102 protein-coding genes, 1 tRNA gene and 2 pseudogenes (1 of these 105 only partly in view) are annotated in these 115,343 nt (G+C 58.1%); 54 read left to right on the forward strand and 51 right to left on the reverse strand.

Going from position 1 to position 115,343, the window contains the following annotated elements; translation table 11 throughout:
• Nucleotides 1-199: the end of an RtcB family protein gene (locus FNT36_RS00455; RefSeq protein ID WP_144842883.1), read on the forward strand. It extends 1,238 nt beyond the left edge of the window; only the last 199 of its 1,437 coding nucleotides appear in the window; its start codon lies off the left edge, out of view; it ends in the stop codon at nt 197-199.
• A 173-nt stretch (nt 200-372) separates the two neighbouring features.
• On the opposite strand, the gene FNT36_RS00460 is transcribed toward FNT36_RS00455, so the two are convergent.
• A complete protein-coding gene (locus tag FNT36_RS00460) occupies nt 373-1,080 on the reverse strand; it encodes a 16S rRNA (uracil(1498)-N(3))-methyltransferase (protein ID WP_144842885.1) in 708 nt (235 codons plus the stop codon).
• Between the two features lie 184 nt (nt 1,081-1,264).
• On the opposite strand from FNT36_RS00460, the gene FNT36_RS00465 reads away from it, so the two are divergent.
• Complete coding sequence (locus FNT36_RS00465) at nt 1,265-1,639, forward strand: hypothetical protein (protein WP_144842887.1); 375 nt, start codon at nt 1,265-1,267, stop codon at nt 1,637-1,639.
• Between the two features lie 77 nt (nt 1,640-1,716).
• Here the strand turns inward: FNT36_RS00465 and FNT36_RS00470 are convergent, their stop codons facing one another.
• On the reverse strand, nt 1,717-2,130 hold the full coding sequence (locus tag FNT36_RS00470; protein ID WP_144842889.1) for a hypothetical protein: 414 nt from the start codon (nt 2,128-2,130) through the stop codon (nt 1,717-1,719).
• Between the two features lie 250 nt (nt 2,131-2,380).
• Between FNT36_RS00470 and FNT36_RS00475 the strand changes: the two genes are divergently transcribed.
• Nucleotides 2,381-3,196, forward strand: a complete 816-nt coding sequence (locus tag FNT36_RS00475) for a M48 family metalloprotease (RefSeq protein ID WP_144842891.1) — start codon at nt 2,381-2,383, stop codon at nt 3,194-3,196.
• Nucleotides 3,197-3,280: 84 nt separating this feature from the next.
• Here the strand turns inward: FNT36_RS00475 and FNT36_RS00480 are convergent, their stop codons facing one another.
• The gene (locus FNT36_RS00480) at nt 3,281-3,913 is read right to left on the reverse strand and encodes an LON peptidase substrate-binding domain-containing protein (protein ID WP_233635568.1); all 633 of its coding nucleotides are present in this window, start codon (nt 3,911-3,913) and stop codon (nt 3,281-3,283) included.
• A 161-nt stretch (nt 3,914-4,074) separates the two neighbouring features.
• Here FNT36_RS00480 and FNT36_RS00485 point away from each other — a divergent pair, with 161 nt between their 5' ends.
• From FNT36_RS00485 to FNT36_RS00500, 4 genes are all read left to right on the forward strand, one after another.
• Nucleotides 4,075-4,473, forward strand: a complete 399-nt coding sequence (locus tag FNT36_RS00485; RefSeq protein WP_144842895.1) for a hypothetical protein — start codon at nt 4,075-4,077, stop codon at nt 4,471-4,473.
• A 266-nt stretch (nt 4,474-4,739) separates the two neighbouring features.
• A complete protein-coding gene (locus FNT36_RS00490) occupies nt 4,740-9,173 on the forward strand; it encodes a CusA/CzcA family heavy metal efflux RND transporter (RefSeq protein ID WP_144842897.1) in 4,434 nt (1,477 codons plus the stop codon).
• Between the two features lie 48 nt (nt 9,174-9,221).
• Entirely contained in the window at nt 9,222-10,427 is a 1,206-nt protein-coding gene (locus tag FNT36_RS00495; RefSeq protein WP_144842899.1) for an efflux RND transporter periplasmic adaptor subunit, read from the forward strand.
• 92 nt (nt 10,428-10,519) lie between these two features.
• Nucleotides 10,520-11,977 (forward strand): carotenoid oxygenase family protein, encoded by a 1,458-nt coding sequence (locus FNT36_RS00500; RefSeq protein WP_144842901.1) that lies wholly within the window; start codon nt 10,520-10,522, stop codon nt 11,975-11,977.
• Nucleotides 11,978-11,988: 11 nt separating this feature from the next.
• On the opposite strand, the gene FNT36_RS00505 is transcribed toward FNT36_RS00500, so the two are convergent.
• The 4 genes from FNT36_RS00505 to FNT36_RS00520 form a co-directional block, all read right to left on the reverse strand.
• Nucleotides 11,989-12,402, reverse strand: coding sequence for an EamA family transporter (locus FNT36_RS00505; RefSeq protein ID WP_144842903.1), 414 nt, complete (start codon nt 12,400-12,402; stop codon nt 11,989-11,991).
• A gap of 213 nt (nt 12,403-12,615) precedes the next feature.
• Nucleotides 12,616-13,923 (reverse strand): chloride channel protein, encoded by a 1,308-nt coding sequence (locus tag FNT36_RS00510; protein WP_317129585.1) that lies wholly within the window; start codon nt 13,921-13,923, stop codon nt 12,616-12,618.
• A gap of 182 nt (nt 13,924-14,105) precedes the next feature.
• Complete coding sequence (locus FNT36_RS00515; RefSeq protein ID WP_233635569.1) at nt 14,106-15,122, reverse strand: T9SS type A sorting domain-containing protein; 1,017 nt, start codon at nt 15,120-15,122, stop codon at nt 14,106-14,108.
• 290 nt (nt 15,123-15,412) lie between these two features.
• Nucleotides 15,413-17,749, reverse strand: coding sequence for a heavy metal translocating P-type ATPase (locus FNT36_RS00520; RefSeq protein ID WP_144842908.1), 2,337 nt, complete (start codon nt 17,747-17,749; stop codon nt 15,413-15,415).
• A 156-nt stretch (nt 17,750-17,905) separates the two neighbouring features.
• Between FNT36_RS00520 and FNT36_RS00525 the strand changes: the two genes are divergently transcribed.
• Both FNT36_RS00525 and FNT36_RS00530 read left to right on the forward strand, forming a co-directional pair.
• A complete protein-coding gene (locus tag FNT36_RS00525; protein WP_144842910.1) occupies nt 17,906-18,820 on the forward strand; it encodes a LysR substrate-binding domain-containing protein in 915 nt (304 codons plus the stop codon).
• A gap of 84 nt (nt 18,821-18,904) precedes the next feature.
• Entirely contained in the window at nt 18,905-19,942 is a 1,038-nt protein-coding gene (locus tag FNT36_RS00530; protein WP_144842913.1) for a YeiH family protein, read from the forward strand.
• Nucleotides 19,943-19,965: 23 nt separating this feature from the next.
• On the opposite strand, the gene FNT36_RS00535 is transcribed toward FNT36_RS00530, so the two are convergent.
• From FNT36_RS00535 to FNT36_RS00545, 3 genes are all read right to left on the reverse strand, one after another.
• Complete coding sequence (locus FNT36_RS00535) at nt 19,966-21,447, reverse strand: exonuclease domain-containing protein (protein ID WP_144842915.1); 1,482 nt, start codon at nt 21,445-21,447, stop codon at nt 19,966-19,968.
• A gap of 116 nt (nt 21,448-21,563) precedes the next feature.
• Nucleotides 21,564-22,025 carry a ferritin-like domain-containing protein gene (locus tag FNT36_RS00540; protein ID WP_144842917.1) on the reverse strand — a complete coding sequence of 154 codons (462 nt, stop codon included), beginning with the start codon at nt 22,023-22,025 and terminating at the stop codon, nt 21,564-21,566.
• 151 nt (nt 22,026-22,176) lie between these two features.
• A complete protein-coding gene (locus FNT36_RS00545; protein WP_233635570.1) occupies nt 22,177-23,427 on the reverse strand; it encodes an AI-2E family transporter in 1,251 nt (416 codons plus the stop codon).
• A gap of 192 nt (nt 23,428-23,619) precedes the next feature.
• On the opposite strand from FNT36_RS00545, the gene FNT36_RS00550 reads away from it, so the two are divergent.
• From FNT36_RS00550 to rplT, 9 genes and pseudogenes are all read left to right on the forward strand, one after another.
• Nucleotides 23,620-25,548, forward strand: a complete 1,929-nt coding sequence (locus tag FNT36_RS00550; RefSeq protein ID WP_144842919.1) for a DNA topoisomerase IV subunit B — start codon at nt 23,620-23,622, stop codon at nt 25,546-25,548.
• A gap of 50 nt (nt 25,549-25,598) precedes the next feature.
• A complete protein-coding gene (locus FNT36_RS00555) occupies nt 25,599-26,060 on the forward strand; it encodes a BLUF domain-containing protein (protein ID WP_144842921.1) in 462 nt (153 codons plus the stop codon).
• Between the two features lie 412 nt (nt 26,061-26,472).
• On the forward strand, nt 26,473-29,256 hold the full coding sequence (locus FNT36_RS00560; protein ID WP_144845578.1) for a DNA gyrase/topoisomerase IV subunit A: 2,784 nt from the start codon (nt 26,473-26,475) through the stop codon (nt 29,254-29,256).
• A gap of 33 nt (nt 29,257-29,289) precedes the next feature.
• The gene (locus tag FNT36_RS00565; RefSeq protein ID WP_144842924.1) at nt 29,290-30,252 is read left to right on the forward strand and encodes a tetratricopeptide repeat protein; all 963 of its coding nucleotides are present in this window, start codon (nt 29,290-29,292) and stop codon (nt 30,250-30,252) included.
• A 138-nt stretch (nt 30,253-30,390) separates the two neighbouring features.
• Nucleotides 30,391-31,476: a tetratricopeptide repeat protein gene (locus tag FNT36_RS00570; protein ID WP_233635571.1), complete on the forward strand. Its 1,086-nt coding sequence runs from the start codon at nt 30,391-30,393 to the stop codon at nt 31,474-31,476.
• A 102-nt stretch (nt 31,477-31,578) separates the two neighbouring features.
• Nucleotides 31,579-33,516, forward strand: coding sequence for a threonine--tRNA ligase (gene thrS / locus FNT36_RS00575; RefSeq protein WP_144842928.1), 1,938 nt, complete (start codon nt 31,579-31,581; stop codon nt 33,514-33,516).
• Nucleotides 33,517-33,701: 185 nt separating this feature from the next.
• Nucleotides 33,702-34,259: pseudogene (gene infC, locus FNT36_RS00580) on the forward strand (translation initiation factor IF-3); the annotation flags it as partial.
• Between the two features lie 180 nt (nt 34,260-34,439).
• On the forward strand, nt 34,440-34,634 hold the full coding sequence (gene rpmI / locus FNT36_RS00585) for a 50S ribosomal protein L35 (RefSeq protein WP_144842930.1): 195 nt from the start codon (nt 34,440-34,442) through the stop codon (nt 34,632-34,634).
• 75 nt (nt 34,635-34,709) lie between these two features.
• Complete coding sequence (gene rplT, locus FNT36_RS00590) at nt 34,710-35,054, forward strand: 50S ribosomal protein L20 (RefSeq protein WP_144842932.1); 345 nt, start codon at nt 34,710-34,712, stop codon at nt 35,052-35,054.
• Between the two features lie 180 nt (nt 35,055-35,234).
• Here the strand turns inward: rplT and FNT36_RS00595 are convergent.
• Nucleotides 35,235-35,308 (reverse strand) — tRNA-Met (locus FNT36_RS00595).
• 134 nt (nt 35,309-35,442) lie between these two features.
• Between FNT36_RS00595 and FNT36_RS00600 the strand changes: the two genes are divergently transcribed.
• From FNT36_RS00600 to bshB1, 8 genes are all read left to right on the forward strand, one after another.
• Nucleotides 35,443-35,856: an START-like domain-containing protein gene (locus tag FNT36_RS00600; RefSeq protein WP_233635572.1), complete on the forward strand. Its 414-nt coding sequence runs from the start codon at nt 35,443-35,445 to the stop codon at nt 35,854-35,856.
• Between the two features lie 81 nt (nt 35,857-35,937).
• On the forward strand, nt 35,938-37,386 hold the full coding sequence (locus FNT36_RS00605; RefSeq protein WP_144842934.1) for an LptF/LptG family permease: 1,449 nt from the start codon (nt 35,938-35,940) through the stop codon (nt 37,384-37,386).
• 108 nt (nt 37,387-37,494) lie between these two features.
• Nucleotides 37,495-37,770 (forward strand): 30S ribosomal protein S15, encoded by a 276-nt coding sequence (gene rpsO / locus FNT36_RS00610; RefSeq protein WP_144842936.1) that lies wholly within the window; start codon nt 37,495-37,497, stop codon nt 37,768-37,770.
• Between the two features lie 214 nt (nt 37,771-37,984).
• On the forward strand, nt 37,985-40,123 hold the full coding sequence (pnp, locus tag FNT36_RS00615; protein WP_144842938.1) for a polyribonucleotide nucleotidyltransferase: 2,139 nt from the start codon (nt 37,985-37,987) through the stop codon (nt 40,121-40,123).
• 234 nt (nt 40,124-40,357) lie between these two features.
• A complete protein-coding gene (locus FNT36_RS00620) occupies nt 40,358-41,221 on the forward strand; it encodes a sigma-70 family RNA polymerase sigma factor (protein WP_144842942.1) in 864 nt (287 codons plus the stop codon).
• Between the two features lie 150 nt (nt 41,222-41,371).
• Complete coding sequence (gene trxB / locus FNT36_RS00625) at nt 41,372-42,301, forward strand: thioredoxin-disulfide reductase (RefSeq protein ID WP_144842944.1); 930 nt, start codon at nt 41,372-41,374, stop codon at nt 42,299-42,301.
• Nucleotides 42,302-42,406: 105 nt separating this feature from the next.
• Entirely contained in the window at nt 42,407-43,525 is a 1,119-nt protein-coding gene (locus FNT36_RS25885) for a M23 family metallopeptidase (protein ID WP_317129586.1), read from the forward strand.
• A gap of 100 nt (nt 43,526-43,625) precedes the next feature.
• Nucleotides 43,626-44,351: a bacillithiol biosynthesis deacetylase BshB1 gene (gene bshB1 / locus FNT36_RS00635; protein ID WP_144845586.1), complete on the forward strand. Its 726-nt coding sequence runs from the start codon at nt 43,626-43,628 to the stop codon at nt 44,349-44,351.
• A 94-nt stretch (nt 44,352-44,445) separates the two neighbouring features.
• Here bshB1 and FNT36_RS00640 read toward each other — a convergent pair whose 3' ends face one another.
• Nucleotides 44,446-45,459, reverse strand: a complete 1,014-nt coding sequence (locus tag FNT36_RS00640; protein ID WP_144842946.1) for an amidohydrolase family protein — start codon at nt 45,457-45,459, stop codon at nt 44,446-44,448.
• A gap of 361 nt (nt 45,460-45,820) precedes the next feature.
• On the opposite strand from FNT36_RS00640, the gene FNT36_RS00645 reads away from it, so the two are divergent.
• The 8 genes from FNT36_RS00645 to FNT36_RS00680 all read left to right on the forward strand — a co-directional run bounded on the left by FNT36_RS00645 (nt 45,821) and on the right by FNT36_RS00680 (nt 53,929).
• The gene (locus FNT36_RS00645) at nt 45,821-47,566 is read left to right on the forward strand and encodes an OstA-like protein (RefSeq protein WP_144842948.1); all 1,746 of its coding nucleotides are present in this window, start codon (nt 45,821-45,823) and stop codon (nt 47,564-47,566) included.
• 78 nt (nt 47,567-47,644) lie between these two features.
• Nucleotides 47,645-48,478 (forward strand): outer membrane protein assembly factor BamD, encoded by an 834-nt coding sequence (locus tag FNT36_RS00650; RefSeq protein ID WP_144842950.1) that lies wholly within the window; start codon nt 47,645-47,647, stop codon nt 48,476-48,478.
• 81 nt (nt 48,479-48,559) lie between these two features.
• Complete coding sequence (locus FNT36_RS00655) at nt 48,560-48,898, forward strand: DNA-directed RNA polymerase subunit omega (RefSeq protein WP_144842952.1); 339 nt, start codon at nt 48,560-48,562, stop codon at nt 48,896-48,898.
• Between the two features lie 55 nt (nt 48,899-48,953).
• Nucleotides 48,954-49,541: a flavoprotein gene (locus FNT36_RS00660; RefSeq protein WP_144842954.1), complete on the forward strand. Its 588-nt coding sequence runs from the start codon at nt 48,954-48,956 to the stop codon at nt 49,539-49,541.
• Nucleotides 49,542-49,611: 70 nt separating this feature from the next.
• Nucleotides 49,612-50,265 (forward strand): phosphopantothenoylcysteine decarboxylase domain-containing protein, encoded by a 654-nt coding sequence (locus FNT36_RS00665; protein ID WP_144842956.1) that lies wholly within the window; start codon nt 49,612-49,614, stop codon nt 50,263-50,265.
• Nucleotides 50,258-51,184 carry a type IX secretion system protein PorD gene (gene porD / locus FNT36_RS00670; RefSeq protein ID WP_144842959.1) on the forward strand — a complete coding sequence of 309 codons (927 nt, stop codon included), beginning with the start codon at nt 50,258-50,260 and terminating at the stop codon, nt 51,182-51,184. The genes FNT36_RS00665 and porD overlap by 8 nt, the downstream gene beginning before the upstream one ends.
• Before the next feature lie 95 nt (nt 51,185-51,279).
• Nucleotides 51,280-52,953, forward strand: coding sequence for a DNA repair protein RecN (gene recN / locus FNT36_RS00675; RefSeq protein ID WP_144842961.1), 1,674 nt, complete (start codon nt 51,280-51,282; stop codon nt 52,951-52,953).
• Between the two features lie 142 nt (nt 52,954-53,095).
• Nucleotides 53,096-53,929 (forward strand): enoyl-ACP reductase FabI, encoded by an 834-nt coding sequence (locus tag FNT36_RS00680; protein WP_144842963.1) that lies wholly within the window; start codon nt 53,096-53,098, stop codon nt 53,927-53,929.
• 170 nt (nt 53,930-54,099) lie between these two features.
• Here FNT36_RS00680 and FNT36_RS00685 read toward each other — a convergent pair whose 3' ends face one another.
• Entirely contained in the window at nt 54,100-54,909 is an 810-nt protein-coding gene (locus tag FNT36_RS00685; protein ID WP_144842965.1) for an SDR family NAD(P)-dependent oxidoreductase, read from the reverse strand.
• Nucleotides 54,910-55,128: 219 nt separating this feature from the next.
• Between FNT36_RS00685 and FNT36_RS00690 the strand changes: the two genes are divergently transcribed.
• Nucleotides 55,129-56,337 (forward strand): lactonase family protein, encoded by a 1,209-nt coding sequence (locus FNT36_RS00690; protein WP_144842967.1) that lies wholly within the window; start codon nt 55,129-55,131, stop codon nt 56,335-56,337.
• Between the two features lie 120 nt (nt 56,338-56,457).
• Here FNT36_RS00690 and ligA read toward each other — a convergent pair whose 3' ends face one another.
• Together ligA and FNT36_RS00700 are read right to left on the reverse strand one after the other, a co-directional pair.
• A complete protein-coding gene (ligA, locus tag FNT36_RS00695; protein WP_144842969.1) occupies nt 56,458-58,476 on the reverse strand; it encodes an NAD-dependent DNA ligase LigA in 2,019 nt (672 codons plus the stop codon).
• A gap of 181 nt (nt 58,477-58,657) precedes the next feature.
• Complete coding sequence (locus FNT36_RS00700; protein WP_144842971.1) at nt 58,658-58,897, reverse strand: hypothetical protein; 240 nt, start codon at nt 58,895-58,897, stop codon at nt 58,658-58,660.
• A 206-nt stretch (nt 58,898-59,103) separates the two neighbouring features.
• Here FNT36_RS00700 and FNT36_RS00705 point away from each other — a divergent pair, with 206 nt between their 5' ends.
• From FNT36_RS00705 to FNT36_RS00715, 3 genes are all read left to right on the forward strand, one after another.
• Complete coding sequence (locus FNT36_RS00705; protein ID WP_144842973.1) at nt 59,104-59,364, forward strand: hypothetical protein; 261 nt, start codon at nt 59,104-59,106, stop codon at nt 59,362-59,364.
• Entirely contained in the window at nt 59,357-59,701 is a 345-nt protein-coding gene (locus FNT36_RS00710) for a hypothetical protein (RefSeq protein WP_144842975.1), read from the forward strand. Before FNT36_RS00705 ends, FNT36_RS00710 begins: the two co-directional genes overlap by 8 nt.
• Nucleotides 59,702-59,888: 187 nt before the next feature.
• A complete protein-coding gene (locus FNT36_RS00715; RefSeq protein ID WP_233635573.1) occupies nt 59,889-60,545 on the forward strand; it encodes a cytochrome c oxidase subunit 3 in 657 nt (218 codons plus the stop codon).
• Nucleotides 60,546-60,684: 139 nt separating this feature from the next.
• Here FNT36_RS00715 and FNT36_RS00720 read toward each other — a convergent pair whose 3' ends face one another.
• The 4 genes from FNT36_RS00720 to FNT36_RS00735 form a co-directional block, all read right to left on the reverse strand.
• Nucleotides 60,685-62,940 (reverse strand): T9SS type B sorting domain-containing protein, encoded by a 2,256-nt coding sequence (locus FNT36_RS00720; RefSeq protein WP_233635574.1) that lies wholly within the window; start codon nt 62,938-62,940, stop codon nt 60,685-60,687.
• A 350-nt stretch (nt 62,941-63,290) separates the two neighbouring features.
• Complete coding sequence (locus tag FNT36_RS00725) at nt 63,291-63,932, reverse strand: hypothetical protein (RefSeq protein WP_144842979.1); 642 nt, start codon at nt 63,930-63,932, stop codon at nt 63,291-63,293.
• A gap of 148 nt (nt 63,933-64,080) precedes the next feature.
• Entirely contained in the window at nt 64,081-64,524 is a 444-nt protein-coding gene (locus FNT36_RS00730; protein ID WP_144842981.1) for a DUF2147 domain-containing protein, read from the reverse strand.
• A gap of 656 nt (nt 64,525-65,180) precedes the next feature.
• Complete coding sequence (locus tag FNT36_RS00735) at nt 65,181-65,738, reverse strand: C40 family peptidase (RefSeq protein ID WP_144842983.1); 558 nt, start codon at nt 65,736-65,738, stop codon at nt 65,181-65,183.
• Nucleotides 65,739-65,846: 108 nt separating this feature from the next.
• Here FNT36_RS00735 and FNT36_RS00740 point away from each other — a divergent pair, with 108 nt between their 5' ends.
• Nucleotides 65,847-67,718 carry a M61 family metallopeptidase gene (locus FNT36_RS00740; protein WP_144842985.1) on the forward strand — a complete coding sequence of 624 codons (1,872 nt, stop codon included), beginning with the start codon at nt 65,847-65,849 and terminating at the stop codon, nt 67,716-67,718.
• A gap of 93 nt (nt 67,719-67,811) precedes the next feature.
• Here FNT36_RS00740 and FNT36_RS00745 read toward each other — a convergent pair whose 3' ends face one another.
• The 8 genes from FNT36_RS00745 to FNT36_RS00775 all read right to left on the reverse strand — a co-directional run bounded on the left by FNT36_RS00745 (nt 67,812) and on the right by FNT36_RS00775 (nt 74,743).
• Nucleotides 67,812-69,749, reverse strand: a complete 1,938-nt coding sequence (locus FNT36_RS00745) for a KUP/HAK/KT family potassium transporter (RefSeq protein ID WP_144842987.1) — start codon at nt 69,747-69,749, stop codon at nt 67,812-67,814.
• A gap of 115 nt (nt 69,750-69,864) precedes the next feature.
• Nucleotides 69,865-70,551: a hypothetical protein gene (locus tag FNT36_RS00750; RefSeq protein WP_144842989.1), complete on the reverse strand. Its 687-nt coding sequence runs from the start codon at nt 70,549-70,551 to the stop codon at nt 69,865-69,867.
• A 6-nt stretch (nt 70,552-70,557) separates the two neighbouring features.
• Entirely contained in the window at nt 70,558-71,193 is a 636-nt protein-coding gene (locus FNT36_RS00755; RefSeq protein ID WP_233635575.1) for an FKBP-type peptidyl-prolyl cis-trans isomerase, read from the reverse strand.
• Nucleotides 71,194-71,346: 153 nt separating this feature from the next.
• Nucleotides 71,347-71,481, reverse strand: a complete 135-nt coding sequence (locus FNT36_RS25790; protein WP_262712148.1) for a hypothetical protein — start codon at nt 71,479-71,481, stop codon at nt 71,347-71,349.
• A 91-nt stretch (nt 71,482-71,572) separates the two neighbouring features.
• Nucleotides 71,573-72,148, reverse strand: coding sequence for a DinB family protein (locus tag FNT36_RS00760; RefSeq protein WP_144842993.1), 576 nt, complete (start codon nt 72,146-72,148; stop codon nt 71,573-71,575).
• 27 nt (nt 72,149-72,175) lie between these two features.
• Entirely contained in the window at nt 72,176-72,592 is a 417-nt protein-coding gene (locus tag FNT36_RS00765; RefSeq protein WP_233635576.1) for a YybH family protein, read from the reverse strand.
• 165 nt (nt 72,593-72,757) lie between these two features.
• Nucleotides 72,758-73,531, reverse strand: coding sequence for a monofunctional biosynthetic peptidoglycan transglycosylase (gene mtgA / locus FNT36_RS00770; RefSeq protein WP_233635577.1), 774 nt, complete (start codon nt 73,529-73,531; stop codon nt 72,758-72,760).
• A gap of 60 nt (nt 73,532-73,591) precedes the next feature.
• Nucleotides 73,592-74,743 (reverse strand): App1 family protein, encoded by a 1,152-nt coding sequence (locus FNT36_RS00775; protein WP_144842997.1) that lies wholly within the window; start codon nt 74,741-74,743, stop codon nt 73,592-73,594.
• A 124-nt stretch (nt 74,744-74,867) separates the two neighbouring features.
• Here FNT36_RS00775 and FNT36_RS00780 point away from each other — a divergent pair, with 124 nt between their 5' ends.
• Nucleotides 74,868-75,992: a DNA topoisomerase IB gene (locus FNT36_RS00780; protein ID WP_144842999.1), complete on the forward strand. Its 1,125-nt coding sequence runs from the start codon at nt 74,868-74,870 to the stop codon at nt 75,990-75,992.
• Between the two features lie 54 nt (nt 75,993-76,046).
• On the opposite strand, the gene FNT36_RS00785 is transcribed toward FNT36_RS00780, so the two are convergent.
• Nucleotides 76,047-77,594, reverse strand: coding sequence for a hypothetical protein (locus tag FNT36_RS00785; RefSeq protein ID WP_144843001.1), 1,548 nt, complete (start codon nt 77,592-77,594; stop codon nt 76,047-76,049).
• A gap of 276 nt (nt 77,595-77,870) precedes the next feature.
• Here FNT36_RS00785 and FNT36_RS00790 point away from each other — a divergent pair, with 276 nt between their 5' ends.
• Nucleotides 77,871-79,442: a hypothetical protein gene (locus FNT36_RS00790; protein ID WP_144843003.1), complete on the forward strand. Its 1,572-nt coding sequence runs from the start codon at nt 77,871-77,873 to the stop codon at nt 79,440-79,442.
• 122 nt (nt 79,443-79,564) lie between these two features.
• On the opposite strand, the gene FNT36_RS00795 is transcribed toward FNT36_RS00790, so the two are convergent.
• From FNT36_RS00795 to FNT36_RS00830, 8 genes are all read right to left on the reverse strand, one after another.
• Nucleotides 79,565-80,188 carry an ABC transporter ATP-binding protein gene (locus FNT36_RS00795; RefSeq protein WP_144843005.1) on the reverse strand — a complete coding sequence of 208 codons (624 nt, stop codon included), beginning with the start codon at nt 80,186-80,188 and terminating at the stop codon, nt 79,565-79,567.
• A complete protein-coding gene (gene lpxA / locus FNT36_RS00800) occupies nt 80,178-80,981 on the reverse strand; it encodes an acyl-ACP--UDP-N-acetylglucosamine O-acyltransferase (protein ID WP_144843007.1) in 804 nt (267 codons plus the stop codon). The genes FNT36_RS00795 and lpxA overlap by 11 nt, the downstream gene beginning before the upstream one ends.
• Before the next feature lie 97 nt (nt 80,982-81,078).
• The gene (locus tag FNT36_RS00805; RefSeq protein ID WP_144843009.1) at nt 81,079-82,476 is read right to left on the reverse strand and encodes a bifunctional UDP-3-O-[3-hydroxymyristoyl] N-acetylglucosamine deacetylase/3-hydroxyacyl-ACP dehydratase; all 1,398 of its coding nucleotides are present in this window, start codon (nt 82,474-82,476) and stop codon (nt 81,079-81,081) included.
• Nucleotides 82,477-82,605: 129 nt separating this feature from the next.
• Entirely contained in the window at nt 82,606-83,646 is a 1,041-nt protein-coding gene (lpxD, locus tag FNT36_RS00810) for a UDP-3-O-(3-hydroxymyristoyl)glucosamine N-acyltransferase (protein WP_144843011.1), read from the reverse strand.
• A gap of 28 nt (nt 83,647-83,674) precedes the next feature.
• Entirely contained in the window at nt 83,675-84,034 is a 360-nt protein-coding gene (locus tag FNT36_RS00815; protein ID WP_144843013.1) for a low molecular weight protein tyrosine phosphatase family protein, read from the reverse strand.
• Nucleotides 84,035-84,063: 29 nt separating this feature from the next.
• On the reverse strand, nt 84,064-84,267 hold the full coding sequence (locus tag FNT36_RS00820) for a YqaE/Pmp3 family membrane protein (protein ID WP_144843015.1): 204 nt from the start codon (nt 84,265-84,267) through the stop codon (nt 84,064-84,066).
• Nucleotides 84,268-84,349: 82 nt separating this feature from the next.
• Nucleotides 84,350-85,795 (reverse strand): DEAD/DEAH box helicase, encoded by a 1,446-nt coding sequence (locus tag FNT36_RS00825; RefSeq protein WP_233635578.1) that lies wholly within the window; start codon nt 85,793-85,795, stop codon nt 84,350-84,352.
• A 76-nt stretch (nt 85,796-85,871) separates the two neighbouring features.
• Nucleotides 85,872-86,840, reverse strand: coding sequence for a YihY/virulence factor BrkB family protein (locus FNT36_RS00830; RefSeq protein ID WP_144843019.1), 969 nt, complete (start codon nt 86,838-86,840; stop codon nt 85,872-85,874).
• A gap of 134 nt (nt 86,841-86,974) precedes the next feature.
• Between FNT36_RS00830 and FNT36_RS00835 the strand changes: the two genes are divergently transcribed.
• Nucleotides 86,975-87,523 (forward strand): DUF2062 domain-containing protein, encoded by a 549-nt coding sequence (locus FNT36_RS00835; protein WP_144843021.1) that lies wholly within the window; start codon nt 86,975-86,977, stop codon nt 87,521-87,523.
• 135 nt (nt 87,524-87,658) lie between these two features.
• Here FNT36_RS00835 and FNT36_RS00840 read toward each other — a convergent pair whose 3' ends face one another.
• From FNT36_RS00840 to FNT36_RS00855, 4 genes are all read right to left on the reverse strand, one after another.
• Complete coding sequence (locus FNT36_RS00840) at nt 87,659-88,618, reverse strand: enhanced serine sensitivity protein SseB C-terminal domain-containing protein (protein ID WP_144843023.1); 960 nt, start codon at nt 88,616-88,618, stop codon at nt 87,659-87,661.
• Nucleotides 88,619-88,679: 61 nt separating this feature from the next.
• Nucleotides 88,680-89,129 carry a c-type cytochrome gene (locus FNT36_RS00845; RefSeq protein ID WP_144843025.1) on the reverse strand — a complete coding sequence of 150 codons (450 nt, stop codon included), beginning with the start codon at nt 89,127-89,129 and terminating at the stop codon, nt 88,680-88,682.
• Between the two features lie 13 nt (nt 89,130-89,142).
• Nucleotides 89,143-89,811, reverse strand: coding sequence for an SCO family protein (locus tag FNT36_RS00850; RefSeq protein WP_144843027.1), 669 nt, complete (start codon nt 89,809-89,811; stop codon nt 89,143-89,145).
• Nucleotides 89,812-89,843: 32 nt separating this feature from the next.
• Nucleotides 89,844-90,320, reverse strand: a complete 477-nt coding sequence (locus FNT36_RS00855) for a hypothetical protein (protein ID WP_144843028.1) — start codon at nt 90,318-90,320, stop codon at nt 89,844-89,846.
• A gap of 158 nt (nt 90,321-90,478) precedes the next feature.
• On the opposite strand from FNT36_RS00855, the gene FNT36_RS00860 reads away from it, so the two are divergent.
• Nucleotides 90,479-91,477, forward strand: a complete 999-nt coding sequence (locus FNT36_RS00860; RefSeq protein ID WP_144843030.1) for an aldo/keto reductase — start codon at nt 90,479-90,481, stop codon at nt 91,475-91,477.
• Nucleotides 91,478-91,700: 223 nt separating this feature from the next.
• Nucleotides 91,701-93,164 carry a carboxylesterase/lipase family protein gene (locus FNT36_RS00865; RefSeq protein WP_144843032.1) on the forward strand — a complete coding sequence of 488 codons (1,464 nt, stop codon included), beginning with the start codon at nt 91,701-91,703 and terminating at the stop codon, nt 93,162-93,164.
• 199 nt (nt 93,165-93,363) lie between these two features.
• Here the strand turns inward: FNT36_RS00865 and tilS are convergent, their stop codons facing one another.
• Nucleotides 93,364-94,698 (reverse strand): tRNA lysidine(34) synthetase TilS, encoded by a 1,335-nt coding sequence (tilS, locus tag FNT36_RS00870; RefSeq protein ID WP_144843034.1) that lies wholly within the window; start codon nt 94,696-94,698, stop codon nt 93,364-93,366.
• A gap of 349 nt (nt 94,699-95,047) precedes the next feature.
• Here tilS and FNT36_RS00875 point away from each other — a divergent pair, with 349 nt between their 5' ends.
• Nucleotides 95,048-95,488 (forward strand): hypothetical protein, encoded by a 441-nt coding sequence (locus tag FNT36_RS00875; protein WP_144843037.1) that lies wholly within the window; start codon nt 95,048-95,050, stop codon nt 95,486-95,488.
• Nucleotides 95,489-95,546: 58 nt separating this feature from the next.
• Here FNT36_RS00875 and accC read toward each other — a convergent pair whose 3' ends face one another.
• Nucleotides 95,547-97,058, reverse strand: a complete 1,512-nt coding sequence (gene accC / locus FNT36_RS00880; RefSeq protein ID WP_144843039.1) for an acetyl-CoA carboxylase biotin carboxylase subunit — start codon at nt 97,056-97,058, stop codon at nt 95,547-95,549.
• 266 nt (nt 97,059-97,324) lie between these two features.
• On the opposite strand from accC, the gene FNT36_RS00885 reads away from it, so the two are divergent.
• Nucleotides 97,325-98,563, forward strand: coding sequence for an aminotransferase class I/II-fold pyridoxal phosphate-dependent enzyme (locus FNT36_RS00885; protein WP_144843041.1), 1,239 nt, complete (start codon nt 97,325-97,327; stop codon nt 98,561-98,563).
• A gap of 258 nt (nt 98,564-98,821) precedes the next feature.
• Nucleotides 98,822-98,998: pseudogene (locus tag FNT36_RS00890) on the forward strand (histone H1); the annotation flags it as partial.
• 222 nt (nt 98,999-99,220) lie between these two features.
• On the opposite strand, the gene tyrS reads toward FNT36_RS00890, so the two are convergent.
• Nucleotides 99,221-100,519, reverse strand: a complete 1,299-nt coding sequence (tyrS, locus tag FNT36_RS00895) for a tyrosine--tRNA ligase (protein ID WP_144843045.1) — start codon at nt 100,517-100,519, stop codon at nt 99,221-99,223.
• Between the two features lie 148 nt (nt 100,520-100,667).
• Here tyrS and holA point away from each other — a divergent pair, with 148 nt between their 5' ends.
• The 5 genes from holA (at nt 100,668) to FNT36_RS00920 (ending at nt 104,587) form a co-directional block, all read left to right on the forward strand.
• Complete coding sequence (holA, locus tag FNT36_RS00900) at nt 100,668-101,720, forward strand: DNA polymerase III subunit delta (RefSeq protein WP_144843047.1); 1,053 nt, start codon at nt 100,668-100,670, stop codon at nt 101,718-101,720.
• Nucleotides 101,721-101,778: 58 nt separating this feature from the next.
• Nucleotides 101,779-101,970, forward strand: a complete 192-nt coding sequence (locus FNT36_RS00905) for a hypothetical protein (protein ID WP_144843049.1) — start codon at nt 101,779-101,781, stop codon at nt 101,968-101,970.
• A gap of 102 nt (nt 101,971-102,072) precedes the next feature.
• Nucleotides 102,073-102,810, forward strand: coding sequence for an ATP-grasp domain-containing protein (locus tag FNT36_RS00910; protein ID WP_144843051.1), 738 nt, complete (start codon nt 102,073-102,075; stop codon nt 102,808-102,810).
• Between the two features lie 137 nt (nt 102,811-102,947).
• Complete coding sequence (locus FNT36_RS00915) at nt 102,948-103,772, forward strand: PA2169 family four-helix-bundle protein (RefSeq protein ID WP_144843053.1); 825 nt, start codon at nt 102,948-102,950, stop codon at nt 103,770-103,772.
• 161 nt (nt 103,773-103,933) lie between these two features.
• On the forward strand, nt 103,934-104,587 hold the full coding sequence (locus FNT36_RS00920; protein WP_233635579.1) for a ferritin-like domain-containing protein: 654 nt from the start codon (nt 103,934-103,936) through the stop codon (nt 104,585-104,587).
• Here FNT36_RS00920 and FNT36_RS25795 read toward each other — a convergent pair.
• Entirely contained in the window at nt 104,584-104,712 is a 129-nt protein-coding gene (locus FNT36_RS25795) for a hypothetical protein (RefSeq protein ID WP_262712150.1), read from the reverse strand. The two genes, FNT36_RS00920 and FNT36_RS25795, sit on opposite strands and share 4 nt — an antisense overlap.
• On the opposite strand from FNT36_RS25795, the gene FNT36_RS00925 reads away from it, so the two are divergent.
• Nucleotides 104,711-105,727 carry a hypothetical protein gene (locus FNT36_RS00925; RefSeq protein WP_144843057.1) on the forward strand — a complete coding sequence of 339 codons (1,017 nt, stop codon included), beginning with the start codon at nt 104,711-104,713 and terminating at the stop codon, nt 105,725-105,727. The genes FNT36_RS25795 and FNT36_RS00925 overlap by 2 nt on opposite strands.
• A gap of 144 nt (nt 105,728-105,871) precedes the next feature.
• Here the strand turns inward: FNT36_RS00925 and FNT36_RS00930 are convergent, their stop codons facing one another.
• On the reverse strand, nt 105,872-107,587 hold the full coding sequence (locus tag FNT36_RS00930; RefSeq protein WP_144843059.1) for a M28 family metallopeptidase: 1,716 nt from the start codon (nt 107,585-107,587) through the stop codon (nt 105,872-105,874).
• 125 nt (nt 107,588-107,712) lie between these two features.
• Entirely contained in the window at nt 107,713-108,789 is a 1,077-nt protein-coding gene (locus FNT36_RS00935; RefSeq protein WP_144843061.1) for a Gfo/Idh/MocA family protein, read from the reverse strand.
• Between the two features lie 343 nt (nt 108,790-109,132).
• On the opposite strand from FNT36_RS00935, the gene yiaA reads away from it, so the two are divergent.
• A complete protein-coding gene (gene yiaA / locus FNT36_RS00940) occupies nt 109,133-109,564 on the forward strand; it encodes an inner membrane protein YiaA (RefSeq protein ID WP_144843064.1) in 432 nt (143 codons plus the stop codon).
• Nucleotides 109,565-109,640: 76 nt separating this feature from the next.
• Here the strand turns inward: yiaA and FNT36_RS00945 are convergent, their stop codons facing one another.
• The 5 genes from FNT36_RS00945 to FNT36_RS00965 all read right to left on the reverse strand — a co-directional run bounded on the left by FNT36_RS00945 (nt 109,641) and on the right by FNT36_RS00965 (nt 115,226).
• Nucleotides 109,641-110,129, reverse strand: a complete 489-nt coding sequence (locus FNT36_RS00945; RefSeq protein ID WP_144843066.1) for a hypothetical protein — start codon at nt 110,127-110,129, stop codon at nt 109,641-109,643.
• Between the two features lie 22 nt (nt 110,130-110,151).
• Nucleotides 110,152-112,455: a GH92 family glycosyl hydrolase gene (locus FNT36_RS00950; RefSeq protein WP_144843069.1), complete on the reverse strand. Its 2,304-nt coding sequence runs from the start codon at nt 112,453-112,455 to the stop codon at nt 110,152-110,154.
• A gap of 79 nt (nt 112,456-112,534) precedes the next feature.
• Nucleotides 112,535-113,647 (reverse strand): WG repeat-containing protein, encoded by a 1,113-nt coding sequence (locus FNT36_RS00955; protein ID WP_144843071.1) that lies wholly within the window; start codon nt 113,645-113,647, stop codon nt 112,535-112,537.
• Between the two features lie 147 nt (nt 113,648-113,794).
• Nucleotides 113,795-114,349 (reverse strand): HdeD family acid-resistance protein, encoded by a 555-nt coding sequence (locus FNT36_RS00960; protein WP_144843073.1) that lies wholly within the window; start codon nt 114,347-114,349, stop codon nt 113,795-113,797.
• A gap of 139 nt (nt 114,350-114,488) precedes the next feature.
• Nucleotides 114,489-115,226 carry an SDR family NAD(P)-dependent oxidoreductase gene (locus FNT36_RS00965; protein WP_144843075.1) on the reverse strand — a complete coding sequence of 246 codons (738 nt, stop codon included), beginning with the start codon at nt 115,224-115,226 and terminating at the stop codon, nt 114,489-114,491.
• Between the last annotated feature and the right edge of the window lie 117 nt (nt 115,227-115,343).

Here is a 115,343-nt window from a genome sequence, read left to right on the forward strand (position 1 = left end):
TAAAAATGCGGAGGAAGTAAAGCGCCAAATCAGCGAGTTTAAGCTGGCCCGCACCGTGGACGAGGTGCAGCCCTATGGCTGCATTATGGCCGGCGACTGGGAGGTTAATGCGCCCTGGCGCGTGAAAAAGCGGCAGGAGAAAGCCGCAGAGAAACTAGGTAACGATACGCAAGCCGACTTGTCGGCCGTGACAGAATAAGCCTGCTGCTTAAAAGGTGCCGACTATCAGTTGGCTTATTAGAATGAGCCTCACAAACTAGTACTTCCGCACCGCCTAGGGTGCCGTTTGGAAGTGTTAGTTCGCGAGGCTCAGCCGTGTTTCATAAGGAGAAACCTAATAATCTCTAAGCATCTGCCTTTTAGTAAGTTCAACTAAAGCTCTCGCACCACCTGCGCCGTAAATACCGCCGCCAGCGCGGCCGTCTCTGTGCGCAGGCGCGAGGCACCTAGGGTTACGGGCCGCACGCCTCGATCTAGGGCCAGGTCAATTTCGGCCGGCGTGAAATCGCCTTCTGGGCCGATGAGCACGCAGCAGCGCGGCGCCGTGCCGATTACCTGGGCTAAGGCCGTGCGCTCGCCAGCCTCGAGGTGAGCGATGAAGGTGGTAGCTGGGTCGATTTCCGCTATAAAATCTTCGAAATCCGTTAGCTCGTCGAGTTGCGGCAGCCACGCTTGGCCGCTCTGTTTGAGAGCGCTGACGGCGATTTTCTCGAGTCGCTCTAGCTTAAGGTCGCGGCGCTCGGAGCGGGCGCAGCGCAAAAATGTGAGCCGCTCGATGCCAACTTCCACAGCTTTTTCGACCAGCCACTCCATGCGGTCGAGGTTTTTGGTGGGGGCCACGGCCACGTGCGTATAAGTAGGGCGTGGCGCGATAACCTCCTCCTTAAGAATGCGTAAATTACAGCGCTTGGGGTTGGCCTCGGTCACTGTGGCTGCGTAGCAGGTGCCGCGGCCATCCACCAGGGTCACCGCATCGCCGATGGCTAAGCGCAGCACCCGCACGGCGTGCTTGCTTTCGTCTTCGGGTAAGAGGTAGGTGGCATGGCCCGGCGCCGCGTCGGGAGCATAAAAGGTAGGCATATTTTTAAAGCTAGACAGTGTAAAAGTAGTCCGACGCTGGTGATGAGCGATTAGGTTGAAAACAAGAATAAACTGAACAGTAGTAATATTAAAAACAAACTGTTTATTAAAAATTCCAAGTATATTTGGGAGAAAATTTGACAATATTCTGAGACACCCCAAGCCCTTCTTTCCTGCATAAGCTATGGTAACCAAATTACTCTCCATTGTGCCCGCTCTTCTCTTGATGGCTATTGTAAGCCACGGGCAAACCGGTCCTACTCCCATCGACCCCAAGACTAGCCAAGTCGTTACGGCGATGACCCGGGAGATGAGCAACCACTTGCAGCTTAATGAAGGTCAATACATTAAGCTGTTCAGCATCAACCGCACGCGCTTGGCACGGCAGCAAGAGATTGAGCATGCGACTACCGCCGATGCTTCGGCCCGCACAAGCCAGCTTGCCGAGCTACAAGGGCAGTATGAGCAAGAATGCGCCCGCATTTTGTCGCCCTCGCAGCTAAGCCTGCTTCAGCAAGACCAAACCAACCCAGCTACCGTAGGCAACGGCCAGGGCTAGCTGCTTGCGGCGCCTGCCAGCCTCTCTTCGATTTTTTAAGCCAGCCGAATTATCGGCTGGCTTTTTTTGAGTAGCACCTAGGGTACCGGCTGCTCGCTAGCGGGTAAAATAGGGTCAGCTTGCACCTCCGTAACGGTGCCTAATGGCCCAAAATGTAGGCGCAGGCGCGGTGCCGCTGAGCGCGGGTGGCGCGGCCCGCATTGCGCGCCCGCTACCAGGTAGTAATAGTACACCTTTTCGGTTTGGGCCTCTAGTTCTTCTTCGTCGGGGGGGCCAAGTAGGGCGTTTACATCGTCGGCGCGGGCTTCGTAGAGCTGCGCGCGGGCGGCCAGCAAGGGCGGCAGTAGCGCCGCGCGCTGGTTGTGGCAGGCGTAGGGGTCGGCGCGCCAAGCCGCTGCCTCAAAGCCTGGGATGGAAGACAACGCGTGGCCACACCCGCTAAGCATCAGGGCCATGCCGGCCGCTAGGCCAGAAAGCAAAAAACGAAACATAAGCAACTACCTAGGCCGCCAACTGGCCCAGCCCGGCGAAGCTACTGCGCAAAACGCGCCTCTGACGGGCAGTGCCCAGCTTCGCGGTGGGCCAGCGCCCCTTCCATGGGCCAAAAGAGTGTCACCCTGCTAAGCGGGACCGGATATACGGGCCCAGGCCGTAGCCTAATAACCTAGGCGTATTTGGTGCGTTAAGGGAGGCACGCGCAGTAGGAGCGCACCCTTCTTTCACGAAAACACTAGTTCTGAGATGCGACTAAATCTTCGCTTTATCATTGCCCTAGTCATTGCGGCCGTCACGCTGTTTGGCTACTTCTTCAACACCTCAACTAACCCCGTAACTGGCGAAAAGCAGCACGTGAACATGTCGGCTGCCCAAGAAATAGCCTTGGGTGTGCAAGCTGCCCCCCAAATGGCGGCCGAGTATGGCGGCGAGAGCCCCGATGCCCGCGCTTCTGCGGCCGTGCAGCAAGTGGGCCAGCGCCTCGTAGCCGCCAATAACTTGGCCCAAAAAACGGCTTACCGCTACCAGTTTCACCTGCTAGCCGACGACCAGACCATCAATGCTTTCGCCTTACCCGGTGGGCAGGTGTTCATCACGATGGGTATTCTTAAGAACCTGAAAACCGAAGCCCAGTTGGCTGGCGTGCTAGCCCACGAGATAGGCCACGTAGTAGGCAGGCACTCGGCCGAGCAGGTGTCAAAAAGCCAGCTAACCCAGGGCTTGTCCGGGGCCGCGGCCATTGCCTCCTACGACCCTAACAATCCTGGCAGCAGCGTAGCCCGAGCAGCCGCCGCTGCCATGATTGCCAAGCTGGTGTCGCTGCGCTTCGGCCGCGAAGATGAGCTAGAAGCGGATGACTTCGCTGTCAAATTCACCCCAAAGGCCGGCTACGATCCCCGCGCGATGATTAATGTCATGCAAATGCTTGACCAGCAAGGTGGCCGCAGCGGGCAGCCTGAATTCTTGAGCACCCACCCCAACCCCGGCAACCGCATTGAGGAGCTGCAAAAAGACATTCAGCAAGCCTTCCCGCAGGGGGTACCTGCTGGGCTCAAGCCATAGGGCAACCTTAAGCAATTAAAAAGGGCTGGCCGCGCATTACGCGGCCAGCCCTTTTTAATTGCTTAAGACGGAAGTTTAAGCGCCTTAAAACGTTGGTGGCTGGAGGTTTTTGAAGTGTCCATTCAGGCGCACTCGCTCTTTGAGGCGCTCGGCTTCGAGTACGGCGGGTAGCAAGCGGGCTAGGTGCTCGTGCACCATATCCTGGCGCTCTTGCTCGGCGGTGGTGCTCAGCAGCTGGTATTCTTGCTCGGTGCTAAGGCCAATGTGGTGCGCTACGTCAAAAATTTTGAAATCGGGTTCGAGCTGCAAGAGCAGCTTACGCAGACCTAGGGCCTCGTAGAGCTGGCGCACTTGCTCGGCGATGAGCCGGCGCAGGGCCGGGTCAGCTACCTCATCTTGCACAATGGCATCGACTTGCCCCGCCGCGTAGAGCTTGCCGGGCGCCTGCCGGTAGAACTGGCGCACCCGAAACACCCCAATGGCTTCGGTCTTGATGTCCATTTCTCCACCCGTGTGCGTCTTTTCGATGCTGAGCAGGCGCATTTCGGTGCCGAGCTCCTGCACTGCATTGTCGAGGTAGGGCGGGATGCCGAAGGTGAGGCCCTCAGTAAAACAATCGCGCACCAGCTCGCGGTAGCGAGGCTCGAAAATGTGTAGGTTTAGTTTTTCCCCCGGAAAAGCGACGAGGTTGAGTGGGAAGAGCGGAAGTAGACGCATGATGAGCCAAGAATACGACGGACAGGCAAATGTTTTGCGTTAGTGCCCGCTGAGCTTTTGTTTAGAATGACTCTTAATTTTGCTAATTCGAAGAAAGCGGTAAACTTTCGGCTCGTATAGGCGTTTTGGGGCAGCGTATGAAAGTGGTGGTTTCCTTGTTTATGGCCTGTCTCATGCTGGTCGGTAGCTTTATTCCGCAGAATGACCTGTCGGAACTGAGCAAGCTGCCCCAGCTAGTGGAGCATTACCGCTTCCACCATTCGGTGGCGGGCGGCGGGCTGTCGCTGAGCCAGTTTTTGGCCGAACACTACGGCTCGGGCACCAAGGAGCACTTCGGCTGCACCTTCTCGCCCCAGCACCAGCAAGACCACCAGGGCCTGCCGCTGCATGGCCGCCACGCGTGCAGCAGCCATTTGGCCTTCGCTTTCCTGCTGACTGGGCCAGCCCTCGCGTTTGAGGGGCAGCCCGCCTTGGTAGCGGGCCCAGAATATCGGCTGGTTGGCCAAGTGCGCTACCTAGGCGGTGCCACAGCTGCCCTGCTACAGCCACCTCGAGCTTAGCCCCACACCGCCCCTGGGGGTAGTGTGCGCTACCTAATCCTGTATAAGCACAACAGCTTGCGCCTCGAGCGGTTAGGATGCCCTGGGTAGGACCTAGGGCCGGCGTACGGTATGGGCCGTGAGATTGTCGCCTAGCCAGGCTGCACGCTGACGAGCTGAGTTGGTAATTCTGGTTTTTGGTAGGAGAGCTTCTGGTGCTTCGGCACTGCAGAAGCCCGCGCGGCTGTTGCTAGCCCGTCCCCCAAGCGCCGCATCCTTTTGTTTTCATGCTAGAAAAAATTATTGCGGCTAGCGTCCGCAACAAGCTACTGGTAGCCCTGCTGCTGGTCGCACTCATGGCTTGGGGGGGCTATTCGGCAGCCAACCTGCCACTCGACGCCATTCCCGACGTCACCAACAACCAAGTGCAGGTTATCACCCAAAGCCCGGCCTTGGCTGCGCAGGAGGTGGAGCAGCTCATCACGGTGCCGCTCGAATTGCAGCTGCGCACGGTGCCGGGCGTTACGGAAATTCGCTCTATTTCGCGCTTTGGGCTGTCGGTAATTACCGTTGTTTTTCCCGACGAGGTAAGCACCTACCAGACCCGCCAGCTGGTGGCCGAGAAGCTCAAGAGCGCTGAGGCCGACCTAGCAGCTGGGGCGGGCGTGCCCACTATGGCGCCTATCACCACGGGCCTGGGCGAGATATACCAGTACAGCATTCGAGTGCTGCCGGGCTACGAAAAGCAGTTTTCGCTGGCCACGCTGCGCGATGTGCAAGACTGGCTGGTGAAGCGCCAACTGGCCGGCGTGCCGGGGGTGGTAGATGTAAGCAGCTTTGGCGGCTACCTGCGTGAGTACGAGGTGTCGGTAGACCCCAACCGGTTGGCGGCCAATAATGTTACCATGGCTGAGCTCTACCAAGCCTTGCAGGATAATAACGCCAACACCGGAGGCGCTTATCTAGAGCGCGGCCCCAACGCCTACTTTATTCGGGGCGAAGGGCGGGCCACCTCACTGGCCGACCTAGGCGCCACCGTGATAAAGCAAGCCGCGCAAGGTGCGCCGCTGCTGGTGCGCGATGTAGCCACCGTGCGCATGGGCCACGCCGTACGCTACGGCGCCATGACCCGCAACGGCCAGGGCGAAACCGTAGGCGGCATCGTACTAATGCTGAAAGGTGCCAGCTCTGAAAATACCATCAAGAATGTGAAGGCGCGGGTGGCCGAGATTCAGAAAACCCTGCCCAAAGGCCTGGCGGTAACGCCCTTTCTCGACCGCACCAAGCTCATCGACAAAGCCATTGCCACGGTAGAGCACAACCTGATAGAAGGCGGCGTGATTGTACTACTCGTGCTGCTGCTGCTGCTCGGCAACTGGCGGGCGGGCGTAGTGGTGGCCCTCATGATACCGCTGTGCATGCTCTTTGCCCTAGGTATGATGAGCCTCTTTGGCGTGTCGGCCAACCTGATGAGCCTAGGGGCGCTGGACTTCGGCCTTATTGTGGATGGCGCCGTCATTATCGTGGAGGCCGTCATTTTTCACTTGGTTCACCAGCGTCGAGCGGCGGCCCATGAGACGATGGACGACATCACCGAAAAGGCGGCCACGCGGCTTATGTCGTCGGCCCTGTTTGGGCAGCTTATCATCCTTATCGTGTATTTCCCCATCTTGTCGCTCACCGGCATCGAGGGCAAGATGTTCCGGCCCATGGCCCTCACAGTGAGCTTTGCCATCATTGGGGCCATGCTTATGTGCCTCACTTACGTGCCGGCAGCCACGGCCTGGGCACTCAAGAAGGACATTAAGGAGGAAGGCACCCTAGCCGACCGCATCATGAAGTTTTTGCACCGGGGCTACTCGCCACTCATCAAGGCGGCGCTGGGGGCGCGCTGGCTGGTGGCTGGCGCGGCCGTGGCGCTGCTAGTGCTGGCTGGCTTCCTGTTTGCGGGCATGGGCGGCGAGTTTATTCCGCAGCTCGACGAAGGCGACATTGCCCTCAACGTGACACTGGCTCCTGGCTCGTCGCTCACCCAAACCGTAGCCACCAACACCAAGGTGCAGCAAATCTTGCTCAAGCAGTTTCCCGAAATCGAGCAGATTGTAGGGAAGAGCGGAACCTCCGAAATTCCAACCGACCCCATGTCGATGGAGGACAGCGACGAGATGATTATTCTGAAAGACCGCAGCCAGTGGACCTCGGCCAGCAGCCGCGAAGAGCTGGCGGGTAAGATGCAGGCTGCGTTGGCCGACATTCCGGGGGTGAACCTAGAGTTTCAGCAGCCTATCCAGATGCGTTTTAATGAGTTGATTTCGGGAGTGAAGTCGGACGTGAGCATCAAGATTTACGGCGACGACCTAGGGGTGCTCTACGAAAAGGCCAACCAGGCGGCAGACCTCATTCGGCCGCTAGCGGGCGTGGGCGACCTCAAGGTGGAGCAAATAGCGGCTCTGCCGCAGATGCGCGTGAGCTACGACCGTCAGAAGCTAGCCCAGTATGGCTTAAAAGTGAGCGATTTGAATACGTTGCTACGCTCTTCCTTTGCGGGTGATGTGGCGGGGCAGGTATACGAAGGCGAGCGGCGCTACGACCTAGTGGTGCGCCTCGACAGCGTGCACCGCGCGGGCCTCATCAACCTGCAGAACCTATATGTGGACACACCTAGCGGCCAGAAGGTGCCGCTCGATGAGGTGGCCAGCGTGGCCTACCACAACGCGCCCATTCAAATTTCCAGAGACGATGCGCGCCGCCGCATCAACATCGGCATCAACGTGCGGGGGCGCGACGTGCAAAGCCTAGTCGAAGAGATTCAGCAAAAGCTAGGCGCGCGCTTGCAGCTACCCAGCGGCTACACCATGTCGTATGGGGGGCAGTTTGAGAACCTAGTGCAGGCCAAGAAGCGCTTGGCAGTGGCGGTGCCCGTGTCGCTGGCGCTCATTTTTATGCTGCTCTACCTCTCGTTTCGGTCGGTAAAACAGGCGCTGCTCATCTTTACGGGTGTGCCGCTGGCTACCATCGGGGGCATTGTGGCGCTGTGGCTGCGTGGCATGCCGTTTAGCATCTCGGCAGGCGTGGGGTTCATCGCTCTTTTTGGGGTAGCTGTACTCAATGGCATTGTGCTGCTGGCCAGCCTCAATGAGCTGGCGGCCGAGGGCGTGACTTCAGTGCGCGAGCGTGTGCTGCGCGCCACCGAAGAGCGGTTCCGGCCAGTTATCCTCACGGCTAGCGTGGCCTCACTGGGCTTCTTACCCATGGCCCTGAGCACGTCGGCCGGGGCTGAGGTGCAAAAACCCCTCGCAACGGTCGTGATTGGGGGGCTGATTTCAGCTACGCTGCTCACGCTGCTGGTGCTGCCGGTGCTCTATTCTTTCTTTACAAAGGACGGCGAACCCAACCCTAGGCAGGCGGCTGAGGACCAGGAAAAGGTCCGCCACGCGGCCGAAATGGGAGAGGCCCCACCCGCCGCGCCTAGCCCAGTGCTGGCCGTGGTTACGGCTAGCCTACTCTTGCTGCTCCTAGGTGGGGGCGTGCTGCCCGCGCGGGCTCAAAACACCCTGGCCTCTACCGCTGGCCAGCCTCTGAGCCTCGGGCAGGCACTGCAAACGGCCGGTACTCAAAACCTCTCGCTGCAAACCGCTGGCCTGCAAATCGAGCAGCAGCGCGCCCTCAACCGGACTGGCTATGACGTGCCTCGCACAGTGCTCGACTACCAGTATGGCCAAATATCGGGCCCACTTAACGACCAGAGCTTTAACATTATTCAGCAAACGGCCCTGCCTACGCTCTACGCAGCCCAGCGCCGGCTGCTGCAAGCCCAGGCCTTGACGGCTGACCAACGGGCCCGCCAGCAGCGGCGCGACGTGGCGCAGGTTATCCGTTCGTCCTACTACCAGCTGCTTGTAGCGTATCGGCGGGCTGCCCTGCTGCGCCGCCAAGACAGCCTGTACCGGCGAGCTGCCCGCGCGGCGCGCATTCGCTACCAAGTGGGCGAAACCAACCGCCTCGAGCAGGTGTCGGCCGAGGCCCGCAGCCTGGAGCTGCGCAACCGCCTGGCCACCCTGCGTGTGGACATTGCAGTGCTAGAGCGCCAGCTGGGGCAGCTGCTGGGCAGCGCCCAACCCGCCCGCTTCGACACTACTGCAAGCCCCGTAGCCCCGCTAGCTCCTGCCGATACCCTAGGGCTGTCGGCCGACTCGAACCCGCAACTAGGCCTCTTGCGCCAGCAGGCGGCCGTGAGCCAGCAGCAAACCAAGGTGGAGAGCCTGCGCCGCCTGCCCGATGTGCGCCTAGGGTACTTCAACCAGAGCATCAACCGCGAAGGCAGTTTTAGCGTGGTGCAGGCTGGGCTGGCGGTGCCGCTGCTGGGCGGCGTGCAAAAAGCGCGGGTGGCCGCCGCCCGCCTCGGCCAGCAGGTAGCCGACCAGCAGCTCACCTACGCCCAAAGCCAGCTCACGACGCAGCTCGCTACCCTGCGCCAGCAGCTGGCCCGCGCCCGCGCCTCGCTCGACTACTACGAGCGGGCGGCGCTGCCCCAGGCTAAGCTCATTCTTGACACCGCTGAGAAAAGCTTCCGGGCCGGTGATATCGAGTATGTAGAATACGTGGTGAACACCCAGCCCGCTTGGCAAATCCAAGAAAGCTACCTCGACCAAGTACGGCAGTACGACGACCTAGTAGTGGGTTTGCTAGCTCTCACTGGCGTAGACCCGGCTGCTAAGTAAAGCTTTTGGTAAGGCTGCGCATGCGCTTGATTATAAATAGAATATTTGATGAAAAACATGTTGAAGCCGCTGGCCCTAGTCGTAAGTATTAGCGCGCTAGCTGCGTGCGGCTCGAAGCCCGATACTGCGGCTAAGGGCGGCAAGCCAGCTGGCCAAGCGAGCAAGTCTACCGCCCCAGCCGCCCCCGCTAATCCCGACCAAGTTGCCGTCAGTGCCGCCCAGATGCGGGCGGCGGGCATCGAGCTAGGTAGCTTCGAGCGCCAGAATATGACGACTGAGGTGCAGGCCAACGGCTCGGTGGAAGTGCCGCCCCAAAACCGAGTTTCCATCACGGCCATCCAGGGCGGCTACGTGCAAACGGTGGCCGTGCTGCCCGGCGAGCACGTGGCGGCCGGCGCTACGGTAGCTACCTTGCGCTCGCCCGAGTATCTCACCATGCAGCAACAGTACTTGCAGAGCAAGGCCAAGGTGCGCTTCCTGACCGAGGACCTAGAGCGCCAGCGCATCCTTGATGTGGAGGACGTGGGCGCCAAGCGCAAGCTCCAGCAGGCGCGCGCCGACTTCGCTACCGAGCAGGCCACGCTGCGCGCTACAGCCGCCCAGCTGCGACTGCTCGGCATCTCGGTAGCGCGCCTCGATGCCACTGGGCAGCTTCAGAATAGCGTGCCCCTTACCACGCCTATTTCCGGCTACGTGAAGGCGGTGAACATCAACCCCGGTCAGTACGTGAACCCCCAGGATGTACTGGTAGAAGTGCTCAACCGCGACGACCTGCACCTCGAGCTGAAGGTGTTCGAGAAAGACGTAGCCCAAGTGAAACTTGGCCAGAAAATTCTGTTTCGGGTGCAGAATGTAGACCGCGGCGAAGAGCTTACGGCCCGCGTGTTTTTGGTCGGCAAAGCCTTTGACGACAATGCGCGCACTGTGCGCGTGCACGCCCACCTAGAGCCCGAGCGCCGCGACCTGCTGCCCGGCCAGTTTGTGGCGGCCCGCATCCAAACGGCCGGCGCCCGCGTGCGTACCCTGCCCGAAAGCGCCCTCATCCAAGCTGGCGACCTTAGCTATGTTTTCCGGCGTGTAGGGCAGGACTCGGGGCGCACGGCCTTTCGGCGCGTGAGGGTGCGCGCTGGCCAGCCTCAGCACGGCGACGTAGCCGTGACCGTGCTCGACCCGTTGCCCGATACCACCCAACTGGTGCGCCGGGGTGCGTATTTTCTCGACGCCGAGCTGCGCAAGGGGGCTGATGATGAGTAGGTCAGTCGCATGGCCTTTGTAGTCCGAGCTACTGTTCGCCATCAACTATTCTGCGCTCGCCGTAGTTAGCGGCTAAACCCTTGCTGCCTGCCATGCCCATTCGCCATTACCCCACGCTGCACGCCTACGTCGAGGCCAACCGCCGCACCCGCGCCGAATACGACGATGAAGTGCTGCCGCTGCTAGAGGGCGCCCTGCCGCCCGACCTAGTAGGCACGCTGCTGCGTAATGGCAACGGCCACTTCGAGCAGCACGGCGTGCCGTACGAGCACCTATTCGATGGCGACGGCATGGTGGCGCGCTTTCGCTTCGATGGGCGGGGCGTGACGTACCGCAACCGCTATGTGCGCACCCAGGAGTATGTGGCTGAAGAGAAAGCCGGGCGCATGCTCTACCGCAGCTTTGGCACCAACCTACCCGGCGGCCTGCGCGCCAATTTTGGCAAAACGCAGTTTAAGAACACCGCGAATACCAGCCTCGTCGAGCATGGTGGCCACCTGCTGGCGCTGTGGGAAGGCGGCCTGCCGCACCGCCTCGACCCTGACACGCTGGCCACCCATGGGCGCTTTGACTACGACGGAGCGCTGCGCAACCCGTTTTCGTGGCTCGACCGGCGCATCACGCCCGAACTACCTTTTTCGGCTCACCCTAAAGTGCACCCCACCACCGGCGTGCTGCATAATTTTGGCACCGTAGCAGGCTCTCAGCACCGCTTGGCGCTCTACGAGGTGAGCCCCGCAGGCGAGGCCCGGCTGGCTCACGCGTTGCCCATGCCAGCCGCCACCTTTGCCCACGACTTTGTGCTGACCCAGAGCGGGCACCGTATTTTCTTCCTCACACCGGTAGCGTTTGATGTGGTGCGGGCGCTGGCGGGCATTACTTCGCCGGCCGCCTCCATCAAAGTAGACCCTAGGCAGGCCACCCAGATAGTGGTAGTGGGGCCTACCGGCGAGGTGCAGCGCCTCGAAACCGAGTTTGGTTTCCCGTTTCACTTCGTGAATGGCTACCAGGATGCCGATGGCACACTCGTGGCCGACGCCCTGCTGATGAATACCTATCCCGATTCGCTCAGCATCAAGGCCTACTTAGCTGGCAACCTGCCCGACGACGAGCCCTTGGCCAAGTTCGTACGCTTCCGCCTCAACCTAGGGGCCGGCACCGTAACGCGGCAGCAGCTGTCAGACTATGAGGGCGAACTGCCCGAGGTAAACCCCCAGTGCGTAGGGCAGCCTTACCGCTACACCTGGGCTATTGGCCGGCCGCCTAGCCACCCGCTGCCCTTGCTCGACCACCTCATCAAGCTTGATGTGCAAACCGGCGCGGCGTGCCATGCTTATGAACCCGCCACGCTAGTGAGCGAGCCCGTTGTCATTCCGCGCGAAGGAGCTACGGCCGAAGATGACGGCTACTTGATATACCTGCGCTTCGACGCTACCACCACTACCACCGACCTCATAGTGGCCGACGCAACCGACCTGCACCTACTAGCCCGCCTGCGGCTGCCGCACAACATTCCGCTGGGCTTTCATGGCCTGTGGCAGCCAGCCTAGGTAAGCGCAACTCAAAGAATGAGAACCAAGGTGCCTCCAATGATGAGCACCGCACCTAGCGCAGCCTTTAGCGTCAGGGTTTCGCCCAGAAACACCACTGATAGCACAATGGCAATGGCCACGCTGAGCTTATCGACCGGTGCCACCTGCGACACTTTGCCTAGCTGCAAGGCTTTGAAATAGAATATCCACGATAAGCCCGTGGCCATCCCCGATAGTCCTAGAAAGAGCCAAGTGCGCGGGCTCAGTTGAAATATGTCGGCCGGATTGTCTTTGGCTAGCACAATGCCCCAGGCCACCAGCAGAATAACCACCGTGCGAATGGCCGTGGCCAAGTCGGAGTTGACGCCTTTGATGCCGACTTTGGCCAGCACAGCCGTGAGTGCCGCAAACACGGCTGAAAGCAACGCGTACCACCACCACATAAATTGTTAATTATTAGTGGTTAATTGTTTAATGATTCAGGTGTGCAGACATAAGAAGTCGGAAAAAGACTGTTTGGTCATGCAGAGCGTAGCGAAGCATCTCGCGTGGCGCAGTGATTTCTCACGCCAACAACGAAGCGAGCGAGATGCTTCGCTACGCTCTGCATGACAAATGCTGTTTTCAACTTCTTAAAAACCAGTTTCAATACTAACTTACAGCTCGCCGAGCTTGCGGCCGTGCTGCCGACCTAGGAGCGGGTGCTTAACCTGCCCAATTACCTGCGAGCTATAAATGCCCCGGTGCCCCGAGAACAGGTAAGCCACCACGCACGCTAGCCCTAGGTACACGCCCGCGTGGCTACCAAACAGCTCTAGGCCCATGAGCAAGCAAGCTAGGGGTGTGTTGGCCGCGCCCGCAAAAACTCCTACAAAACCCATCCCCGCTAGCAGGGCCACCGGCAGCGGCAGCACTCCCGCCAGCGCCGAGCCGAGCGTAGCTCCAATAAAGAAAAGCGGTGTGACTTCGCCGCCCTTATAGCCCGCACCGAGCGTCAGGGCCGTCAGAAGAAGCTTCCAGGCAAAGTCCTGGCCGCCCAGCTGGTGCTGAAAGGCCTCCACGATAACGGGCACCCCTAGGCCAGCGTATCGCGTGCCCACTGCCCATAGTAGCAGCGCCACTACCACGCCACCCACCACCGGCCGCAGCGGCGCATAGCGCAGCCGCCCAAATAGCCGCGAGAGTGCGTGCGTGAGCGTGGCAAACGCTCGTGCTGCTAGCCCAAATAGTGCCCCTGCCAGCAGCGTGGCGGCCAGTCCAGTCGCCGTCAGCGGCAGCGCTGCCAATTCTGGATACGCGGTGTGGCCCACTCCCCAGGCTCGCGTCACGACATCGGCTACCACAGCAGCCAGGAAGCTCGGCAGGATAGCCTCGTAGCGCACCCCGCCCAGTAAGAATACTTCCAACCCGAATACGGCCCCCGCCAACGGTGTACCAAACACCGAAGCAAAGCCCGCACTCATGCCCGCAATGAGCAGCAGGCGGCGGTCGCGCCGCAAGCGCAGCCCGGCCGGCAGCCAGTGCCCTAGCTGGTCGGCCAGGGCCCCGCCCATCTGCACAGCCGTGCCTTCACGGCCCGCCGACCCACCAAATAAGTGCGTGAGCAGGGTGCCCCCTAGCACCAGTGGCACTAGCCGCAGCGGAATGCGGTCGCTCGGCGCATGTATTTCATCCAGAATTAAGTTGTTACCCTTCACTACGCGGTTGCCGAAGCGCTGGTAGGCTAGGCCCACCGCTAGGCCCCCTAGGGGCAGCAGCGCCAGTGCCCAGGGGTGCGCCTCGCGCCAAGCTGTGACCCACTCCAGCGTCACCAAAAAGCCCGCCGACGCTGTGCCAGCCAGCAAGCCTACTAGCCCGGCCAGCACCAGCCAGCGCCCCACAAACCGCACCGTGGGTGCTATAGTCAAGGCTCGCCCCGCAGCCAGCAGCCGGGGTGCAGATAAAAAGTTAGGAAGAACAGCCACACCGCGAAGTAACAAGCCAAGCGGCGGCCCAACGCCTAGGCAACCGGCCAGCGCCCCCTAGGCACCAAGGCTAGCGCACCCAAAACAAAAAGCCCCCGCTGAAACAGCGGGGGCTTTTCGCTACCCTAGGCTTGGCTGCCAGGGCAGCCAGGTTCTCTCCAGGTCCTAGTGTAAGTCGGCGACTAGCGCCCACTGCTTTTAATAAACCGCGCGCTCTGGCCCGTGGCCGCATCGCGGAGAAAATACATTCCACTGGGCAGGTTGCTTACATCGAGCTGCTGCCGCTGGCTGGCGCTGATATCGGCCACCTGCACCTGCTGGCCTTGCTGGTCGAATACTGACAAATGAGTGCCGGCCCGACCAGTCACATTCACGACGCTAGTGGCCAGGGTGGGGTAAGCCGAGAGGCTAGCAACCAGCCCAGCATCTACCGTAACTACGGGGCTAAAGGTCTCGGCGCCCGTGGCATCTACTTGGCGCAGGCGGTAGTAGTGCAGGCCAGTCGCGTGGGCATCTACAAACTGGTATTTGCGTGCTTGGGTGCTGGTGCCCGCGCTCTTTACTTGGCCCAGTGAGCTGTAATTGCTGCTGGGGCTTTCGGCCCGTTGTACTTCAAAGTAGTCGGTGTTTTGCTCCGAAGCCGTTTCCCATTTCAGAGCTACGCCTGTAGTAGTAGTTTGTCCCTGAAAGGTAGTGAGCTGCACGGGTAGGGGGCTTACCGTACCATACACGGCGTAGACATCCACGTTTGAGCTCACGTTGAGCAAGGCCCCTACGCGCAGCTCCAACTGGTCGAAGGGCTGGGTGGCCGTAAAGCTTATTTTATTGCTTGCGTCATTCCCGGGGAGGAGGTTCACATTAACAGAATTATCGGTCAGCGATACCTCCTGCTGCATTTGCGTAGGAACTTTGCTGGTATAGGTGCGAATAACCATGCGCCCAAGCACCGAGGCATCAAGCACGCCTGAGGCTGGCTTTACATAAAGCATGGCCTGCTGGCCGGGCTGGATAGCAGCTGGGAAGGTTACTCGCAGTGCCGCTCCGCCTATAAGGGTAGGTTTGAGCGTAGCTGCAGTGGCCAGCGACTCATCTACTGCTTGGTCTGGATTAACAGTGTTGAAAGTAGGAGAATCGGAGTAGGAGCGGGCCTGAACCTGGTTTTGCGCTGCACAGGGCAAGGCCGCGAAACCGGCTAGCAAAAGACCAAGAAAAGAAGAACGAAGGCGGAGAGTAAAATTGAACATAAAGAAGGACAAGGATAGAGTACGTGCCCTCCTTTACAAACCCGTTGCCAAACTCGTTTTTATACTTATTGTGCTACTTCGTATCGGCAAGTTTTCATAAACATCAGCTTTATCGCACTAATATGAAAATTGAAATCTCAAAATGGGAAAAATAGTACTCCCAAAATAGTATGGCAGTCACGTCTTTTCGGCTAATGACAGCAAGTACTTGCTTAACGGCTCCTTTTTCTATGCCAATAATAGCCCTAGGTTCGGGCAGTTGGCGTAAAGCGACGCAGCCGCAATGAATTGGTGAGTACCGATACTGAGCTTAGCGCCATGGCCCCAGCTGCTAGCATAGGCGAAAGCAACCAGCCTGTAGCTGGATACAGTAAACCTGCCGCAATAGGTATTCCAATAGTGTTGTATATGAAGGCAAAAAATAGATTTTGCCGGATGGTGCGCATGGTGGCACGCGACAGTTCAATGGCCGTAGCTACCCCCTGCAAGTCGGGGCGCATAAGCGTGATGCCCGCTGCCTCAAGTGCTACATCAGTGCCGGTGCCCATAGCCATACCAACATCGGCCCGGGCTAGCGCGGGAGCATCATTGATGCCATCGCCAACCATTGCTACCGTGCGCCTTTCGGCTTGAATTTCTTGCACTTTTTCGGCTTTATTTTGTGGCAATACTTCCGCGAAATAGCGCGTGATACCGGCTTGTGCGGCGATGGCAGCGGCAGTCTGCGCGTTATCGCCCGTTAGCATTATTACGTCAATGCCTTGTTTCTGTAGCGCACGAACGGCGTTCAGCGAAGTTGGACGTATCTCATCGGCTAGACCCAGTACGCCTGCCACCTGGCCATCAACCGCTGCGTAGAGTACCGTTCTGGCCTGAGCTAGTAAGCCTGCGGCGGCTTGCTGGGCATCGGGCGATAGGGCAATGCCAGCTTCGCGCAGGAGGCGCTCGTTGCCTAGCAGCACCGCGTGGCCAGCTACGGTAGCTGCCGCGCCCTGGCCCGCTATGGCCCGAAAGCCAGTGGCTGCAAGCAGGGGCGCCTGCTGGCTGTCGGCATAGCGCACCACGGCGGCGGCCAATGGGTGCTCGCTTTGGCGCTCTAGGGCCGCTAGTAGAGGCAGAAGGGCGGCGGCCTCATAGCCAGGCAGGGCCACTAGGTCAGTGAGGGCGGGCTCACCGCGGGTAAGGGTGCCGGTTTTGTCCAGTAGAACAGTATCTACGCGGTAGGCTTTTTCTAGCGCTTCTGCGTTGCGAATTAGAATGCCATAATCGGCCCCCTTGCCGGTGCCTACCATAATGGCCGTTGGTGTAGCCAGGCCCAAAGCGCAGGGGCAGGCAATAATCAGCACTGATACAAAGGCCGTAAGGGCTAGCGGCAGCCGCGTATCGGTAGGAGCTAGCGCTAGCCATAGTCCTAGGGTGAGTAGCGCTACCCCCAGCACCACCGGCACAAACACGCCACTCACGCGGTCGGCCAATCGCTGAATGGGCGCCCGGCTACCTTGGGCGTCGCTCACGAGCTGCACTATTTGAGCCAGCATAGTATCGCGGCCCACTTTCGTAACCCGGAAGCGAAAAGCGCCAGTCTTGTTAATAGTAGCGCCATATACGGCATCGCCCGGGTTCTTCTCGACCGGCAGGCTCTCGCCGGTGAGCATGCTCTCATCGAGGGTTGAAGAGCCAGTAGTGAGCTGACCATCGGTGGCCACTTTTTCGCCGGGGCGTACAGCTACTAGGTCGCCAGGGCGCAGGTCAGCCACGGGCACGTCTTCCTCGAGGCCGTCGGGGCGCACTAGGCGAGCGGTTTTAGCTTGCAGGCCCAGCAATGCTTGCAAGGCAGCAGAAGTTTGTTGTTTAGCGCGGGCTTCCAGCACCTTACCTAAAAGAATGAGCGCAATGATCGTAGCCGTAGTGTCGTAGTAAACGGCCGGCGCTAGGCCGTGGCGCCGAAAAAACTGTGGCGCCACCGTAGCTACTAAGCTAAATAAGAATGCAGCACCCGTACCCAGCGCAATCAGGGTATCCATGCTGGCCGTGCGGTGGCGCAGGCCATTCCAAGCCGCTACATAAAACTCGCGCCCGCTGTACAGCAGCACTGGCAGCGTGAGCAGCAGCAGCCCATAATTGAGGGCTGGCTCGGGCACGCGGTGCATCAAAGCTGGCCATAGCATGAGCATGCTCAGCGGCATGATGAGGGCCGCCAGCCCAGCCGCTACCCAGAACCGGTGGCACAACTGCTGATACGCCAATAGTTTGCGGGCCGCTAGCTCTTCATCGCTAACGTCGACTCCAGCAATATTCGCTGTGGCGGGCGCCGCCGTGGGCTCGGCTACGTGGTAGCCCGCCGCCTCCACGGCAGCCTTAAGGCCAGCGCGGTCGGTGGCAGTGGGCGAGAAGGCCACCGTGGCTTTTTCGGTGGCCAAGTTCACTTGGGCGCTCTGCACACCGGGCGTGCGCTTCAGGGCGCGCTCCACAAAGTTGGCGCAGGAGGCGCAGGTCATGCCCTCGATGGCGAGGGTAGCAGTTTCGACCGGGCCGGGCGTGGGCTCGGCTGCGGCCGGTAGGGTAGGTGAAAGGGGTTGCATGGCAAAAGGCCGCGTAAGCGCGGCGGTAGGTAGAGCAGGATTTAGCGCCCGCGTCGCTTCGAGTATACAACAGCAAAAGTGGCGGAATAGGCCCCCTAGGCGGGTACATAATTGCGAAGCCAAGGCCACAACATTTCGGTCCCGTTCTTTGCGGGCATGTCCGATTTTCGCCTGCGGGTATTTGCTGCTGTGGCCCAGCACCTGAGCTTTACGAAGGCTGCCCAGGAGCTTTTTATTTCGCAGCCTGCCGTGACCAAGCACCTGCATGAGCTCGAAAAGCAGTATGGCCAGCGCCTGCTGGCTCGGCATGGCAGCCGCGTGGCCCTCACCGAAGCGGGCTGCCTGCTGCTCGCCCACGCCCAAGTAGTAGTCGCCGCCGAGCAGCAACTCGACGACCAGCTGCTGGCCCTGCGTGACCCCGACGAGGCCGTGGGCCGCCTGCGCCTAGGGGCTAGCACCACCCTGAGCCAATATGTGCTACCGGCTTGGTTGCCTGCTTTCCAGCAGCGCTACCCGCAGGTGCAGCTTACGCTGCTGAATGCTAACTCTGAGCGCATTGCGGAGGCGCTGCTGCGCGGCGACCTTGACCTAGGCTTCGTAGAGGGCCGCTCGAAGAGCCGCGACTTGCACCACGAGCTGTTGCTGCCCGACGAGCTGGTAGCCGTGCGCCGGGCCACGCCTGCCGGCCCACCCTTGGCGCCACTGCCGCTGGCTGAGGTGCTGGCCCACCCGCTAGTGTTGCGCGAACGCGGCTCAGGCACCCTCGAAGTGTTGGAATTTGCCCTGCGCGAGCACAAAATCAAGCTTAGCAGCCTGCAGGTAGCGTTTCACTTCGATAGTACCGAGGCCATAAAGGCGTACCTAGGCGCCGCGCCCGATGCACTAGGCTTCGTGTCGCGGCAGGCGCTGAAGCGCGAGTTGGCAGCAAATCAGCTTGAAATCGTGCCTATCGCGGGCTTAGTGCTGCCCCGGCAGTTTGAGGCAGTGTGGGTACAGGGGCAGCCTCTAACACGGGTAGCTCAACGGTTTTTGAGCTTCAGCCAGCAGCAAGTATTAGCGCAACAGTTATAACTTTAGGTTATTAATAATAATAATTAGCAATTATCTTGTGGTAAGTAGGTTAAGTACCTTTGAGGCGTCAGAAATACTTGCTTCATGCCTACTCTACCTGCTAAGGCCGCCCCGGCTGCAGCATCTTCCAACTCCAGTTTCTTTCGCAGTTTTCACACACCTCATCTTTTGTGGGGGCGCCCCATTACGGTAGGGCAGGGCGTATTCCACCTGTTGTTGCTGGCGTGTCTCACGCCGTGGGTTACGCCGCCCCTAGCGCTGGCGTTGGGCTTAGTGCTCGCCCAAACAATTGGCAATCCTTTTGTGGCGCAAACCAAGGCCTTTACACCTAGGCTATTGCAATTTTCGGTTGTCGGCCTAGGCTTTGGTATGAATGCGCACGCCGCCGTGCAGGCTGGTCAAGAGGGTATTTTGCTTACAGTCGGGTCCATTTTCGGCACGCTCGTTTTGGGCTTCTTCGCCGGCAAGTGGCTGGGGCTCGGGCGCCACGTGGTACACCTTATCTCGTGCGGCACTGCTATTTGTGGAGGCTCAGCTATCGCGGCCATCGGGCCGGTGCTGGGGGCCGAGGACGATGCCCTGTCGGTGAGCCTAGGCACAGTGTTCGTGCTGAATGCGGTGGCGCTTTTTGCATTTCCGCCTATCGGCCACGCGCTGCACCTCAGCCAGCAGCAGTTTGGGCTGTGGTGCGCCATTGCCATCCACGACACTAGCTCGGTGGTGGGGGCCGCGGCAGCCTATGGCAGCCAAGCCCTCGAAGTAGCCACTACCGTAAAGTTGGCGCGGGCGCTCTGGATTATCCCCGTGGCCTTTGGTACGGCGATGGTCTTCAAGCAGAAGGAAGCCAAGATTACGATTCCCTATTTCATCCTGGGCTTCATCGCAGCCATGGTGTTCAATACGTATGCGCCGGCCTACGTGCCCGCTGCTAAGGCCCTAGGTCCCTTTATGGTGCGCCTGGCAAAAGCAGGCCTCACGCTTACTCTATTCTTCATTGGAGCAGGCTTGTCGGTTAGCGTGGTGCGCTCGGTGGGCGGGCGGCCCTACGTGCTCGGCATGCTGCTATGGCTCACAGTTTCGATAGTTTCGCTCTGCGTTATCTGCCAAGCAGAGCACCCTTAGGCACGGGTGCGCATGCGATGGCTTCAGGCAAAAATCTTGACTTGCTCGCCCTTGCGCCTGGTGCGCAGGTGCTGGCGAATAATCTGCTGTATGTCCTTGTTATCGGCATACGGCTGCACAGCTTGGCGAAAATCAGCCAGTTTGCGCGCCGTAAACGTCTCATCGACGTAGCCAAACCCAACGTAGCGCCCGTTTTCGACAACCACCAGCGACTTTTCGTCGGCTCGCCGCCCGCTGCCGATTACTACAAACGACTCATGCTCGTAGGTGATGCTATCGATGGCCTCGTCCACGCGCTGGTTATAGGTTTCGGGCGATTCTTGGCCCACACAAGCACCTTGGCAGCGGTGTACTTGGTAGTCGAAGCACGCGCCTTGCGTTTTGTAGAGGCCGCACAGCTTTTGGCATAGGTTGTATTTCGCAACCTTATGATAGAGAAAGCCCTGGGCCTTATACTGGTTGCCGAGCGCGATAATAGGAATTTCCGAGTTGCGGGCGTCGGCGCGGCCGTAATAAAGACACTTATAGCCGTTTTCGTCGGTCTTGAGATAAATGCCCGCTGGAAACACTGAGCGCCGCTGCGCCCGATTGTACGCCGGCTTTAGCTGCTTGATGAGATGCGACTCGTAGAGCAGCGCCACTAGCTCCGAGCCGGTAAGCTCCCAGGTGATGTTGGCGATAGAATTTTTAAAGTCTAGGCTCTTGCGCGACTTCACATCTACCGCGAAGTGCTGCTGAATCCGCTTGTAGATATTGATGCTTTTGCCCACGTAAATGACCTCGCCCGCCTCGTTGTGGAAGTAGTACACGCCCGTTTCCTGGGGAAGTGCCGCTACTTTTTCGGGAGTGATGAGCGGCGGCAACAAAGCTGTTTTGATGGCCTGCGCCATGGCAGCCACGCGGCGGGGGCTGGGCTTTTTTTCCGTGGTTTCGGGCTTGCGGCCAGCTGGGGCTAGCGCATCGACGCGGGCTAGCGTGTCAGCGGCATTAGCTTCGGCTGCGTCGCTCTCCTGGGTTATTTTGAGAAGGCGGTCAAACAGGATGGCGGTGGCTTCGGCATCGCCGGCAGCGCGGTGGCGGCCGTTGAGCGGGATACCGATATTCTGGCACAGCTTACCTAGGCTGTAGCTCGGCTGCCCCGGAATGAGCGACCGGCTCAAGCGCACAGTACACAGCGTTTTGCGCGAATAATTGTACCCTAGGTCGGCAAATTCCTTCTTTAGAAAGGAATAGTCAAAGCGCACGTTGTGAGCAACAAATACGCATCCTTCAGTCATCTCTACCACCTTGCGCGCCACCTCATGGAAGCGCGGCGCATCGGCTACCATATCATTGGTGATGCCCGTGAGCTGAGTGATGAAGGGCGGGATACTGCGGCCGGGATTAATCAGCGTAGTATAGGAGTCAACCACCTGCTGGCCGTCGTGCACAAAAATGGCCAGCTCAGTAATGCGGTCATTAGCAGGCTGGCCGCCGGTGGTCTCTAAGTCGATAATAGCGTACAAGGGCAGCGATAAGTCGGGGAGCAGAATGCTAACAAAGTTAGGGCCCGCGTTGGTTGCCTAGGGGCACAAAAAAAGCCCGCCGGTAGGGCGGGCTTTTCTGCGACAGCCAGGGCTGCTTACTTGTTTTTGTTCTGGGTCAGCCAGTTTTTGGCTTGCAGAATGGCATCGTGCTGCTGCTGAAAGACCGTTTTGGCACCAGCCGGAATGTCTTGGGCCGACAGAGCAGTTTCGTAAGCTTTCAGGGCCGAAGCCTCGCCGGTTTCGGCTGCTTCAAGTACCGATGAGTCGCTATCGCCAGTAAAGGCCGACTTGATGTTAATCCAACCGCGGTGTACAGCGGCGGCGGCATCAGTAGCTACGCTCTCAATGGTAGTTTCTTCTTGGGCATCAATGCCGTACTGCTTAGCGTAGCCTTCGAGGTCGGCTACGAAGCCGGCGCGCTGCTGCGAGTACTGGCTCAGTTGCGATTTCAGTTCGGGGCTTTTCACTTCTTCGGCGGCTTCTTGGTAGCCTTTGGCCGAAGTGCGGTTCAGGTTGAGGATGTCGGTGAAAGCGCGGGTGATGGTTTCGTTAGCCATGACTTAAGTCTGTAAAGTAGGATGAAAAATGGAGCGGCTGAAAGAAGTTGACCGTCGCTCACAGGCCCTTGTACGGGGACATCCGGGGCAAAGGGTGCATTTTGATGGTATAAAATTTTGGCTTCATTTCAGCCAGCTGCTTTTTTCGGACCTAGGCCCGGCGGGGCTGAGGCATTGGAGGCATGCTGGGCTCGGGCGCTAGGGGCGGGCGTTTGCCACGCACCTGGTCCCAAAATTTGGCTAAGAAGCCTCGGTCGTCGCTCGGGTCTTTCTTGGTCGCCTCGCCGTCGCTAACGTCACCTAGGAGAAAGCCCCACGGCTCGGTCGACTTGTTGGCATCAAGCACCACCTTGATAACGGCCGAAAGCGGCACGCTTAGAATCATGCCCGGCGTACCCCACAACTGCGCCCCTAGGATAAGGGCAATAATTGCGGTGAGCGGGTTGAGGCTCACCTTAGAAGCCGTAATGAGCGGCGACAAAATATTATCGGAGATAAACTGCACCAGCATAAATACGCCGATAACCAGCAGCCCGTGCGTGAGTGAGCCCGTTTCGACATACGTGATAAGGGCTGGCGTAATGGAGCCCACAATAATGCCGATGTAAGGAATAACGGCCAGCACCGAGGCGAAAACGGCGAAGAAAATAGCGTACTTCACCCCAAGCGCCAGCAGCCCGATGGCATTCATAACCGACACTACTACAATAACCGTGAATAGGCCTGACATGTAGCCCTGTACCACGCTTTGGATATTGTCTACCGTGTGCAGCACCACCGTGCGCTTGTCGGCTTCTACAAAGCGGAACATGAACTGCCGCAGGTGGTCGCGGTAGTACAGAAAGCAGAAGATGTAAATGGGCACCAGCGTGATAGTACTCAGCACGCCCAGCGTCGTGTTCAGGGTCGAGCCTAGGTACTTGCTCGACTGCTTTTGCAAGGCCGATAGCGACGAGTCAATGACTTCGTCGTGGCTCATAGGCTGGAAGTGAAACCGCTTGCTCAGCATCTGTTGCTGCTGGTCGAATAGCACCACTAGCTTGCTTTGGATAAGCGGTAGCTCGCCGCGTAGACTGATTATCTGCGAGCCAAAAAAGGTGAACAGCCCAGCAAGGAAAAGCACTACGAGCAGGATAGCCGTGGCAATAGCTAGCATGCGGGGCCAGCGCCATTTTTCGAGCTTCGTCACCAGCGGCATTAGCAGCAGACTCAGCAAGATGGCGTAAATCAGCGGCAGCAGCAGGTCGTCGAGCTTGTGTAGCACAAACACCAGCAGCGACAAGCCGATGAGCATGAATGTGTAGTGCACCACCGGCGACTGCTTTATCTCGGTGGGGGCATGGTTAAACGATTGCCCCGGCAGGTTGCGGGGCTGGTTAAACTGGTTGGGTGGGGGTAACATTTTGAATAATGGGTATGGCGTTAAGAGGTACAAATGGGACCAGCCCGTACTGAACCTTGGTTGGCCAGGTTGGGTTAAAAGTCTAACCACATTGGCAGCCCCAAACTAATTAAACTGGCAGCCCTAGGTTGGTTAGCGCTGCTTTGCGCGCTACTTTTACCCTAGAACTGCCCCGCATACGGATTTTTTCTGATGAACGACGAACCACAAGTACTAGCTCCCGCCCACGGCTACACCGAAGACAGTATTCGCTCACTCGATTGGCGCGAGCACATTCGGCTGCGGCCAGGTATGTACATCGGCAAGCTAGGTGATGGCAGCAGCTACGACGATGGTATCTATGTGCTAGTGAAGGAGGTAGTAGACAACTGCATCGACGAGCACGTGATGGGCTACGGCCGCACCATCGAAATAAAGATTTCGGAAAGCAAAGTGCAGGTGCGCGACTACGGCCGTGGCATTCCACTAGGTAAAGTGGTGGATGTGGTAAGCAAAATCAACACTGGCGGCAAGTACGATAGCAAAGTTTTCCAAAAGTCGGTGGGCCTTAACGGCGTAGGTACTAAGGCGGTGAACGCGCTCAGTAGTCACTTCTTGGTGCAAAGCGTGCGCGACGGCCAACTAAAGGCCGCCGAGTTTTCGCAGGGCCAGCTTACCGCCGACCCCAAGCCCATTAAAACCAGCCAGCGCAACGGCACGCTCATCACGTTCCAGCCCGATGATACCATCTTCAGAAATTATGTTTTTCGGCCCGAGTACCTAGAAAGCCAGATTCGTAATTACTGCTACCTCAACGCGGGTCTGGCCATCCATTTTAATGGCCAGAAGTACGAAGCCAAGAATGGACTTTTCGACCTGCTCAACGATAAAACCGACCCCGAAACGCGGCGCTACGACATTATCCACCTGAAAGGGGAGGACATCGAAATGGCCCTGACGCACGGTAACGACTATGGCGAAGAATACTACTCGTTCGTCAACGGTCAGTATACCACCCAGGGCGGCACGCACTTAGCTGCCTTCCGCGAAGCCGTAGTGAAAACCGTGCGCGAGCACTACAAGAAGGAATACGACGCGGCCGACGTGCGGGCCAGCATCATCGGGTCCATCTCGATACGGGTGCAGGAGCCGGTGTTTGAAAGCCAGACCAAGACCAAACTCGGCAGCATTAACATGGAGCCCGAGGGCAGCGATGGACCAGTGCGCCCGGTGCGCGGCTTCATTGTCGATTTTGTGAAGGAGCACCTCGACAACTACCTGCACAAAAACCCGGTGGTAGCCGAAGCGCTCAAAAAGCGCATCGAGCAAAGCGAGCGCGAGCGCAAGGATATGGCCGGCGTGAAAAAGCTAGCCAACCAGCGCGCCAAAAAAGCCAACCTGCACAACCGCAAGCTACGCGACTGCCGCTTCCACCTAGGGGAGAATGCCAAGGATGGCGCCGAGAAAGAGCCACTCACTACACTATTCATCACGGAGGGCGACTCGGCCAGTGGCAGCATCACTAAGAGCCGCAACGTGGAGCTAGAGGCTGTATTCAGTCTGCGTGGTAAGCCGCTCAACTGCTTCGGCCTCAAGAAGAAAATAGTGTACGAGAACGAAGAATTCAACCTTCTGCAGCACGCCCTCAATATTGAGGAAGGCCTGGAAGGTCTGCGCTATAACCGCGTTGTGATTGCTACCGACGCCGACGTCGATGGCATGCACATTCGGCTGCTGCTGCTTACGTTCTTCTTGCAGTTCTTCCCCGACCTAGTGCGCAATGGCCACGTGTATATCTTGGAAACGCCACTGTTCCGGGTGCGCAATAAAAAGGAAACTATTTACTGCTACTCAGAAAGCGAAAAGCAGGATGCTATGCGCAAGCTGGGCCGCAACCCCGAGGTGACGCGCTTTAAAGGCCTAGGCGAGATTTCGCCCGACGAGTTTGGCAAGTTTATTGGGGAAAACATTAAGTTAGAACCCGTCATTTTGCAGTCCGACCGCTCTATTCAGCAGGTGCTAGCCTACTATATGGGCAAGAATACGCCCGCCCGTCAAGAGTTTATCATCGACAACCTACGGTTGGAAAAAGACTTAGTAACGAGCGACGTACTACCGGTGGCTGAAATAGCGTTAGCCTAGTTCAGCCACGTCTTAAAAACACTAAAACCAAGCTTCCCGTAAACTATTCTATGCTGCTACACCACCTCATCTACGAAAGCCAGGCCACCCATCCATTTACGGAAGAAGAGTTAGCAGACTTACTTCGAAAAGCTCGGGAAACCAATGAGGAGAAGGGGTTAACGGGGCTATTGCTCTACGCACAGGATGGGCGGTTTGTGCAAGTGCTTGAGGGCAATGTAGATGAGGTGCACGAGCTATACTTTATGCACATTGCGCGCGACCCGCGCCATCACCACCTCACGCTGCTCGCCGATGGCCGCCTCAATCACCGTCGCTTTGCCGATTGGCGCATGGGTTTTCGGCCGGCTACTCCCGAGGCCCTACTAGAGCTGACTGGCCATTTTAGCACAGCAGATGCTACTTTCTTGCTCCCAGTGCTGCCCAACCTACCTAGTCCGCTGCTGGATAAGCTGCTCGACTATGTGCAGTACACGGTGAGCCATCCAGTCCTCGAAGAAGTGACACACTAGCAGTTAGCCGCTACTATATATCTTGCCCCCGTTCGCCTATCGGACGGGGGCTTTTTTTCGCCTAAGGGTAGTCTGTTGCTAGTCAGGTTAGTGTCGAAGATGCAGGGGTAAACTAATATTTTTGGGAACTTTCCGAGCCATCCTTATTTTTACAGTAAGGCTTTTAGGCCAATTTTTCGGTACTTTTGCCGGTTGACTGCCGACTTTTTACGTTTTCCTCGTGGCTCTTTTCGATACTCCCGCCTCTGACGCTTCCGACCCCGCTTACCTTCAGCCAGGCGATTCCCTGGATTTTGACCTAGGTGCCCCCGCTGGCCCAGCGTTGGAGGCCGAGGCGGCCGAGCTAGCCGCCGATGCTACACAGGCAGTGGAGACCACACTGTTTGGAGAGACCACCGAGGAAAATGAAGAGGTGCTCGAAGTAGAGGCGGAGCCTGACTCGCCCGCCGACGCGGCCGATGCTGAAGCAGAAACCGCCGATGAGACAGAAGCCAAATTTGCGCCCGGAGAGGTCATCCATGACGTGAACAACGTGCGGGGCATGTACCAAAACTGGTTTTTGGACTACGCTAGCTACGTGATTCTGGAGCGCGCTGTGCCGGCCGTAGAAGACGGTTTGAAGCCCGTGCAGCGCCGCATCTTGCACGCCATGAACGAGATGGACGATGGCCGCTTCAACAAAGTGGCCAACGTGATAGGTCAAACCATGCAGTACCACCCGCACGGTGATGCCAGCATTGGCGATGCCATGGTGAACCTAGGGCAAAAGGACCTGCTCATCGAAACCCAGGGCAACTGGGGCGATGTACGCACTGGCGACTCGGCTGCCGCGCCGCGCTACATCGAGGCGCGCCTCTCCAAGTTTGCGCTAGAGGTAGTCTTTAACCCCGACATTACAGAATGGCAGCTGAGCTACGACGGCCGCAAGCGCGAGCCCATTACGCTGCCCGTCAAGTTTCCGCTGCTGCTGGCACAGGGCGTAGAGGGTATCGCGGTGGGTCTGAGCACCAAGATTATGCCCCACAACTTCCGCGAGCTGTGCCAGGCTAGCGTGGCCGTGCTGCGGGGGCGCGAGTTTCAGCTTTACCCCGACTTTCCGACGGGCGGCTTGGCCGACATCAGCAACTACCAGAGTGGGCAGCGAGGTGGCCGCATCCGGCTGCGCGCCACTATCGAGAAGGTAGATAAGACGTTGCTTCTCATTCGGGATATCCCGTACGGCACCACCACCACGGCGCTCATGGAGAGCATCGTGAAAGCCTCGGAGGCAAATAAAATCAAGATTAAGAAGGTGGTGGACAATACCGCCAAGGATGTTGAGATTCAGGTGCAGCTGCCGCCTGGCATCAGCCCCGACCTTACCATCGACGCACTTTACGCCTTCACGGACTGCGAAATCTCTATTTCGCCCAATACGTGCGTCATCATCGATGACAAGCCGCGCTTCGTGAGCGTGGAGGACATGCTGCGCCTAAGCACCGGCAAAACTGTGCGCCTGCTAGAGCGCGAGCTGGAAATTCGGCAGCAGGAACTGCAAGAAAAATGGCACTCGGCTTCGCTAGAAAAGATTTTCATCGAAAATCGCATCTACCGTAAAATCGAGGAATGCGAGACCTGGGAGCAGATTCTTGAAACCATCGACCTAGGACTCAAAAAGTTTGTGCGGGTAGAAGGGGAGAAGATAAAAGCTAACGATACGCGCATCGTATTGCGCCGCCCCGTGAGCGAGGATGACCTGACGCGCTTAACCGAAATCCGTATCAAGCGCATTTCAAAGTACGATGGCTTCAAGGCCGAAGAATACATTCAAAAGCTCGACATCGAGCTGGCCGAAGTAGCGGATAGCCTAGCCAACCTCACGCGCTATGCCATTGCGTACTTCGAAAACCTGCTGAAGAAATATGGCGCTAACCGAGAGCGCCGCACCCAACTGCGCACATTTGATGTGGTAACGGCCCAAAAAGTGGCCATTGCCAACCAAAAGCTTTACGTCAACTACCAAGATGGCTTCGTGGGCTACGGCCTCAAAAAAGACGAAGCGGCCAAGTACGTGGCCGACTGCTCAGACCTCGACGATATCATCGCCATTCGGCGCGACGGCACCTTTATGGTGAGCAAGATTGCCGAAAAGACCTTTGTGGGCAAGGATATTTTGCACGTGGGGGTGTACAACAAGAACGACGACCGGCTGGTGTACAATATGGTGTACGTAGACGGTGCTAGCGGTATCAGCTTCGCAAAGCGCTTCTTGGTCACGGGTATTACACGCGATAAGACTTACGACCTCACCAAAGGCACTAAGGGCACTAAGACGCTGTACCTCACGGCCAACCCCAATTCGGAAAGCGAAATCGTGACGATTCAGCTTTCCAATAAGGCGCAAGCTCGGGTAAAGCAGTTTGACTTCGACTTCGCCGACCTAGCCATCAAGGGCAAAGGCTCGATGGGCAATATTGTAACCAAGCAGCCAGTGAAGCAGATTACCCGTAAAGCAGTGGGTGATAGTACCCTAGGTGGCCGCGACGTGTTCTTCGATAGCGTAGTGGCTCGTCTCAAGCACGAGGCGCACGGCCGCTACCTAGGTGCCTTCGACACCGACGACGCCATCTTGGTGGTGTACAAGGATGGCTCGTATGAACTATACGCCCCCGACCTGACCAAGCACTTCGACTTGCCCAATATTGTGCTGCTGCGCAAGCTAGAGCCCGACACGGTTATCAGCGCGGTGTACCTCGATGGCGAAACCAAGACGCACTACGTGAAGCGTTTCAAAATCGAAACTAGTACGCTTGAAAAGCGCTTCACCTTCATATCGGAGTCTAAGGGGTCGAAGCTACTAGTGGCTACGGCCTTTGCCGAGCCAGCCATAGAAGTGAAGCTACAGCGCGATAAAAAGGCCGAAAAGCAAACTGAGACCCTCCGCCTCGACCAATTTATCGAGGTGAAAGGCTGGAAAGCGCTGGGCAATAAGCTTAACTACTACAAGGTGCATGCGCTAACCTTGCTCACCGATGAAGGCCCCGAGCCCGCCCGCCGCGAAGCCAAGAAGCGCGGTGCGGCGGCTCCTAGAGCCGAAGAAGACACCCCAGCAGCAGCTGAGCCTGAGGCGACGCATGCTGTCGAAGTCACCGCGGAGGAAGTGGCGCAGGCGCAGGCGCTACTGCGGCGGCCTAAAGCCCAGCTCGGATTGTTTTAGCAACTTTCCGCGTTAGGTACTGTATTCTCGCCTATGAGCTACCTGCCTCCGCCCACAAAGTTGCTGCTGCTTGCCTTGGGGCTGGTGGCTGGGCACCCTAGGGTAGGGTGGGCGCAAGGCACTACTACTTCGCCTCCTTCGGTGCCTGCTACCCCGGAGCTCAAGCCAGCCTTAAAAGCTGGCCCTAAGAGTAAGCTTGCTCAGCCGCCCGACTCGGTGGCCCTGAATGACTACTTGCGCAAAGCTGCGGCCCTGCAACTCAAGTTTAAGGACTCAGAGGCGCTAGCTGCCTACGAGTCGGCGCTCAAGCTTAATCAGCAGCACTACGGCAGCTTGTGGCACGCGGCTGTGCTGAGCGTGAGCATTGGCAACCGCTACTCCGACGAAACCCGCAAGAGCGCCTACTTTGCCGCGGCGCATCAGTACGCTGGCCGAGCCTTGGCGCTGCAGCCCGAAGCCGGCGAGAGTAACTATGCCATGGCCCTGGCGCTCTTTAGCCAGGCGGGGCTACTTAGCGCCCGCGACCGGCTGCGCATTTTCAAGCAGCTGCGGACACACGTATTTCTGGCCGCCGAGCGCCGCCCCGATATGCCCGAAGCCTGGCAGCTGCTCGGCCGCTGGTATTATCGCGTAGCTCACTACAACGTGCTCGAAAAAGTGTTTTCCCGTGTCGTCCTAGGTGGGTATCCGCAGGGCGCCAGTTCTAAAAAGGCGATGGAGGCCATGGAAAAAGCTCGGCAGCTTGACCCTATGCGCATTCAGTATTGCTACGACCTAGCCCGCATGTATAAGTACCAGGGCCACCGCCGGCGAGCTATCACGGTGCTGCAAGAAGCTATTAAGCTTCCTACTTATACCAGCGAGGACTTGACGGTTAACCGCCTGTGCCAGCAATTGCTGCCGCCGCTGGTGCGCGCCGCTTCTCGTCGCGACCGCCTCCACGCCCGCTGGTACGAGCGCATGCCCGCAACGAATAAGCCCGATGCTCGCGAGTAAAGTAGGAAGCGCGAACTTTGTGCTTAACAGTAGAAAGCTACGCGTTACTAAGTTCAAGCAAAGTATTAGGACCTAGAGGCGTAAGATTTGTTTATCAAGAGAGTATAGTTAAGTATGCGTAGCTGGCCATTTCTACTTTTGTCGCTTCTAGCTGCCTGCCAAGCGGCCCCTTCCGAGCGGCCCGATACCTTAGTAAATCTTGCTACGGTGCAGAGTGGCCCCCGTGTGCAGGCCGATGAGCTAGATGGCGCTATCCGGCAGCAGCCTGATAATGCGGGGTTGCTAGCGCGCCGCGCTACCCTGCGCTTGGCAGCCGGACAGCCCTCAGCTGCGTTAAGCGACATCAGTTCGGCCCTTGCTATTGATGACGCTGATGGCGAATTGTATTTCCTCCAAGCGCGGGCTCTGCGGGCCCTAGGTCGCCTAAGTCAAGCCCTCGCTGCTGCCCGCCAGGCGGCGGCTAATGGCTTCAATTCGCCCGAGCTTCCATTGCTAGAAGGCGAAACGCACCTGGCTGCCCACCAGTACGGCGCTGCGCTTGAGAGCCTCGACCGTACCCTACGCCTTGACCCTGACCAGCCCGCCGCTCTATTTTATAAAGGGCTAGCTTATGCTGCTACGGCCGATACTACGCAGGCCCTCGATTACCTGCACGCAGCCTTAGCCCGCGACCCGCGGCAGCCCGAAATCTTACACCAGTTGGCTTTCTTGCTCAACGCTTATCGCTTGCCTGCCGAGGCGGCCCGGTATGCTGCTCAGGGGTTGCGGCTCGATTCTACCTCAGGTTCGCTGGCTTACGACTACGGTAGGCAGCTAGAGTTGCTAGGGCGGCCCGATAGCGCGTTGCGTTACTACCGCCGGGCATTACGCTTAGACACCACACAGTATCGAGCCGATTACCGGTTGGCCCTCGCAGCTGGGGCGCACGGGCAGCGGCCCGCCGCTATCATTCCGCACCTGAAGCGCGCGCTTCGCCGCAATGCACGCCTGCCGCAGGCCCGCGCCTTGCTGGCCGAGGCGCTCGAAGCCCAGCACCGATTGCCCGAAGCTTATACCCAATTCCGACTACTAGTGGCCGAAAACCCAGGCAATCAGCATTGGACCTACAAAGTCTGGAAAACTGGCGAGGCCGTGCGGGCAATGCTGCCCGATAGCCTGCGCCCGCCCACCAACTACTACCGCCGGGCCACTGTTGCCCCAGTAGCAGCACCCCCTCAGCAGTAGGTTAGGTTTTTCGACGCACCTACCACCTAGGGCTGTGCTACTCATTTCCTGGCGTACAGGCGTAACTTGCGCCTGCTTTGCGCTCATTTGCAAGCAATAGTTATGCTCCACATCACCCTCCCCGATGGCTCCGTCCGCCAGGTCGAGCCCGGCACGACTGGCTATGACCTAGCCGCCAGCATCAGCGAAGGCCTAGCCCGCAATGCCTTGGCCGTTAAAGTAAACGGCGACATCCGCGACCTACACCGCCCTCTCACTGAGGACGCGACCCTCGAAATTCTGACCTGGAATGACGCCGGCGGCAAGGCCGCCTACTGGCACTCCTCGGCCCACCTCATGGCCGAAGCCCTCGAAGCGCTGTATCCTGGCGTGAAGCTGGCCATTGGCCCAGCTATCGAGAACGGCTTCTACTACGACGTGGACCTAGGCGATGGCCGCACTATATCCAGCGACGACTTCCCCGCCATCGAGAAAAAAATGCTCGAGCTGGCCAAAAACAAAAGCAAGTTTGAGCGCCGCGAGGTGCCCAAGGCTGAGGCGGTAGCCTACTTCACCGAGAAGCAGGACCCGTATAAGCTAGAGCTGCTCGAAAACCTGGAGGATGGCAACATTACCTTCTATTCGCAGGGTAGCTTCACGGACTTATGCCGTGGCCCACACATCCCCGATACGAGCCCCATTAAAGCGGCTAAAATCATGAACGTGGCGGGCGCCTACTGGCGCGGCGATGAGAAAAACAAGCAGCTCACGCGCCTCTACGGCATCACTTTCCCTAAGCAAAAGGACCTCACCGAGTACCTAGAAAAGCTAGAAGAAGCCAAGCGCCGCGACCACCGCAAGCTGGGTAAAGAGCTAGAGCTTTTCGCCTTCTCCGAAAAAGTAGGCGCGGGCTTACCACTGTGGCTGCCTAAGGGCACCGTCTTGCGCGAGCGCTTAGAGCAATTTTTGCGTAAAGCACAGGTAAAGGCTGGCTACCAGCCGGTTGTGACGCCGCATATTGGTGCCAAAGAACTGTACGTCACGAGCGGCCACTACGAGAAGTATGGCGCCGATTCGTTCCAGCCCATCAAGACGCCTAATCCCGGCGAGGAGTTTCTCCTCAAGCCGATGAATTGTCCGCACCACTGCGAAATCTATCGCACTAAGCCTCGCTCGTATCGCGAGCTGCCAGTGCGCCTAGCCGAGTTTGGCACAGTGTACCGCTACGAGCAGTCGGGCGAGCTGCACGGCCTCACCCGCGTGCGGGGCTTTACGCAAGACGATGCACACATCTTCTGCCGCCCCGACCAGGTGAAGGAGGAATTCCAGAAGGTAATTGACCTAGTACTTTACGTATTTAAGGCCCTAGGCTTCGTTGATTTCACTGCGCAGATTTCACTTCGCGACCCCGACAATAAGACGAAGTATATTGGTAGCGACGAAAACTGGGCGCTGGCCGAAGCTGCCATTAAGGAAGCAACGGCCGAGAAAGGGCTCCCCACGGTAACCGAACTAGGCGAGGCGGCCTTCTATGGCCCCAAGCTCGACTTCATGGTGCGCGATGCCCTAGGCCGTCGTTGGCAGCTGGGTACCATTCAGGTCGACTACAACTTGCCCGAGCGCTTTGAGCTGGAGTACGTCACGCCCGATAACACCCGCGCCCGCCCCGTAATGATTCACCGGGCGCCGTTTGGTTCGCTCGAGCGCTTTGTGGCTGTGCTCATCGAGCATACGGCTGGCAACTTCCCGCTCTGGCTCTCGCCCGAACAGTTTACGGTATTGCCTATCTCGGATAAGTTTGCCGACTACGCCTACGAAGTGAAAGCCAAGCTCGAAGCCGCTGACCTGCGTGGCACTGTTGACGCTCGTGATGAACGCATTGGCCGCAAAATTCGCGATGCTGAATTGGCCAAAACGCCTTACTTGCTAGTAGTAGGGGAGAAAGAAGCCCAGGACGGCCTTGTAAGCGTGCGTCGCCACGGCCAAGGCGATATTGGGTCAATGCCAATTGACAGCTTTGTACAGAGCGTGCAAACCCAAATTGCTGAAGCAATGGGGTAGGAGGGTACTTACCTGACCCTAGGTTAAAAAGGCGTGCTGAAGCGTAATTCAGCACGCCTTTTTATATATTATTTTGCTTTTGCAAGATTAATTGCCGATATTTGCCCCCCGAACGTCACGCCATGGGTTGGGCGCTCGGTATAACTATCTCATATCCGGCCACTTTTAGCAGGAGGACTTTCGCCATAGCTACCCCAAATCGTCGGTACGTGCCCCGCCAGCAGGTGGAAGAGCCGTTCAAAATCAATCAGAAAATTACCGCCCGCGAGGTTCGTCTCGTCGGCGATAACATCGAGCAAGGCATCTATTCGATAGACCAGGCTCGCAAATTTGCCCAGGAGCAAAACCTGGATTTGGTGGAGATTTCGCCCACAGCTACTCCGCCTGTCTGCCGCGTTATCGACTACTCGAAATTTAAGTACGAGCAGAAGAAGAAAACTCGCGAGCTAAAGGCCAAGCAAACCAAAGTCGTAATTAAAGAAATTCGCTTCGGTCCTAACACCGACGACCACGATTTTGAGTTTAAAGTAAAGCACGCTAAGGAATTCCTTAAAGAGGGCGCTAAGATTAAGAGCTACGTGCATTTCGTGGGTCGTAGCATCGTCTTCAAAGAGCGCGGCGAGATTCTATTGCTCAAGTTTGCCCAGGCCCTCGAGGACCTCGCCAAAGTGGAGCAACTGCCTAAGCTCGAAGGCAAGCGTATGTTCCTCTACTTGGCTCCTAAGGCCGCTGTTGTAGCTAAGCCTGCTGCCAAGCCCGCCGCTCCGGCCGATAAGCCTAAGGAAAACAAAACTCCTAAGGACAAAGAAGCAGCCCCAGCGGCCGCCACCGAATAGTTTAACCCCGGTTGTTGATGGCTGCCGCTGCCGACTACGTTAGTCGTTCAGCGTCAGTACCAAACAATCAATAATCAACCACAACCCATGCCCAAAGTAAAAACCAAGTCGGGTGCCAAAAAGCGTTTCAAGCTGACTGGCACCGGCAAAGTGAAGCGTAAGCACGCTTTCAAGTCGCACATTCTGACCAAGAAGAGCACCAAGCGTAAGCGTGCCCTCACCCACAGCGGCCTAGTTAGCTCGGCCGACATGAACCGGGTGAATCAAATGCTGAACATCTAAATCCTCACCAGGCTTCCGGTCGCATGATAAGCTTCAGCTATTGCTGAGCGCCGGCTGCCAAAAACAACTTAGGTTATGCCAAGGAGTGTAAACCATGTGGCCTCGCGCCACCGCCGTAAGAAAGTAATGCGCCTCGCCAAAGGCTACTATGGCCGGCGCAAAAATGTATGGACCGTTGCGAAGAACGCAGTAGAAAAGGGCTTGCTCTATGCCTACCGCGACCGCAAGGTAAAGAAGCGCGAATTCCGCGCGCTCTGGATTCAGCGTATCAACGCTGGTGCTCGTGAGCACGGCCTGTCGTATTCGCAGCTGATGGGTGGCCTCAAGAAGGCTGGCATCGACCTCAACCGTAAGGTGCTCGCCGATTTGGCGCTGAACCATCCCGCTGCTTTCGCGGGCATCGTTGAGAAAGTGAAGTAAAGTAGGGAAGGAGCCCACAAGGCTTTACCCAATCGACTGACCCTGATAAGCGCTTGCCCCCACCTAGGAGGCAAGCGCTTTGTGTTTTGCAAGCAATACAGTTCAGCTTTTACTGCGTAGCTTGTAAGCGCTAAAATCAAAAAACCGTCCCAGTATAAAACTAGAACGGTTTTTGATAAGTAGCGGGGACGAGAGTTGAACTCGTGACCTCAGGGTTATGAATCCTGTGCTCTAACCAACTGAGCTACCCCGCCGGGTCGGTTTGGGAGTGCAAAGGTAGTAAAAAAACGCAACCTGGCAACCCTATTTTCAAAAAAAAGTTGTTTTCCCGCCCGCAGGGCCGCTTTTCTGAGGTGGCAGGCTCGGGCCCTTCTCTTATAAAGTACCTATGGACATGCCCGTTACCAGCAGCAAGCGTCGTTTTGAAATGGAATATCCGATAAACGCATCGCCCCGCTTGTTGTTTCCTTACCTCGCCTCCGCTTCGGGGCTCGCTCAGTGGTTTTGCGACGATGTGCGTCTTGACCCTGACCACCGCTTTAATATGGTGTGGGACAAACAGAACCACTACGCCGAGATAGCGCTACAGCGCCCTGGTCGCTCTGTGCGTTACGTGTTTCTAGATGAAAAGAAACAGCCTCTAAGCGATGCTAACTATTTGGATTTTAGCTTAGAATACTCAAAAATAACGGATGGAGTATTCTTGCGCGTAACAGACTACTCCGACCACGGCAACGACCAAGAGCAGCAAGAGCTTTGGGATGGCTTGGTAGGAAAGTTGCGAGAGCAAGTAGGCGGCTAACCTGTTATGGGTGTCGTGCACTATCCATTACTCGCCGTCGTTGGAGAGCCTAGCTCGTAAGCCAGTTTTAGTAACGAAGTGATGCTAAAGAAACTCGATAAGCTTATTTTAAAAGCCTTTGCAGGGCCGTTTCTGCTCACGTTCGCGGTAGTAGAGTTTATTTTCCTAACCCAGGTTTTGCTCAAATACCTCGATGACATCGTGGGTAAAGACTTGGGTATTGCTGTTATTCTAAAGCTGCTGTTTTATCTCAGCGTCACCATCGTGCCTATCTCGCTGCCGTTGGCCGTATTGTTGTCTTCCCTGATGACGTATGGTAACCTAGGAGAGCATCACGAATTGACGGCTATTAAGGCTTCAGGTATCGCCCTGACGCGTATTCTGCGCCCTGTGTGGCTGGCAAGTTTGGTGCTAGGTGGCATCGCGTTTTGGTTTAATAACAGCATTGTGCCTAAGGCTAATTTGAATGCGTACAGCTTGCTCTGGGATGTACGGCAGAAGAAGTTAGCCTTGGACATCCGGGAAGGCGTTTTTTATAACGGCATTCCAGGCTACACCATTAAAGTAAACAAGAAGGTGGGGCCTAATAAAGATGTTCTAATGGGCATCATGATTTATGACCACACCCAAAAGTCGGGGAATGCAACCGTCATGCTGGCCGACTCGGGGCGCATGTTCACTCGCTTTGGTGGCCAGTACCTAGGGCTAGAATTGTTCCGGGGCCATAATTACGTAGAGCAGCCTGACGCCCGCGACCGCTCAGCTTCGTCGTTTGTGCGGCAGGGTTTCAAGCGGAATATGATAACATTCTCGTTGTCATCCTTCAATCTGAATAACACGAAGAAGGAACTATTTCAGCAGAATCGCATGATGCTGAATATTCCACAGTTATTTAACGCTACCGATTCGACACAGCGAGCATTGCAACGTCAGCGCAAACAAATACCGCTTCAGTTGAGTGGCTACTATACCTATTTGCGCTTCGATACAATTAATCAAGCCGCTTACCGTAAGGTGTCCGCTTGGAACGTGCCCTTGAGCAAATTAGCCCCGCTTACGGGTGCCCAAGCTGAGCAGGCCGCTAACCGTGCCCGCAACATTGCCAACTTCATGAGCACTAATTCGCAGCGCTTATTTGAAACGGCCCGCGATTCTGCTCAATTCAGGATTGAGATTTATCGCAAATACACGCAATCGGTGGCCGTTATCATGTTTTTCCTGATAGGCGCGCCGCTCGGCGCTATCATCAAAAAGGGTGGTCTTGGCGTACCGATTTTGATTTCTATTCTGTTTTTCATCGTGTATTATGTGTTGAGCATCCTAGGGGAGAAGGGAGGCCGCGAGTTTGAGATGCCAGTGGGCCTAGGCATGTGGATTTCGAATGCGCTGCTATTACCCGCCGGGTTGTTTTTCTTATACCAAGCTTATAACGACTCAGGTCTGCTCGAAACCGATTTTTGGCGTCGCCTTGCGCAGCGCCTACCACGCTTCCCCCGTCTACGGCGATTGGCGTTGCCAGCCACAGAATAAGTAGTTGGATTTCCAAAAGAAATTGCGTACCTTTGCGCCCGCCCTGCGGTGTGGGGCAGCCACAATTCTCTTATTTTTTAATCCAAGACGGGTCATTCCTATCTGCCGATGAAACTCTCGACCGAGGCCAAACAGGCCATCTTCGAAAAAAACAGCCTTCAGAAAGTAAATACCGACACCGGTTCGGCCGAGTCGCAAATTGCGCTGTTCACGCACCGCATTCAGCACCTCACGGAGCACCTGAAGACCAACAAAAAAGACCACAGCACTCGCCTAGGTCTGCTCAAACTGGTAGGTAAGCGCCGCCGCATGCTGGATTACCTCCAGCACCGCGAGATTAACCGCTACCGCGCCATCATTAAGGAGCTGGGCATCCGCAAGTAAGCCCAACTACCGGGAGTAGGGAGCCTTCTAGAGAAGGTTCCCTATTCTTTTTTTTGCCGGTGCCTAAGCCGTGCCGGGCTACCGCAGTACCCGAAGCTAGGAGCGAGTCAGCGGCCCCCTCCCGTACTGCGTTTGCCTGAACTGTTTGCCTGCAAGTTTTTGTTTAGTAGATAATTTTTAGCTCCTAGCTTCCAGCTACTTACTCTTTCGAAGAATGCCCGCTCCCCACGCGATTACCAAAACCCTGGCGCTGCCCGATGGCCGCCAGATTTCCATTGAAACCGGCAAGCTGGCCAAGTTTGCGGATGGTGCCGTAGTAGTGCGCCTCGGCGACACAATGCTATTAGCCACGGTCGTATCGGCCCCGAGCCAGCGCGAAGGTGTTGACTTCCTGCCACTATCGGTGGATTACCAGGAGAAGTTCGGCTCGGCCGGTAAAATTCCGGGTTCGTTTCAGCGCCGCGAAGGCCGCCTGAGCGACTACGAAATCCTGATTTGCCGCCTCGTTGACCGCATTCTGCGGCCGATGTTCCCTAAGGATTATCACTACGAGGTTCAGGTGATGATTAACCTCATCTCGGCCGATAAAGAGGTGCAGCCCGATGCGCTAGCCGCGCTGGCTGCGTCAGCAGCTATCTCGATTTCGGATATCCCGTTTGCCGGTCCGATTTCGGAGGTGCGGGTGGCTCGCATCGATGGTCAGTTTCAGATTAATCCTAAAACCAGCGACCTAGCGCGCGCCGACATGGACCTCATCGTAGGTGCTACGGCCGATTCGGTAGCCATGGTGGAAGGCGAGATGAAGGAAGTGAGCGAAGAGGAAATGGTAGCTGCCATTGCCTTCGGTCACGAAGCCATCAAAGCGCAGGTGCAGTTGCAGAAGGACTTAGCTGAGGCTGTAGGCCGCACGCCCGACGCGCAACCCCGCGAGTATCCTAAGTACGAAGAAAACGATGCTCTTAAGGCGCTGATTCACGAAGGCATCTACCAAGGTGCTTACGACGTGGCCCGCTCAGGCAACACCAGTAAGTCGGGCCGTAAGGAAGGCTTCTCAGGTGTTAAGAAAGCTTTCCTTGACAAGCTAGTGGCCGAGCAGCCCGAGCTAGATATGAAGATGGTAAGCCGTTATTACTCATCGGCCGAGAAGAAAGCCATTCGTGATATGATGATTAAGGAGCGGGTGCGCCTCGACGGCCGTCAGCTTACCGAGATTCGTCCTATCTGGTCGGAAATCAACTATTTGCCTGGTGCTCATGGCTCGGCCATCTTCACCCGCGGCGAAACCCAGAGCCTAACTACGGCTACGCTCGGCACTAAGCTCGATGAGCAAATCATTGACCAGCCGCTGCACTCGGGCTACAACCGCTTCATGCTACACTACAACTTCCCCGGCTATTCGACCGGCGAAGTGAAGCCTAACCGTGGTGCTGGCCGCCGCGAAATCGGCCACGGCAACCTAGCCATGCGCTCGCTCAAGCAAGTGCTGCCGCCCGACGAGGAAAATCCTTACACCATCCGCATTGTATCAGACATTCTGGAGTCTAACGGCTCGAGCTCGATGGCTACGGTGTGCGCCGGTTCGCTGGCACTAATGGATGCAGGCGTGAAAGTGCGTTCGGCAGTGGCGGGTATTGCCATGGGCCTCGTACAAGACAAGGAAACCGGTGAATACGCCGTGCTGTCCGACATCTTGGGTGACGAGGACCACCTAGGCGATATGGACTTTAAGGTTACTGGTACTGAGAAGGGTATCTGTGCTTGCCAAATGGATATTAAAATCCAGGGCCTAAGCAACGAGATTCTGACCGCTGCACTGCACCAGGCCCGAGAAGGTCGCCTGCATATTTTGCGCGAGATGGCAAAGACGATTGATGCTCCGGCTCCTGAGCTGAAGGTACACACGCCGCGTTCGCATAAAATGCTGATTGATAAAGAATTTATCGGTGCAGTAATCGGGCCGGGTGGCAAAGTCATCCAGCAAATCCAGAAGGATACTGGTGCTACCGTTATCATCGAGGAAAAAGACGAAAAGGGCCACGTAAGCATTTATGCGGCTAACCAGGACTCGATGCAAGGTGCTATCGACCGCATCCGCGCCATCGCAGCCCAGCCTGAAGTGGGTGAAACTTACAAAGGCAAAGTACGCTCGATTCAGCCCTATGGTGCGTTTGTGGAAATCATGCCGGGCAAAGACGGCTTGCTGCACATTTCGGAGGTAACGCACGAGCGTATTGCGTCGCTTGAAGGTGTGCTAGAAGTAGGGCAAGAGATAGATGTGAAGCTAGTGGATATCGACAAAAAGACGGGTAAATACCGGCTGTCACGCAAAGTGCTGCTGGCAAAGCCAGCGTAGCTCTTAGGTTGTAAGTGAGAAGATGGAAAAATATAAAAGTTGGAACGCTAATTGCGGCGAGTAACCGACGGTTAGGACAAAATTTTTATATTTTTTACCTTCTCGCTTTCACCTTGCTTCGCCGAACCTTTGCCCATATAGCAGTGTTATTTTCCCTTGAATCGGCCGGGAGCCGGCCGGGTAGTATGCTTCCAATTAACTCTTTTAAAACTATCTAATTAGCCACCGTTACCGATGAGACAGCTAAAAATCAGCAAACAGATTACCAACCGCGAAAGCCAATCGCTGGATAAATATCTCCAGGAGATTGGTAAAGTGGACCTGCTGACGCCCGACGAGGAGGTAACGCTGGCGCAGCGCATTCGCGATGGTGACCAAAAAGCTCTGGAGAAGCTCACCAAAGCTAACCTGCGCTTTGTAGTTTCAGTAGCAAAACAGTATCAGAACCAAGGGCTTAGCTTGGGTGACCTTATCAACGAAGGCAACCTAGGTCTTATCAAAGCTGCCAAGCGCTTCGATGAAACCCGTGGTTTTAAATTTATTTCCTACGCTGTATGGTGGATTCGCCAAAGCATTCTGCAGGCTTTGGCTGAGCAGAGCCGCATTGTGCGTTTGCCCCTAAACCGGGTAGGTTCGCTGAATAAAATCAGCAAATCATTCTCGGAGCTCGAGCAAAAATTTGAACGTGAGCCTTCGCCGGAAGAAATCGCCGAAGTGCTTGAGCTAACTACTTCGGAGGTAGTTGATACCTTGAAAATTTCGGGTCGCCACGTGTCAGTAGATGCGCCTTTTGTGCAAGGGGAGGAAAACCGCTTACTCGACGTACTCGAAAACGAAGACGAAGAGACGCCGGATTCGGGCCTAATGAATGACTCGCTGCGCAAAGAAGTGCAACGTGCTCTCTCAACTCTAACTAAGCGTGAGGCTGATGTAATTACACTCTACTTTGGGCTAAATGGTGAGGCCGCCCTCACGCTAGAAGAAATAGGCGAGAAATTCAACCTAACCCGCGAACGGGTGCGTCAGATAAAGGAAAAAGCTATTCGCCGCTTGCGCCATACTTCGCGCTCGAAGGCGCTAAAGCCATACCTAGGCTAGTTATTGCCTAAATTTGTATACTTGAAAACCCCGACCGTGAGGTTGGGGTTTTTTGTAGGTAGACGTGCGAATCTTCGGAGTTGCTACGTTGTTTTTTATCTCTAAGACTAACTGCTTGCAAGCGCGAAGCATCCTTCTCGCGTTACTTATATGGAACATATTCATTGCCTGATAATTGGTTCGGGGCCGGCTGGCTACACTGCAGCTATCTATGCGGCACGGGCCGGGCTCCAACCAGTGATGTACCAAGGCTTGCAGCCTGGGGGGCAGCTGACCATCACTAATGATGTTGAAAATTTTCCAGGCTATCCAGATGGCGTGATGGGCCCGGAGATGATGGAAGACTTGAAAAAGCAGGCCACTCGCTTTGGCACAGATATCCGGTATGGCATCGCTACTAAAGTGGATTTCACGGGTCACCCACACAAAATCACGATTGACGAAACCACGGAGCTGACGGCTGATGCCGTGATTATTGCTACGGGGGCTTCGGCCAAGTGGCTGGGTTTGCCCTCAGAGGCGCGGCTGAATGGCTCGGGTGTATCAGCCTGTGCGGTATGCGACGGCTTCTTCTACCGCGGTAAGGACGTAGCCATCGTGGGTGCTGGCGATACGGCAGCGGAAGAGGCAAACTACCTCGCTAACCTTTGTTCAAAAGTGTACATGCTGGTGCGTAAAGATGCTATGCGGGCTTCGAAAATCATGCAGAAGCGCGTGCTTGAAAACCCCAAGATTGAAGTGCTCTTTGACACAGCAACCGACGAAATCTTGGGTGAGCACGCTGTGGAAGCAGTCCGTGTGAAAAACCTAGTGACGCACGAGACGCGCGAGATTCCGGTGCACGGATTCTTCGTAGCTATTGGGCACGAGCCAAATTCCAAGATTTTTCAGGATTACCTGCACCACGATGAGCAGGGATACTTGAAAACGTTGCCGGGCACGTCTAAAACTAACGTAGATGGTGTGTTTGCCTGTGGCGACGTGCAGGACTTTACCTACCGCCAAGCCGTGACGGCAGCGGGCACCGGCTGCATGGCAGCGCTCGACGCTGAGCGCTACCTAGCTGGTCTGAAGTCATAACTTGACTAGTATGCGTGCAGCCAGCTGATAGGGCGGTGCACTTTTTTTACCAACAGGCAGCAGTGGCTCGCGCACCGGGTCACTGCTGTCATTTTTGGGTTTCTTTTGACTTTTCCTAAGCTTTTTTTTCGCCTGCCCGTGCTGTTGGTGCTACTAGCCTGCTGGTTAGGAGCCAGCACGTCTGCGCAAGCGCAGCGCCGCCGGACTTCGAGAGCCAAATCAACTAGGACGCGCAGCAAGGATTTTTTTAAGGCACGCACGCCTACCCTGCGTTACGTGCGGCCCGATACCACCACCATCATTGAGACGGAAGAGCTGCCCGATGACAGGTCGGACGCTGCCAAGTCTATCTTCAACCCGGCGCGCAAGCTGAGTATCGTGAGTGAAGACACGACTACCCTCAACGAGGGTGGGCAAGAGATAGTCGAGATGTCGGATGAAGTACTCATTGACTCGTCGTGGGTGCGGGTGGCCGGTTACTACTCTATTTGGGACACGCATAACATCAACCCATACCGGGTGGATGGCCGCCGCATTCGCGATACTATCAATCTGAAGCTAGTAGACCCAGTGCGCCAGCATTATGCTAAGATGCCATTGGTGAAGACGCCTATTACCTCCGGCTTCGTATTTCGGTGGGGGCGCTGGCACTTTGGGGTGGACCTAGACCTAGAAACCGGCGACTCGGTACGGGCGGCATTCGATGGCGTTATCCGCATCAGCAAGTGGGACGGAGGCGGCTACGGCAATTACCTATTGGTGCGCCATTATAATGGTCTAGAGACCCTTTATGGTCACTTGAGCAAACCATTGGTGCCGGTAGGTACTTTCGTCAAAGCTGGCCAAATAATAGGCCTAGGGGGCAGCACCGGGCGTAGTACAGGCTCGCACTTGCACTTTGAGGTGCGCTACGAGGGCAATCCTATCAATCCCACGCTGGTTTACAACTTCCCTGGTTATCAGCTGCGGAGTGATAATTTCACCATTACTTCGGCACTATTCAACTACTACAGCCGTGCCCTGCGGCGCGGGCGTAGCAGCAGTGCCAGCAGCCGTGCGCCAGAGCCCACTGCTGCTCGGCGCGTGGTACAGCACCAGATACGCTCGGGCGATACACTTTCGGAAATAGCCGACCGCTACGGAGTGCGCGTGAGCACACTCAAGCGGCTCAATCCTAGCCTAGGAAATACATTGCGGCCCGGTAAAAAGCTGCGTATCAAGTAAGCTGCAGAGGCCGACTGGTTTTTCTGGAGCAGCTTCACAGGGATTCCTGGCGAGACGGTAGTTGGGTTTGATTGTTTGTTAACTAACGCGTAGTAGTGTGATTAAGCTGGATGTATTAGCCCTTGGGGCCCACCCCGACGATGTAGAAATGTCGTGCTCTGGCACGCTACTGGCAGCAGTAGCTGTGGGCAAAAAAGTAGGCATCGTAGACCTGACACGGGGCGAGCTAGGTACCCGTGGTACACCCGAAACCCGCGCTGCCGAGTCGGCAGCGGCTAGCAAGATATTGCAGCTCAGCGCTCGTGAAAACCTCGGGTTGCCCGATGGCTTTTTTAAAAACGACCGCGAGCACCAGTTGCCACTCATTGCGGCCATTCGGCGCTACCAGCCCGAGGTGGTGCTTTGCAACGCCATTAATGACCGGCACCCTGACCACGGGCGCGCTGCTCAACTGGCTACCGATGCTTGCTTCTTGAGTGGGCTGCGCATGATAGAAACGCTGGATGAAAACGGTCAGCCCCAGGCACCTTGGCGCCCTAAGAATGTATACCATTACATTCAGGACCGGCAGCTGCCAGCCGATTTTGTGGTTGATATCACCCCGTACTGGGCGGGCAAGTGGGCTTCTATAACCGCCTACGGCACCCAGTTTTATAACCCTAGTGCTGACCCAGCGGCGCCCCAGACTTACTTGTCGGGGCAGACGTTCTCACACTTCATGGAGGCCCGCGCCCGCGAGTTTGGGCACCTGATTGGGGTAGAGTTTGGCGAAGCTTATACCGTGGAGCGGCCCGTAGGCGTGCGGGAAATAGGCGACCTGATATAAAAGCAAAGCGACCTAAGAAAGGGACCTAGGCAGTGTAGAGGCGAGTTGCTACTCCTACACTGCCTAGGTCTCTTTTGCAGATAGAGCCAAGCTCTTACACCAAGCTTAGTACGCGGTCGGCATTGCCATAAGCCAGCTTTGCGATGTCGGCAGGCGGTAGCTGTAAGCCAGCTAAAAACTCGTGGCCCGGTTGATTGGGCGCATACGGGTAATCGACTGAAAACAAAATATTGTCTAGCCCAAAGGTGGCCAGTGCTGCCTCTAGCGGTGGGCGTGTGAAAATGCCACTGGTGGTGATGTAGACTTGGTCGCGTAGGGTCTGGCTGATACTGCGCGGCAGCTGCGTCTCATCGGCGGGCATAGCCATGTCGGCGCGGGCTATCATCACGGGCAAGGTCTCACCCATATGGCCGATGATAAGCCGCAGGCGTGGGTAGCGCTCCAGCGTGCCACTCAAGATGAGGCGCAGCACATGGATGGCCGTTTCGGCATGCCAGCCAAACCCCGCCATGCTCAGGCGTTCACCTAGGCCATTAGGCAGGCGCTCGTAATACACACTGCGCACCGGCGCGGGCGGCACGCCGGGGTGCAAGTACAGCGGCACGCCTAGGTCTTCGGCCCGCGCTAGCAGGGGGGCAAACTGTGGGTCGTCGAGAAACAAACCTTGCGTGGTACCATTTATCATTGCCCCGCGAAACTGGTGCTCGCGTACAGTGCGCGCTAGCTCGTCGGCTGCCGCGGCTGGGTTGGTCATGGGCAGATGCGCAAAGCCAAAAAAACGGTCGGGGTGCTGCGCAATAGCCGCCGCCAGCCGGTCATTATACTCGCGGGCAAATGCGAGGCTTTCAGCAGGTGGCAGCAATTCGGCCCCGGGCCCCGACACGGAAAGCACTTGGATAGTAATGCCAGCCTCGTCCATGAGGCGTAAACGCTCGGGGCCTATTTCGGCTAGTTTTTGTTGTTGCTCGTGCACCGGCGAGTGCGGATTAGCATCGGAGGGCCAGCCCGCTTGCTGGCGCACCGCTAGCGGGATGCGATTGACCATGTCGGGAAAGCCAATATGTTCTTCGAGCGTGACAATACGCTGAGGCAAAGGTTGGGCGGGCATGAGCGGAGCTGAGATAGAATAATGCGTGGCTCAACGCAAGGGGCTCAGTCCGAGTTATGGAGGGGGTTATTATCCCATACCTAACTACCCTAGGCGATTTTGTACAACTCTTGGCTTGCGCGCAGGCCACACGCTTAGCCAGAATTAAAGAGTATGGCGTTAGGCAGAAATACTCTTCTACGTCAGCGTAGGGTGGCATGAGTTGGGTGCTCAACACGTGCCCTAGGGGGTAGCGCCAGCGCTCGAGGCCCCCGAACGGTGAATTTTCATGGCCTAGGTAGTGTAGGCCGCCTGGCTACTGGGCACTATGCCGCAAAGATGCGCGTTAGGCCCCGCCACCCGCTGTACCTTTGGCTTCTGAATGCCGCTCCTTCGTTTTTTAAGTTTCTGGTTTTTGCTGGCGCTGACGGCCCTGTCGCTGCCCGCACAAACGCCGCGCCGCCCGGCCACCAAAGCGCCCGGGGCCCCAGCCACCGCTGCTACCCCCGCCAAAGGCACACCCGTGCAACTGCTGCCCGGCACCCGCGAGCTCCAAGGCGGCGTCTTCAACGGCGTGAAAATCCGTAAGCTGCTGGGCAACGTCAGCTTTAAGCAGGAAGACACCTTCTTGTACTGCGACTCGGCCTATCAATACCTAGACCGCAATGAAATTGAGGCCTTTAGCAACGTGCGTATCATCCAGAATGATACCGTTACTATTAACGGCGACCGGGGCTTCTACGATGGCGACCGCCGCACGGCCCGCATGACCGGCAACGTGGTCATGCACGACCCGCGCATGACACTCACCACCTCGGTGCTTGACTACGACCTAACGCGCCAGACGGCTTACTACACCACCGGCGGCCACCTCACCGACCCGCAAAATACCCTCGATAGTCAGCAGGGCTTTTACGATACGCGCAGCAAAGTTTTTGTTTTTAAGCGAGATGTGCACCTCGTTTCCACTGATGTCAAGGGCAGTCAGACCGACTTGCGCAACGATACGCTGACGTTTAATACTATTTCCAAAATAGCTTATTTCGACGGCCCTACCCGTATCAAAGGTCCGCAGGGCAACCTCTACGCCGAGAAAGGTGTGTACAACACCATTACCAGGGTATCCAATTTTCAGCGCAACGCCAAGATTGAAACGCCCAACTACCTGCTAGGTGGCGACCAGCTGGTGTACGACGAGGGCAAGCTCTACGGCGTAGCTACGGGCCACGTCACGCTTATCTCGAAGAAGGACAACCTCTTGCTGCGCGGCGATGTGGGCCGCTATTGGCGCGCCCTCGGGCGTACCAAGCTCTATGGGAGTCGGCCGGTGGTGCGTAATATTTCGGGCCGCGATACACTGTATTTGGCCGCCGACACGCTGCTGAGTGTGGAGTCGCGCCCTACCAAAGTCAACCAGCGACCCATCCTCTATGCGTGGCCCAAGGTGCAGATTTTTCGGGGTAACCTGCAGGGGCGTTGCGACTCGCTAACCTACGACCGGCAAGACAGCATCATTTATCTCAACCGCGACCCCATCCTGTGGCAAGCTCACAACCAGATGACGTCCGATTCGATGGAAATTCGGCAGAAGCGCGGCCAGATTGACCAGGTGCGGATGTTTGCCAAAGCCTTCGTGATAGGGGAGGACACGCTGCATAATTTTAACCAGGTAAAAGGGCGTAACATTCTAGCGTATTTTAAGCAAAACCGCGTTAACCGTATCGATGTGCTTGGCAACGCCGAAAGCCTCTACTATGCGCTGGATGGCGATACGGTAGTAACGGGGGTGAATAAATCGCTCTCGGCCACCATCCGGCTAGCCTTTGCAGATGGTAAGATTAAGACGCTCAGCATGCTGGCCAATCCGGATGCTACATTTATCCCGCCGCACGAGCTTAAGGAAGACGATACCCGCCTGAAGGGTTATCGCTGGCGACCCACCGAGCGGCCCACGCGGCGCACTGTGTTTGGCAAGCACTTCGCCAGCGACATTAAGGCGAAAAAACCCAGGGCCAAGCCTAAACCTACCAAAATCAAGGCTAAACCCGCCGCTCGCAAGCGCTCCGCGCAACCTTCTAAGAAGCCTGTTGCACCAGCCAAAGCACCGGTGAGTGCAACCAAGCGCTAGGCACTGCAACTCTTAGGGGCAGTTCGGCGGAACGCAACAGTGCGCGCCCATCGTTTTCCTCGTACCTTTGTCTTTCGTATGCGATTTTCCCGTCTTATTTCTGCCGCGCTGCTGGCCAGCACCCTTTCGCTAGGGGCCTGCACGGGCTACCAGAAGCTGCTTAAAAGCACCAACGTCAACGAGAAGTACGAGGCTGCTATTAAGTACTACGACAAGGGTGACTACTTCCGGGCAGGTACGCTGCTGGAAGAAATGATTCCTTTGCTCAAAGGCCGGCCCGAAGCAGAGAAGGCGCAGTTTTACTTCGCCAACACCAACTTCATGCAGCGCAACTACGTGCTGAGCGCCTATTACTTCAAGCAGTTTACTGACACGTACCCCAACTCGTCGTACACCGAGCAAGCCAACTTCTTGCGGGCTAAGTCGCTGTTCCGGGATTCGCCTGGCTACCAGCTCGACCAGACCAATACGGTATCGGCGCTGGAAGTAATTCAGGATTACCTGAATACGTATCCGACTAGTGAATTTCGCGCTGAAGCGGAAAGCATGTCGCAGGAACTGCAGAAAAAGCTAGAGAACAAAGCGTTTCAAAGCGCAAAGCTCTACTACTCCTTGCGTTACAATCAGGCGGCTGTCACGGCCCTAGGTAACTTCAACCAGCAGTATCCAGCTTCTGTATTTGCCGAGCAGGCTGACTTTTTGCGGCTCACGGCGCAGTACGCTTGGGCTAAGGAAAGCATCGAAAGCAAGCAGCGCGAGCGCTTTATGGATGCAGTAGCCATTTACCAGCACTTCATCGACACCTATCCGCAGAGCAAGAGCCTACACGCGGCTCAGACGATGTACGACGATAGCCGCGCCGAAATCGAACGCCTCAAAAGCCTCCCGGCCGACCCCACAGCTGCCAACTAACGATTACCAGTCGGTTGGTAATGGATTAATTACCAGTAATAACTGACCGGTAACAACTTACCAGTAACAATTAACATCTCCATGAAGACTCCCGCTTCTGCCTCCATCATCACCCGCAACCTGGCCGACATCACCACGGATAAAGGCAACGTTTACGAGGCGATTTCTATCATCTCGAAGCGCGCCAACCAACTGTCGGTGAAGCTGAAAGAAGAGCTCAGCGAAAAGCTGGCCGAGTTTGCCACTACCGTTGATAACCTCGAAGAAGTGTTCGAAAACCGTGAGCAGATTGAAATCAGCAAGCAGTACGAGCGCCAGCCCAAGCCCACCAGCCAAGCTATCGAAGAGTTCATTGCAGGCGAACTGCACTACGAAACTCCCGAGGTAGCGCCCATCGTTATTCCTCGCGAGCTGTTCTAGGCTTGAGTAGCGTGCTTCGTGCCGGGTGCCTAGGTTTGTGTTCCTTTACGAGCCCATGACAACCTCAGCTACCAGCCTCGAGCCCCACGCTTCATTGCAGAACCGCCGCTTGCTCCTAGGGGTCAGCGGTAGCATTGCGGCCTACAAAGCTGCCCCGCTAACCCGCCTGCTAGTGAAAGCCGGCGCGGAAGTGCAAGTAATTCTGACCGAAGCAGCTACGGCCTTCGTTACACCGCTTACCCTAGGTACTCTCTCCAAAAAGCCCGTCTTGACGGGCTTTTTGCGTGATGCGGCCAGTGGGCAGTGGCACAACCACGTCGAGCTAGGGCTGTGGGCCGAGGCCCTCGTGATTGCGCCAGCTAGCGCCAACACCATCGGTCAGCTTGCCAATGGATTGTGTCCTAATCTGCTCAGTGCTGTGTATTTGTCGGCGCGCTGCCCGGTGTTTTTGGCCCCGGCCATGGACCTGGACATGTACGCGCACCCGGCCGTGACGCAAAATTTGCAGCGCCTACGCTCGTTCGGTAACCATATTTTTGACTCGCCTAGCGGCGAACTAGCCAGCGGCTTGGCCGGACCAGGCCGCATGCTGGAGCCCGAAGAAATAGTAACTGAACTAGCGCAGTTTTTCGCGCAGCGCTAGCATGCCGCCAGTGGAAAAGAGCAATAGACTACTACGAGCGATTGCTTAGTGGTAATTATTAATTGAAAAGATGCACGTTCTTCTTACGGCGGGCCCTACCTATGAGCCGCTCGACCCAGTGCGCTTCCTAGGTAACCGCTCAACGGGTAAAATGGGCTATGCGCTGGCCGACGCCTTTGCTGAGGCGGGGGCTAACGTAACGCTCATCAGCGGACCCGTGCAGCTGGCGGCGCCAGCCAGCTCCCGCATTCGCACGGTGCGGGTCGAAACTGCGCAGCAGATGTATGAGGCCGCCGCGCAGGTAGCGTCCGCGGCCGATGTGTGGGTGTTCGCCGCGGCTGTGGCTGACTACCGGCCCGCGGTAGTAGAGCCCGAGAAAATTAAAAAATCCGGCGAAACGCTCACGCTAGAGCTGGTCAAGAACGTGGACATTGCTGCCACGCTCGGTCAAACCAAGCGGCCTGAACAATTTGCGGTAGGTTTTGCGTTGGAGACTACGAACGAGCTGGCGCATGCCCTAGGCAAGCTGCAGCGCAAAAACTTCGACCTAGTCGTGCTTAATTCTTTGCGCGATGCGGGCGCCGGCTTTGGCCACGATACCAATAAAGTATCGGTGCTAGACCGCGCCGGCCAGGTGCTTAACTTTGAGTTGCAAGCTAAAACCGACCTAGCCCGCGAGCTAGTGCAGCTCATTCAGTCCCGATTTGTTATTTCCCATGCGTAACGTATTCACGGTGTTGGCCTTGCTACTGGGGTTGCTGGCCGCGTGCCCTGTCCAGGCTCAGGAGCTAAATGCCGACGTGCAGGTGTCGCTTCAAAACGTAACCATCACCGACGCCACGCTGGTAAACCAGATGCAGGCCGAGATGCGCCGCATCTTAAACGAAACCCCCTGGACGCGGCTCACCTACGGCCCCAATGAGCGTATCAACCTGCGCATGTTCGTAGGCATTACCGCTATTCCGCAGAACGGCACCTACGTGGCTACGATGCGCCTGATTGCGACGCGCCCAGTGTACGGCACAGGCTACGAAACCAACGTGCTGAGTCTCAACGACCGCAATTTTATTTTCAACTTCTCACCGGCCGCGCCTATTTCGTTTATTCCGGGTAGCAACACCTTCACGAGCAACCTGGCCTCGCTGCTAGGCTTCTACGCTTACCTGGTTATTGGTACCGACCAAGACACGTTTGCACGCCTAGGGGGCTCGCCGTACTACGACCAAGCGCGCCTGATAATGCAGTACTCGGCAGGCCAGACCACAACCACTGGTGAAACTGATACCGGGTGGACTGATTCAAGCCCCACCAATCGCTACTGGTTGCTTAATAACCTTACCGACCCGCAACTTGAACCTTTCCGCACCAGCCTTTATGCTTATTACCGGCAAGGGATGGATATGTTCATCGAGAAGCCGGGCGATGCCCGAACCTCAATTATGGAAGCGCTGAGCGCTATTCAGAAAGCCAATGTTATCCGGCCGGGTACGCTGTTCGTGCGCGCCTTCTTTAATGCGAAGGCTGATGAGATTACCAACATATTCCGCACCGGCACTCCTGAGCAGAAGCAACAGCTTGTCACCATGCTCAGCGATGCCGACCCCGATAACCTAGCAAAGTACCAGACGCTGTTAAGACCTTAAATTCATTTAACAATTACCATTTGATAGTTGACAGCCATTTCTTGTCGGCTCAACGTTAGCTGTTGAATGATAATTGATTGTTGTTAAATGACGCTATGCTACTCGATTTACGTATCCAGAATTATGCTCTTATTGAGCAGCTAGAGCTGCGGCCCTCGCCGCTGCTCAATATTATTACCGGCGAAACGGGGGCGGGCAAATCTATTATGCTCGGCGCCATTGGGCTGCTGCTCGGCAACCGGGCCGACTCGCGCATGCTCTTCAACACCGAGCGCAAGTGCGTGATTGAGGGACAGTTTGATATCAAAAACTATCAGTTGCAAGATATTTTTGAGTCGGAGGACCTAGACTACGACGCGCAGTGCATTCTGCGGCGCGAAATCAGCCCCTCAGGCAAGTCGCGGGCCTTCGTCAACGATACGCCAGTGACGCTGGAAGCCTTGCGTAAGATTGGCGCGAACCTGATGGATATTCACTCGCAGCACGATACGCTGCTGCTGGGCGATGCCGTATTTCAGCTCAACCTGCTCGACCTTTACGCCAATCTGGTGCCGACCCGCACGCAGTACGGCAATGCCTACCGCCAATACCGCCGGCTCGAAGCCGACCTCAAGACCCTGGAAGACCAGGCTGCGCAGGCTAGCAAAGAGTTGGATTACAACAGTTTCTTGCTGAGCGAGCTGGAAGAAGCCAATCTCGATAAGGAAGACCAGGAAGCCCTGGAGCAGGAGGTAAAGCAACTAGAGCACGCCGAAGAAATTAAGTACAAGCTCAGCCAGGCTTTGCACGGTCTGCGCGACAGCGAGTACTGCGCTACCGGCAATATGAAAGATGCGGCGGTGCTCCTAGGTCAGGTAGCAGGCTACTCCGACGCCTTCAAGGACCTGAAGCAACGGCTCGATTCATGCCTCATTGAATTGCATGATGTGGCCGACGAGGTAGAGGCCGCCGAGCGCCGCACCGAGGGCGACCCTGGCCGCGCTGAGGAGCTGCAAGCCCGCCTCACGGTACTTTACAACCTGCAGCGCAAGCACCAGCGTCGCGATGTGCCCGGCCTGCTCGAAACCCGCGAGGACCTGCGCCAGAAAGTAGGCTCGGTGCTGAACTTAGACAAGGAAATAACGCGCCTGCGTAAAGATTCGGACGCCGCCCTGGCCCAAGCTACTAAGCAGGCCGCCCGGCTGTCGGATAGTCGCCGCAAGTCGTTCCCGAAGTTTGAGAAAGAGCTCAGTACGTTGCTGGCCGACCTTGGCATGCCGCACGCACGCATCGTGGTGGAGCACAAAATCGGCCCCCTAGGGGCTAGTGGCTCCGATGTAGTGAGCATCTTGTTTACGGCTAATAAGGGCGCGCAACCTCAAACGCTGAGCAAAGCCGCTTCGGGCGGTGAGTTTTCGCGCTTGATGCTGTGCATCAAGTACATGTTAGCTGATAAAACGGCCCTGCCTACGATAGTATTTGACGAAATCGACACCGGTATCAGCGGCGAAATCGCGGTGAAGGTGGGCCGCATGATGCAGCAAATGGCTCACAAGCACCAGCTGGTGGCCATTTCGCACTTACCGCAAATGGCCGCGGCTGGCGACACGCACTACTTCGTGTACAAGGAAGACCGCGCCGACCGCACCGTGAGCCGCATCCGGCAATTGAGCCAAGACGAGCGCATTAAGGAAATAGCCCACATGATAGCCGGTGCCAAACCTAGCGAAAATGCTTTCCAGAGTGCCCGCGAATTACTGGCGCTACGCGGCGAAGAGCTGGTAGGGTAGAAGCTGATAATCAGTCGGCTGCCATGCCGATAAAGGAAGCCTCTTATCAGGGTGACGAACGGTAGTTCGGCTCTGGCAAGAGGCTTCCTTTATCGGCATGGCAGCTTAGTGTACTTTTGTGGGGCTAACCCTGACTATTCTCATGTCCCACAACCTCCTCGCCGGCAAAGTCGGCATCATCTCCGGCGCCCTCAACTCGCAGTCTATCGCCTGGAAAGTCGCCCAGAAAGCCCATGCCGAAGGGGCCCGCATTGTGCTCACCAACGCGCCGCTGGCCATGCGGATGGGCGAAATCAAGGCCCTAGCCGCCGAAATCGACGCGCCCATCATTCCGGCCGATGCTACGTCGATGGAAGAGCTCGGCACGTTGTTCACCGAAGCTCAAGCGCACTTTGGCGGCAAAATCGACTTCGTGCTGCACTCGATTGGCATGAGCGCTAACATCCGTAAGGGCAAGAGCTACGGCGACCTCGACTATAAATTTTTCCAGCAGACGCTGGACGTATCGGCGCTGTCTTTTCACAAGATGATGGCCGTTGCCGAGAAGCAAGACGCTCTCAATGAGTGGGCCAGCATCGTGGGCCTGAGCTACATCGCGGCTCAGCGCGCCTTCCTCGATTACACCGATATGTCGCAAGCCAAAGCGGTACTTGAAAGCATCGCCCGCAGCTACGGCCAGCGCCTAGGTAGCCTCAAGAAGGTGCGCGTGAACACCATCTCGCAGTCGCCAACCAAGACTACGGCTGGTACCGGTATCAGCGGCTTCAACGCATTTTATGAGTATGCCGACAAAATGGCGCCGCTTGGCAATGCGCCCGCCGAGGCCTGCGCCGATTACTGCGTGTCGCTCTTCTCGGACCTCACCCGCTTCGTGACCATGCAAAACCTGATGCACGACGGCGGCTTCAGCAGCGTGGGCATCTCGGAGGCCATTGTGGATGCTATCACCAAGGCATCGGCCGAGTCGGCCCAATAAGCGGTACCTAGGGTGCTAACAAAGAAGCCCGGCTGGATAAGCCGGGCTTCTTTGTTTTTAATGCTCTCCTCTGTCATGCTGAGCTTGCGAAGCATCTTCTCACATCTGGACTAACCTAGCGTGAGAAGATGCTTCGCAAGCTCAGCATGACAGAAGGGAAGGAGCGAGTGCTACTTCGAGCGTTCGTCGCCATCTACCGGCTCGCCTTGCTTATGCATTTGAGCGGCTACTAGGCTGTCGGGTAAGACGTTGCTGATGGCGGCCTGTACTTTGTTCATGAAGCCGGAAACTACTTTGTCTTTGCCAGCCATCAGCGCCTCGTAGCCATCCTTGGCCACGTCGGCGGGGTCGGCCTTGCTGCCTTCAGCCACGAGCTTAGCGCGCTCCATGCTGGCTTTGTTAAAGAAGTCAGTATCCGTTACGCCTGGCTCTAGGATGGTGAGGGTAACGCCACTTTCCTTGGTTTCTTCGCGCACAGCTTCGGTGAAGGACGTGATGAACGCCTTCGTGCCGTGGTACACTGCTTGGAGCGGCCCCGGAATTTCGGCCCCTAGACTCGACACTTGCAGGATTTTGCCACTCTGGCGAGTTACCATCTCTTGCAAGTAGAGCTTGGTAAAAATAACGTAGGCCCCAATGTTTAGCTGGATAATATCTAGCTCACGGTTGATGTCAGTAGTGGTGAAGGCACCGTATTGGCCCTGGCCAGCATCATTCACCAGCGCGTCTATTTGAATGCCTTGGGCCTTTATTTCGTCGTAAACGGCAAACGGCGCTTGGGGCTCAAAGAGGTCTTTGGCAATGGTTTTGACCTGCACGCCGTACTGCTGCTGTAGCTCGGCGGCGGTTTGGCTCAGCTCGTCTTGGCTGCGGGCCACGAGTACGAGGTTGTACTGGTCTTGGGCAAAAAGCTTGGCTAGCTCGCGGCCGATGCCGCTGGTGCCGCCCGTAATGAGGGCGTATTTCTGTTGGTCTGCCATGGTAGAATGCTAGGAGAAGGAAGAACTTTGCTTAGGCTAACGAGGCCAGCGAAAGGGGGTTATTGCCGTGCTTTAGGCAAAGAGGAGGTTAAAAGCTCGTTTCTGGCTACCTAGGTGTGCCTGTCGCTGAACCTTAAGATTGAGGCAAAGCACGTAGCTTTAGGCGCTTGAAAGCAGGCCACTGGAGCCAGCGTTTCGGCCTTTACTTTCGCTCGTTCTATGTTTTTCTCTTCTTCTCGCCGCCCCAATTTTTTGCATCTAAGTGCTTTAGGCCTGGCTACCGCGTGGCTCGCGGCGGGCTGCGCCACGCATCCGGCGGGCACTGCCGCTAAGGCGAGCGCCGGCTACCTCGTGTACGTGGGCACCAATGTGACTTCCGACCAGGAGAACACTATCTATGTCTACCGGCTCGACGCCAGCACGGGTGCCCTCACGCCAGTGAGTGCCCAGAAGGGCGGCGCGCAGCCTACTTACTTAACCATGGACGCCAGCCACCGCTACCTATACGCGGTGAGTGAGACGCAGTCGTTTCAGGGGCGAGCTAATAGTGGCGGCGTAAGTGCGCTAAGTATCGACCAGCGCACGGGTGCCCTTACCATGCTTGACCAGCAGCCCTCGCTGGGCGCATCGCCGTGCTACATCAGCCTCGACCGCACGGAGAAAAACGTGTTGGTGGCCAACTACTCGACCGGCAACGTAGCTATGTTGCCCCGGCAGGCCAACGGCCAGGTAGCCGCACCCAGCGATAGCGACCAGCACCAGCCGCCCCTAGGTCCGCACAAAAACCAGGATAACCCGCACGCGCACTGCATCGTTACCGACCCGGCCAACCGCTACGCCTTTGCTGTGGACCTAGGGACTGATAAGGTATATAGCTACCGCCTCGACCCCGCGCATGGCAAACTTGGGGGGCCTGGCACGCCCGCTTTCACGGCGCAACCGGGTACTGGGCCGCGTCACCTCGTCTTTCACCCTAATGGCCGCTGGGCGTACCTAGAAAACGAACTGAACTCGACCGTGACGGCGCTCAGCTACAATACCACGGCGGGCACGTTCCAAGAAATTCAAACTCAGACTACAGTGCCAACCGGCTTCACGGGCGACAATACTGGGTCCGATGTGCACGTGTCGCCCGATGGGCGGTTTGTGTACACCTCTAACCGTGGCGATAATAGCATTGCCGTTTTCGCGGTAGATGGCAGCAGCGGCCGCCTCACGCTGGTGCAGCACGTGAGCACGCAGGGCAAAACACCGCGCAACTTTGCTCTCGACCCAAGCGGGCGCATTCTGCTAGCAGCTAACCAAAACTCGGGTAACGTTTTTACCTACACAGTTGACAAGCAAAGCGGTAAGCTAACCCCCACGGGCCAATCGGTGCAATTACCCTCGCCCATGTTTGTGCAGGTAGTGCCTGACTTTACGAAGTAAATAACCCTAAAAAAACGCGTGTCATGCTGAGCTTGCGAAGCATCTTATCACATAAGGTTCTAACCTGATAAGATGCTTCGCAAGCTCAGCATGACAATCATTTTTTAGAAAGCTGGCTGCTTAGTCAGCTTCTGCTGTCGGCAGTAGGGCCAACAGTTCATTTTCCGAAATGATGGGCACTTTCAGCGTGGTCGCCTTTTCACGCTTGGCGGGGCCCATGTTTTCGCCAGCCACGAGGTAGCTCAGTTTTTTGGAAATAGAACCCGTTATTTTGCCGCCGTGCTGCTGAATGAGTTCTTGCAGCTGCTCGCGGCTGTAGTTCTCAAACACGCCCGAGAGCACGAAGGTGAGGCCGGCCAGGCGGTCGCTCACGGCTTTAGGGGGCTCGCCGGTTACTTCGAGGGGCACGGCGGCGGCTTGCAGGCGCTGCACTAGGTGCTGGTTTTCGGGCTGCTGGCTCCAAAGCGCCAGCGAGTCGGCAATGACGCCGCCAACCTCGGGCACTTCGGCCATTTCCTTGGCCGAGGCGGCCATGATGGCCGCCATATTGCGGTAGTGCTGCGCCAGCTTCTGGGCCACCGTTTCGCCCACGTAGCGAATACCTAGGCCAAATAGTACGCGCTCAAAAGGTACCGTTTTACTTTTCTCGATACCAGCAATGAGGTTGTCTATCGACTTTTCGCCTAAGCGCTCTAGCCCGATAAGCTCGGCCCGGCGCTGGGGTAGGTCGTAGATGTCGGCCGGCGTTTTTACCAGCCCTAGGTCGAAGAATCGGCCTACGGTTTCAGCTCCCAGGCCATCAATGTTCAAAGCTTTGCGCGATACATAGTGCTCCAAGCGGGCCTTGAGCTGGGGCGGGCAGCCGCGCTCGTTGGGGCAGCGGTAGTGGGCCTCGCCCTCGGGGCGCACCAGCGGCGTGCCGCAGGCTGGGCACTCGCTGGGGTAGCGGATGGGCTCAGCCCCCGCGGGCCGGGCGGCGAAGTCTACGCCGGTAATTTTCGGGATAATCTCGCCGCCTTTCTCCACAAATACCATGTCGCCAATGCGCAAGTCAAGCAGCGCTATTTGGTTGGCGTTGTGCACGCTAGCGCGCTTTACGATGGTGCCAGCCAGCGGTACGGGCGTGAGATGGGCCACCGGCGTCACAGCGCCGGTGCGACCTACGTTGTACTCGATACGCAGCAGTTCGGTGCGGGCCGCCGCTGCGGGGTATTTGTAGGCAATGGCCCAGCGCGGGCTCTTGGCGGTGAGGCCGAGCTGGTCTTGCTGGCGCAGGTTATCTACCTTGATGACAATGCCATCAGTATTTACGGGCAGCTCAAACCGCTTCTGCGCCCACTCGTGGATATAGTCGAGCACCTCCTGAATATTAGCGCAGCGCCGCCAGGTGGGCGACACCGGCAGGCCCCAGGCTGCGGCGGCCTCTAGGCTTTCGCTATGGCTAGTGAAGTGCCGGCCCGGCGTGAGCACCGAGTAGGCATAGAAGCGCAGGCGCCGGGCCGCCACCAGGGCCGAATCTTGCAGCTTGAGGGCGCCGCTGGCCGCATTGCGAGGGTTGGCCAGCAGGGCTTCGCCGTTTTGCTCGCGCTCCTGGTTGAGGTCGTTAAAGACCTGATTGGGCATGAACACCTCACCGCGCACCTCTACATCGGCCGGAAAATTAGCGTGTAGGTGCAGCGGCAGCGTGCGGATGGTGCGCACGTTGGCCGTCACTACGTCGCCGCGGGTGCCGTCGCCGCGCGTCACGCCTTGCTGCAGTTCGCCAGTGGCGTAGTGCAGGCTCATGGCCACACCGTCAAACTTTTGCTCGCACACGTAGCTGTAGGGCGCGCCTTCGAGGCCGCGCTGCACACGCTCGTCAAACTCGCGCAGGTCGTCTTCCGAGTACGTGTTGCCCAGGCTCAGCATGGGGTAGCGGTGCTGGGCGGTGGCAAACTGCTTGGTGATGGTGCCGCCCACGCGCTGGGTGGGTGAGTTGGGCTGGGCTAGGTCGGGGTAGGCCTTTTCGAGCTGGTTCAACTCAGCCAGCATGGCGTCGAACTCTTGGTCCGATACCTCCGAAATATCGTGCTGGTAGTATTGATTATTAAGATGATGTAGGCGCTGCGTAAGCTCCTGAATGCGTTGTTGCGGGTCCATAAGGCAGAGGTGGGAGAAGCCGGTTGGCTATACTGCGAGAAACGAAAATAGAACGTCCGTCATGCTGAGCTTGCCGAAGCATCTGGACTGGCTTGCTAGAGTATTATTCCTAACGTAACCAGCCCAGATGCTTCGGCAAGCTCAGCATGACGGACGTTTTTCAACGATTTGACAAGTGGCCCTAGGCCATGGCCGGGCGGAAAGCGGGCACTACGAGCGTCGAGCCACCTTGCTTCTGCTGGGCATCTTGCCGGCCTTCTTCTTCGGTGCGGGCGGGCGGCGCGTTCTCATCGCGCTCGGGGTCACCCTGCGATTCTTTCATCTCGGTAGGGATGATGGGCTCAGCGGGCGATTTGGGTAGGAAGCGGGCGAGTAGCAGGATGGCGATGGTAGCGACAGCAAACCAGGTGAAGAACTTCATGGTAAAAGGGAATAATAGGCAGAACCCGATGAGGACGGCAAAAATACGCCTCTAGCCGCAACGGCAACCCCGGGCCGGCGGTTGCGTTTGGGTTTTTCAAAAGTTTGCTGCTTGCTTTGTGTCCGTGCTGACCAGCTTGGACCTAACCTAGGGTTCGCTTTTAGCCGCTTGTTTCTTCCCCACTCGCCTAATTACTCTTTCTTCTTATGGCTGACCAACCTTCTTGGGCCGAAACGGCCGCTTCGCTGCTCACGCGCCTCTCGGGCGGCATCGAGCTCAACTGTGGCTTCGACCAAATGGAGCTGCAAGTACCCAACCAGCAAAACCCCGCCGGCCCACCCGCTACCTGGCGCCTCAACGGTACCCTGCGTATTCGCACCAAGGGCGATGCCCCTGCCAATGGCCTGAGCATCAGTGCTGCTCCAGTCGTTTCGCCGGTGCCCGACCCCAACCACCCGCGTGGCTAGGGGGCTTGAAGTAGAGGCCCGGCTGGTGCTGACCTGGCCAGGCGGGCACGAAATACAACTCGCCGCCTCCGGCTCTTACCTCATCTTGAATGTGCCGAGTCAGCAGGTGCTCGATATGATTACGAGCGGCCCGCCGCAGCCGCCCGGGGCTCCCAAGCGCCCCAAGCCTAAAATTGACCCCTTGCAGCAATTGCATGACCTAGCCCGCACCCTAGGGCTGGTGCTCGACCTGCGGGTGGCCGGCAAGACCCACGTCACCTTCGGCTTGCCCGACCGCACTAGCCCCAAAATCACCCTTAATGCTGTGCTAGGTAAGATTGGGTCATTCTTTCGCTAGCCCGCCTAGGGGCGCCGCGGCCTGTTAAAGCGCTATGGGCAGAAAAGTAGCAGAAAAATTAGCGTTAACTGGCTAGAACTGGCAACTTAACCTCTAGGCAAAAGCTTTATGACTAGGCAGAGCGTTGGCTTTAAGCAGTAGTTAAGTGCAGGCCTGCTAGTTTTTTCACTCGTCGTGTATTTTTTCCTTGAAAACGCCTGATAATGAACGCCGCAACCAGGTAGGAGCGGGGCGCCAGCCCGCTGGAAGCTCAGCTTTTGCGCGCATCGAGCGTGTGCCGCCGCTACTCATGATGTTTTACTTGGCCTTGCTAGGTATTGGCGTGCTGTTTACGGGGCTCGTGACGATGTACATCTTCACGCGGCTCAAGGATGGCGGGGTGCTGAGTGGGCACCCGTTTCCGCGTTATTTCTCGCTCAGCACGATTGTGTTGCTGGTGTCATCGCCCGTAATAGCGCAGGCTCGGCGCCTCTACCGCGCCGACGACCTGCCCAACCTAGCTCGCTGCCTGGGAGCCACGCTGCTGCTAGGTAGCATCTTTTGCGGCTTGCAGTTAGCCGGTTGGCGCGAACTGTCGCAGCAAGGCGTTTTCTTTAAGGACGACCCAGCGGGCACCTACGTGTACTTGATTTCGGGGGTGCACATCGCCCACATAGTAGGTGGCATGCTTTACCTGCTGGCGCTGCTGCTGCGCACGCTGCACGCCGCCCGCGATGGGGTACGCACCCTAGTGTTTATTCGCAACCCATACCACCGCCGGCAACTGCAGGCTATCACCGTGTACTGGCACTTTGTGGATGTCATTTGGTTGGTGTTGTTCGCAGTGTTTCTGTTTATGTATTAGGTTGATTTATAATTTTTTATTTCAAGTATATTGAATTAGTAAATTAATAAGTTTACGCGCGTTTAATGCATGAAAAAGGCCACCTTAAAAGGTGGCCTTTTTTGTGCGGCTTAGTTAGCAGCAGACAGTTAAAAGGAGCCTAGGGCATGACTTCAACCCAGCCTTTGTAGCGTTGCCCAGTGGTGTAGGTGATGAGGTAATAATAGGTGCCGCCCACGCCATCGCCCGCCCAGCGGAAACTGCGGCTGTCCGACTCGTACACCTGCTGGCCCCAACGCGAGAAGATTTTGACACCCTTAAAGCGTGCATCGCAGAAGTCCGGTGGCAAATCGGCTAGGGTGAAAAACTGGTTTTTATCGTCGCCGTTGGGCGTGATAATGTTAGGCGGCAAAAACTCTTTAGCTACGGGTTGGGCTACCGCAAAGCGCACGGTACGCGTCTGGGGCTGGGCCCGGCAGGTGCTTTCCTGTAGTTGAAACGTAACCACCAGTTCATGCGCTTGGCCGTTGGTCACGCTCACCCCGTCGCAGGTGGGTAGCCAAGAGAAGGTGCCGCTGGCTTGGCCCGGTGCCCCGGCCGGCGCCGTGAAGCGCATGCCCACGTCGGCTAGATTAAAGCCTTGGCCCGTCGCGTTTAGTACAAGTACGTCCTTGTCACTGTCAGCCCCAGTTAAGCTGGCCATGTACGACTGACCTAGGGCCACCCGCACCAGCGGCGGGCCGCCCGCTGAGTCGGCTGGCAGCGTAGAGGTGAGCACGGGCGGCGCATTGCTATAGTCGACCACTACAGGAATAGTAATAGGTGGGGCCGCTTGGCGCACTCCGCAGGGCGTAACGGTGGTAGCCGTAAACACCAACTCGCTTACCTGGCCTGGTGGGTCAGTGACAGCTGGGCAGCCCACTGGCCAGTTGAAGCGGGCCGCACGCCGGGTGCCTACCTGGGCCTGTGCCGTGAGGGTGGCACCTAGGGCAGCGGGGGTAAAGCCATTGGCGCCGCTGAGCGCGTAGGTGATGGGGTCGCCATCGGGGTCGGTGGCCAGTAAGTCGAACCCTAGGGTTTGGCCCGGCCGCACGTGTAGCGGTAGGGTGGCGCCCGCTGTGCTAGTTAGGGTAGGCAAGCCGTTGGGGGTAGGTACAGCCAGCACGGCTACCCGCAGGGTATCGCGCTTGGGCAGCGCGCAGCCGTTGTCCGAGACGATGACGTCCAGGAAGTTAACTTTACCTTGGGTGTCGAGGCAATCGGGAAAGCAAAGCGTGGCTACCAGCGTATCGGGCTGGCCAGGGCTGTGTACCATCCCCGAAATGGTGCTCGAAAACGTAGGCAGCGTGCCAGTATAGTTGACGGAGCGCAGGCTGAGCGTGAGCATCGAGCTGGCGTCGGGGTCGGTGAAGCGTAGGCGCAGGCAACGTGAGCCACCGGGCACCAGGCGCAGCGTATCGCGGTCGGGGCGGTAGGGAGTGTTGCCGGTAGTGCCGGGCAGAGCCGTGACGCTGGGCGCCGTGTTGCGGGGGCAGGCCAGAACTTGTAGCTGAAAATCGCGGCGGGTTTCGCCGATTTTTATCCCACGGCGATACTCTTGGCAGCGCACCCCAAACACAAACAGTCCCACGCGGGTGGGCCGCACCGAGAGGCGGCCCGTGCGAGCGCCGATGGTAAGGGTGGGTGCCCCCGGCATCTGGTTACTGGCGCTCAGGCCTGCATTCCAAATAATGGGTACGTAGGGACCAGGTAGGGGAACATCGTTAGAGATGTTGGCTAGCGTAGGCTGAGCGGCCGTGGTATGCCCATTGAGGGGCGTCACCATATCGTACACCAGCGAGTCGCCATCGGCATCCTGGCCAGCAAAGTCGTAGTAAAATACCTCACCTACGCAGGCGTAGTCGGCCAGCGGCGGGAAAATGCGCGGCGTAGAGTCGCGGAACGGCTGCCCGCCACGAACCACGGCTGGAAACTCCAGGTAAAACGCCTGGGCTGCCGCGCCGGGGTTCACAATATTGCTGATGGCGTTGTTGCGGCAGCAGCGCTCCACGGCCACGTAGTAGCCCTGGGTGCTGTTGTAAATGTTGGCCGGCAGCTGCAGCAGATTGCGATTGCGATACACAAGCTGCCGGGTACTGAGGGACCCCACCGCGCAGGCCGGCGAGGTGTAGCTAACAAACGTGTTATTGACCAGGTCAAGCGTGACAATGGTCACTAACCGATTGTTCGACTTATCAAAAATGCCCGCTGTAAACGAGTTGTCCAGCGCCCCCGGATTGCCGTTGATGGCATCGAAGTACAGGTTCATTGAGAGCTGGTAGGTATCGCCCTGCACGTACTGCAAGTCTAGCTCGCCGCCCACGATGTGCGTGGCCCAGGCTGGCGCCGCGCTCAGCCACAGCAGCAGCCACAGCACCGCACGCCGGCTGGCACAGTGCCTAAGTGTATGTCGAAGGAAAGTAAAGGGTAGCACCATAGACCTGAGGGTGGAATAAACAAACGCCTAGGTAGCTCGCCGAGCAGCCAAGGTGCGTAAACACCATAATTGCTCGCGCGAATTGTTACCAATTGCAGCGTAGTAAATTTAAGCTAACCCAGGCATTTAGCGCTGTTGGAAGTTGAATTTTCTGCAGCTTTTATTGCCCTTCTCGGTGGTATACATTTCGCCTCCAGAAGGCTGGCTTTTTCGCGCAGGGACGCTGTGGCAGCGCATGCAAAGCCCTAGGTTAGGACAACCCTAATCTTACTCACAAAACGGCTAGTCGGCTACTGCCAATAGGTAGCGATGCGGGCGCGAGTATCCGCATCCGGGGCGGGGGCGTCCAGCAGAGCTGTCAATAGCTCCTCAAACGACTTGGGCGCGGTAAAATGCGACTCGCGCACAGGATTACTGCTGAGCCGAATAAACATCGGCTGACCGTTTACGCTGACCAAATCAAGCGTTATCAAGCCATAGCGCTGGTCGCAGCGGCCGCACTCGGCGCAGTCAGTAGGGTTAGGCTTAAAGAGCTGCTTGTGTACCGTTTCTTGGTGCTGCTCGTGGCGGCGTTGGCGCTGGTCGTGGCAGGCACGGTGGTAGCCGAGCGCCGTTACGCGCTCGCCCAGCAACTCGTAGAGATGCCCAAAATTGCCTGGCCCAATGCTGGAGTCATAAAACAGCAGCGCACCCTGGCGGCCTTCTTCGCGCAGCAGCTCCACGCGCAGGCCTCGCTTGCCGCCAGCTCCGCCCTTGCGCAGGTGGTATGCCTTATAATAAGGCGCCAGCCAATTGCGGTATACCTCTTCTGCCACCCAGCGGGCATGCTGCTGCGCTTGCTCGGGCGTGGGCACCCGGGCAGGCTGCCAAGTGGCCGCCGCCGCATCGGCGCCTGCGCGCCGCCCAAAAAGCTGTTGGAGGAAGTGTATCACCCTTGCTAAAACCGATAAGCCGGACTGCCGAGAAAACACCACCTAGGGCAAATAGTTTCGGCCTGGGAGGGGCTATCAACAAAAAACAGCGCCTTTTCCGGGTGGAAAAGGCGCTGTTTTTAATAGGGTAGCTAGGAATTTGGTGAGGCTATTTTACCCGTGTCCAGGTCTGCGACTTGCCAATGAGCGAGAAGCCAATGTAGCCCTTCACCTCCATGGTATTGGCGCTTTCCATCTTCATGTAGCACGAATAGGTTTTGCCGCTCTCGGGGTCGTATATCTTACCGTTATCCCACTTATTGTCACCGTCATAGCTAAAGCCTTCCATGAATACAAGGCCTAGGCGCGGGCGGGTGCGCAGCTTGGGCTCGGGATTTTTGGTGTCGAGTTTGGGCTTGCCGGTTTCGGGGTCATTGGGCACGGCCAGGGTTACGAGCTTACCGCAGAGCTTATCGCCACATTTATAGATTTCGAAGGTGGCTTTCTTTTCGGCATTCGTCCAGATGCCGAGCGGCGAAAGAGTTTGGGCCTGGGCCGACTGGGTGGCTACTCCCAGCCAGAGCGCCAGCAGTAGCAACAATGATTTGTACATCGTGAAAGAGCGGGGAAATAAGAAGTTGGAAAGAAGGGCAAGCTAAGCTAAAAAATTCGCTTCCCAGTGTCTATTGGCAATTTTGCGGCCAGCTTTCATTTAACCCTCACACATAAATGAGAACCCATTTCTAAAAATAATAGCCTTGACTTTCAGCCTACTGCTGCATTTAGGTCCCCTAGGCCCCTAAAATACCCGGAAAAGCTTTGAACCTATGGCCCGGCAATTAACTTTACCTATCAGTAGCGAGTGCTACGGCCCCCTTCAAGCAGCCCTAAGGTGCTGGGAAGCGCGATGGGGGTTATGTCGAACGTAAAGAAAGGAGGTACAAAATGTCTAGTAGTCCCAACCAAATCCTGCCGAGCCTGTCCAATGTAGTACGCGTCACCGCCGTACTCGCCTAACACACAGCTCGGCGGAGGGCACTGCGGTATCGCGGCTCCCTTTCGTTGGACAGGTCTTACTGTGAGACGTCGGCGCTGTACCCCAGCGAAGCCGCTCGGTAAGATTTGAAGGATTAGATGCCCGGTTGGCCCGATGGCGTTCGCAAGAACGCCGGGGCCGACCGGGCATCGCTCTTTTAGGCCAAGAGCAATTAGCAAGGAGCAGAGTCGTCTTTTAGCTTACTCATAGTTCCTTATTAATTGCTCAGTAAACTACAAAACCCGGCGCACTTGCATAAAGCGCTGCTCGTAGCCGCTGCCCTCCACTTGGCTGACTTTGACGCCCGACTCGCGCCGCGCCGAGGAAGAGTGTACAAAGCGCAGCGGCGTCTCGCCTAGGTCCGAAATAACAATGCCAGCGTGGCCCGGCGTAGTGCTGCCCGGCGCCGTGCCCGTGAAGACGACGATGTCGCCGGGCCGGGCCTGAGCGCGGGGCACCGGCCGGCCCACCCCAATGAGCAGGCTGGTAGAGTGGGGCATGTCCACGGCAAAACGGCTAAACACAAACCGTACAAAGCCCGAGCAGTCGAAACCCGTACTAGGGCTGCTGCCAGCGTAGCAATAGTTAGTGCCGAGCTGCGCCAGCGCAAACCGAACTACGCTATCGGCCCGCACGGGACGCGGCACTGATGCCGGCCGCCGCTCGACCACCGCCAGGATGGGCAGCGCCGCTCGCTGGGAAGTAGGCGCTGCTGCCGGGTGCTGGTAATGCCAGCCAAGGGCGAACACCGCCGCGAGCAGCGTACCAAAAAGTAGCCAGATAAAGCGCATAAGCAAGCTAAACGAGGGGATAGTGCCCAGCCTAACGCCTAGGGGACGGCTGGGGTTCGCAGGCGCTTTGGGTTGGCGTAGCCCGGTGCGAGTCGTTTCTTTGTAGGTATGCTAAAAACCGCTTCTGCTTTAGGCCGCGCCACGTTGGTGCTAGGCCTGCTGGCGGCCGTTCCCGTGGCCGCACAAACCAAGGTTAAAACCAAAGTAAAAAAGGGGACTACCACGGCCACGGCGGCGCCCGCCGACAAAGGCAACGCCAGCCTGCGCTACACCCTAGCCATGCCCGCACCCCAAACCCACTACTTCGAGGTGAAAATGGAGCTGCGGGGCTTCGACCGCGAGTACACTGACATTAAAATGCCCGTGTGGGCGCCCGGCTCGTATTTGGTGCGCGAGTTTGCGCGGCACGTCGAGCGCCTGCAAGCCACGGCAGGCGGCCAGCCGCTAGCCGTAGAGAAACTTGATAAAAATACCTGGCGGGTGCGCCACCCCAAGCAAAGCAACTTCCAGGTGAACTACGGCGTGTACGCCTACGAGCTAAGCGTACGCACGAGCTACATCGACGCCGACCACGGCTTTGCGCTCGGCAGCAGCATCTTTATGTACCCGGCCGGCTACAAGGACCTAAGCAGCCAGGTAACGGTGCAGCCCGCCGCGGGCTGGAGCACAGTGAGCACTGCGCTGCGCCCAGCCGCAGGCATGCAGAAGTTCACGTACCAGTCGGCCAACTACGACGAGCTAGCTGATTCGCCGATTGAAGTAGGTAGCCAGAAAGTGCTGAACTTCACGGCTAATAACACACCGCACCAAATGGCCATGTTTGGTCCGTTTACCGCCGATGAGCCGCGCCTGCTGGCCGACATGAAGCGCGTGACGGAAGCAGCTCAGCGCGTGGTGGGCCAGAATCCGCTCGACCACTACCTCTTTATTGTGCACCACACCGAAGCCGGTGGCGGGGGGCTCGAGCACCTCTACTCGACCACCCTAGGTGCCCGGCCAGGCACGTATAGCTCGGAAGTAGGCTACAAGAATTTCATGCGCTTGGTGGCCCACGAGTACTTCCACCTCTGGAACGTGAAGCGCATCCGGCCCATCGCCCTTGGGCCGTTTGATTACGACCGTGAGAACTATACCCATATGCTGTGGGTGAGCGAAGGCCAAACCGAGTACATGGCCAACCAGATAACCCAGCGGGCGGGTTTCTACACACCGCAGGAGTATTTCGACATTTTGGCGGGCGTGATTAGCGGCGTCGAAAACCAGCCCGGCAACAAGTTTCAGCCGGTGGCCATGTCGAGCTTCGACGCCTGGATTCGGGGCTACCGGCCCGACGAAAACTCGAAGAATTCAGAAATCAGCTACTACGACAAAGGGGAGCTGGTAGGCATGGTGCTCGACCTGATGATAGTGCAGGCCACCAACGGCCAGAAGCACATCGACGACGTATTCCGCTTGCTTTACGACAAATATTATAAAGGTCTGAAGCGCGGTTTCACCGACCAGGAGTACCAGGATGCCGTGGCCGAAGTGGCTGGCCGCCGCTACGACGATTTCTTCCAGAACTGCGTGTACGGCACCCGCACCCTCGACTACGCCACGGCCCTCGGCTACGTGGGCCTAGGAATCACGAGCGCCCCGGCTAGCCCCAATGGCAGCCTAGGCGCCACCATCGCCAGCCGCGGCGGCCGCTTCGTGGTCACGTTTGTGAAGCGCGATGGTGTGGCCTGGAACGGCGGCCTCAACGTGAACGACGAGATACTGCAGCTCAACGGCGCTGCGCCCACCGAGGACGCCCTCCGGCAGGCCATTCTGTCTAGCCCCGCCAGCACTACTCTCAAGCTGCAAGTGAAGCACGGCGCCCAAACCCACGACCTCAACCTGACCCTGGCGCCCGACCCCGACCGCAAGTACCAGATTCAACCCCTGGCCACTGCCACGCCCGACCAGCAACGCCTACTGGCCAAATGGCTAAGCAAGTAGCCTAGGTAGCCGTTCTGGCTGCTACTAACAAAAAGCCCCGACCTAGCAAACCAGGTCGGGGCTTTTTTAATGAAAGGGACTTACCGATGCCACCTAGGCGATACGCGTCAGCGCTACCTCCCGCACGGGGGCAATTACCAGCGGTACTTTCTCTACTTTCACCGATGAGGTGTCGAGGCCGAAGTACTGCGGCTCGGACGAAATGAACTGCCGAATGTAGAAGTAGGCCTGCATCACAAGCTTCTCCATGGTGGGGAAGTCGTTTTCGATAGACAAGTACTTCTCTAGCACCACAAAGCGGAAATCACCTACCACATGCTGCTTGCTCAGCGAGGCGTAGCGCGAGGTAATGTCCACTTCTTTGTTGCGCACCAGGTCTTCTACCACCTTGCGGAAGAACAGGTTGATGCGCTGCTGCACCCGGAAGCCAAGCCGGAAGTTGATGCGGAACACATCGTCGGAAGCCAGCTCGGTCACCTTATACTCCATGGTATACGGCTCATCGGTGGTATCGACGTGAATAAACCAGTAGATGTCAGCCCGCTTGGGCCGCTTCTGGAAGATGGAGTAAATGATTTTTTGCTCAATCTCGCTGGCCCTCTCGGCCGAGGTCAGGAACACCAAGTGTGTAGCATACTTCGGCACCGATTCGTCGTTGCTGAGCTGCTTGAGCGGCTCGATGTAGGGCTCCATCTTTACGAAGTCGGTGAGGCGACGCTTGATGTAGAAAGCTTTCAGCCAGACGTACATCACGCTCATCAGCGTAGCGCCAATGGCCAGTGATACCCAGCCGCCATGCGGGAATTTAACGAGGTTGGCTACCAAGAAAGACCCCTCAATAAGCCCATACACGAGCACAAACAAGAAGATGAGCGGCGTTGCCACCCGCTTGATGCGCCAGAGCCACACCGTAAGCAAGATGGTGGTCATGAGCATGGTAAGCGTGATGGCCAAGCCATAAGCCGCTTCCATGTTCGAGCTTTCGCGGAAGAACAGTACCACGCCAATGCAACCTAGCAGCAGCAGGCGGTTCATGCTGGGCACGTAGAGCTGGCCCTTCACGTCGGTAGGGTAGTTGAGGCGCACTTTGGGCCACATATTCAGGCGGATAGCCTCAGCCACCAGCGTAAACGAACCCGTGATGAGTGCCTGCGAGGCAATAATGGCTGCCACCGTAGCCAGCGCAATGCCGGGCAGCAAGAACCACGACGGCATCAGCTCATAAAACGGGTTGCGACCGTCTAGTTGCTGGTTTTGGTGCGCCAGCAGCCACGCGCCTTGCCCTAGGTAGTTAAGCAGCAGCGTCGATTTTACAAACGTCCAGCTGATGCGGATGTTCCCCTTGCCGCAGTGCCCTAGGTCCGAGTACAAAGCCTCGGCCCCCGTAGTGCACAGGAACACGGCTCCGAGCAGCCAGAACCCACCGGGGTAGTTCACTAGCAGGTCGTAGGCGTAGTAGGGGTTAAGCGCCTTGAGCACAGTGGGGTCCTTGGCAATCCAGGTGGCACCCAGGATACCGAGCATGCTAAACCATAAGAACATGATAGGGCCAAAAGCCTTGCCTACTATCTGCGTGCCAAAGCTTTGCAATAGGAACAGCCCCGCGATGATGCCGATAACGATAGGCACCGTTGGGATGCTAGGGTATTTGGCCTGCAAGCCCTCAATGGCCGATGCCACCGAGATGGGCGGCGTAATCACCCCGTCGGCCAGAAGGGCCGCGCCGCCAATGATGGCCACGGCCGACAGCCAGGCGCCCCGCCGCCGCACTAGAGCGTAGAGCGAGAAAATGCCACCTTCACCATTATTGTCCGCGTTAAGCGTTAGCAGCACGTACTTGATGGTTGTTTGCAGCGTCAGGGTCCAGATAACGCAGGAAATGCCGCCCAGCACGAGCTTTGGGTCGATAAGGGCTGGCACAATGGCCTTCATCACGTACAGCGGCGAGGTGCCGATGTCGCCATAAATAATACCGAGCGCGATGAGCAGCCCGGCCCCGGATATGGCGGTGTGGGAGGATTTAGAACTCATAAAAAACGGTTCGGGTAGTAGAAATGCAGCAAGTAGTGCAATAAGCGAGCAGGCGAAGCCCAGTGCGCTGCCAGCGGTAATACATCGCCCGCAGCACCCGGTTCATTACAGCCAGCTAGTACGCGGGTGGAGGAGGAAAGGTAGAGGCGGAAGTATCGGCCGCTTGGCGAGCGGCTTCGGCCTCAGCCAAGGCCAGCAGATAGGCAGCTTCGGCTGCCGCGCGGTCGTGGGTGCGCGCGATGCGGCGATTCAGCTCGCCTACTAGACGCTGCCAAAGCGATAAGTCGCCGGGTAGCGCAAAATGTGCAGCAGAATTGCTGAGCCGCCATAGCCGCAGCCGGTTGGTACCGCGCTGGCCGTATGCTAGCAGCAGCGCCGTAGTGGCCATGCCAAGCATGGCAGGCCCGGTGTGCAGCCAGTTTTGTAAAAAGGCGATGAGCACTACGGCCAGCCCTAGGCCCCCCAACAGTACCCAGAGCACCCAGCGCACGTGGTGTACTTCGGCCCGCTCCAGTTCGCGTAGCCCAAATGTTTGGCCGAGTACCGTCAGGTGCGTATCAGTCAGCACCAGGCGGCCATCGGGGCTTTGCACGGTGGGCAGCGGCGGTAGCGGTGGGGGCGGAGCCGGTAGCTCAACTACCGGAGGCACAACGGCCTCCGGTAGCGAACTTGTAGCAGGGGTAGAAGGTGCCGGTGGGCGGTCGCTGGCAGTAGCGGTGCTACTCAGCACCCAGGCCGGGGCCGATACCCTAGGTCCCGCAGCGGGCGGGTCGGGCTGGGTAGGCGACGGCTCGGGCACCACAGCGGCTCAGTTATTTACTTTGAGAAGCTCAACGTCGAACACCAACGCCGAGTCGGGGCCGATGTCGCGGCCGGCGCCACGCTTGCCGTAGGCCAGGTCTGAGGGGATGTACAGGCGCCACTTCGAGCCTTCGGGCATCAGTTGCAGAGCTTCGGTCCAGCCCGCGATTACGCCGTTTACGGGGAAGGTGGCGGGCTGGCCGCGCTGGTAGCTGCTGTCGAATACCTTGCCATTGGGCAGGGTGCCGTGGTAGTGCGTGGTTACCGACGAGCGCAGCGTAGGCTTCTTGCCGCTGCCTTCGGTGATTACTTCGTACTGCAGGCCGCTGGGCAGCGTCGTGATGCCGGGCTTTTTGGCATTCTCAGCCAGGAAGGCTTCGCCTTCCGCTTTGTTGTTGTTCATAGAGTTGGATTGGGTGTCGTCGTCTTCATCTTCCATGCCCCCGCCGAGCTGCTCTTGCAGCTGTTGCATGGCGGCTTGCATCTGCTCTTGGCTCAAGCGGCTGGGCTCGCCAGCGAGGCCTTCCTTGAGGGCCGCGGCTAGGGTGTCAATGTCAAGCTCCAGGCCCTGCTGCGCAAAGTTGCGGGCCAGGTCGCGGCCGATGATGTAGCTTACTTGTTGTTGATTGGTGTCGAGCGTCACGGAGGAAGTCGAATGTAGCAGCCGGCCCGATAGCCAGGTATGCTGATGGGGAAAAAATGAGTGGGCAAATGTCGGTGCCAGCGCTCAATGCCTACGCAAAAAGCCTCGCTAGGGGCGAGGCTTCACGCGTAAAAATAAATGCAACGTACAGGCTTACAAGTAATGATGGTCTTCTTCGCCCTGAAGCGAAAAGGTCAGATTGAGCGTAGCCAGCCGGGCCGTGAGGTAGCTGAGCGAGCCTAGGCCGCCCAAAAGCAGTAGCGATGAGAAGGCAGTTGTCTTTTTCATACTCGTGGTGACTAAGTGGCTATTGAGCTAGCAAATATACGAAAACTACCATTAAAAGTAGTAGGCAAGCCGAGTAAATTCGTGTGTCCGCTCAAGCCAAGGCGTTACTAGCTGTCTCAGCTGCATTCTCTTGCATCTGGGTCAAGTGGCGGCGGGCGTGCTGCGCCAGAAAATAAACGTATTCATACACGTTGAGCTTACCTAAGGCATTCACGCTCATGGTAGTCTGATATAGCAGGCCTTCGCCATTAGGCAGTTGGTCGAGATACCCTAGGGCTTGGCCCAACTGGTCGCATAGCTGCTGCCGAATGGCGGGCAGCGACCGCTGGTTAAGGTGCGGCTGCATGTGGTCGGGCCGTACCCAGGCAAAGCCATGCAGTAGCCCAATAGCTGACAGCTTCTGGCTTGGAAACTCATAGGTAGCCAGCTCCGCCGCCAAGTCACGCCCTTGCGTATTGACCAAAGCCTTCACGGTGCCTTTCTCAATCAGAATGAGTAGGTAGTGGTTGGTGAGGCCAATGTGGGCCAACACCTCATCGATGGTCCAGCCTAGGTCGACTGGCCGGTAGGCCCGCAACGCCACCGGCTGGTCAAACCACGCATCGACCAAGGCAAACGTTTCAGTTAGGTAGCTTCTTAGCTCAGCGAGTAGGCTAGTGGTATCCATGCGCGTAACGGAAAAGAGCGCGCAGTACTAGCTGGAGTGGTCGGCCGCAATGACCCACTGGCCACCTATGCGCCGAAAAATCAGTAGAAACTGGCCTTGCAAGTCACCAGCGGCAGCACCGGGCCGCGCCAGGTGCCAATGGCCTACGACCTGCGCTACGTCGGCCGAGAGCGGCGTGATGCGTAGGCTGCTGAAGTCGAGCTTACCCATCTGGGTGAGGTCGGGATAGCTTTTTCGGTAGCTGTCGAGGGTAGGCTGCCAGCCATAGGTGGGGCCATTCTTCCCGATAAAAACTACAGAATCGGAACGCCAGTAGCCTGCCATGAAGGTGGTGAGGTCGCCCTTATTCCAAGCCGCAACCTGGGTCGCTAGCACCTTCGCAATGGCTTGGCGGATGGCGGCCGGGGTAGGTGCCGGGGGCGCCGCGTAGGAAGTTGCGCTCAAGAAAAAGCTTAAAGCGAGGGTAGGCAACAATCTGTTCATGGAATGTTTATGAAAAGGCGAAGCTAATGTAGTAGTCCAAATGAATTAGGTGTCGCGCAGGCAATACTTCACGCAGCCGGCTCTTTGCCATCTAGGTCTCTGCCGCAAGCACAGGCCGACTGATGCTTAGTTATTGAGCAAGGTAGCCACGTAGGCTGACCCGCCCAGCGAGCGCATTTTGCGCAGCACACGCAGTTGCTTGGCCCGGGCCTGCGGACCCGGCTGGCCAGCCCGGAAACGCAACGGGTTGGGCAGTACACCGGCCAGCAGGGCTGCCTCGGGGGGGCTTAGGCTACGGGCCGGCTTGTGAAAATAGCGCTGGCTGGCGGCCTCTACGCCAAAGGTGCAGTCGCCCATTTCGGCCACGCTCAAGTACATCTCCATGATGCGGCGCTTGCTCCAAAGCGTTTCGATGAGGATGGTGAAGTACGCCTCGGCGGCCTTGCGCACGTAGGAGCGGCCGTGCCAAAGAAAGACGTTTTTGGCCACCTGCTGCGAGATGGTGGAGCCGCCGCGCACGGGCTTGCCTTCGGCGCGGTGCCAGTTATACTTCGCTGCACTCCACATGCCATCGAGGTCAAAGCCATGGTGCAGCAAAAAGCGCTGGTCTTCGGAGGCTACCACCGCCAAGGGCACGCTGGGCGCCACCTCGTCGAGGGTGCTAAAGCGGTAGCCTACGTGGCGCGGGTCGGGCTGAATGCCATAGTAACCCAGACCCATTGGGGCGTGGGCGCGGCGGTCGAGCATGAGCCAGGTGGCGGGCGGCGGCACCCAGCGGTACACCAGCACCCAAGCCACCGAAACGAGAAATAGAGCTGCCGCCGTTTGCAGGCTCACACGCACCACAGTGCGCCAAGAGGGAAGAAGAGTATGAATAGCCTGGGCCAAAACGCGGAGCAAAAGGATAGAAAAAGCGAGCGGCAAAGGTCGGGCAAGGCCCGGTAGCAGCCAAATAAGCCCCTAGGCCTGGTCTTGGCTGGCCTTTTCTACCTGCGTCAGTCCCTCGGCCGTGATGAGCCCTAGGTTGGCCGCATGGGCCGCGGCCGCCTTAAAGTCTGGCACTACCACTAGCTCTACTCCGCCTTCGGCGCGCAGGGCGTCGGCCACGGGTGTCACCAACGCAGTGCGAGCGGGCACGCCCACATCGCGAATATAAATAACCAAGATGCGGCCCGGATATTGGCGCGCCACCTCCGCGTAAATGTCGGCGTCGTGCTGCCCGCTGTCGCCCAGCAAAATAAAAGGTAGGTCGGGATAGGTGTCTAGCAACTGCTTGATTTCGCGTAGCTTGTGGCCGTGATGCAGGGAGTCGTTGCTAGAGGCTACTTCGCCAGGGCGCAGGGCTGGGGCGCGCAGCAGCGAGTCGCGTAGTAGCATGGGGCCCAGCGGAATACCACGCAGCCGCAGGAAGTCTTCCAGCACGTCGTACAAATTCCAGGGCGAGGAGCTGACGTAGAAGAATGGGTTATCGGGCCGGCCGCTTTGGCCGCGCTGCAAGGCTTGGTAGAACGCCGCTACGCCCGCCAGCGGCTCGTGCGAGTGAGCGTTGCGAAAAAGCACGGTGCGCAGCATCCGCAGCAGGTGCGTGGCCCGCGTCACAATTACGGTATCATCGAGGTCTGAAATAACCCCAAACTCGGCCGTGGTGGGCGGGATGAGCACCTGCGCCGTGGCCCGCACTGCCCCATGCAGCCCCCGAAAGCGGTACGGCAGCTGGCTTAGCTGCACCGGCACCGGGTGCCAGAGGTAATCGCGAGCGGCGGGTAGCTCGGGTGGGTCGAGGGCCAGCGTGAAGTAGCCACCCTTGTCGGTGGTGACGTAGGTATCGAGCCCGCCTGGCATGGTCACCAGAATGCGGGCGCCGGCTATCTCGCGGCTGTTGAAGCGCCGGTACATCGCCTGAAAATTGCGCCAGGGTGAGTCGGCCTCTGTTTGGGGCGTGAGGCCACGGTCGGCCAGCAAGCGCCCTTTCAAATAAAAGCGGTGCGGCGTGCCGTAGCTGCGGTACGCATCGAGGTGCAGGGGGCGCAGGCGACCTAGGCGGGCCGCCGTGCGCGTGACCAGCGCATCGGCCCAGTCGAGGGCATCCGAAAACCAAAGACCTAACTCCATCTGACAAACCTACGCCCGGCGAGGGTTTTCTAGCCTCATTGCGGGGCTTTCTTCCGGCGCTTACTCGCCCTTAAGGGCGGAATTACGTAAGCCTCTTTACTTATTTTTCTTCTGCTCCGCTTCTATGCCCACCGCCACCCACGCCGCTCCCCGCCCCAAAACTCGCAAAAAGCACTTGGCTCCGCTGCCCGACCTGGCCGCACACGAACTCTACAAAGACCCCGCCCGGCAGGCCGAGCTGGCTGGCTTGCACTACGGCACCGACGCCGGCCCCGGCTTGCGCCGGGAGGCCGCCGCAGGTAAGGGCGAGTTTCAGTACTTCGATGTGAAGGGCCACGTCATCAAGGATGCCAAAACGCTGGACCGCATTCACAGCTTCGTGATTCCGCCGGCCTGGACGGAGGTGTGGATTGCGCCCGACCCTATGCTGCACTTGCAAGTGACGGGCCACGACGCAGCCGGCCGCAAGCAGTATCGCTACCATCCGGCCTGGGATGCCGCCCGCTCGCTCACTAAGTTTTCGCGTCTGCTAGCCTTCGGGCAGAAGCTCGGTGCCCTGCGCCAACAGCTTAAAAAAGACCTAGACCGCCCCGGCCTCGACCGCGATAAAGTAGTGGCTCTAGTGCTTACGCTCATGGACCAGTCGTTTATTCGCATTGGCAATGAGGAGTACGCCAAGAAGAACAAGAGCTACGGCCTAAGCACGTTACTCGACAAGCACGTGAAAATCGACGGGGCCGACTTGCGCTTTTCCTTCGTTGGCAAAAAAGGCGTGCCCCATGATGTGACCCTGCACGACCAGAAGCTGGCCCGCCTGGTACGCAAGTGCAAGGAGATACCTGGTCAGCATTTATTCCAGTTCTACGGTTCCGATGGGCACCGCCACCCGCTAGAGTCGGGCCACGTAAATGAGTACTTGCACCGGCACACCGGACTAGCGCTGTCGGCCAAGGACTTCCGCACCTGGGGCGGCACCGTCAAGATGGTGAGCTGCCTCGAAGCGGTGCTGCACGCCGAGCCCGACCTAGGGCCCGAAAAAGTGATACGCAAGGCTGTAAAGGAAGTCGCTACCAACCTGGGCAACACGCCCACCGTGTGCTCCAAATACTACATCCACCCGCAGGTGGTCGAGCTGTTTAAGTCGGGCAAGCTCATCGAGTACCTACGCCGCCATGACGCCGACCCCGCCGACCAAGACGAGCTTTCACCCATCGAGCACCTTGTGCTGGAAATGCTAGCGGAAGTATAAATCGATAAGCAATGAGCAGAGCTATTATTTAGCTTGCTCATTGTTGATTAAAGGCTACTCGTCGGCCAATCGGTCGTAGTTCTTAAGGGCTTCTTTGTCGGTGCGGGGGCGGGGCACGTCGAGGTTGCCATTGGCTTCCTGGCTAAATTCCACCCTAGGTGCATTGGCGGGGCGCACCACATCGTGGTCGGCGCCACCGTGCAGCACGAGCGGCAGGCCGCGGCCAGTCACTTCAAAAATATCGTTGCTGCCTAAGCCTTCTATGGTCAGCCGGCGCGTTTCTTTGCGGTAGTAAGTACGCTGGAAATAAAGCGAGTCGGCGCCTAGGGTCCGATTATAGATGCGCACGGTAGTAGAGTCGGGAGTGCGCTGCACTTGAAAAAAATCGGGCTGGTCGGTACCCGCCACAATGGGCTGGCGGGCTTTTAATAAGTAGTATTTACGCGCCACGGAGGGCAACTGGTCGCGCCGATGCTTTAGGTCGCGAAGCAAGCGCTTGCCCGCATGGGCATACACAGCTGGAGGAAGTCGGTGCACGGCGCGGGCTAGCGTCGAGTCGGGTAGGTGCTGCTGCACATAGCGCGCCGCCTGCTCAAAGTCGCGGCGCGTGAGCTCGGGCATGCCGCGCTGGTCTACAAAGCGGCCCTGGCCCGTGAGGGCCTCCACATCGTGAATCCGCTTCTTGAACGTAACCAAGTGCCGCACTGTGAACTTGCGCGTACCCAGCCAGCCCACTAGCCCATCCGAAACGCGGTAAAACGTCTGGTCCCGGTCCTTAGGTACGGGCGCATAACGGCGGCGATTGGGGTGGGCCGGGTCAGGCAGCACGGCCCACTGCCACTGCCCGGCGTGGCGGTCCCAGTCGCCGATGAGCACATCGAGCAGGCGCGCCCGCAGCAGGGCCTGCTGGTCGGGGCGGTCGGCAGGGCTCGCGTAAATGCGCTTGCGCATGTCCTCGTCGCTAATAAATTCTTGTGCCTGAGGCAGCAGTGGCGAGCTAACCTGCTTGCCGTTGTATTTTTCTTCTAACAGCACCATTTTGCCGCGGAGGCGCTCGTTGGCATCATCCACTGTGAACTCCGTTTCGGAGGGCGCTACGTAGAAAATGCGCGGGTGCGTGTGCGGCACCCCCAGCGCCTGAGCCAGCGGCGGCACTACCAGAGCCCCGTAGGGATTGCCGGCCGAGGTGCCATCGCGCAAGGCATTCGCTACAAAAGTTTTCTGATAAAACTTGGGCAAGATGCGCGCTGGGTCTTTGTCGAGCGAACGTAGTGCGAAGGTGCGACCGTCAGCCGCTTCTAGCGTCAGGCTGGTGCTTTGAAAGCCGCCGCCCAGTTTGGTAGGCTTTAAGGGACCCGCCTCCTTATCGGCCGAGGCGAGCCGAAATATGGGCACCCGCACCGGCGCTGCCCACAGCCCCCGGTGGTGCGGCCCCATGAAGCGCCTGAAAAGCCAGCCATGTTGGTTGTAGTGGCGCCCTGCCGTGGCCCACACGCTGTCGGTAGAGGCATGGCGAGCCGGTGCCAGTGCTTGGGAATGCACCTGCGCATCGGTCTGGAAAAAATCCTTGCGTGCACAACCGGTCGTAATGCCTAGCGCCAAACTACAATAAAAAAAAGAAAAAGTAATAGAGCGCAAAATGGAGGCGAAATAAGCGGTAGAGTAAGCCGCAGGGCAGTTGGTTACTTCAACGCAGGCCAGCCGGAAAAGATAAGCTAATCTGCACCTGGCAACCCCAACCAGCTTGCTGCGCTATAAGGCCGACCTAGGGTTGCTCGCCGACCGCGCTGCCTTGGTCAAGCGCGTCAATAAACTAGTGTTCAGGTTACAGCAGTGTTTGGTAGCAACGTTTATTACGTAAGGGGGGGCTGGCTAGCGTTGCTGGGTGCGTTTGTAGGCACGCTGCTGTTGGCGGCGTGCAGCGAGCCCGCCGCCTCAGTTGGCTCCGCAAGCCGCCCAGTATTCGGGCCTGACTCGGCGTGGGTGCGGGTGGCAGCGGGGGCGCATTACGCCCAGCGCAGCCAGTGGTGGCAACAGCTGTGGGGGCGGCACTACCGCCAGCTATGGGCTACGCCCGTAACGGCCCCCGTGCTCCGCCTAGGGGCCGCTAAGCTGCTGCCCGTGCAGGTAGGGGGCAGTTTTCAAACTAATACACTGCGTCTGAACACCGCCGACGGCCGCACCTTTGTGCTGCGCTCAGTTGACAAGGACTTGAGTCGTAGTTTAAATACAGGTATGAGTCGCTTGGTAGCCCCCGTTTTGCGCGACCAAACCTGCGCCGCGCCACCCTACGGGGCCTATATCGCGGCGGTGCTGGCCGAAGCGGCGGGCGTGTACCACACCAATCCACGCTTGGTATACCTGCTGCCGGATACGGTGCTGGGTGATTTTCGGACCCAGTTTCAACCCGCGCTATACTTACTAGAAGAGCGCCCCGCTCGCAATCAAACGCATGCCCCAAGCTTTGGGGGCTCACGCTTGGTAACGGGCTCGGAACAAATGCTGCGCACTGTGCTTGCCCGGCCCACCGCCCGGGTAGCGGCCCGCGCTTACCTGCGCGCCCGGCTGCTCGACATCTTGGTGGGCGACTGGAGCCGCCGCGCCGACCAGTGGCGCTGGGCCGCTTTCGCCACCGGAAGTGACCTTGAGTTTCGGCCTATTCCGCGCGACCGCGACCAAGCTTTCTTCCGCTTCGATGATGGCTGGCTCACGCGGGCCTTATCGTGGGTACGGCCCCGCTATCAAACATTCGATGCCGCTCCAACGCTGGCCCAAGTCGACCCGCTTACCGTCACAGCCCGGCCCCTCGACGAAACGGTACTGGCTCTGCTGCCCGAAGCAGTTTTCCGGGCCGAAGCCGATTCACTGGCCCGCCGGCTGACTGACTCCGTGTATGCCCAGGCACTACGGACAGTGCCGCCCGAAGTGCGCCCGCTTATGACGCGCGAGCTACTGCCGGCCCTGCGGGTGCGGCGGAGCCTACTGCCGGCCGCAGCTGCCCGCTACTACCGCGCCCTGCAAGTAGATGCCGCCGTGATTGGTACTGATGCGGCCGAGCGGTTTGTAGTAGAGGCCGCCGGCCCCGGGCGCTTGCGCTTGCAGGTGTGGGCGCTGCGCCCGGCGCGTGCCGACAGCCTCCTCGGTGAGCAGCTCTACGACGTAGCCCTTACACGTCGGCTACGCATCTATGGCCTAGGCGGCAACGACCAGTTTGAGTTGCGGGGGCACTTGGCACCGGGCTTTGCGGTGTGGCTCGATGGGGGCGCTGGCACCAATCGCTTTGTGCAGCAGGCGCCCGCTACCAGCGGCCTAGGCGTGCGCGTGTATGCAGGTGCACACGACCAGCGGCAGCTTAGCACGGATGTGCATGTGCGGCCCTTGCCTGCCGCCAGCCGAGATGCTGCTAGCTGGGTAGCGGCATACTACCGGCTACGGCTGGGTAGCCGGTGAAGTAATATCACGTATTTAAAATGCTTTAGAGCAAGCAACTATCATGAAGTGCTTAAAGCGTAGCTAAATGTATAAAGCCTCTTTAGTAATGGGTCGAACCATTACCTAGCGATAACTGCGCTTTAGGATTGATAGTCGGTAATGCGTACCTGCTCCTCACAAAAAGCATATTCGGCCGGCACGTTTGACGAGACAATAACTAAGCGCTCAGAGGAGCGCACGCGCGCCACATGCTCTAGGTACCAAGCCGCGCCCGTGGCATCGAGGTTAGTGGTAGGCTCGTCGAGCAGCAAAAGTGGCGTGGCAGCATAGAGGGCCAATCCGAGTTTGAGTCGTTGCTTCATGCCCGACGAAAACTCGCGCACCGGCTGGTGCCGCGCTTTCTCCAAATACATCAGTTCGACTAAGCCAGCCGTCGTTAGGCCCGGCTGCAGGGGCTTGAGACGCGTGTGAAACGCCAGCAACTCTAGCAAGGTGAAATCTTCGGGCAAGTCGAGGTACGGTGCGCAGTAGGCTAGCTGGCGCGGTACCTCAGCTACGGGAAGCGCCTGGCCCCCTAGGGTGTAGTGCACTTGCCCATTGGTAGGCAGCAACTGCCCCGCCAAAATACTGAGCAGTGTGCTCTTGCCTGCGCCATTGGGCCCGAGCACGGCTGTGGCCGTGCCGGGCCGAAAAACGTGGCTCAGCTCCTTAAAAATCCATTGGCGGCCGTAGCGACGGCCTAGCCCTTGGGCCTCAATCTGCACCTTCTTCGCTCTTGCGGCGGCCGGGGCCCTTGATGATACCGCGCTCGGCAGCTTGCACGAAGCTCACCACCAAGTCGCGCTCGGCCGAAGGAGCTATTTCGGATTCGATGCGCGTGAGGGCGTCTTGCATACCTAGGCCACTCAGGTAGAGAATGCGGTAGAGCTCATGTATTTGGTGCACCTGCGCCTCGCTAAAGCCCCGGCGGCTCATGCCCACCGAGTTGACCCCAGCGTAGGTGAGTGGCTCGCGAGCGGCCTTCACGAAGGGCGGCACGTCGGAGCGCACCAGCGAGCCCCCCGCAATGAAGGCATGCGCGCCAATATTGGTGAACTGATGAATAGCCGAAGTGCCGCCTATAATGGCCCAATCACCGACTTGCACGTGGCCCGCCATCTGAGTCGCATTTGAAATGACGCAGTGGCTGCCCACCAGGCAGTCGTGGGCAATGTGCACGTAAGCCTGCAGCAGGCAGTGGCTGCCCACCACCGTGCGGCCCTGTTCTACCGTGCCGCGGTTCACGGTTACGCATTCGCGCAGCACGGTATAATCGCCTATCTCAGCAGTAGTTACCTCACCCGCAAATTTCAAATCCTGCGGAATGCCCGCTACCACTGCCCCCGGGAATATTTGGCAGTGCGCCCCAATGCGTGCGCCATCCATGATAGTCACGTTGGGGCCAATCCAAGTGTTTTCGCCAATCTCCACGTCGCCGTAAATAGTACTGAACGGCTCAACGGTAACCCCCGGCGCAAGCCGGGCAGCGGGGTGGATATGGGCGAGGGGAGAAATCATCCTTTGTGTAGCTGTTGGCTAATAGCAGCTAGCTGCTAGCCTATTCTGGTGGGAGAAAAGAAGCTAATAGCTAACAGCTATCAGCTAATAGCTTAACCTAAACGTTGTCTTTGCGGACGATGGCGGCGCTCATTTCAGCATCGCACACCACTTTGCCGTTCACAAAGGCTTGGCCTTTCATCTTGGCAATGCCGCGCTTGATGGGGGCCGTGAGCTGGCAGTGGAAAATAACGGTATCGCCAGGCAGCACTTTCTTGCGGAAGCGGGCATTTTCGATACCTAGGAAATACTGCCAGTAGTTTTCGGGGTCAGGTACAGTGTTCATTACCAAGATGCCGCCCGTTTGGGCCATGGCTTCAATCTGCAGCACCCCCGGCATCACGGGGTTGCCGGGAAAGTGACCCTGGAAGAACGGCTCGTTCATCGTAATATTTTTTACGGCCGTCACCATTTGGCTATCCAAGTGAATGACTTTGTCGAGCAGCAGGAAGGGATAGCGGTGGGGCAGCACCTGCATGATGCGGTTGATGTCCATTACCGGCTCGCGAGCGGGGTCGTACACCGGCACCGGGCTGGTTTTGTCTTCCAGCATCTTCTTCTTGATTTTCTTGGCAAACGCCACGTTGGCCGCGTGGCCAGGCCGGGCAGCCAAGATTTGCCCCTTCAGCGGGCGGCCCACCAGGGCGAGGTCGCCCACGATGTCGAGCAGCTTGTGGCGGGCGGGCTCGTTTTTGTGGCGCAGGTCCACGTTGTTCAGAATGCCCTCTTTCTTCACCGATACCTTGGGCTTGCCCAGCATAGCGGCTAGCTCGTCGAGCTCGTGCTCGCCCACGGCGCGGTCTACCACCACGATAGCGTTGCTTAGGTCACCGCCCTTGATAAGGTTCGATTTGTAGAGGTATTCCAGTTCGTGCAGGAAGCAGAAAGTGCGCGACGACGAAATTTCGCTCTCAAACTGGTTGATGTCGGTGAGCGTAGCGTGCTGCGAACCTAGGACCGGCGAGTTATAATCGACCATTACCGTGAGGCGATAGTCGGCCAGCGGCAAGGCCGCTATTTCTACACCGCGGGCGTTGTCAATGTAGCGAATCGTGTCTGGTATTTCGTAGTAGTTGCGCAGCGCATTCTGCTCCTCAAAGCCCACGGTGTGCAGCGCCTTGATAAACTCGGCCGACGAACCATCCATGATGGGCGGCTCGGGGCCGGAAAGCTGAATGAGCACGTTGTCGAGCTGCAAGCCTACTAGGGCCGCTAGGGTGTGCTCCACGGTGTTGATGCGGGCGCCGTTTTGCTCGATGGTCGTACCGCGCGAGAGGTCTACCACGTTGTCTACGTCGGCATCCACGATGGGCTGGCCGGGCAGGTCGGTGCGCTGAAACTTGTAGCCGTGGCCCACTGGCGCGGGGCAAAAGGTCATGGTGGCCTCCACGCCGGTGTGCAGCCCAATGCCCCGCACTGTCACGGGGGCCTTAATGGTGTGTTGTTTATCGTTCATTATCTGGCGGGAGCCTGTAAGTGGCTCTTAGCTGCTGGCTCTTAGCTGTTAGCTTTTAGAAAGTACTGTACTATTGGAAGAGACTATTGGCTAACAGCTAGTGGCTAGCAGCTCAACTCAACTGCAAAGCTAACCCTTTTCCGGCGCTGGCTGACTTTTTTCGAGGGCGATGAGGCGGCGCTCCAACTCGGGCAGGCGGCGGTAGACGGCCGTGGCGCGCTGGTTTTCCTTAAGGCCGATAGCCGGGTAGCCTTGTAAAATCTGGCCTTCAGTTTTGGTAGACTTTTGCACGCCGCTTTGCGCCGTGATGGTGGTGCGGTTGGCCAGGGAGATGTGGCCTACTAAGCCTACCTGCCCCGCCAGCACGCAGTAGTCGCCCACCTTAGTAGAGCCCGAAACACCGGTTTGGGCCGCAATGACGGTGTGGCGGCCAATCTCGACATTGTGCGCAATCTGCACTAGGTTGTCAATCTTAACGCCTTGACGGATAAGTGTTGAGCCCATCGTGGCGCAATCAACGGTAGCATTGGCTCCGATGCTCACATCGTCTTCCAAGATTACCTGGCCAATCTGTGGAATGGCCTTGTAGGAGCCATCGGTTTGGGGAGCAAAGCCAAAGCCATCGGAGCCCACCACCGCGCCGGCCTTGATAACGCAGCGCTTCCCAATAGCAGTGTCGGCGTAAATCTTGGCGCCAGCGTGGATGATGGTATTGTCGCCGATGTGCACCCGGTCGCCGATGTAGGCGTGGGGGAAGATTAGCACGTTTTCGCCCAGTACGCAGCCCTCACCCACGTAAGAAAAAGCTCCGCGGTAGTGCCCGCCGCCAATAGTAGAGCTAGCGCCTATAAAGCTGGGCTCTTCCACGCCGCGCCGGCTAAAGCGCGTGGCTTGCTGGTAAAACTCCAGCAGCTTGGTAAATGCCGAGTAGGGGTCGGCCACCCGAATGAGCGCGGCGGCTACTGACTGGCGCAGCGGCAGCTCGGGGCTGATAATGACGGCCGTAGCGGCGGTAGTGTAGAGAAACTGCTCGTATTTGGCATTTGCCAAAAATGCTAGGGCGCCGGGGCCGGCTTCTTCGATTTTTGCCAGGCTCGACACGGTGGCGGCTGCGTCGCCTTCCACGGTGCCGCCCACCACCTGGGCAATCTGACCAACGGTAAATTCCATAGGGAGGCAAAAGTACACGGCGCGCCCGCTACGGCGCGTGCAAGATGTCGGTCCCGAAGTAGGTGTGGAGCCGCTCGCGCAGTAATGCCACGAGCGCAGCATCCTGAAACTGATAGTCGTCAGGAATGCGCAGGTTAACTAACGCTTTACCCCGCAGTTCGTCCCGGAATTTGGCGCGCAGGCGGTCGGCGTGCTTCTTCTCCATCACAAATATGACGTCGGCCCACCCTAGGTGCCCCGCCGCCACCCGCACCCGGGCGCCCGGCTCGGTACCTGCCGAGCGTGCCTGCACCTCGGGGTGCCCGTCGAAAAGCCGCTCGGCGGTGAGACTGCGCCAGCGGTTCTGGCTGCAAATAAAAAGGAGCTGACTAGGTAAGGCGGCGGGCACGCAGGGAGTAAAATGGTAGCAGAATTGACCTAGGCGCGACCCTGCTCGGCCAGTACACGCAGGGTTTCTTGGTGGCGCTTCTCGGCTAGGTCTTGGCTGCGCGACACCACCGCCCAAATGGCAGCCGGAATCCAGCCAATAAGGGTGACCTGCAAAATAAAGCACAGGATACCCTTGAGGATATGGCCGTTGATTATCATCGACAGTGGCGGAAGCAGAATGGCGAGCAGCATCGGAAAAAGGCGAGATGAAGTGACGTGAGCTTATAGCATACGCAAACTACCACCTAGGGTGTGCGGAGCACTGAGGTTGTGGCTACGGCACGTCTGTCACGCGCACTTTCACGCCCTTAACCTTGGCGCCGTTTAGGCGCTCTAGCACGTCGGTAGCTTGCTTGCGCGGCACTGCTACGTAGGAATAGAAGTCGAATACCTCGATGCGGCCCACGTCTTCGCGGGCCAGCCCGCCTACGTTGACGATAGCGCCAACTAAGTCGTGAGCGCTGACTTTATGCTTTTTACCGGCCGTGATGTGCAGCGTAACGGTGGTGGGGCGCGGCGGGCGTGCGGCGTTGGCGGTAGGCAGGGGCGGGGGCGTTAGGCGAGCCCAAGTCACGGCTTGCGCAGCGGGCCAGCCTTGCACGCGGGTTTGCTCGGGTGGGGTGGCGAGCAGGTGAGCGGTGCCAGCGGCACCGGCTCGGGCCGTGCGCCCGGCCCGGTGCTGGAAGGTTTCGGCGTCGTGCGGCAGGTCGTACTGAACAACTGTGTCGAGGGCGGGCACGTCGAGGCCGCGGGCAGCCACGTCGGTGGCTACTAGGGCCTGGGCCGAGTTGTTGCGCAGCTTCATCAACGCTTTGTCGCGCTCGGGCTGGGGTAGCTTGCCGTGCAGTACTTCGGCCGCCACGCCCCGGCCGCGCAGAAACTGGGCTAGCTCCTGCACCTTCTCTCGGGTATTGGCGAAGATGAGCGTCTGACCCGTTTCAGGCTGTTGCAGTAGGTGGTAGAGCGCAGCGGGCTTCTGCTCCACGGCATTGAGCACGTGGCCGCGCAAGGTGAGCGATGATGGCATAGCGGCCGCGCCACCCTCGGCCGCGGCGCCGGGCACCAAGCCGCCCTCAGCAGTTAGCATGCGCGGGCGGGTTAAGTACTCGCGCACCAGGGCCATTACCTTGTCGGGCATGGTGGCCGAAAACAGCAGCGTTTGCCGCCGCCTAGGTAGGCGGCTTACAATAGTGGCCATTTCCTGCTGAAACTTCAATTCCAAGAGTTTATCAGCCTCGTCCAGCACCATTACTTTAAGCTGGTTGGGAATAATGTTGCGCTTTTCGAGGTGGTCGAGCAAACGGCCGGGCGTGGCTACTACCACGTGCGGCGTCTGCTGCAAGGTCTTCACTTCGTCGCGCATAGCGTGGCCGCCGTAGAGGGCCGCCACCCGCAGGCCGGGGGCAGGCAGGTACTTGCCCAGGCTCTTGAGGGCTTCGCGCACTTGCAAGGCTAGCTCGCGGGCGGGCACTATCACGATGGCCTGCACGGCCTTGGCAGCCGGGTCGATTTGAGCTAAAATGCCCAGGCCATAGGCGGCCGTTTTGCCCGAGCCAGTGGGTGCCTGGCCGGCCACGTCCTGGCCCGCCAGCACGGGCGGCAGCACCAGTGCTTGAACTGGCGTGGGCTGGGTAAAATTTAACTCGGTCAGCGCCTGCGCGAGCGGGGCCGGAAGGTTGAAATCGGAGAAAGTGGCCGGAGTGGCAGAGTCAGCTTGCATCCAGCAAAGGTAGCCATAGGTGAGTGGGTAGAGGACCACAGCAGGCGTGTGATTAGCGGAGCAAGAATATCTAAGCTTACTTTCTTGCTTCCTCATGCTGCTCGGCCACGTTCACTAGCTTGTAGCGCACGGCAGATTTCTTGGGCCGGATGTCAAGCCCCACGTGGTGGGCATACACTTGTGTGAAGGCGGCGCCGAAGTAAAAAATCATGGCTGAGTAGAATACGAAGAGCAGTACCAGCACTAAGCTAGCCGCCGGGCCATAGATAGGACCTAGGTCGCGCGAAACCAGTAGCAGGCCCAGCACCCGCTCGCCGGCCTCAATGAGTACGGCCGTGAGCAGTGCTCCGCGCCGCACGGCCCGCCACGGCACCTTGGCCGCACTGAGGGTGCGAAATACATAGCCGCACCACACCGCCAAAATCAAGAGGCTCACCACCGCATTTAGACCCTGCACTAGGTAGTAGGCAAAGGTGGCGTCGAAACCCGCAATAGCCTGGCTAAAGAAAGCCAGCGCCGCGTCGGCCGAAAAGGCCAGTACCGATAGCCCAGCCGTGGCCAGCAGCACGCCGCCGGAGCGCAGCCGCTCGCGCAAGGCCACCGATACCTGGCTCACCTGCCGCCGAGGTCGCACGTGCCACAACTGGTTCAGCGAGTGCTGAATAACGGTAAATAACGTAGTAGCTACGAAGACTAAAAACGCAAACCCTAGCCAGGTGATAAGCCGGTTAGTGCCAGCATTGGCCACGTTGTGCACCGTTTGGGCTACTAGGCCCGCTGCCGACGAGCCAATGAGCTGGCTGAGCTTGGTGAGCAGCATGAGGCGGGCACCGCGGGCCGAGTACACCGAGCCTAGCAGTTGCACCAAAATAATAACGATGGGCGGCAGCGCAAACGACGTAAAAAACGCCGTGGCCGCGCCCAGCCGCAGGGGGTCGTTGGCGGCAAGCTCGCGGGCGGCGCGGCGCAGCAGCAGGTACTGCTCTACCCACCAAGAGCGGTGGTGCAGAGGCGGGTGGGTAGCTACGGGTACAGGACTGGGCATACTAAACTTAACGCCGGGTAGACAACATTTTATTCCAAAGCGGGTAAAAAAGAGACGGTCCCGCTGACCGCAGCCGAGCTCGATACCTCAGCCGCGCTTGCTGCCAACAGTTATCAGGCCCGCTAGTTACGCACATGTCCATTACTTCCATATCAGCTACCGGGGTCCGGGCCGTGCCCGAGCCGCCGCCCCGCACCTGGGTGCAGCGCCGCCTGCTCGACCCCTTTATGAGCTTGCTCAAGGCTGGGCTTTCGCCTAGTGGCTTGGCCCTCACGGTAGGGTTAGGAGTAGCCTTTGGGCTGGCTCCCACGTTTGGTATTACTACGATTGTAAGCACGGCCGTGGCCCTGCGGCTACGCCTCAATGTGGCAGCTATTCAGCTGGTATGCCACTTGCTCAGCCCCGTGCAACTCATTTTATTTCTGCCCTTTCTACGCTGGGGAGCTACCATTTTGGGCCATGGTGAGCAAGTAGCAAACCTCACGTTTGAGCAAATCAAACAGATGGCCAGCGCCGAGGGCTGGGGCAGCGTGCTGCACCTGCTGTGGCGGGCCGAACTCGGGGCCTTGATGCTGTGGGTGCTAGCAGCCGTGCCGGTAGTAGCAGCACTGTACATAGGCTTGCGGCCGCTTTTCCGCAAAGTGGTGCAGCGCCAGGAAGAAGCAGAAGCCGTGCCTGCCTAGCTCGCTAGTACTGCCACCTAGGCACCTAGGCAACATTATAAACAAAAAGCTACGGCGCCCCCGGTTTGAGCGGGGGCGCCGTAGCTTTTTTGCCCTAGGGTGGCTCAGCCACCCTAGGGCTGGTGCCGAACTAATCTAGGCCACGATGTACACGGGCTGCACGTCGGCCATTTTGAAATAGGGGTTCACGCCCTCATCCGAGTTTAGGTCCAGCAACATGAGGTCAACGTGCTGAAACTCGCCGGTGCGGCCTTCGAGGGCTGGGCCCAGCTGAGGTAGGAACTCGGGGTTCTGGTCGGTGGTGTCGAAGGCTAGCAGCAAGCGGGCGGGCTGGCTGGGGTCGTTGGCCAGGGTCATTTGAGCCAAGTAGATGGCACGCACTGTGGGCACGGTAGCACCGAAGGCGCGCAGACTGTCTTCGAGGCCCTCGGGCATTTTCTCAGGCTGGCTGAGGGTTACCTGGGCATCGGGTGGCAGGCCGCCGGGCTGCGTGAGCTGGCCGCTGAGCATAGCCCCGATTTCATCGGCGGGCAGCAGCTTGCCGGCCGGCGAGAAGGGGTTGAGTACTACGTCTTGGCCCTGGGTCATGCTGAAGAACGCATGGCCAGGCAGGCGCACGTAGGTTACGGGGCCGTTGTCGACGCCGCCATCGCTCATGCGGGCAACCGACGAGAAGATAGGTATCTTATTGTCTTGCAGCACTTGCAGCTGAATCTGCTGGCCTTCCTCCAAGATAGCCTCGCCGGGCTCCTGGCCCTCTTGCGGGGCCAGCACTAGCAATACTTCCTCGCCGAGCAGGGCACGGTAGAAGTCGGGGCGGGCGGCCTCGTTCACAGAGGCAATCAGCAGCAGCTCTTCCAGAATATTTTCGGGCTGGAAGGGCAGCTCGGGCAGTTCCTGCGGCTCGGGCATGGGCGGCACAAACTGCTGGTTGGGGGCTGGCACCGGGGCAGGGGCTGCGGGCGCTACGTAATTGGAGCCCTGGTAGCGCGGACCAGCCTTAGGAGCGGCGGAGGCGCCTTCCGCTGGTGCCGACGGCGTAGCGGCGGGCGGGGTAGGCTGGGGCTTGTTTTTGAAAATGTCGAGGAGTCCCATGTAGGTAGGAATAGAAGAAGAGAAGGCAAATGTAAGCCGAGCCGCCCGCGGCTGCGCTACCCTAGCGCTCGCCGCAGGCGCGCAGCTCGGTTTCGGTGCCGGCGATGGTGCGGGAGCCGGCTGGGCCGGGGTGGTTGCCCCAGTGGCCCTCAATATAGTTGAGTAAGTTGGTAATTTGGGCGGGCGAGAGGTGCCGGTGGGTGACCGTATCCTGCACCCCCAGCATTACTTGGTTGTAGCTCACGCCATTGACCACAATAGGCCCGCGCAGCCCTTGGCGCACAATGCACGCCAGCTGGTCTCGGTGCTGCGCCAGGTAGTCGGAGCCCGCTAGCGGCGGAATAAGACGCCCTAGGCCCTCGCCCTGCTCGCCGTGGCACCCAGAACAGTGCTGCACGTAGAGGCGCTCGCCCTGATGCTGCTTGTTGGTAAAGCAGCTGGGCAGCAGCGCAAGGCCCAGCGCCATAGCAGGAGCCAGCCAACGCAAGGCAATGGGAGCGGGGAAGGACATAACGGGCACTGCGCTAGCTTTTTTTCTGGCGCTCCTTCACCTCGGCCAGCAGCACGGGCAGGTCTTCGAATAGTGCCTGCACCTGTGTGGGGTTGAGGCTGTCGTAGAGGCCGCGCACGTGGCCCTGGTCGTCAACGAGGGCGAAGGTACCATTGTGCGCAAAGCCGCCGGGCGCGGTTTTGTCGGGCATGGCGGCCGTGTAGAGGCCGTGTGCTAAGGTAAACACGCTGTCCTTGCTGGTGCGCACAAAGCGCCAGTTGGCATTGGTGGGGGCACCTAGGCGCTGGGCATAGTCGCGCAGCACGGCCAGGCTATCGTGGTCGGGGTCGATGGTGAAAGAAACAAAGCTCAGACCCGGCGTTTGGCCATATTTCTTATACACTTTCAGCAGCTCGCCGTTCATCTTGGGGCAAATGCCAGGGCAAGTCGCAAAGAAGAAATCGGTGAGGTAGACCTGGCCCGCGAAGTTTTGATTGGTCACGAGCTGCCCATTCTGGTCGTGCGCCCGGAATGCGGGCACCGTGGCAAAAACGGTATCGGCAGGGCCGCCTTTCGGGTTTTCGCGCACGTCGCGCTCACCTAGGATGGGGAGGCGCCGGGGTTCTTCGCTGCAGCTAGCCAGCAGCAGTGCCGCGCCCGCGAGCAGCGGCAGTACGCCGCGCCGCAAAACAGAGATTCGCATCAGAATAATAAGCAAAATACTGGCCTCGCAGCCTACTTAGTAGCAGGCGTGGCGGGCGTAGGTGTAACACCAGCCGCTGGTAGTTGGTGCAATGCCGCATTGGCCGAGTCGATGGCCCCGCGCAGGCGGCGCTCTACCCCGGCTAGCTGGCGCTGCTGGTCTTGCAGGTAGGTGAGGCGCTGGCTGGCGGGGGCGGCGCTGTCGGGTGCCTGGTAGTGGTGCATCCAGTTCATCATGGCCTGGTCGGCAGCCTGCATCTTCGCCATAATAGGAGTGGTCACGGCCGGCGCCTTGGCAGCGGTCAGCTTAGCTTTCAGCTCAAATAGCTGCTCGGTTTGGGTCATGGCGCGGTCGTGGTGCGCCATAAGGGTGTCTTCGAGGGCCCGCGCCTGGCCGGCTGGGGTAGTAGCGGCGGGGGTAGAGGAAGTACCTGCCCCGCCGCAGCTGGGCAGCACGGCAAAGGCGACTAGCGAGCAGGCCGCTCGGAGCGGCAACGATAGTTTTATCATGCCGCAAAGGTAGGGAAGGCCCGTGCCGGGCTACACAATTTGGGGCCGGGCCGGTTAAGAAGGACGCCCTAGGTGCCCCCAGGACGTATAATACAGCGGTAGCTAGGCTTAGCGCGCCCAGCGAATACCCGCTAGCTTTCATTCCCACAATCAGTTATATGCAAACCCGCCAACTCGGCCGCACCGGCCTTACTGTTTCTGCCCTCGGCCTCGGCTGCATGGGCATGTCCGATTTTTATGGCCAGCGCGACGACGCCGAAAGCCTGCGTACCCTGGCCCGGGCCCTCGAGCTGGGCGTCACCTTCCTGGACACGGCCGACATGTACGGCCCCTACACCAATGAAGAGCTGCTCGGCCGCTTCTTCAAGGAAGACCGCACCCGCCGCGACCGTGTGCAACTGGCCACCAAGTTCGGCATTGTGCGCGACCCCAACGACCCGAGCAAGCGCGGCATCAGCGGCCGGCCCGACTACCTGCGCCAAGCCTGCGAAGGCTCGCTGAAGCGCCTAGGGGTTGACCACATCGACCTGTACTACCAGCACCGCGTTGACCCCACAGTGCCCATCGAAGAAACCGTGGGGGAGATGAGCCGCCTCATCGAGGCAGGCAAAGTACGCTTCCTAGGCCTCAGCGAGGCCGGGGCCGAGACCATCCGGCGCGCCCACGCCACGCACCCCATCACGGCGGTGCAAACCGAATACAGCCTCTGGAGCCGCGATGTGGAGGTAGATGTGCTACCCACGCTGCGCGAGTTGGGCATTGGGCTAGTACCGTACTCGCCCCTAGGTCGGGGTTTCTTGACGGGCGAGATTCAGAAGTTCGAGGACTTTGCGCCCGACGACTACCGCCGCTTTTCGCCCCGCTTCCAGGGCGAGAACTTCGATAAGAATCTTAAGTTGGTAAACCACCTGCGCGACCTAGCCAAGCTGAAAGACGTCACGGCCGGCCAGCTGGCTTTGGCGTGGGTTCTGGCCCAAGGCGATGACCTAGCCCCGATTCCGGGCACCAAGCGCGTGAAATATCTCGAGGAAAACGTGGCGGCCGCCGATATCAAGCTAAGCGCCGACGAGCTGCGCCACCTCGATGAATTGTTGCCCCTAGGTGCCGCCGCGGGCACCCGCTATCCCGAAGCCATGATGGCGGCCGTGAACCGGTAAGGACGCCTAGCTGAATTTATCCTGGTGAGGGCGGCGCCGCAATTGCATCCGAGTCGATGTCGTTTGCGGTGCCGCCCTCACCAGGATAATTTTTTCGCGATAGGAGGCGAATTACGAGGTTAAATAGGCAGTGCGGTAGAGCATAGTAGCACTACTATCCGAAAGCTTGTCACGAACCCTGCTCGCTGCTGAGGAGTAAGATGGGTTTTTCTCTTCCCGGCGTATGAGTCTGACTATTGAAACGAAGTACGGCCCCGTGCGCGGCCTCCAAGAAGGCCCTGTGCGCGTGTGGCGCGGCCTGCCCTACGCCCAAGCCCCGGTGGGCGAGGGGCGGTTTCGGGCTCCGCAACCGCCGCAGCCCTGGACCAAGGTACGCGAGGCTACGGCCTTCGGGGCGGTAGCGCCACAGCTGTCAGTCGGGCTCGAATCGCGGTTTAACGTGCGCCCTGACGCGGCCCCGCCCCCGGCGCAGTCCGAAGACTGTCTTTTTCTAAATGTCTGGTCACCAACTACTCCCGGCAAGTATCCGGTGATGGTGTGGGTGCACGGCGGCTCGTTTGTAACGGGGAGCGGCAGCATGCCCCTCTATGATGGCGCACGGTTTGCGGCGCAGGGCGAGGTGGTAGTCGTCACACTCAACTACCGCCTCGGCGCGCTGGGTTTCCTGCACCTAGCCGACATAGGGCCAGCCTTCGATAATAATCTAGGTCTGCTCGACCAGATAGCTGCCCTACGGTGGGTGCAGCAAAACATTGCGGCTTTCGGTGGCGACCCTAGCCGCGTTACCGTCTTTGGCGAGTCGGCCGGAGCCATGAGCATCGCGGCGCTGTTAGGGATGCCCGCAGCCGAAGGCTTGTTTCAGGCCGCCATCTTGCAAAGTGGCGCGGTGCGGCTCCAGCAGCCCGCCCAGGCTAAGCTCGTGGCGCAGGGCATGTTGCGTGAGCTAGGCGTTAGTGACCCTGCCGCGCTGCGTACACTTCCCGTAGAGGCCCTGCTGCAAGCGGCCCAGCGCCTGCTGCGCACGTTTCAGGGCGGCTTGCCTTTTCAGCCGGTGCTCGATGTGGCGGCCCTGCCCATGCACCCACTCGAAGCGCTAGCAACAGGCGCGCGGCGCTTCCTGCCCCTGCTCATTGGCACCAACCGCGACGAGGGCAATCTCTTCGTGCCGCCCGATGCGACGGGCCAGCACCTAGAGCGCCTGCTCACGCCCTACATGGCCCCCGAGCAGGCGCTGGCCATCGCGAGACAGTACCCAGCCTCGCGGCAGGGGCAAGCCGAGCTTATTACCGATACTGTATTTTGGTTGTCATCTCTGCAACTAGCTGAGCGGCAACTGTCCCACGCACCAGTCTGGATGTATCGCTTCGACTGGCAAGTACCCAGCGGGCAGCCCATCCCCGGGGCTTTTCATGCCCTAGAGTTAGGGTTTGTCTGGAATGCGCTCGATATGCCTGCCGCGCAGATTTTCCTCTCCAACGCACCCGCGCCCCAGTCGCTGGCCGATGCTATGCATCGTGCCTGGCTAGCCTTCGCGCATCACCACGACCCCAATGGGCCGGGCCTGCTCCCCTGGCCACGCTATGAATTGCCTGCGCGAGCTACGCTTATTTTTGCCACTGAAAGCCACGTAGAGGAAAACCCGCAACAAGCGAGGCGAAAGCTCTGGGCCGGTACGGCGCTAGGGTAAGCAGGCGGTCTAAGCACACGTAGGAGATAAGCGAGGTAGCAAAAAGGCGTGCCATTGCTTCGCTAGCGAAGCAATGGCACGCCTTTTTGACTGCTCCTTCACCTAGCAATAGTCCCGCCTTTGCTGTAATTGTACTGTTGGCTGGTAGACATGTCTTAATGCGATGGTTGTTATAGGGCTAGCAGCCACACTGCCTGCGCTATCCCCGCCGCAGTACCAGCACCCGCTCAGTTTCCTCAGTCACCTTAAAGCGGTCGTCGGGCCGCAAGCCCACCACCCAGCATATTTTGCCGTCGGCCGAGGTTAGCACCCGCACGTTGTCTTTGAGGTTGAGAGGGGTTTTTTGGTCAATAAGAAAGTCGCTCAGCTTCTTCTTCCCCTTGAGCCCTAGGGGCATAAAGGTGTCGCCCTCCTGCCACTTGCGCAGCGTGAGCGGAAACTTCAACTTATCCGCATCAAGCGCCGTCGAGCCTTTGCCCTTCGGAATATCAAACGTGCTGGGGTCGATTTCCAGTAATTCCGCTGTGAGACGCACGCCATCGGCACGCAGCTCCGTTTGCCCTGCTGCCAGCTGAAACGTGCCGAAGCCAGCCAGCGAGCGGGGCGTGATAACGAGCTGGTCGCGGTCCTTTACCAAGCGGTGCGTGGGCGAATCGAACTGCCGCCCGGCCGGCGCATGAAAGGCAGCCACGATGTCCTTTACTACCAGATACGAGAAGCCGAACGGCCGCAGTAGCTCGTGCAGCACCAGCGCTGTGGCAGCCGTTTTTTGCAGCGTGGCAATGCTGAGGTAGGTGGCCTCGGGCTCATCGCGGCGAGCTTCGGCGGCGGTATCGGCTACATAGCGGCGCACGATTTCCTCGGCCCCGCCCACGCGCTCGGCGGTGATACCTAGGGTGTTGTCGAGGTTGGGATTAATCTCGCGCAGCACGGGCAGCACCTGCTGGCGCAGGCGGTTGCGCTGGTACACGGGGCTGTCGTTGCTAGCATCTTCGCGCCAGATGAGGCGGTTTTCGACCACATAGTCGTAGAGGTCATCTTTCGCGCAGGGCAACAGTGGGCGCACCACGTGCCCGTTTTTGGCTTGAATGCCGTGCAGCCCCGCCAGCCCAGTGCCGTGGGTGAGGTTGAGCAGCATAGTCTCGGCCGCGTCGCGCTGGTGGTGGGCCGTAGCAATCACGGCCAGTCCCTCACGCTCGCGCACCGCCTCAAACCAGCGGTAGCGCAGCAGCCGAGCGGCCATTTGGGTCGAAATGTGCTCCTGCTCGGCGAAGGCTTTAGTCTGGAAAAACTCGACGAAGTAGGGCGCATCGTACTGCTTGGCCAGCTTACGCACAAACTGCTCGTCGGCGTCGGCCTCCTCGCCGCGCAGCCCAAAGTGGCAGTGCGCCACTGCTACTTGCACCCCTAGGCGGTGCAGCACATCGAGCAGCACCACCGAGTCGAGTCCGCCGCTAACGGCCACCAGCACGGTATCGGTGGTAAGATTAAAAAGTTGATATTCTTGAATGAACTGGCGAACCTGGTCGAGCATGAAGGCAGAAATAGCAAGCGGCAGTGGTAGCGGCTATAGGTAGTAAGCAATAAGAAACATTACGAAATTAGCTGCTTACCGCTGGTAGAAGCTCCTGTGGAGAAGTTCACGCGCCTGTCAAACGTGGAGAGTACCGCAGGCGCCCAACTTGAAAGATGAAATAAGAATGTGCTAGCGGCTGCTGGTATAGCTTTGTCTTATACCGAACTCGAAACTTATGAGAAAACTGTTAGCTCTCGCACTTACCGCTGCGGCTTTAGGCAGTTGTCAAAAAAGCACTACCGAGCCTAACGAAGACACGGCCGCGCTACATGACCAGTTTCATGGCAAGTACCGCTTAGTATCGGCAATGGCTGAAACTGCAGTTGACCTTAATCGGGACGGTCAAGCCTCTAAAGATTTATTGAAGGAAATTCCTGACTTGAGCTTGTCGGCGGGACAATTGATTTTGCTTATCCAAAACAATGTGAAGCTGTTTGAGCAGTTTTGGCCGCAAGCCTATGTAACGCAAGATTATCGGCAAAGCAGCCCTGACTCGTTGCTATTACAAGGATATGCTGACCAAATAATGCCGCGGTATTTTTCATTTGATAAGTCGATAACGCGCCTGGTAGTCGAGCCTGGCCCCGCTGCCGCTGCCGACGGCGGCCGCTTTCCTGCTCCCGAAGAAGTGAAGCTTGAAGGCAATGAACAAATCCGAGTGGTAGTAAATCGATTGCTTTTTACGCGCCAAGGCTGGCGCTTAGTGCGCGTTACCACCTGGTACAAGCGTTACACAATTATCACGTAGTAACCCTCACGCACAGTAGGGGTACGTTAGCCACATCTGCCGTGCGTGAGGGTATAAGCTACCGCACACCTAGACGATTACGCCGCCAGCCCGAAGCTGTGGCCTCCGCAGCTTCGCCAGCTGCTACCGGCGCGGCGGGTTTCTTTTCGTTCAGCAGCATCGCTACCAGGGCGGCGGCTACCTGCGCGGTGCCTTCGTCGGGCGTGCCGGGGGCCAGCACGGCGGGGCTGAAATGGTCGCGGATAAAGTTTGTATCAAAATTACCGCTCACAAAAGCTGGGTGCTTGAGCACGAAAGTGCCGAAGGGCAGCGTGGTTTCGATGCCCGTAATCTGGTACTCAGCAATGGCACGCAGCATCCGCTCGATGGCCTCCTGGCGGGTGGCCCCGTAGGCTACCAGCTTGGCAATCATGGGGTCGTAATAAATTGGAATATCCATGCCTTGCTCGAAGCCATCATCGACGCGCACGCTGGGCCCTTGGGGGCGCACGTAGGTGGCAAGGCGTCCGATGTCAGGCAGGAAGTTGTTTTGCGGGTCCTCGGCGTACACACGCAGCTCTAGGGCGTGGCCGTTGATGGCTAGGTCTTCCTGGCGGAAGGGCAGGGGCTGGCCCTCGGCGACCCGGATTTGCTCTTTTACCAAGTCAAGGCCCGTTATCATTTCCGTGACGGGGTGCTCTACTTGTAGACGCGTATTCATTTCGAGGAAGTAGAAGCGGTGCTGGTCGTCGAGCAAAAACTCCACGGTGCCGGCCCCGGCGTACTGGCAGGCGCGGGCCACTTCCACGGCGCAGCGGCCCATCTCGGCCCGCAGCTCAGGCGTGAGTACGGACGACGGCGCTTCCTCAATTACCTTCTGGTGGCGGCGCTGAATTGAGCACTCACGCTCAAACAAATGCACGATGTTGCCGTGCTCGTCGCCTAGGACCTGAATTTCGATGTGGCGCGGCCCGGTCACGAACTTCTCGATAAACACGGCCCCGTCGCCAAACGCTGACACGGCCTCGTTGATGGCCAACTGCATCTGCTCCTCAAACTCGTCGGCGCGGTGCACTAGGCGCATGCCCTTGCCACCGCCGCCGGCCGAAGCTTTTATCAGAATCGGAAAGCCAACTTCCTGGGCAATTTGCTTGGCCACTTCCACGTCAGAAATAGCTTCGTCGGTGCCTGGCACCAGCGGAATATTATAGGCTTTCACCGTTTGCTTGGCCGAAAGCTTATCACCCATCAGGTCCATTGCCTCGGGGCTAGGGCCAACGAAAATCAGCCCTGCTTCGCGCACGGCGCGGGCAAAACCGGCATTTTCTGATAGAAAGCCATAGCCGGGGTGAATGGCATCGACGCCTAGGTCTTTGCAAATCTCAATAATCTTGTCGCCCCGCAGGTAGCTCTGGGCCGAAGCGGGCGGGCCCACGCACACAGCCTCGTCGGCGTAGCGCACGTGGGGCGAGAGGCGGTCGGCCTCTGAGTAGATGGCTACCGTGGCGATGCCCATTTCGCGGGCCGAGCGCAGCACGCGCAGCGCAATTTCGCCACGATTGGCAACCAGGAGCTTAGCTATTTTTTTCATGCAAGGGTGGGAAGTAGCGCGGACTTTCAATCCGCGACGATAAGGGGCAATACGAAGCACTCGCGAATGAAACGTCGGCGCTACGCACTGCAAAGAAAACCCTGGCGGCCGGCCTTACGCTAAAAGCCCCTACACCAGCATTGCGCCGATGCCCAAATTATGCACATCGCCGGGGCTGGGCTATCTTTGCAAATTGACTAATGCGCCGGCGGGGCCACCCGGGCTCGTCGGCTTCGCTCTTTTTACCTTATCCCCCAAGTTTTTCAGTGGATATTTTCGACCGCGTTACGGCCAATCGAGGCCCACTGGGCTCGCACTCGCACTACGCCCACGGCTACTTCACGTTTCCTAAGCTCGAAGGCGAGATTAAGCCCCGCATGCAGTTTCGCGGGAAAGAAGTGCTCACCTGGAGCCTAAATAACTACCTAGGGCTGGCCAACCACCCCGAAGTGCGCCAGGCCGATATTGACGGTGCTTCCGACTACGGCATGGCTTATCCCATGGGCGCCCGTATCATGAGCGGCAACTCGACGCTGCACGAGCAGCTCGAAAATGAGCTTGCCGAGTTTGTGCAGAAGCCCAGCGCGCTGCTGCTCAACTTTGGCTACCAGGGTGTGGTCAGCATCATCGACTCGCTGGTGAGCCGCCACGATGCCATTGTGTACGACGCCGAGTCGCATGCCTGCATCATAGACGGTGTGCGCCTGCACCAGGGCAAGCGCTTCGTGTTTCCGCACAATGACATCGAGAACCTAGAAAAGCAGCTGGAGCGCGCCAAGCGCCTCACCGACGAAACGGGCGGCGGCATTCTGGTGATTACCGAAGGCATGTTTGGCATGAGCGGTAACCTCGGCAAGCTGCGCGAAATCGTGAAGCTGAAAGAGAAATACAACTTCCGCATCTTCGTGGATGATGCTCACGGCTTTGGCACCCTAGGGCCCACTGGCGCAGGCACGGCTGAGCATTTGGGCGTACAAGAGGGTGTAGACCTGATTTTTTACACCTTCGCCAAGAGCATGGCTAGCATTGGCGCGTTCGTGGCCGGCCCCGAAGGCGTTATTGAATATTTGCGTTATAACATGCGCAGCCAGATTTTTGCTAAATCGCTGCCCATGCCGCTCGTAATCGGTGCCCTGAAGCGCCTAGAGCTGATTCGCAACCACCCCGAGTACCGCGAAAACCTCTGGACCATCGTGCGTGCGCTGCAAAGCGGTCTGCGCGAGAAGGGCTTCAACATCGGTACTACCGAGTCGCCGGTTACGCCGGTGTTCCTCAACGGGCAGATTCCTGATGCTACGGCGCTCACGTTCGATTTGCGTGAGAATCACGGCATTTTCTGCTCCATTGTCGTTTATCCGGTCGTGCCCAAAGGCGTGATTATGTTGCGTCTCATTCCGACGGCGGTGCACACGCTGGCCGACGTAGACGCTACAATTACAGCTTTTGAGGCCATTGCGGCCAAACTCGACAAAGGACTCTACAGCAAGCAGCCCGCCACCACCTAGGGCGGCCGCTACGGCGGTGGTTTACGGCAAGCGCCGGCGGCTCGAAAGAGGCGCCGGCGCTTTTGATTTGTACTTTTCGAAGTCAAAAATAGCCAATTGCGCTCACGAACTCATCACACCAAAGGAAAAAATGGCCCTAGCGGCCCAGAAAGGCGGTTTTAAGAAAAACCTCAAAAGCTTGCCCGCGTAGAAAGTGCCTGTATATTAGGGCCGCGTAAGCACAATTTTTCTTTTCTCACCCAAACGCCAACCAATTTCATGGCTAATCCTTTCAACAAACTCAAGGACCTTGTTACCTCGCTGGAAGACGACTTCGAAAAGTCGTATGACAAAGGCAATGCCGCTGCTGGCACCCGCGTGCGCAAAGGCATGCAGGACCTGAAAAACATGGCTCAGGAAATCCGCCTGGAAGTGCAGAACCAGAAGAATTCGTCGAAGGACGGTGCTGCTGCCCCAGCCGCTAAAGCTGCTCCTGCTAAAGCCGCTCCGGCCGCTAAGAAAGCCGCTCCTGCTAAGAAGAAGTAATGTCGTAACCACAAATTCGGCGGATTTTTTGGATTCGTCGGATTTTGTGGCCGGACGCAATATGAAAAAGCCCCGCTACTCAGCGGGGCTTTTTCGTGGACCTAGGGTAGGTTAAAAGGGCTGCATTACTGGTTAGGTCAATTCTACTAGGTAGTAGCTTTTGCCTTTCTTCACAACCAAATACTTGTCGTGCAGCAGCGGCAACTCAGCCACTAGCACATCGGGCGAGGCTAGCTTGGTGCCGTTCACCGACAAGCCATTGGCTTTTACCAGCTTGCGCACTTCGCCGCGCGAAGGCAGAATCTGCTGGTTGGTAGTTTCGCTGAGGAGCACGGCCACGTTGAGGTCGGCCGTGTCGGCGCGGGGCACGCGCAGGTGCGGCAGGCCCGTAAATACGCCAACTAGTGTCGCTTCATCGAGTGCTGCTAGGTCGCCGCCGCCGAAAAGTACTTCGGAAGTAGCTACGGCTATCTTGTACGCTTCTTCCGAATGCACCCGGATAGTTACGTCTTTGGCCAGGGCCTTCTGCAAGGTTTTGAGGCCGGGGTTTTGAGCGTGCTCAGCTTCGATGGCTTCGATTTCTTCCTGCGTAAGCAAGGTAAAAACGCGGATAAGACGCGGCGCGTCAACGTCTTCGGAGCGTAGAAAGAACTGGTAGAACTGGTAGGGCGAGGTCAGGTTGGGGTCGAGCCACACGGTACCAGTTTCCGACTTGCCGTACTTGGTGCCGTCGGCCTTGGTGATGAGCTTGCCGGTAAGGGCGTAGGCCTTGCCCTCGCCGTCGGTCATACGGCGTAGCAACTCGGTGCCGGTCGTGATATTGCCCCACTGGTCGCTGGCGCCCATTTGCAGGGTGCAGCCCAGCGTTTTGTATAGGTGCACGAAGTCGTAACCTTGCAGCAACTGGTAGCTAAACTCAGTGTAGCTGAGGCCGTCGGCCGTGTCGCCCTCGGCCGGGTTGATGCGGCGCTTTACCGAATCCTTGGCCATCATGTAGTTGACGGTAAGGTGCTTGCCTATCTCGCGCAGAAACTGCAAGTAGCCAAACTCCTTGAACCAATCATAGTTATTGACGAGCACTGCGCCGGTGGGCGAGTCGTTGAAGTCTAGGAATTTTTCGAGCTGGGCGCGAATACCGGCCTGATTGACGCGCAGGGCGTTTTCATCCAGAAAATTGCGCTCAGCTGACTTGCCGCTGGGGTCGCCTATCATGCCGGTGGCGCCGCCCACCAGCGCCACTGGGCGGTGGCCAGCGCGCTGCAAGTGCACGAGTAGCATGATGGTGGCTAGGTTGCCGATGTGTAGCGAAGCCGCAGTAGGGTCAAAGCCGATGTAGCCCGACACGGGCGCGGCGCTGGCCAGGTGCTCGGCGGTGCCGGGCATGGCATCGTGGTACATACCGCGCCAGCGGAGTTCAGTTAGTAAATCCAATTATGAATCAGAAATTATGAATTATGAATGGGCTCCAGGGGCGGGGAGGCCGCGCCGCATGGGCAAAGGTAGCCCAAGCCGTAATTTCGTATTCCGGCTTTTGCGTTGCGCCAGAGTCAATTTATAGTTTATAATTTCTAATACCTACTTGATACAAGACGCCGACGCCATTCTGAAAGCCGTGCAGCAGCGGCAGTTTCAGCCGGTGTATTTTTTGCAGGGCGAGGAGCCGTATTTTATTGATACGGTGGCCGATGCGCTTGAGAGCTCGGTGCTGCCCGAAAGCGAGCGCAGCTTCAACCAAACGGTGCTCTACGGCAAGGATACCGATGCGGCGGGCATTCTGGGGCAAGCCAGGCGCTTTCCGATGATGAGCGATTACTCAGTGGTCATTGTGAAAGAAGCGCAGGCCGTGGCCGACCTAGAAAGCGAAAAAGCCTGGCCATTTCTCGAAGCCTACCTCAAAAACCCGCTGGCTAGCACTGTGCTGGTACTGTGCTACAAGCACAAAACCCTCGACAGCCGCAAGAAGCTGGGCAAGCTGCTGGCCGCCGCCCCTGGCGTGGCCCTGATGACAAGCAAAAAGCTCTACGACAACCAGATACCGCAGTGGCTGGGAGGCTACGTGCGCAGCCGCAAGCAACAGATTACGCCCGGCGCCACGGCGATGCTGGCCGAGTACATCGGGGCCGACCTAGGGCGCCTAGCCAACGAAGTAAACAAGCTGCTGCTCAATGTGAAGCAGGGCCAGGCCATCGACGAAGACCTAGTGCAGCGCATGGTGGGCATTAGCAAGGAGTACAACATCTTTGAGTTGCAACGGGCCTTGGTGCACCGTGACGTGCTGAAGGCCAACCGTATCCTGACGCACTTCGCCGCCAACCCCAAGGCCAATCCGCTTATCCCGAATCTGACGCTGCTCTTCAACTTCTTCACCCGGCTGCTGATGCTGCACCAGGTCGGTAACAACCCGTCGGACAGCGATATGCAGAAAATGGGTATCAATAAATTTGCTCAAAAGGAGTATCAGTTGGCCCAGCGGCAGTTCAGCCCCGAGCGCACCATAGATTTGATTCACCTCATTCGCCGGGCCGATGCGCAGAGCAAGGGCATCGAGAGCGGCAGCATGGACGAGGGCGAAATCTTGCGCGAGCTGGTGTGGCTCATTCTGCACCCCGTGCCGGTGGCGGCGGTGGGGTAACGCGGCCGGCCCTAGGTGCGTAGAAAGCGGGTATTCACCCTTCAACCTGCTTTCACTCATGAGCGATAACCAACCAAGCGGCACCCTAGGGGGCATGCTATCCAGCCTATTTGGCCGCCGCAACGCCGAAGACAACACCGAGAATCGTAGCTTCTCCTCCAAGCATAAAATATTGAGTGGCGCCCTGCTGGCCGCCGGCGCTGCTTACCTCTACAAGCGCGCTAAAAACAAGCAAACGATGCTAGGTTAGTAGCAACCTAGCTACCTGCAAGCCCCGCAGGACGAGCCCTTTCTTGTGGCGCGTCTTGCGGGGCTTTCTGCTGCATTTTTGCGGCCCCGTAGTCTTATTCGTATGCGCGCCCACATTCACTTCGACCGCCAAGGCTGGCCCCAGAGCGTCAATAATTACCTAGCACTGGATGGCTTCCAGCAAATGGGCTGGGAAATACTGCCCTATACCGATGATGCACCCGTGCGCGACCACGCGCCCGACGAGATAGTGGTGGGCCACATCGCGGCCGTGCGAGCTGGCTTGCGGTCGCTAGGCCTGGCCGTACCCGCCGAGTTGGGCTACCCCGAGGCGCTGCACCCGTACCTAGGGCGGCGCTTATGGCCCAGCACCATCAATGCCGTGGCGGCGCACCCAGAAAGCTGGCCAGTGTTTGTGAAGCCCATGCACGATGCCAAAAAATTTACGGGCGTGCTGGTACGCCGCGTGGGCGACCTCGTGGGCTGCGGTGACCAGCACCAGGACACACCTGTGTGGTGCGCCGAGCCAGTGCAGTTTCGGGCTGAGTGGCGCTGCTTTGTGCGCTACGGCCGCATTTTGGATGCCCGGCCCTACAAAGGCGACTGGAGGGCGCACTTCGACCCGGCTGTAGTAGAAGCCGCGTTGACTGCTTATTTGCCCGAAGCACCCGCCGCTTTCGCGCTCGATGTGGGCGTGACCACGGCCGGCGCTACGCTGGTAGTGGAGGTCAATGATGGCTATGCCCTAGGTGCCTACGGCCTGATGCCATTGGCTTATGCCAAGTTTTTGTCGGCCCGGTGGGCGCAACTCACTGGCACCCAAGATTACGCCGATTTTTAAGTCGGCAGCAAACAAGCGTAGCGCATGAAGCAGAAGTGAAACGTTAAAAAAAGCAGTAAAAAGGCACTCATTTACCAACGTGCGGATAGTACTTACCGTAGAATACGTGTTTTTACCCCAACCTGACACCTAGTAATATGAAATCGCCCGAATTCGCTTCTGACGCTGCCGACAAGGCTAAAGACCTGTACAACGAAGCTGCTGACAAAGCCAAAGACGTATATAGCGACACTGCCGATAAGGCCAAAGACTTGTACGGCGACGCGGCTGACAAGGCAAAAGGCCTGTATGATACTGCCGCCGACAAAGCCAAGGACTTGACTGGCAAAGCCAAAGACCTTTACGCAGAAGCTGCTGACAAAAGCAAGGAACTGCTTGGTAACGTGCCCGACACCATCAAGGAAGCTAGCGACAAAACGGTAGACGCCTACAAAAAGCTTTCGACGACCCAGAAAGTAGTGGGCGGCGCGCTGATTGTAGCTGGCCTAGCCCTGCTCATCGCACCAAAAAAAAAAGGTAAAGCCAAGCGCGCTGCTAAAGCGCTGGACCAGCTTCTTCTCTTCGTAAACGACCGCATCGAAGGCTACAAGCGGGCCGTAGCCGAGAGCAAAGACACCCAGTTGAGAAGCTACTACCAGCAGCTGGTAGGCCAGAGCCAGCAGTTTGCCAACATTCTCAACGACTACCTTACTAAGAAGGGTGGCCACCGCGAAACCGGTACTACGCTGAAAGGCAAGCTCTACCGCAAGCTAATGGATGCCCAAGCTGTAGTAACGGCCCGCAATGAGAAAACCATTTTGGCCGCTAACATCTACGGCGAGCGTTGGGCTCTCAAAGCCTACAAAAAGGCGCTACGCCGCAAGGCGCTCAAAGGAGCCATCCGCGAGGCTGTGCAGCAGCAGTTTGCGAAGTCGCAGCAGACCTACAAGCGTTTAAAAGAGCTTGCTACCGAGCAGAAGTAAGCTAAGCGGCCCGCTGCATACAAGCTCCGCTGGGTGTGGTTATTAGCCATGCTCAGCGGGGCTTTTTTAGTTGAACGACGGCTATCTTTAAAGTAAGCTCCACCTAACAAGCTGGTTGTGAATGGCGTAAGCATTGAATGTATTCACATTCTTTCTTACTGATGAGCCAAGCCACCCCTTCCTCCGCCGCTTCCACGCAAGCAGAAATCAACTATCAGAAAACTATCGCCTCGCCAAAGTCAGCTGCCACCCAGGGCAGTGGGTCGGGGCAGGTAGCTGCTAAGGCAAAAAAGCCGGGCACTGCGCGCAAACTAGTGGGCGGCGCCTTGCTGGCCCTCGGCATTGCCTACCTAGCCACTCGCAAAAAAAACAAGCCCAGCCCCGAAGCTGCTACGCTCGATGAGCTGCTATACTTTGTAAATGACCGAATTGAAGGTTACAAGCGGGCGGTGGCCGAAAGCCACGATGCCGAGCTGCGCGGCTACTACAAGCAGCTCGTGAGCCAGAGCCAGCAGTTTGCTACTGACCTCAATACCCACCTGACCCGTGAGGGCGGCGAGCGCGAAGATTCTACTACTCTGAAGGGCAAGCTATACCGCGCCTGGATGGACGCCCAAGCCGCCGTAACTGGCCGCGACGAAAAGACTATTCTCGGCGCTAACATTTTTGGCGAGGAGTGGGCCCTGAAAGCATACAAAGAAGCCTTGGCCGACCAGACACTTACTGGCACCGTGCGGCAAGCTGTGGAGCGCCAGTATACGCTATCGCAAAAGACCTACGACCGCTTGAAAAAGCTGGCTGAAAACGAGGCCTAGCCTAGGCCACCGTGCAACTTCAAAAGCCCCGTCGTGAGTGATGCTTGCGGCGGGGCTTTGGCGGGGCTGCCCGAGCCAGCTGCTACCTTCGTGGTTTGGCCGGCCGCATCGTTTTTAAGCATCATGAAGTACTTGGCAACGCTGTTTTTGAGCAGTTGTTTTTTCTCCGCCGTGGCGCAGCAGCGCCAGTTCGACGTTCGCTCGCTCTCCTTGCCTAAGGAGCTAGCGTACTACGATAATCAATTTTCGGGCTTGTATATCGCTCAGGACAAGCTGTTTTTGCTATCGGAAAGCCGACTGCAAGACAAGGCTGAAGCCAAGCTCTACACCGTGGCGCTCGCTGACCTCGACCGCAAGCTAGCGGACACCGCCTATGTCTTGCCCTACCAGAAGCTACCTATCACCAACCTGGCCCGGCTGCGGGCCAAGATGACGGCCCTAGGGCAGCGCTACGAGGGCCTAGAAGCCATGCTGCTCACCAAAGACGCAGCCTATTTTTCGGTCGAAACGGCCACACCCTCGGCCAACTGCTACTTGCTGAAAGGCCACCTAGGCGCTACCGCTGTGGAGCTGGATACGACATTCCTAGTGCCGCTGGCCAAGCCTGTAGCCACCGATGGCTCGCACATCTATAACGCTGGTTTTGAGGCCATGGCCAACGTAAACGAGCGTGTAGTTGCCTTTTTTGAGTATAATTACTTCCCGCGCCAGAACTACGCGTACGAAGTCAAGCCCTCGGCGGGGCGCAGCCAGCGCCCGCCCCGCCCGGTGCCGGTTAGCCCCGTGCCCTTCCGCATCACCGATATGACAGCCACGGGCGGCAACCACTTCACGGCCATCAATTACTTTTTTAAGGGCGAGGGCGACGATGCCGTGTACCGCACGCCGGCCACCGACGTAGCAACCACCAAGCTTATTGCCGACAACGGCGGTTTCAAAAACTACTGCCGCCTGATAGACCTTGAGTTGAAAAGTAATTCTTTCACTTGGAAGCCGCTATGGGAGTTTCCGGTGCCCTACATGAGCTACAACTGGGAGGGCATCGCGGCTTATAAGGGCGGCTATTTTATCATCAATGATAAGTACACACCCGCTCGCCCGTACCGCACTACGCTGCTGTACTTGCAAGCGCAGAAATAGGGCGCCCTAGCGAAAAAGAGCAAACTAAAGAGCCCCTAGGTAGGCTTCGCGCTGTGTTACAGTACGAAGCCTACCTGGGGGCTCTTCTGAGTTGGTCATCATGCGGCGCGCAGCGAAGCATGACGACCAAGTAAAATAAACTTGCTACTGCGGCCGGCTTTTTAGGCGCACGGCCCGGAACTCGGAGCTAGGTTTCCACTGCGGGAAGGTGGTTTCGGAGGCTAGCTGCTGACCGATGCGGAACATCAGGCGCGCATCCTGGGCGGCGCCACGCAGGTCCCACTTGGGATTGTACTGGTCGGAAGGCTGGTGGTAGTTATTGGCCTCGAAGTCTTCGCGCTCTTTTTCGGCGAAAGCCTTGCCGTGCAGGCGGCTCTCGAAGGCGCCGCTGGCGTAGAGCGCCGGAATGCCCACCTTGGCAAAGCTGAAGTGGTCGGAGCGATAGAAGCTGCCGGTTTCGGGGTGCTGATAGGGGATAACATAGCGGTTTTGCTCCTTAGCAGCGGTGCGAGCGTAGTTATCCAGCTCCGACTGCCCGTAGCCCGTGATGGTCAGGTCGCGCATAGGCCCGAAGGCCAACAGCTCGTCCATGTTGATGTCAGCTACCGTGTTCTTGACCGGGTACAGCGGGTGTTCGGCGTAGTAGGCCGACCCTAGGAGGCCCTGCTCCTCACCGGTTACGGCCAGGAACACGACGCTGCGCTGGGGTTTTTCCTTGGCTTGCTGGAAGGCGGTGGCGATGGCCAGCAGACCGGCGCAGCCGCTGGCATTGTCAAGGGCGCCGTTGTAGATGCTGTCGCCCTTCACGGCCGGGCCGATGCCCAGGTGGTCCCAGTGCGCCGAATAGATGATGTACTCCTGCGGGCGGGTGGTGCCGGGCAGCACGGCCACCACGTTCTTGGATGTTTTATAAGTGATTTTATTGTGCAGCGTGGTCGTCAGGTTCAGTCCTAGGTCTTGGCCTTTGAAACCGGGCTTGTTGGCCGCCGCGTAGAGGGCGTCGTAGTTCTGGCCGGCGGCTTCGAACATGCGTTTGGCCGCGTCGAGGGTCATCCAGCCTTCGAGGGCCACTTTGCTGGCGCCGTGGTCGGGGGTGGTGGGGTGCAGCTTGGCGCCGCCGTTGCTGCTTTGCACCACGGTCCAGGGGTAGGCGGCGGGCTTGGTGTCGTGGATGATGAGTAGGCCGGTGGCGCCGTGGCGGGCGGCCTCTTCGTACTTATACATCCAACGGCCGTAGTAGGTCATTTCCTTGCCCTTGAACATGGTCGTGTCATTGCCTGCGTTGCCGGGGTCGTTGATGAGCACCACCACGGTCTTGCCCTTCACGTCGAGGCCGGCGTAGTCGTCCCACTTATACTCGGGCGCCGTTACGCCGTAGCCGGCAAATACCAGCGGCGAGCTTTTGATTTCAACGGTCGGCTTCTCGCGCTCGGTCAAGAACATATAGTCGGTGCGGTACTTCAGCGTCAAGCTTTTGCCCTTGCCTGCAATGGTCGCCGTGGAGTCGGGCGTACCCGCAATCTCAACTAGCGGCACTGGCTGAAAGTAGCTGCCGCCGGGGCCCGGCTTGAGGCCCAGCTTCTTGAACTCGGCGGCTAGGTAGGCCGTGGCCTTCTCCTCGCCCTTGGTGAATGGCCGCCGTCCCTCAAATTCATCCGAGGCGAGTACCTTGATGTGCTGAGCCAGTAGCGCGGGCGTAATGCCATCGTTGGGCGTGGGCACGCTGGCTGTGTCGGTGGGCGCGGCTTCGGCAGGCTGGCCGGTGGTGGCGGTGTCAGAGGTGCTCGTGTTGCCCTGGCAGCTGGCGAGCAGCAGGGCAGCCCCTAGGGCCGGTAAGAGCGTGCGAATGGGGAAATGCATTAAAGGAATGGGTATTGAAAGAATGATAGCAAGCAGGCCACTCGGCGCTGACCAGCGGCTGCGAATGTAACCACGTAAGCAACACACTGGACTTTACCTAGGCGTGAGTGGGGTCTCACGCCGCCTCACAGCCGTACTACCTCGCCGGTGCGCACGCTCTCATCGCAGGCCAGCGCAATGCGGAGGCTATTGACGGCATCGGCCAGGTGCTCGCTCAGGTCGAGATGCTCGCGAATGGCTTGCAAAAACCAACGCTGCTCGCGGTTGCACAGCTCCTGGTGGTCGGGCTCGTCGGCGAGGTTTATCCAGGTATCGGGCTCGGCGAAGGCGTCGTCGGCAGTCAGGCGGGCGTGGTGGATGCGCAGTGCCTCGGTTTGGGTATGGGCCGCCACGTTGGCCGAGTTGCCGGCTGCCCCCGCGTGCCGCGCCGTAATGGATACGCTACCTAGGGGCCCCACCACGTCTTTCACGAAGAAAGCCGTTTCGCTCATCATCGGCCCCCAGCCTGCCTCATACCAGCCTACCGACCCATCGTCGAAGCGGATTTGCAGCTGGCCGTAGTTGTATTGCCCGGCCGGAATATCCTCCGTGAGGCGCGCCCCGATGGCCGATACCCAGACGGGCCGTGCGCGCGTCATCTGGCACATCACGTCGAGGTAGTGCACGCCGCAATCCACGATGGGGCTCAGCGATTGCAGCAGATTGCGGTGCACGGTCCACATGCGGCCGTGGCTTTGTTGGTTCAGGTTCAGGCGCATCACCAGCGGCTTGCCTAGGTGCCGGGCCTCTTCTACAAACCGCGCCCACGACGGATGCACCCGCAAGATGTAGCCCACTAGCAGCTGCCTACCCGCTTGCCGCGCCGCCGCTACTACCCGCTCGGCCCCGGCTAGGGTAGTGGCCAGCGGCTTTTCCAGAAATACGTGGCACCCCGCGGCCAGCGCCTGCACCGCGAACGCCTCGTGGGTGTCAGGGTAGGTAGAGATGCACACCGCGTCGGGCTGGGTGCGGGCCAGTGCCTCTGTATAATCGTCGAACACTGCATACCCACCACCTAGCTGGGCGTTGAGCACGTGCTTGCTCTGGCCCGTCGAGACGAGGCCGACCAGCTCAAACCCCTCTAGGGTGTGGTAGGCCGTGGCGTGGGAGGCGCCCATGTTGCCGCAGCCGACAACTAGGACGCGCAGGGGAGAATGAGGCATAGCTGAAATAAGTAGGAGGTAAAGTAAAGCTACTGCGGCTGCCTTAGGCTGCTACCGGAGCGGCCTACACACTTCTGTGCATAGCTGCTCGCGACTCTCAATTGCTGCTAGCGCGCTGGTGAGGTGCGGCGGTGGACCACAAATAGCCGATTTTGCTTACAAAACACAGACTTGTCAAAGTCAGTATATGCTGTTGATTTTATGTTTATAATCAATGTGTTAGAATTGGAATTGAAAATTACTATTGGTTTTAAAAAGTCTAACAAATCAGTAAGTCAGCTTTCTGCCCCTTGTAGGTGCCTTCTACTTTTGAGCCATACTTCAAGCCCAACCAACCTCAACCATGACTCCTGCTGCCGTAACCACCGCTCGTACCTCCGCCGCCTTCATCGCCGCTTCGTGGCTTGCCCTGCTCATGGGCATGGCTGGCTTCGTCTTAGGTCTCTGGAACGCCACGATGGCGCTCAATGAAAAGGGGTACTACTTCACCGTGCTCATGTTCGGGCTGTTTGCCGCCATCTCGCTCCAAAAGACCGTGCGCGACCGCCTAGAGCGAATACCTGTAACGGGCCTTTATTACGGCTTGGCTTGGTTTGCCACGCTGCTGCCCATCCTACTGCTGCTGGTCGGTCTCTGGAACGCTACCCTGACGCTCAGCGAAAAAGGCTTCTACGGTATGGCCTTTTTGCTAGCCCTGTTTGGCGCCATTGCCGTGCAAAAAAATACCCGGGATACGCGCCCTACATCAAGCGGCCTGCCCACCACTAACGAATAGCTGCTTCCCATCTTTCTGAGTTTATGAAAACAAAAAAGCCACGGCGCAAACCGTGGCTTTTTCTGTTTCTAATGATTTAGGCAAGCTTACTCAGTAACTCGTCATTTACAGTCAAAAACATTTCATTAAAGGAGCAATTGCAGTTTCCAATTTCTTCGCCAGCTGCATTTCTGAATTTCAGATTCCAAGAATTATCAGCCATTTCATCTTCTCCTTGAAGCCTAATTCTCATATTATTTTGAAAGACAATAATTAAGGTGCCCTCATTTTCTTCCTCTATATCTTGAATACTTACCTGCGTTAGCAAGCCCATTAAAAAGACTCTGGTAGGTTCTTCTGGCCCATTAAAATTATCGATATTAAATGGGTATGACTTAACCCATTTATTCCATTCGGATTTGTCTTCAAGCTCAAGTTCGCTGAACATAAAATCAGCGCTGATACCTAGTGTATCGTTTAGCAACTCACACTCAAAGGCGGTTACATAATAGGTGAATTTGGTGAAATAAGTGCCTTTTAAAGCAGCTTTAAGCACTTTCAGTATTTCATCATTATTCGTTGGCATATGATGTGCCGCAAGTGAAAAATTACTTCCGCACTGGCTTGCTGCCCATTACAAACTCCAGGGTGCCGCCCTGGCGCACCTCGCTCACGGGTAGGAAGGGCCGCGTCAGCAGCTTGCCGTTCAGCTTGGCCGACTGCACGTAGACATTTTTATCCGATTGGTTTTTAACGGTTACGGTGAAGGTTTTGCCTTCGCCGACTTGTAGCACGGCGCCGTGCACGGCGGGGCTACCTAGGGCATATTCGCCCGAGGCGGGGGCCACGGGGTAGAAGCCCAGGGCCGAGAAGATATACCAGGCCGACATCTGGCCGCAGTCGTCGTTGCCACCGAGGCCGTCGGCGCCCTGGTGATACATCTTATTCAGAATCATGCGAATGCGGGGCTGCGTTTTGTAGGGCTGGTCGGTCCAGTTATAGAGGTAGGCAGCGTGGTGGGCGGGCTCGTTGCCGTGCACGTAGTTGCCGATGATACCGTCGCGGGTGATGTCCTCAGTTTCAGCAAAGAACTTGTCGGGCAGGTTCATCGTGAAAAGAGAATCGAGGTGCGGCACGAAGCGCTTGTTGCCGCCCATTTTGGCAATGAGGCCGGCCGGGTCGTGGGGCACATAGAGGCTGTAGTTCCAGGCATTGCCCTCGATGTAGCCGGGGTCGCTGGTAGTCAGCACGTCAAACTTTTGGCGGAACGTGCCATCGGCTAGGCGCGGGCGCATGAAGCCGATGCGGGCGTCATACACATTCTGCCAGTTGGTGGCGCGCTGGCTGAACTCCTTCTCGATATCGGCGCGGCTCAACTTCTTGGCTGCCTGCGCGATGCAATAATCATCAAAGGCGTATTCTAGCGTCTTCGACACCGAGGCGCCGCTCTTGTCTTCGGGTACGTAGCCTTTGTCCATGTAGAGACCTAGGCCGTCGTACCAGCGCTGGCGTGCGGTGGTCACGCAGGCGTCGAGGGCCTTGTTTTGGTCGAAGGGCGCGTTGCCGAGCACGATGGCATCGCACACCACGGGCACCGAGTGGTAGCCTATCATGCACCAGTTTTCGTTGGCGTAGTGGCTCCACACGGGCAGCATGTGCTCGGCGCTCTGGTCGAAGTGCATGAGCATGCTTTGGGCCATGTCGGCGTTGCGCTTCGGTTGCACGAGGTTATAAAGCGGGTGCAGGGCGCGGTAGGTATCCCAAAGCGAGAAGGTGGTGTAGTTGGTGAAGTCCTTGGCCTGGTGGTTGTTCTGGTCAAGCCCGCGGTACTGGCCGTCGGTGTCTTGGTAGGTAGTTACGCCGGTGAAAGCGTGGTACATGGCTGTGTAGAAGTTCTCCTTATCAACCCGCTTCGGCGACGTAATGGCGATTTTGCTCAGTTCCTGCTGCCACATCGCCTGGCCTTTTCGCTTGTAGTCGGCGAAGTCCCAGCCCGGCGCTTCGGCGCGGAGGTTAGCCAGCGCGCCGGCGGTGCTCACGGGTGAGAGGGCCATTTTCAGCTTCACCTGTTGGCCGGCCTGCGTGGCGCCAAAGTCAAAGTGCATCCGCAGCTGGTGCGCAGCGAGGTCGGGCCAGTTGTGGTTTTGGTCGAAGCGGCCCCAGAAGCCGCGGTAGGGCTGCTTCTGGTCGTAGTTGCGGCTACCGTAACTCTTGAAGGGTTTAGAAAAGCTGAGTGCGAAGTACACCACACGGGTGCGGCCCCAGCCATTAGTTTGGCGGTAGCCGGTTACGAGCGAGTCGTTTTCAACCCGCACAAACGTCCAGGTATTTTTGCCAGGATAATTGTAAATCCCGGCCATCAAATCCAAAATAATGTGCGATTCGTCGGCCTTTGGAAACGTGTACTGATGCACGCCGACCCGCGTGGTGGCCGTCAGTTCGGCCAGAATATCATTGTCAGCCAGCCGCACTTTGTAGTAAGCCGGCTCGGCTACCTCGGTCTGGTGCGAGTAGGCCGAGCGGTAGCCACCTAGGGGCTTGTCGGCGGTGCCGGGGTTAAGCTGGAGCGTGCCGGTGGTGGGCATCACCAAAAAATCGCCTAGGTCAGAGTGCCCCGTGCCGCTGAAGTGCGTGTGGCTAAAGCCCACAATAGTGGGGTCTTTGTACTGATACCCCGCGCAGTAACTATAAATGTCGGGGTTGTACTTGCCGTTTTGCTCGTAGCTCAGCGTGTCGGTATCGGGCGAGAGCTGCACCGCCCCGAAGGGCACCGTGGCACCAGGGTAGGTGTGGCCCATCTTGGCGGTGCCCACCAGCGGGTGGGCATACTGCACGAGGTTTTCGGGAGCCGATTTTTGCGCGAGGCAGGCGAGGGGCAGGGCGAAGGCCGCAGCCAGCAGGGAGTGCTTCATGCTGCCAAAGTAACAAGGACCTAGGCAGAGGTTGCGGATTGGTGGGCACGGTACCAAAAACCGAGCCAGGGCCTACTCCCTAAAGCGACATGCTGAATAAGCGGTAGCCGCTTGCAGTGCGAATGAACGTGAAATGCTCCTGGTTGTCAATCGGCGCATTTGCCGGCTGGACTGGGTACGTCAATACCATATTGAAAATCGGGTATTTTTCCCTGAAATGCTCGCCGCAATCTGTTAGAAAAGGCTGGAAATCGCGGCTTTCGAAAATAAACGTGTTCAGGTCATCGGCAAAAATGGCTACGCCCGGCGCCCCTCGTTGGAGCGTGCCCAACCTAGGGCCCAAAACTGAGTGCTGATACTTAGCAACAAAGGTGGCTGGCGTGAAGTGAGGCCAGCCTCGAAAGGGCCGTGCCACGGCAAGGTCCGTAAAGCAAAGCGCGCTAACCTGCGCCACATCGCCGCGCCGCACTGCCGGCACAAATACGTTATAAAGCCAAACCTTAAACTCCTTTTCGTAGTCCGTGAATGTGTAGCGGTCGCCGTTTACCGCTCCTAGAGTAACGGTGGTAGCCGTGTCGGGAGTAGGGTCGTTTACTTTCAAGGAGTACCAATTGAGGTGGCCGCTGCCCGTCGGCTCAGTGTTTAGGTTGTTTACCAGGACTTCGTTGCGCTCATTCAGCAGCACTTTCTGGCCGCCAGACCAGCCTAGGTGCTCGCAGTTGAGCGTGTCGGCACTATGGTCGCTGCAGCTTCGTTTAGCCCCGATGAGAGCCACCGCCAAGCCATTGTGAAAAGGCAGGGCAAAATTATAAATAGCCGGAATCACCGCTTTGCCCTGGGCATTGAGAAAGCCAACCCGGTCTTTGCGCGTATCCCGAAATAATATTTTACCCTCACTTTCGCAGTCAAACCGAAAGTCGAACACGAATACGCTGTCGCGGCCGACCTTGCGGCCATTTTTGAGCAGGTAGTAGTCTTGGCTCAACATACTCTCGCTCACAGCCATGATGTGGCGAAAAGTGCGAGCATTGGTCAAGTCGTTAAACTTGGCCGGGATGCGCACGCGTCCGTTGGCATCGCGGTAGCCATAGCGAGTTTCGCCGTGCGCCTGCACGCTAAACTGCGTCCAAGGAGCGTCCTCTTGCGCGTGGGCGCAGAAAGGCAAAAGGGCAGCCAGCAGACAATACTTCATGTGGGCAAAATAAGCAGCTAGGCTGGCCGTACGCGCCAGGGCCAACTAAACAGGTCGCTAAAAGCAAGTGCGCTGGGTATACAAAAGCGGCAGGCGGGTAGCCACGCTACCCACCTGCCGCTTTTGTAATAGCTGTAATACAGCAGCCTAGTGGTGTGCTGCCTGCCGCAGCCGCAGCCCTAGCACAAAGGCGGCCACGCCCAGCACCAGCAGCGCGATGGCTAGCCAAGTAGTAGCCCCCAGCACCCCAATGGCCGGGTTGCCGAGCACCAAAAAGGCCAGCATCACGCCCAGTAGCCCCAGTGCCAGCGTCCAGCCCCAGTTGCGGTAGCCCAGGCGGCGCAGCGCAAAGGCATTGGCCACCGTGGAGCCGCTGCGTAGCAGCAGCCAAAAACCAATGACAAAAGCTAGCGTGCCCGCCGCCACCACCGGCTGGCTCAGTAGGTAGAAGCCAAACAGAATTTCGGCGAGACCCAGGGCCAGCAGCCAGCCCCAGCCGCGCAGCCGCGTCCGGTTGCTAAGCGAGAAGATGGTGTTAGCCACGCCATTAAATAAGATGAGGGCCGCAAAGTAGATAGTTAGCCCCAAAAAAGCCGCGCCTGGACTATTGAATACCCAAATGCCTAGCCCAAACAGCCCGATGCCGGCCAGCAGATACACCCACCAGTTAGCAGCGGCGGTGCGAAGCGGAGAAGTTTCCATAAAAACAGCGAGAAAATGATATTTCTGCCGACTTACGGTTGCGCTACGCCCGAGGTTATATCATTACTATGACCCATCAAGTGACCTAGGGACGGCTGCAACTTGCTAAAAAGCCGGAAGCTGTCCCCAATTGCCAACTCTACAAATTATCCAGCCGGCCGCCATCTACCCGCACCTCGGCGCCCTGCACAAACGCGGCATCGTCGGAGGCTAGATAGGCAATGGTAGCAGCCACGTCTTCGGGCTTGCCCACGTCGTTGGGGTTGATTTTTTCGACGCCCGACTTCACATTTGGGTTGTCCCACAGCATAGGCGTGTCGATGGCGCCCGGCAGCACCGCGTTGATGCGCAGCCCCTTGGGCTTGCCCTCTATCGCCGACGAGCGCGTGAGCGACAGCACGGCGGCTTTGGCCGCAGCGTAGGGTGCCACTAGTGCCTCGGTCTCCACGGCGTGAATGCTCGATACGTTCACTACGTTGCCGCCCGGCTTCATATGCAAAAACGCCTGCTTGGTGAAATAAAAGGCACCTAGGAGGTCCACGTTTAGTATCCGCAGCCAGTCGTCGCCAGTGAGCTGCTCCAAGGCCTTGAATTGCATTAGCCCAGCATTGTTGACTACCACATCGAGGCGGCCAAACTGGGCCAGCGCGCCCTGCACAGTGGCAATGACTTGGTTTTCGTCGGCTACATTGCACACGCTGGGCCACACGCCGGGCGCACCCGCCTGCTGCACCTGTGGCACTGCCGCATCAAGGGCAGCCTGGTTGATGTCGGCCAGTACCAGCCGGGCGCCCTCGCTGGCCAGGCGCTTGGCAATGGCCAGGCCGATGCCAGCGGCCCCGCCCGTCACAATGGCTACTTTGTCTTGGAAACGCATTTTGTCAAAGGGGAAAATTTAGGACGTTGGTCATGCAGAGCGCAGCGAAGCATCTCGCGTGGTGCAGTAAATCCTGGTGTTTTGAGGGTAGTGCGCCACGCGAGATGCTTCGCTGCG

The organism is Hymenobacter setariae (assembly GCF_007713685.1).
Taxonomy (GTDB): Bacteria; Bacteroidota; Bacteroidia; order Cytophagales; family Hymenobacteraceae; genus Hymenobacter; species Hymenobacter setariae.

Coding starts and splice junctions, on each gene's coding strand:
- FNT36_RS00460 (WP_144842885.1), bottom strand. CDS start 1,080: ATGCCTACCTTTTATGCTCCCGACGCGGCGCCGGGCCATGCCACCTAC.
- FNT36_RS00465 (WP_144842887.1), top strand. CDS start 1,265: ATGGTAACCAAATTACTCTCCATTGTGCCCGCTCTTCTCTTGATGGCT.
- FNT36_RS00470 (WP_144842889.1), bottom strand. CDS start 2,130: ATGTTTCGTTTTTTGCTTTCTGGCCTAGCGGCCGGCATGGCCCTGATG.
- FNT36_RS00475 (WP_144842891.1), top strand. CDS start 2,381: ATGCGACTAAATCTTCGCTTTATCATTGCCCTAGTCATTGCGGCCGTC.
- FNT36_RS00480 (WP_233635568.1), bottom strand. CDS start 3,913: ATGCGTCTACTTCCGCTCTTCCCACTCAACCTCGTCGCTTTTCCGGGG.
- FNT36_RS00485 (WP_144842895.1), top strand. CDS start 4,075: ATGGCCTGTCTCATGCTGGTCGGTAGCTTTATTCCGCAGAATGACCTG.
- FNT36_RS00490 (WP_144842897.1), top strand. CDS start 4,740: ATGCTAGAAAAAATTATTGCGGCTAGCGTCCGCAACAAGCTACTGGTA.
- FNT36_RS00495 (WP_144842899.1), top strand. CDS start 9,222: ATGAAAAACATGTTGAAGCCGCTGGCCCTAGTCGTAAGTATTAGCGCG.
- FNT36_RS00500 (WP_144842901.1), top strand. CDS start 10,520: ATGCCCATTCGCCATTACCCCACGCTGCACGCCTACGTCGAGGCCAAC.
- FNT36_RS00505 (WP_144842903.1), bottom strand. CDS start 12,402: ATGTGGTGGTGGTACGCGTTGCTTTCAGCCGTGTTTGCGGCACTCACG.
- FNT36_RS00520 (WP_144842908.1), bottom strand. CDS start 17,749: ATGCAACCCCTTTCACCTACCCTACCGGCCGCAGCCGAGCCCACGCCC.
- FNT36_RS00525 (WP_144842910.1), top strand. CDS start 17,906: ATGTCCGATTTTCGCCTGCGGGTATTTGCTGCTGTGGCCCAGCACCTG.
- FNT36_RS00530 (WP_144842913.1), top strand. CDS start 18,905: ATGCCTACTCTACCTGCTAAGGCCGCCCCGGCTGCAGCATCTTCCAAC.
- FNT36_RS00540 (WP_144842917.1), bottom strand. CDS start 22,025: ATGGCTAACGAAACCATCACCCGCGCTTTCACCGACATCCTCAACCTG.
- FNT36_RS00545 (WP_233635570.1), bottom strand. CDS start 23,427: ATGTTACCCCCACCCAACCAGTTTAACCAGCCCCGCAACCTGCCGGGG.
- FNT36_RS00550 (WP_144842919.1), top strand. CDS start 23,620: ATGAACGACGAACCACAAGTACTAGCTCCCGCCCACGGCTACACCGAA.
- FNT36_RS00555 (WP_144842921.1), top strand. CDS start 25,599: ATGCTGCTACACCACCTCATCTACGAAAGCCAGGCCACCCATCCATTT.
- FNT36_RS00565 (WP_144842924.1), top strand. CDS start 29,290: ATGAGCTACCTGCCTCCGCCCACAAAGTTGCTGCTGCTTGCCTTGGGG.
- thrS (WP_144842928.1), top strand. CDS start 31,579: ATGCTCCACATCACCCTCCCCGATGGCTCCGTCCGCCAGGTCGAGCCC.
- rpmI (WP_144842930.1), top strand. CDS start 34,440: ATGCCCAAAGTAAAAACCAAGTCGGGTGCCAAAAAGCGTTTCAAGCTG.
- rplT (WP_144842932.1), top strand. CDS start 34,710: ATGCCAAGGAGTGTAAACCATGTGGCCTCGCGCCACCGCCGTAAGAAA.
- FNT36_RS00600 (WP_233635572.1), top strand. CDS start 35,443: ATGGACATGCCCGTTACCAGCAGCAAGCGTCGTTTTGAAATGGAATAT.
- FNT36_RS00605 (WP_144842934.1), top strand. CDS start 35,938: ATGCTAAAGAAACTCGATAAGCTTATTTTAAAAGCCTTTGCAGGGCCG.
- rpsO (WP_144842936.1), top strand. CDS start 37,495: ATGAAACTCTCGACCGAGGCCAAACAGGCCATCTTCGAAAAAAACAGC.
- pnp (WP_144842938.1), top strand. CDS start 37,985: ATGCCCGCTCCCCACGCGATTACCAAAACCCTGGCGCTGCCCGATGGC.
- FNT36_RS00620 (WP_144842942.1), top strand. CDS start 40,358: ATGAGACAGCTAAAAATCAGCAAACAGATTACCAACCGCGAAAGCCAA.
- trxB (WP_144842944.1), top strand. CDS start 41,372: ATGGAACATATTCATTGCCTGATAATTGGTTCGGGGCCGGCTGGCTAC.
- FNT36_RS00640 (WP_144842946.1), bottom strand. CDS start 45,459: ATGCCCGCCCAACCTTTGCCTCAGCGTATTGTCACGCTCGAAGAACAT.
- FNT36_RS00645 (WP_144842948.1), top strand. CDS start 45,821: ATGCCGCTCCTTCGTTTTTTAAGTTTCTGGTTTTTGCTGGCGCTGACG.
- FNT36_RS00650 (WP_144842950.1), top strand. CDS start 47,645: ATGCGATTTTCCCGTCTTATTTCTGCCGCGCTGCTGGCCAGCACCCTT.
- FNT36_RS00655 (WP_144842952.1), top strand. CDS start 48,560: ATGAAGACTCCCGCTTCTGCCTCCATCATCACCCGCAACCTGGCCGAC.
- FNT36_RS00660 (WP_144842954.1), top strand. CDS start 48,954: ATGACAACCTCAGCTACCAGCCTCGAGCCCCACGCTTCATTGCAGAAC.
- FNT36_RS00665 (WP_144842956.1), top strand. CDS start 49,612: ATGCACGTTCTTCTTACGGCGGGCCCTACCTATGAGCCGCTCGACCCA.
- porD (WP_144842959.1), top strand. CDS start 50,258: ATGCGTAACGTATTCACGGTGTTGGCCTTGCTACTGGGGTTGCTGGCC.
- recN (WP_144842961.1), top strand. CDS start 51,280: ATGCTACTCGATTTACGTATCCAGAATTATGCTCTTATTGAGCAGCTA.
- FNT36_RS00680 (WP_144842963.1), top strand. CDS start 53,096: ATGTCCCACAACCTCCTCGCCGGCAAAGTCGGCATCATCTCCGGCGCC.
- FNT36_RS00685 (WP_144842965.1), bottom strand. CDS start 54,909: ATGGCAGACCAACAGAAATACGCCCTCATTACGGGCGGCACCAGCGGC.
- FNT36_RS00690 (WP_144842967.1), top strand. CDS start 55,129: ATGTTTTTCTCTTCTTCTCGCCGCCCCAATTTTTTGCATCTAAGTGCT.
- ligA (WP_144842969.1), bottom strand. CDS start 58,476: ATGGACCCGCAACAACGCATTCAGGAGCTTACGCAGCGCCTACATCAT.
- FNT36_RS00700 (WP_144842971.1), bottom strand. CDS start 58,897: ATGAAGTTCTTCACCTGGTTTGCTGTCGCTACCATCGCCATCCTGCTA.
- FNT36_RS00705 (WP_144842973.1), top strand. CDS start 59,104: ATGGCTGACCAACCTTCTTGGGCCGAAACGGCCGCTTCGCTGCTCACG.
- FNT36_RS00730 (WP_144842981.1), bottom strand. CDS start 64,524: ATGTACAAATCATTGTTGCTACTGCTGGCGCTCTGGCTGGGAGTAGCC.
- FNT36_RS00735 (WP_144842983.1), bottom strand. CDS start 65,738: ATGCGCTTTATCTGGCTACTTTTTGGTACGCTGCTCGCGGCGGTGTTC.
- FNT36_RS00740 (WP_144842985.1), top strand. CDS start 65,847: ATGCTAAAAACCGCTTCTGCTTTAGGCCGCGCCACGTTGGTGCTAGGC.
- FNT36_RS00745 (WP_144842987.1), bottom strand. CDS start 69,749: ATGAGTTCTAAATCCTCCCACACCGCCATATCCGGGGCCGGGCTGCTC.
- FNT36_RS25790 (WP_262712148.1), bottom strand. CDS start 71,481: ATGAAAAAGACAACTGCCTTCTCATCGCTACTGCTTTTGGGCGGCCTA.
- FNT36_RS00760 (WP_144842993.1), bottom strand. CDS start 72,148: ATGGATACCACTAGCCTACTCGCTGAGCTAAGAAGCTACCTAACTGAA.
- FNT36_RS00775 (WP_144842997.1), bottom strand. CDS start 74,743: ATGGAGTTAGGTCTTTGGTTTTCGGATGCCCTCGACTGGGCCGATGCG.
- FNT36_RS00780 (WP_144842999.1), top strand. CDS start 74,868: ATGCCCACCGCCACCCACGCCGCTCCCCGCCCCAAAACTCGCAAAAAG.
- lpxA (WP_144843007.1), bottom strand. CDS start 80,981: ATGATTTCTCCCCTCGCCCATATCCACCCCGCTGCCCGGCTTGCGCCG.
- FNT36_RS00805 (WP_144843009.1), bottom strand. CDS start 82,476: ATGAACGATAAACAACACACCATTAAGGCCCCCGTGACAGTGCGGGGC.
- lpxD (WP_144843011.1), bottom strand. CDS start 83,646: ATGGAATTTACCGTTGGTCAGATTGCCCAGGTGGTGGGCGGCACCGTG.
- FNT36_RS00820 (WP_144843015.1), bottom strand. CDS start 84,267: ATGCTGCTCGCCATTCTGCTTCCGCCACTGTCGATGATAATCAACGGC.
- FNT36_RS00825 (WP_233635578.1), bottom strand. CDS start 85,795: ATGCAAGCTGACTCTGCCACTCCGGCCACTTTCTCCGATTTCAACCTT.
- FNT36_RS00830 (WP_144843019.1), bottom strand. CDS start 86,840: ATGCCCAGTCCTGTACCCGTAGCTACCCACCCGCCTCTGCACCACCGC.
- FNT36_RS00835 (WP_144843021.1), top strand. CDS start 86,975: ATGTCCATTACTTCCATATCAGCTACCGGGGTCCGGGCCGTGCCCGAG.
- FNT36_RS00840 (WP_144843023.1), bottom strand. CDS start 88,618: ATGGGACTCCTCGACATTTTCAAAAACAAGCCCCAGCCTACCCCGCCC.
- FNT36_RS00845 (WP_144843025.1), bottom strand. CDS start 89,129: ATGTCCTTCCCCGCTCCCATTGCCTTGCGTTGGCTGGCTCCTGCTATG.
- FNT36_RS00850 (WP_144843027.1), bottom strand. CDS start 89,811: ATGCGAATCTCTGTTTTGCGGCGCGGCGTACTGCCGCTGCTCGCGGGC.
- FNT36_RS00855 (WP_144843028.1), bottom strand. CDS start 90,320: ATGATAAAACTATCGTTGCCGCTCCGAGCGGCCTGCTCGCTAGTCGCC.
- FNT36_RS00860 (WP_144843030.1), top strand. CDS start 90,479: ATGCAAACCCGCCAACTCGGCCGCACCGGCCTTACTGTTTCTGCCCTC.
- FNT36_RS00865 (WP_144843032.1), top strand. CDS start 91,701: ATGAGTCTGACTATTGAAACGAAGTACGGCCCCGTGCGCGGCCTCCAA.
- tilS (WP_144843034.1), bottom strand. CDS start 94,698: ATGCTCGACCAGGTTCGCCAGTTCATTCAAGAATATCAACTTTTTAAT.
- FNT36_RS00875 (WP_144843037.1), top strand. CDS start 95,048: ATGGCTGAAACTGCAGTTGACCTTAATCGGGACGGTCAAGCCTCTAAA.
- accC (WP_144843039.1), bottom strand. CDS start 97,058: ATGAAAAAAATAGCTAAGCTCCTGGTTGCCAATCGTGGCGAAATTGCG.
- FNT36_RS00905 (WP_144843049.1), top strand. CDS start 101,779: ATGAGCGATAACCAACCAAGCGGCACCCTAGGGGGCATGCTATCCAGC.
- FNT36_RS00910 (WP_144843051.1), top strand. CDS start 102,073: ATGCGCGCCCACATTCACTTCGACCGCCAAGGCTGGCCCCAGAGCGTC.
- FNT36_RS00915 (WP_144843053.1), top strand. CDS start 102,948: ATGAAATCGCCCGAATTCGCTTCTGACGCTGCCGACAAGGCTAAAGAC.
- FNT36_RS00920 (WP_233635579.1), top strand. CDS start 103,934: ATGAGCCAAGCCACCCCTTCCTCCGCCGCTTCCACGCAAGCAGAAATC.
- FNT36_RS00925 (WP_144843057.1), top strand. CDS start 104,711: ATGAAGTACTTGGCAACGCTGTTTTTGAGCAGTTGTTTTTTCTCCGCC.
- FNT36_RS25795 (WP_262712150.1), bottom strand. CDS start 104,712: ATGATGCTTAAAAACGATGCGGCCGGCCAAACCACGAAGGTAGCAGCT.
- FNT36_RS00930 (WP_144843059.1), bottom strand. CDS start 107,587: ATGCATTTCCCCATTCGCACGCTCTTACCGGCCCTAGGGGCTGCCCTG.
- FNT36_RS00935 (WP_144843061.1), bottom strand. CDS start 108,789: ATGCCTCATTCTCCCCTGCGCGTCCTAGTTGTCGGCTGCGGCAACATG.
- yiaA (WP_144843064.1), top strand. CDS start 109,133: ATGACTCCTGCTGCCGTAACCACCGCTCGTACCTCCGCCGCCTTCATC.
- FNT36_RS00945 (WP_144843066.1), bottom strand. CDS start 110,129: ATGCCAACGAATAATGATGAAATACTGAAAGTGCTTAAAGCTGCTTTA.
- FNT36_RS00950 (WP_144843069.1), bottom strand. CDS start 112,455: ATGAAGCACTCCCTGCTGGCTGCGGCCTTCGCCCTGCCCCTCGCCTGC.
- FNT36_RS00955 (WP_144843071.1), bottom strand. CDS start 113,647: ATGAAGTATTGTCTGCTGGCTGCCCTTTTGCCTTTCTGCGCCCACGCG.
- FNT36_RS00960 (WP_144843073.1), bottom strand. CDS start 114,349: ATGGAAACTTCTCCGCTTCGCACCGCCGCTGCTAACTGGTGGGTGTAT.
- FNT36_RS00965 (WP_144843075.1), bottom strand. CDS start 115,226: ATGCGTTTCCAAGACAAAGTAGCCATTGTGACGGGCGGGGCCGCTGGC.